The organism is Myxococcales bacterium, from assembly GCA_016716835.1.
Lineage (GTDB): Bacteria > Myxococcota_A > Polyangia > Haliangiales > Haliangiaceae > JADJUW01.
On the sequence record JADJUW010000002.1, the window covers coordinates 748088 to 863430 of the forward strand.

General features: G+C 62.5%; 100 protein-coding genes and 4 pseudogenes. 51 read left to right on the top strand and 53 right to left on the bottom strand.

All coding sequences use genetic code 11. The features are described from left to right. Nucleotides 1-52: 52 nt before the first annotated feature. Complete coding sequence (locus IPL79_18030) at nt 53-739, top strand: hypothetical protein (GenBank protein MBK9072877.1); 687 nt, start codon at nt 53-55, stop codon at nt 737-739. 258 nt (nt 740-997) lie between these two features. On the opposite strand, the gene IPL79_18035 is transcribed toward IPL79_18030, so the two are convergent. Then, entirely contained in the window at nt 998-1222 is a 225-nt protein-coding gene (locus IPL79_18035; protein ID MBK9072878.1) for a hypothetical protein, read from the bottom strand. Next, nucleotides 1219-1437 (bottom strand): hypothetical protein, encoded by a 219-nt coding sequence (locus IPL79_18040; protein ID MBK9072879.1) that lies wholly within the window; start codon nt 1435-1437, stop codon nt 1219-1221. Before IPL79_18040 ends, IPL79_18035 begins: the two co-directional genes overlap by 4 nt. A gap of 241 nt (nt 1438-1678) precedes the next feature. On the opposite strand from IPL79_18040, the gene IPL79_18045 reads away from it, so the two are divergent. After that, nucleotides 1679-2470 carry a hypothetical protein gene (locus IPL79_18045; protein ID MBK9072880.1) on the top strand — a complete coding sequence of 264 codons (792 nt, stop codon included), beginning with the start codon at nt 1679-1681 and terminating at the stop codon, nt 2468-2470. 74 nt (nt 2471-2544) lie between these two features. Here IPL79_18045 and groL read toward each other — a convergent pair whose 3' ends face one another. From groL to IPL79_18060, 3 genes are all read right to left on the bottom strand, one after another. Further along, nucleotides 2545-4182, bottom strand: a complete 1638-nt coding sequence (groL, locus tag IPL79_18050) for a chaperonin GroEL (protein MBK9072881.1) — start codon at nt 4180-4182, stop codon at nt 2545-2547. Between the two features lie 37 nt (nt 4183-4219). Beyond that, the gene (gene groES, locus IPL79_18055; GenBank protein MBK9072882.1) at nt 4220-4507 is read right to left on the bottom strand and encodes a co-chaperone GroES; all 288 of its coding nucleotides are present in this window, start codon (nt 4505-4507) and stop codon (nt 4220-4222) included. 266 nt (nt 4508-4773) lie between these two features. Next, entirely contained in the window at nt 4774-5727 is a 954-nt protein-coding gene (locus tag IPL79_18060; protein MBK9072883.1) for a hypothetical protein, read from the bottom strand. Nucleotides 5728-5799: 72 nt separating this feature from the next. Here IPL79_18060 and IPL79_18065 point away from each other — a divergent pair, with 72 nt between their 5' ends. The 3 genes and pseudogenes from IPL79_18065 (at nt 5800) to IPL79_18075 (ending at nt 8452) form a co-directional block, all read left to right on the top strand. Beyond that, complete coding sequence (locus tag IPL79_18065) at nt 5800-6948, top strand: aminotransferase class V-fold PLP-dependent enzyme (GenBank protein ID MBK9072884.1); 1149 nt, start codon at nt 5800-5802, stop codon at nt 6946-6948. Between the two features lie 9 nt (nt 6949-6957). After that, nucleotides 6958-7269, top strand: a pseudogene (locus IPL79_18070) ((2Fe-2S) ferredoxin domain-containing protein). 286 nt (nt 7270-7555) lie between these two features. Then, nucleotides 7556-8452 carry a hypothetical protein gene (locus IPL79_18075; GenBank protein ID MBK9072885.1) on the top strand — a complete coding sequence of 299 codons (897 nt, stop codon included), beginning with the start codon at nt 7556-7558 and terminating at the stop codon, nt 8450-8452. 23 nt (nt 8453-8475) lie between these two features. Here the strand turns inward: IPL79_18075 and IPL79_18080 are convergent, their stop codons facing one another. Next, entirely contained in the window at nt 8476-9303 is an 828-nt protein-coding gene (locus IPL79_18080) for a serine/threonine-protein phosphatase (GenBank protein MBK9072886.1), read from the bottom strand. Nucleotides 9304-9366: 63 nt separating this feature from the next. Here IPL79_18080 and IPL79_18085 point away from each other — a divergent pair, with 63 nt between their 5' ends. Then, on the top strand, nt 9367-10071 hold the full coding sequence (locus IPL79_18085; GenBank protein ID MBK9072887.1) for a hypothetical protein: 705 nt from the start codon (nt 9367-9369) through the stop codon (nt 10069-10071). 116 nt (nt 10072-10187) lie between these two features. After that, nucleotides 10188-12602, top strand: coding sequence for a protein kinase (locus IPL79_18090; protein ID MBK9072888.1), 2415 nt, complete (start codon nt 10188-10190; stop codon nt 12600-12602). A gap of 161 nt (nt 12603-12763) precedes the next feature. Here the strand turns inward: IPL79_18090 and IPL79_18095 are convergent, their stop codons facing one another. After that, the gene (locus tag IPL79_18095) at nt 12764-13696 is read right to left on the bottom strand and encodes an RluA family pseudouridine synthase (GenBank protein MBK9072889.1); all 933 of its coding nucleotides are present in this window, start codon (nt 13694-13696) and stop codon (nt 12764-12766) included. Then, a complete protein-coding gene (locus tag IPL79_18100) occupies nt 13678-14910 on the bottom strand; it encodes a molybdopterin molybdotransferase MoeA (protein MBK9072890.1) in 1233 nt (410 codons plus the stop codon). The genes IPL79_18095 and IPL79_18100 overlap by 19 nt, the downstream gene beginning before the upstream one ends. Nucleotides 14911-15010: 100 nt before the next feature. Between IPL79_18100 and IPL79_18105 the strand changes: the two genes are divergently transcribed. Then, complete coding sequence (locus IPL79_18105; GenBank protein MBK9072891.1) at nt 15011-15691, top strand: hypothetical protein; 681 nt, start codon at nt 15011-15013, stop codon at nt 15689-15691. Nucleotides 15692-15898: 207 nt separating this feature from the next. On the opposite strand, the gene IPL79_18110 is transcribed toward IPL79_18105, so the two are convergent. The 4 genes from IPL79_18110 to IPL79_18125 form a co-directional block, all read right to left on the bottom strand. Then, entirely contained in the window at nt 15899-16735 is an 837-nt protein-coding gene (locus IPL79_18110; protein ID MBK9072892.1) for a trypsin-like serine protease, read from the bottom strand. Nucleotides 16736-17049: 314 nt separating this feature from the next. After that, nucleotides 17050-17370, bottom strand: a complete 321-nt coding sequence (locus tag IPL79_18115; GenBank protein ID MBK9072893.1) for a hypothetical protein — start codon at nt 17368-17370, stop codon at nt 17050-17052. Nucleotides 17371-17929: 559 nt separating this feature from the next. Then, a complete protein-coding gene (locus tag IPL79_18120; GenBank protein MBK9072894.1) occupies nt 17930-18472 on the bottom strand; it encodes a hypothetical protein in 543 nt (180 codons plus the stop codon). Between the two features lie 232 nt (nt 18473-18704). Beyond that, entirely contained in the window at nt 18705-20789 is a 2085-nt protein-coding gene (locus IPL79_18125) for a potassium transporter Kup (GenBank protein ID MBK9072895.1), read from the bottom strand. A gap of 182 nt (nt 20790-20971) precedes the next feature. Between IPL79_18125 and IPL79_18130 the strand changes: the two genes are divergently transcribed. The 11 genes from IPL79_18130 (at nt 20972) to IPL79_18180 (ending at nt 31977) form a co-directional block, all read left to right on the top strand. Continuing rightward, the gene (locus IPL79_18130) at nt 20972-22261 is read left to right on the top strand and encodes an ABC transporter substrate-binding protein (protein ID MBK9072896.1); all 1290 of its coding nucleotides are present in this window, start codon (nt 20972-20974) and stop codon (nt 22259-22261) included. Between the two features lie 42 nt (nt 22262-22303). Next, the gene (locus IPL79_18135; protein ID MBK9072897.1) at nt 22304-23233 is read left to right on the top strand and encodes a branched-chain amino acid ABC transporter permease; all 930 of its coding nucleotides are present in this window, start codon (nt 22304-22306) and stop codon (nt 23231-23233) included. Beyond that, nucleotides 23230-24396 (top strand): branched-chain amino acid ABC transporter permease, encoded by a 1167-nt coding sequence (locus tag IPL79_18140; GenBank protein MBK9072898.1) that lies wholly within the window; start codon nt 23230-23232, stop codon nt 24394-24396. Before IPL79_18135 ends, IPL79_18140 begins: the two co-directional genes overlap by 4 nt. Beyond that, nucleotides 24393-25253 (top strand): ABC transporter ATP-binding protein, encoded by an 861-nt coding sequence (locus IPL79_18145; protein MBK9072899.1) that lies wholly within the window; start codon nt 24393-24395, stop codon nt 25251-25253. Before IPL79_18140 ends, IPL79_18145 begins: the two co-directional genes overlap by 4 nt. 4 nt (nt 25254-25257) lie before the next feature. Continuing rightward, nucleotides 25258-25974, top strand: coding sequence for an ABC transporter ATP-binding protein (locus tag IPL79_18150; GenBank protein ID MBK9072900.1), 717 nt, complete (start codon nt 25258-25260; stop codon nt 25972-25974). 73 nt (nt 25975-26047) lie between these two features. Then, entirely contained in the window at nt 26048-27124 is a 1077-nt protein-coding gene (locus IPL79_18155; GenBank protein ID MBK9072901.1) for a class I SAM-dependent methyltransferase, read from the top strand. After that, entirely contained in the window at nt 27034-28371 is a 1338-nt protein-coding gene (locus tag IPL79_18160) for an NAD(P)-binding protein (protein MBK9072902.1), read from the top strand. Before IPL79_18155 ends, IPL79_18160 begins: the two co-directional genes overlap by 91 nt. Beyond that, nucleotides 28364-29116, top strand: a complete 753-nt coding sequence (locus IPL79_18165) for a DUF1365 domain-containing protein (GenBank protein MBK9072903.1) — start codon at nt 28364-28366, stop codon at nt 29114-29116. The genes IPL79_18160 and IPL79_18165 overlap by 8 nt, the downstream gene beginning before the upstream one ends. Then, the gene (locus IPL79_18170) at nt 29113-30375 is read left to right on the top strand and encodes a class I SAM-dependent methyltransferase (protein MBK9072904.1); all 1263 of its coding nucleotides are present in this window, start codon (nt 29113-29115) and stop codon (nt 30373-30375) included. The genes IPL79_18165 and IPL79_18170 overlap by 4 nt, the downstream gene beginning before the upstream one ends. Beyond that, the gene (locus IPL79_18175) at nt 30372-31196 is read left to right on the top strand and encodes a DUF1295 domain-containing protein (protein MBK9072905.1); all 825 of its coding nucleotides are present in this window, start codon (nt 30372-30374) and stop codon (nt 31194-31196) included. Before IPL79_18170 ends, IPL79_18175 begins: the two co-directional genes overlap by 4 nt. A gap of 34 nt (nt 31197-31230) precedes the next feature. After that, nucleotides 31231-31977 carry a class II aldolase/adducin family protein gene (locus IPL79_18180; GenBank protein MBK9072906.1) on the top strand — a complete coding sequence of 249 codons (747 nt, stop codon included), beginning with the start codon at nt 31231-31233 and terminating at the stop codon, nt 31975-31977. Here the strand turns inward: IPL79_18180 and IPL79_18185 are convergent. The 7 genes from IPL79_18185 to IPL79_18215 form a co-directional block, all read right to left on the bottom strand. Further along, the gene (locus tag IPL79_18185) at nt 31974-32186 is read right to left on the bottom strand and encodes a hypothetical protein (GenBank protein MBK9072907.1); all 213 of its coding nucleotides are present in this window, start codon (nt 32184-32186) and stop codon (nt 31974-31976) included. The genes IPL79_18180 and IPL79_18185 overlap by 4 nt on opposite strands. 122 nt (nt 32187-32308) lie before the next feature. After that, nucleotides 32309-34003, bottom strand: coding sequence for a GMC family oxidoreductase (locus tag IPL79_18190; GenBank protein ID MBK9072908.1), 1695 nt, complete (start codon nt 34001-34003; stop codon nt 32309-32311). After that, nucleotides 34000-34623 (bottom strand): gluconate 2-dehydrogenase subunit 3 family protein, encoded by a 624-nt coding sequence (locus IPL79_18195; protein MBK9072909.1) that lies wholly within the window; start codon nt 34621-34623, stop codon nt 34000-34002. The genes IPL79_18190 and IPL79_18195 overlap by 4 nt, the downstream gene beginning before the upstream one ends. Before the next feature lie 120 nt (nt 34624-34743). Beyond that, nucleotides 34744-35511, bottom strand: coding sequence for a hypothetical protein (locus IPL79_18200; GenBank protein MBK9072910.1), 768 nt, complete (start codon nt 35509-35511; stop codon nt 34744-34746). Nucleotides 35512-35771: 260 nt separating this feature from the next. After that, the gene (locus IPL79_18205; GenBank protein ID MBK9072911.1) at nt 35772-36356 is read right to left on the bottom strand and encodes a hypothetical protein; all 585 of its coding nucleotides are present in this window, start codon (nt 36354-36356) and stop codon (nt 35772-35774) included. A 102-nt stretch (nt 36357-36458) separates the two neighbouring features. Then, nucleotides 36459-37034 carry a hypothetical protein gene (locus IPL79_18210; GenBank protein MBK9072912.1) on the bottom strand — a complete coding sequence of 192 codons (576 nt, stop codon included), beginning with the start codon at nt 37032-37034 and terminating at the stop codon, nt 36459-36461. Nucleotides 37035-37138: 104 nt separating this feature from the next. Beyond that, nucleotides 37139-37600: a hypothetical protein gene (locus tag IPL79_18215; GenBank protein ID MBK9072913.1), complete on the bottom strand. Its 462-nt coding sequence runs from the start codon at nt 37598-37600 to the stop codon at nt 37139-37141. 215 nt (nt 37601-37815) lie between these two features. Here IPL79_18215 and IPL79_18220 point away from each other — a divergent pair, with 215 nt between their 5' ends. Then, the gene (locus tag IPL79_18220) at nt 37816-38382 is read left to right on the top strand and encodes a DUF3105 domain-containing protein (GenBank protein MBK9072914.1); all 567 of its coding nucleotides are present in this window, start codon (nt 37816-37818) and stop codon (nt 38380-38382) included. Nucleotides 38383-38407: 25 nt separating this feature from the next. On the opposite strand, the gene IPL79_18225 is transcribed toward IPL79_18220, so the two are convergent. Next, a complete protein-coding gene (locus IPL79_18225; protein MBK9072915.1) occupies nt 38408-39415 on the bottom strand; it encodes a hypothetical protein in 1008 nt (335 codons plus the stop codon). Between the two features lie 116 nt (nt 39416-39531). Between IPL79_18225 and ffh the strand changes: the two genes are divergently transcribed. Then, the gene (ffh, locus tag IPL79_18230) at nt 39532-41259 is read left to right on the top strand and encodes a signal recognition particle protein (GenBank protein MBK9072916.1); all 1728 of its coding nucleotides are present in this window, start codon (nt 39532-39534) and stop codon (nt 41257-41259) included. Beyond that, a complete protein-coding gene (locus IPL79_18235; protein MBK9072917.1) occupies nt 41252-42793 on the top strand; it encodes a methyltransferase in 1542 nt (513 codons plus the stop codon). Before ffh ends, IPL79_18235 begins: the two co-directional genes overlap by 8 nt. Nucleotides 42794-43113: 320 nt before the next feature. Here the strand turns inward: IPL79_18235 and dmeF are convergent, their stop codons facing one another. Next, on the bottom strand, nt 43114-44088 hold the full coding sequence (gene dmeF, locus IPL79_18240) for a CDF family Co(II)/Ni(II) efflux transporter DmeF (protein MBK9072918.1): 975 nt from the start codon (nt 44086-44088) through the stop codon (nt 43114-43116). A gap of 71 nt (nt 44089-44159) precedes the next feature. Here dmeF and IPL79_18245 point away from each other — a divergent pair, with 71 nt between their 5' ends. Next, nucleotides 44160-44639: a Cys-tRNA(Pro) deacylase gene (locus IPL79_18245; GenBank protein ID MBK9072919.1), complete on the top strand. Its 480-nt coding sequence runs from the start codon at nt 44160-44162 to the stop codon at nt 44637-44639. 12 nt (nt 44640-44651) lie between these two features. Continuing rightward, nucleotides 44652-46016, top strand: coding sequence for a hypothetical protein (locus IPL79_18250; GenBank protein ID MBK9072920.1), 1365 nt, complete (start codon nt 44652-44654; stop codon nt 46014-46016). On the opposite strand, the gene IPL79_18255 is transcribed toward IPL79_18250, so the two are convergent. Further along, entirely contained in the window at nt 45993-46826 is an 834-nt protein-coding gene (locus IPL79_18255; protein MBK9072921.1) for an HD-GYP domain-containing protein, read from the bottom strand. The two genes, IPL79_18250 and IPL79_18255, sit on opposite strands and share 24 nt — an antisense overlap. Nucleotides 46827-47221: 395 nt before the next feature. On the opposite strand from IPL79_18255, the pseudogene hflX reads away from it, so the two are divergent. Continuing rightward, nucleotides 47222-48877: pseudogene (gene hflX / locus IPL79_18260) on the top strand (GTPase HflX). Here hflX and IPL79_18265 read toward each other — a convergent pair. From IPL79_18265 to IPL79_18340, 16 genes and pseudogenes are all read right to left on the bottom strand, one after another. Next, entirely contained in the window at nt 48874-50652 is a 1779-nt protein-coding gene (locus tag IPL79_18265; GenBank protein MBK9072922.1) for a hypothetical protein, read from the bottom strand. The pseudogene hflX and the gene IPL79_18265 overlap by 4 nt on opposite strands. Nucleotides 50653-50763: 111 nt before the next feature. After that, nucleotides 50764-51126 (bottom strand): hypothetical protein, encoded by a 363-nt coding sequence (locus IPL79_18270; GenBank protein ID MBK9072923.1) that lies wholly within the window; start codon nt 51124-51126, stop codon nt 50764-50766. Next, a complete protein-coding gene (locus IPL79_18275; protein ID MBK9072924.1) occupies nt 51123-52367 on the bottom strand; it encodes a sigma-70 family RNA polymerase sigma factor in 1245 nt (414 codons plus the stop codon). The genes IPL79_18270 and IPL79_18275 overlap by 4 nt, the downstream gene beginning before the upstream one ends. 76 nt (nt 52368-52443) lie before the next feature. Beyond that, a pseudogene (gene ald / locus IPL79_18280) lies at nt 52444-53544 on the bottom strand (alanine dehydrogenase). 67 nt (nt 53545-53611) lie between these two features. Next, the gene (secA, locus tag IPL79_18285) at nt 53612-56785 is read right to left on the bottom strand and encodes a preprotein translocase subunit SecA (protein MBK9072925.1); all 3174 of its coding nucleotides are present in this window, start codon (nt 56783-56785) and stop codon (nt 53612-53614) included. A 138-nt stretch (nt 56786-56923) separates the two neighbouring features. Further along, nucleotides 56924-57373, bottom strand: coding sequence for a hypothetical protein (locus tag IPL79_18290; protein ID MBK9072926.1), 450 nt, complete (start codon nt 57371-57373; stop codon nt 56924-56926). A gap of 175 nt (nt 57374-57548) precedes the next feature. Next, on the bottom strand, nt 57549-57950 hold the full coding sequence (locus IPL79_18295; protein MBK9072927.1) for a hypothetical protein: 402 nt from the start codon (nt 57948-57950) through the stop codon (nt 57549-57551). Between the two features lie 83 nt (nt 57951-58033). Next, on the bottom strand, nt 58034-58558 hold the full coding sequence (locus IPL79_18300) for a hypothetical protein (protein ID MBK9072928.1): 525 nt from the start codon (nt 58556-58558) through the stop codon (nt 58034-58036). A 249-nt stretch (nt 58559-58807) separates the two neighbouring features. Continuing rightward, complete coding sequence (locus IPL79_18305; protein ID MBK9072929.1) at nt 58808-59119, bottom strand: response regulator; 312 nt, start codon at nt 59117-59119, stop codon at nt 58808-58810. A 127-nt stretch (nt 59120-59246) separates the two neighbouring features. Further along, the gene (locus IPL79_18310; GenBank protein MBK9072930.1) at nt 59247-59540 is read right to left on the bottom strand and encodes a hypothetical protein; all 294 of its coding nucleotides are present in this window, start codon (nt 59538-59540) and stop codon (nt 59247-59249) included. Further along, nucleotides 59530-60321 carry a PAS domain-containing protein gene (locus IPL79_18315; protein MBK9072931.1) on the bottom strand — a complete coding sequence of 264 codons (792 nt, stop codon included), beginning with the start codon at nt 60319-60321 and terminating at the stop codon, nt 59530-59532. Before IPL79_18315 ends, IPL79_18310 begins: the two co-directional genes overlap by 11 nt. Further along, the gene (locus IPL79_18320; protein ID MBK9072932.1) at nt 60290-61273 is read right to left on the bottom strand and encodes an NAD-dependent epimerase/dehydratase family protein; all 984 of its coding nucleotides are present in this window, start codon (nt 61271-61273) and stop codon (nt 60290-60292) included. Before IPL79_18320 ends, IPL79_18315 begins: the two co-directional genes overlap by 32 nt. Continuing rightward, nucleotides 61270-62135: pseudogene (locus IPL79_18325) on the bottom strand (acyltransferase family protein). Before IPL79_18325 ends, IPL79_18320 begins: the two are co-directional and overlap by 4 nt. A gap of 15 nt (nt 62136-62150) precedes the next feature. Continuing rightward, nucleotides 62151-63056, bottom strand: coding sequence for an LD-carboxypeptidase (locus IPL79_18330; protein ID MBK9072933.1), 906 nt, complete (start codon nt 63054-63056; stop codon nt 62151-62153). Beyond that, on the bottom strand, nt 63056-63361 hold the full coding sequence (locus tag IPL79_18335) for a DUF3467 domain-containing protein (protein ID MBK9072934.1): 306 nt from the start codon (nt 63359-63361) through the stop codon (nt 63056-63058). Before IPL79_18335 ends, IPL79_18330 begins: the two co-directional genes overlap by 1 nt. 694 nt (nt 63362-64055) lie before the next feature. Beyond that, nucleotides 64056-65627 carry an AarF/ABC1/UbiB kinase family protein gene (locus IPL79_18340; GenBank protein ID MBK9072935.1) on the bottom strand — a complete coding sequence of 524 codons (1572 nt, stop codon included), beginning with the start codon at nt 65625-65627 and terminating at the stop codon, nt 64056-64058. Nucleotides 65628-65831: 204 nt separating this feature from the next. Here IPL79_18340 and ruvX point away from each other — a divergent pair, with 204 nt between their 5' ends. The 9 genes from ruvX to IPL79_18385 all read left to right on the top strand — a co-directional run bounded on the left by ruvX (nt 65832) and on the right by IPL79_18385 (nt 79324). Further along, a complete protein-coding gene (ruvX, locus tag IPL79_18345; protein ID MBK9072936.1) occupies nt 65832-66245 on the top strand; it encodes a Holliday junction resolvase RuvX in 414 nt (137 codons plus the stop codon). 86 nt (nt 66246-66331) lie between these two features. Continuing rightward, a complete protein-coding gene (mltG, locus tag IPL79_18350; GenBank protein MBK9072937.1) occupies nt 66332-67420 on the top strand; it encodes an endolytic transglycosylase MltG in 1089 nt (362 codons plus the stop codon). Nucleotides 67421-67558: 138 nt separating this feature from the next. Continuing rightward, entirely contained in the window at nt 67559-69595 is a 2037-nt protein-coding gene (locus IPL79_18355) for a serine protein kinase (protein MBK9072938.1), read from the top strand. 3 nt (nt 69596-69598) lie between these two features. Then, nucleotides 69599-69814: a hypothetical protein gene (locus IPL79_18360; protein ID MBK9072939.1), complete on the top strand. Its 216-nt coding sequence runs from the start codon at nt 69599-69601 to the stop codon at nt 69812-69814. After that, a complete protein-coding gene (locus tag IPL79_18365) occupies nt 69814-70926 on the top strand; it encodes a DUF444 family protein (protein MBK9072940.1) in 1113 nt (370 codons plus the stop codon). Before IPL79_18360 ends, IPL79_18365 begins: the two co-directional genes overlap by 1 nt. A gap of 1 nt (nt 70927) precedes the next feature. Then, complete coding sequence (locus IPL79_18370; protein ID MBK9072941.1) at nt 70928-72415, top strand: SpoVR family protein; 1488 nt, start codon at nt 70928-70930, stop codon at nt 72413-72415. A 619-nt stretch (nt 72416-73034) separates the two neighbouring features. Further along, nucleotides 73035-76967, top strand: a complete 3933-nt coding sequence (locus IPL79_18375) for a thrombospondin type 3 repeat-containing protein (protein MBK9072942.1) — start codon at nt 73035-73037, stop codon at nt 76965-76967. 46 nt (nt 76968-77013) lie between these two features. Then, nucleotides 77014-78525: a PEGA domain-containing protein gene (locus IPL79_18380; protein ID MBK9072943.1), complete on the top strand. Its 1512-nt coding sequence runs from the start codon at nt 77014-77016 to the stop codon at nt 78523-78525. A 160-nt stretch (nt 78526-78685) separates the two neighbouring features. After that, a complete protein-coding gene (locus IPL79_18385; GenBank protein ID MBK9072944.1) occupies nt 78686-79324 on the top strand; it encodes a peroxiredoxin in 639 nt (212 codons plus the stop codon). A 264-nt stretch (nt 79325-79588) separates the two neighbouring features. Here IPL79_18385 and IPL79_18390 read toward each other — a convergent pair whose 3' ends face one another. After that, nucleotides 79589-81553 (bottom strand): transglycosylase SLT domain-containing protein, encoded by a 1965-nt coding sequence (locus tag IPL79_18390; GenBank protein MBK9072945.1) that lies wholly within the window; start codon nt 81551-81553, stop codon nt 79589-79591. Nucleotides 81554-81722: 169 nt separating this feature from the next. Between IPL79_18390 and tatA the strand changes: the two genes are divergently transcribed. Both tatA and IPL79_18400 read left to right on the top strand, forming a co-directional pair. Beyond that, entirely contained in the window at nt 81723-81986 is a 264-nt protein-coding gene (tatA, locus tag IPL79_18395) for a twin-arginine translocase TatA/TatE family subunit (GenBank protein ID MBK9072946.1), read from the top strand. A gap of 281 nt (nt 81987-82267) precedes the next feature. Next, on the top strand, nt 82268-83791 hold the full coding sequence (locus tag IPL79_18400) for a hypothetical protein (GenBank protein MBK9072947.1): 1524 nt from the start codon (nt 82268-82270) through the stop codon (nt 83789-83791). A 12-nt stretch (nt 83792-83803) separates the two neighbouring features. Here the strand turns inward: IPL79_18400 and IPL79_18405 are convergent, their stop codons facing one another. Next, a complete protein-coding gene (locus IPL79_18405) occupies nt 83804-84553 on the bottom strand; it encodes a hypothetical protein (GenBank protein ID MBK9072948.1) in 750 nt (249 codons plus the stop codon). A gap of 97 nt (nt 84554-84650) precedes the next feature. Here IPL79_18405 and IPL79_18410 point away from each other — a divergent pair, with 97 nt between their 5' ends. Together IPL79_18410 and IPL79_18415 are read left to right on the top strand one after the other, a co-directional pair. Beyond that, nucleotides 84651-85265, top strand: coding sequence for a transcriptional regulator (locus IPL79_18410; GenBank protein MBK9072949.1), 615 nt, complete (start codon nt 84651-84653; stop codon nt 85263-85265). Nucleotides 85266-85347: 82 nt separating this feature from the next. Further along, nucleotides 85348-85752, top strand: a complete 405-nt coding sequence (locus IPL79_18415) for a hypothetical protein (GenBank protein ID MBK9072950.1) — start codon at nt 85348-85350, stop codon at nt 85750-85752. On the opposite strand, the gene nadE is transcribed toward IPL79_18415, so the two are convergent. Both nadE and prs read right to left on the bottom strand, forming a co-directional pair. Next, nucleotides 85739-87733, bottom strand: coding sequence for an NAD(+) synthase (gene nadE / locus IPL79_18420; protein MBK9072951.1), 1995 nt, complete (start codon nt 87731-87733; stop codon nt 85739-85741). The genes IPL79_18415 and nadE overlap by 14 nt on opposite strands. Before the next feature lie 13 nt (nt 87734-87746). Continuing rightward, entirely contained in the window at nt 87747-88703 is a 957-nt protein-coding gene (gene prs / locus IPL79_18425; GenBank protein MBK9072952.1) for a ribose-phosphate diphosphokinase, read from the bottom strand. A 112-nt stretch (nt 88704-88815) separates the two neighbouring features. Here prs and IPL79_18430 point away from each other — a divergent pair, with 112 nt between their 5' ends. Next, a complete protein-coding gene (locus tag IPL79_18430) occupies nt 88816-94845 on the top strand; it encodes a hypothetical protein (protein ID MBK9072953.1) in 6030 nt (2009 codons plus the stop codon). Nucleotides 94846-95150: 305 nt separating this feature from the next. Here the strand turns inward: IPL79_18430 and IPL79_18435 are convergent, their stop codons facing one another. Then, nucleotides 95151-96110, bottom strand: a complete 960-nt coding sequence (locus IPL79_18435; protein ID MBK9072954.1) for a hypothetical protein — start codon at nt 96108-96110, stop codon at nt 95151-95153. Between the two features lie 71 nt (nt 96111-96181). Between IPL79_18435 and IPL79_18440 the strand changes: the two genes are divergently transcribed. From IPL79_18440 to IPL79_18470, 7 genes are all read left to right on the top strand, one after another. After that, nucleotides 96182-97228, top strand: a complete 1047-nt coding sequence (locus IPL79_18440) for an aldo/keto reductase (protein MBK9072955.1) — start codon at nt 96182-96184, stop codon at nt 97226-97228. A gap of 9 nt (nt 97229-97237) precedes the next feature. Continuing rightward, entirely contained in the window at nt 97238-98182 is a 945-nt protein-coding gene (locus IPL79_18445; GenBank protein MBK9072956.1) for an ABC transporter ATP-binding protein, read from the top strand. Further along, nucleotides 98169-98903: an ABC transporter permease subunit gene (locus IPL79_18450; protein ID MBK9072957.1), complete on the top strand. Its 735-nt coding sequence runs from the start codon at nt 98169-98171 to the stop codon at nt 98901-98903. The genes IPL79_18445 and IPL79_18450 overlap by 14 nt, the downstream gene beginning before the upstream one ends. Continuing rightward, nucleotides 98900-101032, top strand: coding sequence for a Gldg family protein (locus IPL79_18455; protein ID MBK9072958.1), 2133 nt, complete (start codon nt 98900-98902; stop codon nt 101030-101032). Before IPL79_18450 ends, IPL79_18455 begins: the two co-directional genes overlap by 4 nt. Then, nucleotides 101029-102135, top strand: a complete 1107-nt coding sequence (locus IPL79_18460; protein ID MBK9072959.1) for a DUF4340 domain-containing protein — start codon at nt 101029-101031, stop codon at nt 102133-102135. Before IPL79_18455 ends, IPL79_18460 begins: the two co-directional genes overlap by 4 nt. Nucleotides 102136-102250: 115 nt before the next feature. After that, nucleotides 102251-103528: a trypsin-like peptidase domain-containing protein gene (locus IPL79_18465; GenBank protein ID MBK9072960.1), complete on the top strand. Its 1278-nt coding sequence runs from the start codon at nt 102251-102253 to the stop codon at nt 103526-103528. 53 nt (nt 103529-103581) lie between these two features. Next, nucleotides 103582-104049 (top strand): hypothetical protein, encoded by a 468-nt coding sequence (locus tag IPL79_18470; protein MBK9072961.1) that lies wholly within the window; start codon nt 103582-103584, stop codon nt 104047-104049. Here IPL79_18470 and IPL79_18475 read toward each other — a convergent pair. From IPL79_18475 to IPL79_18520, 10 genes are all read right to left on the bottom strand, one after another. Then, nucleotides 104039-104503 carry a hypothetical protein gene (locus IPL79_18475; GenBank protein MBK9072962.1) on the bottom strand — a complete coding sequence of 155 codons (465 nt, stop codon included), beginning with the start codon at nt 104501-104503 and terminating at the stop codon, nt 104039-104041. The two genes, IPL79_18470 and IPL79_18475, sit on opposite strands and share 11 nt — an antisense overlap. A gap of 192 nt (nt 104504-104695) precedes the next feature. Continuing rightward, a complete protein-coding gene (locus IPL79_18480) occupies nt 104696-105289 on the bottom strand; it encodes a superoxide dismutase [Fe] (GenBank protein ID MBK9072963.1) in 594 nt (197 codons plus the stop codon). Nucleotides 105290-105328: 39 nt separating this feature from the next. Then, a complete protein-coding gene (locus IPL79_18485) occupies nt 105329-105598 on the bottom strand; it encodes a hypothetical protein (protein ID MBK9072964.1) in 270 nt (89 codons plus the stop codon). Continuing rightward, on the bottom strand, nt 105595-105939 hold the full coding sequence (locus IPL79_18490; protein MBK9072965.1) for a hypothetical protein: 345 nt from the start codon (nt 105937-105939) through the stop codon (nt 105595-105597). Before IPL79_18490 ends, IPL79_18485 begins: the two co-directional genes overlap by 4 nt. A gap of 200 nt (nt 105940-106139) precedes the next feature. After that, entirely contained in the window at nt 106140-107540 is a 1401-nt protein-coding gene (asnS, locus tag IPL79_18495) for an asparagine--tRNA ligase (GenBank protein ID MBK9072966.1), read from the bottom strand. Nucleotides 107541-107572: 32 nt separating this feature from the next. Further along, nucleotides 107573-108946 carry an MATE family efflux transporter gene (locus tag IPL79_18500; GenBank protein ID MBK9072967.1) on the bottom strand — a complete coding sequence of 458 codons (1374 nt, stop codon included), beginning with the start codon at nt 108944-108946 and terminating at the stop codon, nt 107573-107575. A 65-nt stretch (nt 108947-109011) separates the two neighbouring features. Then, complete coding sequence (locus IPL79_18505) at nt 109012-109242, bottom strand: hypothetical protein (protein MBK9072968.1); 231 nt, start codon at nt 109240-109242, stop codon at nt 109012-109014. A gap of 102 nt (nt 109243-109344) precedes the next feature. Next, nucleotides 109345-109746, bottom strand: coding sequence for a TonB-dependent receptor (locus tag IPL79_18510; GenBank protein MBK9072969.1), 402 nt, complete (start codon nt 109744-109746; stop codon nt 109345-109347). Continuing rightward, a complete protein-coding gene (locus tag IPL79_18515) occupies nt 109709-111271 on the bottom strand; it encodes a TonB-dependent receptor plug domain-containing protein (GenBank protein ID MBK9072970.1) in 1563 nt (520 codons plus the stop codon). Before IPL79_18515 ends, IPL79_18510 begins: the two co-directional genes overlap by 38 nt. A 52-nt stretch (nt 111272-111323) precedes the next feature. Continuing rightward, nucleotides 111324-111767, bottom strand: a complete 444-nt coding sequence (locus IPL79_18520) for a hypothetical protein (protein ID MBK9072971.1) — start codon at nt 111765-111767, stop codon at nt 111324-111326. Between the two features lie 940 nt (nt 111768-112707). On the opposite strand from IPL79_18520, the gene IPL79_18525 reads away from it, so the two are divergent. From IPL79_18525 to IPL79_18545, 5 genes are read left to right on the top strand one after another with little or no spacing between them, the layout of a single operon-like run. Then, the gene (locus IPL79_18525; protein MBK9072972.1) at nt 112708-112977 is read left to right on the top strand and encodes a BlaI/MecI/CopY family transcriptional regulator; all 270 of its coding nucleotides are present in this window, start codon (nt 112708-112710) and stop codon (nt 112975-112977) included. After that, the gene (locus tag IPL79_18530; GenBank protein ID MBK9072973.1) at nt 112949-113158 is read left to right on the top strand and encodes a hypothetical protein; all 210 of its coding nucleotides are present in this window, start codon (nt 112949-112951) and stop codon (nt 113156-113158) included. Before IPL79_18525 ends, IPL79_18530 begins: the two co-directional genes overlap by 29 nt. Continuing rightward, nucleotides 113155-113328, top strand: a complete 174-nt coding sequence (locus IPL79_18535; protein ID MBK9072974.1) for a hypothetical protein — start codon at nt 113155-113157, stop codon at nt 113326-113328. Before IPL79_18530 ends, IPL79_18535 begins: the two co-directional genes overlap by 4 nt. A gap of 1 nt (nt 113329) precedes the next feature. Beyond that, nucleotides 113330-114427, top strand: a complete 1098-nt coding sequence (locus IPL79_18540; protein ID MBK9072975.1) for a M56 family metallopeptidase — start codon at nt 113330-113332, stop codon at nt 114425-114427. Nucleotides 114428-114456: 29 nt separating this feature from the next. Continuing rightward, the gene (locus IPL79_18545) at nt 114457-115341 is read left to right on the top strand and encodes a thioredoxin domain-containing protein (protein MBK9072976.1); all 885 of its coding nucleotides are present in this window, start codon (nt 114457-114459) and stop codon (nt 115339-115341) included. Nucleotides 115342-115343: the final 2 nt, after the last annotated feature.

Genomic DNA, 115343 nt, shown 5'->3' on the forward strand with positions numbered 1-115343 from the left:
CTTGGCATGCCGTTTGCTGTTGAGTTCTAGACGCCAACCACACGGAGAACCTATGAAACATTCATTTTTTGCAAACCTCGCTCTCGTCGCTGCCCTCGTTCTTGGAAGCCTGTCCTTAAGCGGGCAGCATGCCGAGGCCAACAAATACAAGACCAAGGGCGCCTTGGCCGCCAGCGTTACCAAGCGCACCGGCTCGGATCGCTCGACCATCGTCGGCGAGACCAAGAGCGGCAAGCACGTCTACGTTCGTTCGGAGGGCGTGGGCCAATTTAGCTACAATGGACGCCCATATCAGATGCGAATCCTGACCAGCAATACCAAGACGCGGCTCGTCAACAAGGAAACCGGCAAGATCACAAGCACGTCGGCCGATCACCAACCAGCTGCCAGGGCTGCCGTACTCGCCTACGAGGCAAAAAATGGCACCGCGCAGGTGCAACTCATTACGAGAATTCCGCGCGGCTACATGACAAAAAATGGCAACCAGCGGGTATCCGTACGCCCCGCTCGCATAGGCGGCACCGCCCTACCGGACGCGAGCGCCTCGTTATCTTCAACAAATCAGGCTCAATCAAAAAGGTTCAAGACGCGCCAGGTCGCTAGGCGGCCTCGGCGATCGGCCCACGTAATCTCAGCGCCGGTGCTATCGGGTAAAAGTTCTATTAGACAAACTGCTGCTCGGCGGCCGCAAATAGCTCCAGCAGCTCGCGGCCTCGGCTGGCACCGCGCGTCAAAATAAGCCCGAGGGCGCCGCGCGCGACAGCCCGCTCATTTTGATCTGCGACTCCAAATAGCCCGCGGAGATCATCCCAGTCTTGGGGGCGCTGGCGGTCGTCCCGCGCGAGCAACTTCATCGCGATCAGATGGCCAACGCGTGCGACTGGCACGTGCAGTCCCGCGAGCACCTCGATGTGAACCGCTTCAGCCGTTATCTCTGGCTCGAGCCCAGATGAGGCAAATAGCAGATCGATAAACAGGTTCGGCCAGTTTCTGTGGGTTAGGCGTGCGGTCGCGAGGCGCCCCGTTCCAATCTGTTCGACGGTCGCCTTGATCGCGTATCCAGTTTGGGAAAGAGCATCCAGCAGTTCCTCCGCCGCTTGGTCATCGGCAACCGCGACGCGGTGAGCGCAGAAACCGCCAGGCCACCAACCAGCGGAAACGATACGTTGCGAGCCGTCAGATCGTTGACGATATGCTCCAGCCCCTGCTGCAACTGGGTCATGGTTTTTCGCTTTTGGCTGACAAGCTGCGCACGCGAAACCCGGGCCCACCCGCGAGCGGCATAGGCGACGCCCCGTACCAGGCGCCAATGGACGCTGCGATTTCTTGCTCGGAGCACATAGGATTGCGCCGCCGCACGCCCTGAGCGATCATCGCCTCCGCCAGCTCAATTATCTCGCCGACCAGATGGCCTCTATCACGCTGCGAATTCGCCATGGCCATCTCAACTGTACCAGCGATGTATACATGACCGCAATCAGATTGCCTGCCGCGGTAGTGGCCTCGTCGCCGCCATCTCGAAAGAGCCGTCCGATTTTGTCGCTGCTGCGCCATTTGGGGACGAAAGGCAAAGGCATTAGAACTCCGTCACGTCCGATGCCACCTTTGCCAATTGCTGCCGTGCCTGCCAAATGTAAGGCTTGCTCCGCATGTCTTGTTTCGGTATGTGTTCGGCCGTGTGTCATCGGAATTCGAACATCACGGGGCGTGCGGCATGACGCCTGCGGAACTCGCCGCTTGGGCCTCCGCCCGGCAACTCGAGGACACGTGGCTGTTGCGCATAAATGGCAATGAGCTGAAGGACCGTGTGTCATCGGCGTGGCTCGTTGCGCACGCCAGCGATCTGGCGAGCGGCTCGGCCGAGGTTCTGCATCCCAGCCTTGAACGCGACCTTAATGCGCCATGGCAGCCGGTCACCGTCGTACGCGCTATCGCGGCAACCAGGCCGCCACTTGCGCCCCGTGGCCGCAGCCAAACCCCTGCCTCCGACGTTTGGGCGTGGTGTGCGCTCGCGGTGCCACTCTTGGCAAGCTATGCCATGTGGACATGGGCGAAATCGCCGTTTATCGCGGTAGACGAACTTGCGACCTGGAAATTCTTTGGATTTCCCTTGCTCGCTGTCGCCCTCACAGCATTTTTGATTCATCTCGATCTGGCTGCGCTAGCTACCCGCACCATTGAGCAAGCACCCAGCGATGGTTTGTTTTCGCAAACGTTGGCCAGGGCCACGGTCGCGGGGGCAAACCTAGATATGGCCGGCCTCGCAACGTTGTTCGCTTTTGGCCTGTTCTTTCCGCTGTACATGTACAAGCGCGCGAGCCTTGGCGGGAGAAATCTGATGTTGCCTGCGCTTATCGTCGCCGCGATCTTTGCCATGACCGCCAAGCATGTCGACGACAAACTCGAGCGCGGCTTGGAGGCTATGCAACATTCACTAGAGCTCGAGCTGCAGCGCGACGCGCTGCCTTAGTGAATCCCCGCCTTCTTCAAGCGCACAAAAAAGGCACCCCGGCGGGTGCCTTGGTCTAGCTATGTTGCGAAGGATTAGTCTTCGTAGCCGCCGCCGTGGTCATGGCCATGGCCACCGCCCGCGGAGGGAGCTTCTTTTTTAGGCTTCTCGGCAATCAGCGTTTCGGTGGTGAGCATGAGGCCCGAGACCGAAGCGGCGTTTTGCAGCGCGGTGCGCACGACCTTGGTTGGGTCGATGACGCCGGCCTTGACGAGGTCGCCGTACTCGAGGGTGGCGGCGTTAAAGCCAAAGGCGTCTTTGCCTTCTTGGACCTTGTTGACCACGATCGAACCGTCGACGCCGGAGTTGGCGGCGATTTGGCGCAAGGGCTCTTGGATGGCGCGGCGAACAATCGCAACGCCGTGACGACGGTCATCGGTGAACACGAGCTTGTCGAGCACAACGGAGGCGCGGATGAGCGCGACGCCGCCGCCAGGGACAATGCCTTCTTCCACGGCCGCACGGGTGGCGTGCATGGCGTCTTCGACGCGTGCCTTCTTTTCCTTCATTTCGACTTCGGTGGCGGCACCGACGCGGATGACCGCAACGCCGCCAACCAGCTTGGCGAGGCGCTCTTGCAGTTTTTCGCGATCGTAGTCGCTGGTGGTGTCTTCCACTTCGCGGCGGATGGTCTTCACGCGCGCTTCGATGTCGGCCTTGGTGCCGGCGCCATCGATGATGGTGGTGTTGTCTTTGTCGATCGTGATGCGCTTGGCGCGGCCAAGGTCATTGAGCGTCACGCCTTCAAGCTTGAGGCCGAGGTCTTCGGTGACCGCTTGGCCCTTGGTGAGGATCGCGATGTCGGTGAGCATGGCCTTGCGGCGGTCGCCAAAGCCTGGGGCCTTGACGGCGGCAACTTGCAGGGTGCCGCGCAGCTTGTTGACGACCAGGGTCGCCAGCGCTTCGCCATCGACGTCTTCGGCGATGATGAGGAGCGGCTTGCCAGCCTTGGCAACTTGCTCAAGGACGGGCAGGAGGTCCTTCATTTGCGAAATTTTCTTTTCGCAGATGAGGATGTACGGGTCATTGAAGTTCACCGTCATGCGCTCGCTGTCGGTGACAAAGTACGGCGACAGGTAGCCGCGGTCGAATTGCATGCCTTCGACGACGTCGAGCTCGCTGTTGAACGTCTTGGCTTCTTCAACCGTGATGACGCCTTCTTTGCCAACTTTTTCCATCGCCTCGGCGATCATCTTGCCAATGGCTTCGTCGCCGTTGGCCGAGATGGTGCCGACTTGCGCGATTTCCGCGTGGTTCTTAGTTGGAACCGAGATTTCGTGGATCTTTTCGATCATGGCGCCAACCGCGGCTTCGATGCCACGCTTGAGGTCCATTGGGTTGTAGCCCGCGGCGACCAGCTTGGCGCCTTCGTTATAGATGGCTTGCGCGAGCACGGTGGCGGTGGTGGTGCCATCGCCGGCGATGTCGCTGGTCTTGGAAGCAACTTCCTTGACCATTTGCGCGCCCATATTTTGCAGCTTGTTCTCAAGCTCGATTTCCTTGGCGACGGTGACGCCGTCCTTGGTCACCGTTGGGGCGCCCCATGATTTTTCAATCACGACGTTGCGGCCCCGGGGCCCAAGCGTCACTTTGACGGCATTGGCCAGGGTGTTGAGGCCCTTGGCGATTTCGTTGCGAGCGGTTTGTGCGAATACAATTTCTTTAGCTGCCATGTGAATTACTCCTCAGTGTGAGTGGAAAAATAGTTAGTTAGTCGAGGACGGCCAAGAGGTCGTCTTCGCGCATGATGAGGTGTTCTTCACCGTCGATTTTGACTTCGGTGCCGCTGTACTTCGAGAACAGCACGCGGTCGCCAGACTTCACGTCGAGCGGGATGATCTTGCCATCTTTGTCGCGCTTGCCGGCGCCAACCGCGATGACCTTGGCTTGGATGGGTTTTTCCTTGGCCGAGTCTGGAATGAACAGACCGCCAGAGGTCTTGGTTTCTTCTTCAACGCGCTTAACAAGGATACGATCGTGTAACGGACGAATTTTCATAGCTTTTCTCTCCTGTGGTAAAGGGGCGAAGATATTGCCCGCCCCGGGTGGGCACTTAGTAGTCACCCCTAGCGTGTTTGGCAACCCCCAACGGAGACTGCTAACGGATATTTATTTTATATATTAAAATCAATTAGTTACGGAAAACTGTTACGGCTCGATTTGGTCGATCCCGCACCCTCAGATCGCTTCGATTTGCTGACCGTCCGCGTCAATCAGCCAAAGTGGAATCAGCGCCCGGATTGCCCGCATCGATTTTTGGGCGGTTAGTCAGGCACCGCAGGAGCGACACACATGAGCGCGCCGTCGTCCTGTGTCATGCACCGCGTGGTCAAAAATCCAGGCCCGCTGCGGTCCGGGCAGGTCGACGTACACGCCTTGCTGCAGAGACCATTGGCGCAAACACCGCCGTCATAGAAACAGTCGTCGTCGCTATCGCACGTCCCGCCAATAAACCCTTCATTGGTCGGAATCTCGACGCCCTGGGCGTAGTCGGTCGCGAGCGCGTACTTGGTAAAGACGTTCCAAAACAGCCAATTGCCGCCGGCGTTACGCAGCACCCATGGGGTGTATGTATAGAGCACGGCGCTGGCGCGATTGCCGGGCAGCACGCGAAAACCGTCGAGAACTTTTTTTGACTTCCCGGGCGCCCATCCGGTCACCGTCTCGCCGTGGGACAGCACGCGGTCGCGATGCTGCGCCAAAAAGCTTAGGGCACACTCGGTTTGTGCCTTGAGGCCTTTATAGGTTGGATCGCAGTCGCTGCCGTCTGGGCAGCCACAACCAAAGGCCTTATTAAGCAGCGCGTCGCTGGGTTTTGCAGTTTTGGAGACGATACCCGATTCTTTTTGCAGCGTGGCAAGCACCACGAGCGGATTGATTTGGTAGGTCTGGCACAGGGTCGCGAGCACTTCGGCATACGGGATGTCGTCGATCTCAAGATCGGCGAGAAAGCTGCGTGCGCCATCGTACGGCGTCGATTCAAAAAACGCTTGCAGGCCGCTGGCCGACACGGCCTCGGCATCGCCAAACACCTCGTCGGCGACTAGGTGCGATGGCCAAAACTGGTTGGGGTTGCCGGCCTTGTCGACGGTTGGCGCCAAATCGCGCGGATCGATGCCACCCGTGGGCTCGTGGCCTGCGGGCAAGCAACCCGCCAGCACGACGCCCACCACCGCAAGGGTGGAGACAACGGTCGCCGATAGGCTGAACTTTTCCATTGACGTCTGAACTGAGCAACGTTCGTGCCGACCGCTGGCGACAGTTGGCGCCGCCCTGTGTAGCCTGGCGGGATGGATTTCACGAGCGATCCGCTGCTTGCTTACCGCGCCAAATTCCCTGCGCTGGAGTCATGTGTCCACCTGGTGTCGCATTCACTGGGATGCATGCCGGCCGCGGCCAAAGACGACGTGGCGGAGTTTCTTGAGCTCTGGCAGACAAAATCCATCACCGCCTGGGAGGACTGGCTGCCGGAGGTCGATCGCGCCGCCGCCCGCATCGAGAAAATTATCTCGGCGCCGCGCGGCAGCGTCATCATGCATCAAAACGTGTCCCACATCATGGCGGTGCTCGCCTCGTGTTTTGAATACACGCCCAAGCGCAATAAGATTGTTTACGAGGCGCTGCAATTTCCGACGGTTTCGTATGTTTGGCAGGAGGAGCAGCGGCGCGGCGCTCAATGCGTGGTCGTGCCCTCTGCCGATGGCACCACCATGGATGTCGACGCCATGTGCGACGCCATCGATGAACACACCCTGGCCGTGCCCATTTCGCACGTGCTGTTTGGCTCGGCCTATATACAAGACGCCAAGCGAATTTGCGCCAAGGCCAAGGCGGTCGGCGCGCATGTCATCTTGGATTGCTATCAGTCAATCGGCACCGTGCCCATTGACGTCGTCGACCTTGGGGTTTCGTTTGCGTGTGGCGGCTCGGTGAAATATTTGTGCGGCGGGCCCGGCGCGGCGTGGCTCTATGTTCGCCCCGATCTCATTGGGGCCTTCGCGCCGCGCATCACCGGGTGGTTTGGCCATCAGGCGCCTTTTGCGTTCACCATGCCAAGTCAGGCGTACGCCGACAGCGTGTGGCGGTATCTCGGCGGCACGCCGGCGATCTTGGCGCTGTACCAAGCGCGCGCTGGGCAGACGATCGTCGGCGAAATTGGCGTCGCCGCGATCCGCGAAAAAAGCCTGGCGCTCACGGCGCACGCCATCGCGCTCGTCGACGAATTTGGCTTTACGCTCAACTCGCCGCGGGAGGCCTCACGGCGCGGTGGCTCGGTGGTGTTTGATTTTGTAGGGGCTGCCGATGCGTGTCGCGAGCTTGGGCGCCGGCGCTTTTTTGCCGACCATCGGCCCGGCGTCGGCACGCGCATCTCGCCGCATTTTTATACCAAGCGGGAAGAAATCGACGCCTTCTTCGCGGAACTTAAGAAGATCCGCTAAGCTGCGCGCATGCCGCCGAACTATGCGCGCCACGTGTTTGTCTGCACCAACGAGCGACCACCGGACAATCCGCGCGGTAGCTGCAAGCATCGCGGTTCGGAGGCCGTGCGCGACGCCTTTAAAAAGCAGATGGGTGCGGCGGGCGTGGGGGCGCAGGTCCGAGCCAATGCCGCCGGTTGCCTCGACCAATGCGACCAGGGCGTCGCGGTGGTGGTGTATCCCGAGCAGGTTTGGTATGGCGGCGTCACGCTCGACGATGTGCCAGAGATTATCGCTGAGCATATTATTGGCGGTCGCATTGTCGAACGGTTGTTGATGCCGGGGCAGCCTGCGCATACCCAGCCGCTGGTACCACTTAGGCTTCCGATTAAAACATCGTCCGCGCCGGCGCCAGCCAAACCAGGTGCCTGAGCAGTTGCACATGATGTTGCGACAGCAGACCGCCGCGTTTGCGAGGTTTGCAGACCCCGGTATTGGCTACTGGCGTTGCCTGGCGCCATATTGCAATTAAGTAATACATATTAAAATAAGATGTAAGTCGGCGAATTCTCGACTCCGCAAGGGATGGCATGCTGTGTGCAATACCTGCTGGCAGGAGCGAACCCGTATGAAATTTCTCAAACTCACATCTCTTGTCGTGCTTGGCGCTACGACTTGGTTCGCCGGCAACGTCGATGCCCAGCGCGTAATCTCCACTCGTCTAAACCCACGTGGAGGGGTTGACCAAATCGAGCTCCACCCGCGCGCAGCCCGCGAAGCGGAGCTTGGGATTCAAAAGGGGATTAGCGATTACCAGCACAAGCTCAATGGAACGTCGCCCGCGAGCAAAAGGGTCCACTTCTCGGCGTTGCTTGGCGACACGGTCGTGAGGGACCAGCCATATTTTGAGAGCCGGATGACGATGCTAAGCAAGCACCCCACGTCGCGTGCAATCTTGCTCAGGGTTGCTCGCAAGCACGGCACGACGTTGAGGCAACTCTCGGATCCATACATTACCAAAGGCGAAAAGGTAGCACTTGATGAAGTGGCCAAGGAGCTGGCCAAGATTTACAGGAAAGCGGGCGATGGCGCCTTTGGTAATGCGCTCGGCTACTCCACCACCGAAGACCTCGCGTCCATGGTCGCTTCGTATCGCAAGACGATCGAACGCGGGGTCGCAGAAGGCGACATGGAATTCAGGATGTATGAAATAGTGGAGCACGTCGAAGCACTCTTTGCAAAAAAAGAATTCCGTGCGGCGGTCGGCTCCGATGAACAGGCCAAAGCGTTGCTCGCAAGATTTCGCAAGGCACTCCCCGGTATAGACCCGGCCAGGCTAATTTTCATCAGTTTAGCCACGCACGACGATTCCTCATTGCGCAAGGGCTACGAGATGAAGCGGGTGTTCACCTCTTTGCAAGGCGCGGTCGAACGGTACCTGGCGCGCGACACCGGTCGTAAAAGCGACGCGACTAGGGCTAGAGTCGAACGGCTCGATCAAGCGATTTGGGGCATTCTACATTAGCCCGTGGTAACCACCCATCCGCGCTACCCCATGATGCGCCGGGGCGCCTGCTCAAAAACCTGCGCCACGACGATCGTAATGTTGTCCTTGCCGCCACGCTGATTGGCCAAGGCAATGGCGGCATTCGCGCCCGACTCGATGTTGCCATCCCCCACGAGCTCGACCACCTCGGAGGGGTCTTTGAGATAGCCGTGCAGGCCGTCGGTGCACATCACGAAGATGTCCCCAGCCTCGGCATCGAGGTCGACGGTATCGACCTGCACGTGATCCTTGTGGCCGACCGCGCGCGTGATGACATTTTTGCCGGCGGCTCGCAACGCCTCTTCTTGCGTGATCAGCCGGTGTTTGAGCTTGTAGTTGATCAGCGTGTGGTCCTCGGTGAGCTGCAACGCCTGGTTATCGCGAATGCGATAGACCCGGCTGTCACCGACGTGCGCCGCAAACGCAAACCCATTCGTAATTAACAGCGCTGACAAGGTGGTGGCCATGCCGCGCATGCCAGGATCGATCTGGCCCATGCCAAACACCATGTAGCAGGCCGACTGCACCCCATTCTCGAGATGACGGCGTATTTCGGCGCGGGCGGAGATGTCGTCGATCTCCAGTTGCGCGCGCAAGATGTCGAGCTGCTTGCGGTGGCCGGCCATCCACATCGAGAGCTGGTCGATCGCCTCGCGGCTGGCCACCTCGCCCTTGTTGTTGCCGCCGACGCCATCGGCGACGATGTAGAAGCCAAGCGCATCGTCGGCATGCATCGCATCCTCATTGTGCGAGCGCCTGCGCCCGACGTCGGTGCGCGCCACCGATCGCACCGCGAGTCGTCGCCGATTCGCCGTGCGCCCAGGGTCCATAGCGGGCTATGGTAGCGGTACGGTGTGGCGCTTGCAATCAGCCTTGTGTTTAGATGGCACGCGATGACGGCAAGCGACGCGCACGTGATGGGCTTCAGGTCGGCGTGGACCCAATCGCGGCTGCGCACGGCACCGGTAGACGCGCCCCTTGCCACCGAGCTATTTGCGACCGTACTAAGCGGTTGGGACTTGCTCTTGCACGCTGAGGCATCCGACCTCGCCGACACCGAGCGAGCGCTTGGCATGCTCAGTACGCGCATGGCGTCGGCGCGTTTTCGCATGGCCGACGCGATCTCGGTGGTGGCCGCGGCCAGACACGTGCTCGGCGAGGCCCCGCCTGCCATGCCGCATTACTGGGAGTGGGTGACAAGCGTGCTGGCGGACGCTGCGCTGGCCGCCGCCGCCGCGGCCGCGCGTGAGCCGTTGCTCGACGTCATCGCCACCGCCTCGCCCGTCGTTTATGTAACCGAAACTACCCCGGCGCTGCTGCTCGTCGCCAACCCCGACAGCGTCGCGATCGAGGCGGCGTGCGCGAGGTTGCTGTTGGCGATCGTCCGCCGCGGCGCGAGCCACGCGATCGTTGACGCCACCTGGTGCCAAGGGTCGCCGTCGGCCTTGGCGAGGCACGTATCAAACCTCGCGGCGCATGCACAACTGCGGCACACGGAGCTTATCGTCGTGGTGGCTGATCGGGAGGCTTTGGCGGTAAGCGGTGGCAACGTGGCCTACGTGGCGTGCTTCGCGGATGCTTTGAGGCGAGTGCGATAGCCGTCGAGGCGGGGCTACATGTAGGCAAAAGGCGCGGTCCTGACGGCGCCTTTTCGTGGATCGCGCGGCGCAGAGCCTCGCCGTGGCGATGGCGGGAATGTTAATATAGTCGAGGCGTGGCAGACGAGTATCCGATGCAGTACGGGCCATATCAGCTGCTCGAGCGCTTTGCGGTCGGCGGCATGGCCGAGCTCTTCTTGGCAACCATGGACGGCGCCCATGGCTTTGTCCGCAAGGTGATCATCAAGCGGCTGCTACCGCATTTGGCGCGCGAGGCCAACTACAACGCGATGTTTATCGACGAGGCCAAGCTCACGGCACGGCTGGTGCACCCAAAGATCGCACAGACCTATGAGCTTGGTCGCGTCGATGACTCGTTGTTCATCGCGATGGAATATATCGACGGCATCGACTGCCTCGCCATGTTGCGCGAATGCGCCCATCGCAAGCAAAAAGTACCGGTCGGGATTGCGGCATGGGTGGCGCACGAGGTGCTCGACGCGCTCGATTTCGCCCACAGCCTGGCCGATGATGACGGCACGCCCTTTGGCATCGTGCATCGCGATATTTCGCCTTCCAACGTGTTGTTGTCCCGCCGCGGCGACGTCAAGCTCGTCGACTTTGGCATTGCGCGCATGGACAATGCCGGCAAGGCGCACAAGAGCAAGAGCGGCACGCTCAAGGGCAAGTATGGCTATATGTCGCCTGAGCAGGTCACCGAGCAGCCGCTCGACGGTCGCAGCGACGTGTTCTCGGTCGGCATCTTGCTCGCCGAAATGCTGTGCGGTCGCCGGCTCTTTACCGCGCCCAATGAGCTCGACGTGCTGCTCATGGTGCGCGATGCCAAGCTGACTCGGCTTGACCAGTTTGGCACCGAGATCGAAGATGGGCTCAACGAGATCTTGCGCCGCGCGCTGCGCAAATCGCTGGACGAGCGCTTCCAGTCGGCTGCCGAGATGCGCGACGCGTTAGGCGAATGGATGTACGAGAAGCGGCTGCGCGTGACGCCGCAATCGCTTGGCGCCTTTGTCGAGACGTTGCACGAGCAGGCGACCAAGCGACGGCAAGAATCCGCCGGCGCCTCGGTGGCTGCTAATCTCGCGGTGGTGCAGGCCGTGCCCAACGAGCACGCCACGGCGACCAATGCCGTCCCTGCGCCGCGCGAAACCACGCCGATCGCCACGGGCAGCGCGCCCCGCGTCGCGAGGGACAATGACTCAAATGCGGGCTTCCCGTCGATTGATGCGGCCTTGGCGGCGGCTACCGACGGCGGCAACCCCAATCCCCTGCAAGGCGCCGACTTCATGCTGCCGGCGGAAATCCTCGCCGATGCGAAATCTGACCCTGGCATGATCAAGGCGACACCGCACGCCGAGACCTATCGCAAGACCACCGCCCGCACGCTGACCGGAGATATTAGCAGCGTCTTTCCACGCTCCGGTTCCATCACCGGGTCGCCTCGTCCCGAGACCAATGCCGGCGCGACCGCGAGCGCCAACGCCAGCGGGGCGACGCATGCCGGCACCGGGCGTAGCGGCTCGATCACGGGTTCGCCCACTATGAGCAAGCCGCGCACCGTGGTTACGACGGTACGACGTTCGTCGGCGACCGGCATGCCGACCAAGCCACCCGAGGCGGCCCGGGTGACCGCCCCGATTGCGATCGCGGTCCCCGAGCCCTCGCTTGATCCCGACAATAGCTTTGACGATACGCCCTCGGTGCAGATGCGGCGTTCGCGAGCGCGCATCTCTATTCCGCCGATGGTCGAGCTGCAACAAGCGCGCGAGCCGCTGCCGCCCGAGGTTGGCGAGCAGGTCGAGCCGCCCGATGAAGGCGGCGAGTTTGCCGCCTATTCACCGGTGGCCGTGATGTTTGGCCTCATGATGCGCAAAATCACGGGGCTGCTCGTGGTGTCCATCGGCGGCATAAAGAAGGAAATCTACTTTCGCGACGGCAAGCCCGAGTTTGTGTCGTCAAACATGTCGGGCGAGCTGTTTGGCAACTATCTCGTCGACCACAACATTGTCTCCTCGGGCGAGCTGGCGATGGCGCTAGCGATGATGCCGCATTTCGGCGGCAAGCTTGGCGACACGCTGGTGGGCCTTGGCCTCATGAAGCCGCTCGAGGTGTTTCGCCACCTCACGTTGCAGGTGCGCTCCAAGCTGGTCGACGTCTGCACGTGGTCCAAGGGTTCTTACGGCTTTTATCGCGGCCGCGAAAATCCCCGCGAGGCGTTTCCGGTCGAGATCAACCCGGTCGAGGTCTGGGTCGGTGGTGCGCTGGCGCAGAAGCTCGACGTCATCGACGAATGGTTAACGAAATTTGGCGAGGCGCGCTTTGAGGCCGTGGCCATTCCTCCGGTCTCCGTGCAGCAATTCGAGCACCCGCTCACGGCGGACGTGTGCCGCCAATGCAATGGCACCGTGACCGTCAACCAGCTAGTCAAGCAACGAAACAAGTCGGAGCAACCCATCGTCGTGCGCCTGCTCTATTTGCTCGAGCAATGCGGCATGATCAGCAAAAAGCGCTGAACAGAAGCGCATTGCGTGGGAATCTTTCGGTGTACGGCTTCGCGAGCCTCGTTACATCCAGACGGATGCGCCTCGGCATCGCTGCAGGCGTGCACCGAAATCTCCTCCACGCACTGCGCTTCTGTTCGCCGCCTTTTTGGATCTTAGATTGCGAGTTCTGTTTATTCCCAGTGGCCGCTGGCGATTTTAGCAATAACGGTCGCGACATCCGGTAGGTGGGGCGACAGCTGCGCCACGCGTTGGGGCGGTAAAGGGCTTAGCAAGGTCGCCTGCGGGGCAAAGATGCGCCACGCGTGGAGAAAAAATGGAACGCCGTCGGTGACGGTTGAGCCGTAGAGCGTATCGCCCCAAATGGGCGCGCCGAGGTGGGCGAGGTGGGCGCGAATTTGATGCATGCGGCCCGTGGTGGTGGTGCAGCAGACGAGTGAGGCGTGGTCGGTCGCGACGAGCGGCTCGATGTCGGTGTGCGCCGGCAAGCCGTCGCTATCGACGACGACGTGGTTGCCTCGTTGCAGCAGCGGTGCTTCACAGTCCCACGCCTGCGCGCGCCCGTGGACGAGCGCCAAGTATTGCTTGCTGACGCGATGGTGGGCGAAATCATCGCGCCACAAATGCCAAGCCTCGCTGGTGCGGGCGGCGACAAGCAGTCCGCTGGTGCCGGTGTCGAGCCGGTGAACGAGGCCGCACTCGCGCGGATCGTTGCCAATCGCGCGCATTTCTGGAAACAAGTGGGCCAGCCCATTGGCGGCGCAGCCGAGCTCACCGCCGGTAAGTGGCATCGTCGGCATGCCCGCGGGCTTGCAGAAGGAGACCCACGTTGGCTCGACCTGCAAAATGGTCAGCGCCGCCGCGGCGGTGGCGTCAGGGGCCGCCGATCGATCCAGCACCGGCGCGGTGTCGCCGACAATTTCTACCGAGTCACCTGGCATGACGCGCGTACCCTTGGTGGCCTTGGCGCGATTGACCAGCACCTTGCGGCCTTCAAAGAGCTCGGTAGCGCGCGCGCGGCTGACGCCAAGGTGCTGCGCCACGACGTGATCGGCGCGGCGTGCGGCCTCGCCGAGAAACGTAAAAACTATCGGGGTTGTGGCCATGTGCGCACGAAGACTTCGATTTGCTCACCGGCCGCGCGGGCGGCCTGGTGCGCATCCATAATGGCATATGCGTGCCAATGCAAGAGTGAACTGAGCATGCCCGAGCCCTGCTTGGGGTGGGGCGTTGCCAAAACCGAGCCGCCACGCAGATCGAGGCTAAGGCGCACCACTTGCGCGCGGGCGGCCGTCGCAGCCAAGGTAGAGGTCAGCATCGCCTTGAGGGTGGGGCGCTGCAGCGAGGAGGCGCCCATCATCTTCATGAGGGCGGGACGCACAAACAGCTCAAAGCTGGTCGCGGCAGACACTGGATTGCCAGGCACGGCGAAGACCGGAATATGGCCGAGGCGAGCGAACGCAAACGGCTTACCGGGCTTCATCGCTACCTGCCACAAGTCGAGCGTGGCGCCGGCGCGGGCGAGCGCGGCCTGCACGTGGTCGCGCTCGCTGCCCGAGATGCCGCCGGTGATTACGACGGCGTCGGCGTGAGCGGCAACGATTTGCGCCGCGATTTCTGCCACGTCATCTTTGGCGATGCCCATGCGAAATGGTTGGCCACCGCAGCTGCTGACCAGCGCCGCCATGCCATAGCTGTTGGCATCAAAGAGCTGGCCCGGCCTTGGCCGTTCTGACAACTCGACAAGCTCGTCGCCGGTGCTGATGATCGCCACGCGCGGCTGGGGATACACCGGCACCTGCGGGCGACCTTGTGAGGCGAGCACCATGATATCGGCGGCATCGATCATGGCGCCGGCGCGTAAGAGCAGGTCACCGACGGCGATGTCCTCGCCGCGGCGGCGAATGTGTTGGCCAAGCGGCGTTGCGGGTACCGTGACCCAGCTAGCGCCAGCATCAAGGGTTTCGTCGCAGTGCTCGTACATCGCGACGGCATCCGCGCCCTCGGGCATGGGCGCCCCGGTCAAGATGCGCAGGGCGGTGCCCGGTCGTAAAGGAGGGACGTTCGCATCACCGGCCGCCACCGTGCCAGCAATCGGCAACCTCGCGCTGCCGGCCGCCGTCTCCGCGGCGCGCACCGCGAACCCATCCATGGCGCTGTTGTCGAAGCGCGGCGAAGGTTGCGACGCGGTTAGATCGGTCGCGCAGACGCGCCAGTTGGCGTGGGATAACGGCACGCGATCGACGGCGGCGACATCCGGCGCAGCGATAAGCCGCAAGACGTTCGCCTGGGCTTCCTCAATTGTCAGCAGCGCTGCCATGCGTCACATGATGTAAGTAATCGCACACCGGGGCAACGACGCGCACGCTTATTGCGCGTCGACTCGATGGGATGGTCGGATTTTCGCTTACAATTGATTGATGTCGTTACACTCAACACGCAAAATATTCCCCCGTCACTTGGCACCGCTGGCCGGTTTGGCGCTCGGCCTTGGCATGGCGTCTGCTGCCTTGGCGCAGCCGTCGGCTCAACCCGGGTATCCACCGGCGCCACCACCGCCCGGCTATCAACCGGTATATAACGGGCCGGCGCCTTTAGCGCCCAAGCCGCGCGCTGGCACCTTTGGCGGCGCGCTCTATGGCGGCGCCTTGACATGCGAATACTCGGATGGCAACGGCTCGTACCGCGATTGTGGCGACAGCCTTGAGGCTGGTGGAATTTCGCTCTATGGCGGGTTTTACCTCACCCCGCGCTTGGTCTTGACGGGTGACCTCTGGGGCACCATCCATGCCGAATCCGATCCGTTGGCGGGTTCGGTTTCGATCTCGCAGACGTTTTTCACGGCCACGCTTCGCGCTTATGTAAGCAACCGATTTTGGTTGCAGGCCGGCCTCGGCGGCGCCCAGGTCAAGTTAACCGTCGATGACACCGAGTTTGCTTCCGACACCGTGCCGGGCATGCTCGTTGGCGCCGGCATCGAACTAATGACCAAGCGCAGCTTTGCGCTCGATCTGCAATTTCGCTATGGCACCGGCGTCTACCAAGACGGCGACACGAAGATCAACAGCATTGGCCTCGGCATCGGCGGTTCGTGGTTTTAGGGCGCCGCGTCAGCCAGTGCGGTTCAGCTCACGGCTGACTGAAAATCACCTGCGGCAGCGTCAGTCGGCGACGACGCGGGATAGGAAATTTCAGGCGGCAATTGCGGTGGGTGGCAAGCGCGTGGCAGGTCAGGTGGGCTGCACAAGGCCGGATCGGGGTTGATTTAGAGCCTTCAGGTCACTGATCTAGGCAGCGCGCACGGGTCGCTATTTACGATGCCGTAATATCCATGGCAGGTAGGTCGTAAGCTGCACATCTTGCGCAGACGCGTCGCTGCCGAGGTGACCGACAGATACTTGCACGAGCTTCGAGTTGTCGTCGTAGGTAAATCCTGGCCCGCCACTATCGCCGTCGCCAATTGTGCCAAATAAGCCGGCGTAACAAAGGATCCGCGATTCGTCAAAATCGCCGTCGTCGAGCGCGTCGCAGCCGGAAACCGGGATGGTGGCGGTACGCAAGATACCCGAGCTCGCGGGCGTAAGCGGGATGGTATTGCCAAGGCCGTAGCCCACATGGGCCACCATGTTGCCAGGCGCCGCAAGCAAAGGGTTATCGCTAAGCGGTACCAAATGAATGTCGTTGATAGCGGTTGGCAGGATGAGCAAGGCCAGGTCCGAATCGAGCGCTAAGGAACCGTTAGACAAATCGAGCAGTTCGGGATCGCTGGTTGGAAAATTTTCATGGAGAATAATTTCAGACGCTTTTTCACGACGCAGGCCTTTTTCATGCGCCGGGTCAAGGCTGCCAAAGATCACGTTATAGTGTTTTGATGGATCTGGCGGCGTAAAGCAATGAGCCGCCGAGAGCACCGTGCGCGTCGTAATGAGCGTGCCGGTGCAGAGAAAAAATTGCCGCGCGGTGCCGTCGGCTTCGATGACTTCTTCGGTGATGGCGACGACGCTGGGAAATTCGCCTTTGTTAGCGAGGCGGCCATTGTAGATTTTGTCGGTATCAATGTTGCCAGTGTCGCCAGACGAACCCGGCATGACGCAGCTCGCCACTGCAATGAGGCCCAGGGACGTAAGCGAGCGGATACAACGCATTGCCGTTGGTTGTGCAAATCATGCGCCAAATAGTGGCCGTGTTACAGCCCTAGAATTATTTGCAAATGCGTCCACGCTTAAAGCTCACATGGGGCTTGTCGATGATTCACTGGATACATTTGTCTCGCGGAGTCCGCACGGCGGAATAGGAAATTTTAGGCGGAAATTGCGGTGGGTGGAAGGAGCCGAGCAGGGCTGGCAGGTTACGAGAGGCGAGATCACGGGGGAATTTAAGCCCTCAGATCACTGAGATTGACATCAAGGTCGTCGTCACGGCGCCGCTGGGCAACTTTCTTACCGAGCGCAGGCAGTGGCTACTTGGCTGCCACGTCTGACGTTTCGGAACCCGGCTTCGCCCACGTTAATCGGGTGCCAATCGCTGCGAGGGCGCCTGTTGCCAGCAACGACACTAGGCCCATGCCTGCGGTGTAGACGCCAAAGATTGACGCGCCAGAATCGCCGGACTGACTCGCGTAGTCCAAGATTGCGACGGTTTCCCTGCCAAAGTAGTACGTAACCATCGCTCCAAATGCCGTAACGACTGCGGTAATCGCGGTGCCAATCACCTTGCCCTTGATTGTGCTTAGTTTTTTGACGCTAGGTTTTAGGCTACTGGTGGGGCGGCCCGTCTCCATGACCGCCGGCTTCCTCGCCGTAGATCGCGCTTGCAGTCTTGTGCGAAGGCGACTTGCCATAGAGGTTCCCGAGGTCCGACGGTTCGCCGCTGCCACTGGTCCCTCGGTTGCCCCAACCCGGCGCTGTGCATGCGCCGCTCCGGCGGTGCCAATGGCCCCAGCGGCGCTCATGGCGAGCGAGCAACAGACGATGAAGGCCGTGAGATTTCGACGAATCGGGGCAGGGGAATTGGTCATATTCGGGAGTAATGCAAATGCTGCGCCGTCATTGCCCACTGGCACGACCATGTCTGCCCCTGGTTGCGCGGCGGCGCGCGTGGCGGCCAGGCCATCCAGCTAAACCAGGAGATGGGGCCACCAGTCCTCACGTTATCAGTGCTCTGAAGGCTTTAAATCACCCGTGATCCGGCACGTTGCAGCCCTCCTGCCCTGCTCGGCACCTGCCACCAGCCGAAATTTCCGCCTGAGATTTCCTATCCCCCCGGTGGGTAATGACGTAAGTCAGATCGCAACAACCTATCAACCCACGTGGTTGAACAAGCCATAGAGGTCTCCATGATCAAAGGTTTACATTTTTCCGTATCCATTCGGCTGCTGAGCCGGCAGCGTCATCAGAGACCGCCTTTTTTTCTAGCTTCTGTTGTGCGCGTTCGATGGACCTGCTGATCATGCTGTGCTCCAAAGCCTCATCTTCCCGCATCCCCATTTTTCGCATGAGTTCAATGGTTTTGTCGCCGCCGAATTGTTGAAAGAGGGCCTCGTCAAGTGCACTCAAAACGTAGATGTTGGACGCCTTCCAATCCATAAGAGAATTGGCTTCTTTGCTGCGCATAGGATGGTGCTCGAGGAAAATCACGTTCTTCTCGAACACTTCGTGTGGTTGCACATCAAACGCATGCGTAAGTTTGATGTTCGGAAATTTTGATTGAATTAGCGGGGCAAAGGTTGCTCGGGTATCAGCAAACCAAAACAAGACAACGGCATCTGGTGACGACTCCAACAGCGAAAGACATCCCTTCGCTTTGGCGTCGGTAGACATCCAGACCAGGTCGTGCATTTTTGGACCAGGAACTTTTTGTTTAAAAAAATTAAAAAAAGACATAAGTGAACGTATCGGTCGGCAAGGGGGCATTGAAACGAATTGGCGTTCTTTTGGCCATGTCGGTTGCGTCAATGCACGTTCCGAGATCGGCTGTTGTCCTGTCAAATCGTGGCGCGAATCCGCCAGAGATGGGTGCGTTTGCACCCGTACCACATCCCGAGCGGTCATGCGCCACCAGCACCGTCGCCGCGTATGCCGCGGTGGTGACGGGCCTGGCGCGTCGTTGTCGTCGCTACAATTCGATCTGCAGGCCCAGCTCAACCACGCGGTTGGGCGGTACCTGGAAGAACGAGGTGGCCGGTCGCGCGTTGCGCAGCAGCAGCGCAAACAGCCACTTGCGCCAACGCGCCATGGCGCCGCCTTTGACGATGACCAGGGTTTGGCGGCCGAGGTAGTACGTCGTGTCCATCTCGTTGCAGACAAGTCCATGGGCCTCGCAACGCGCCAGGATGCGCGGCACGTTGGGGCTTTGCATAAAGCCGACGGTGACGACGACGCGGTAAAAGCCCTGTTCGAGCGGCCTGACCTCGAGCGCCTGATTGCCGGCCATCCACGGGCTGTTGCTGGTAGCGACCGAGAGGAGCACGACCTGGCGATGCAGCACCTTGTTGTGCTTGACGTGATGAAGCAGCACACCCGGGATGCCGTCCGAGTTTGACGTCATGAACACCGCGGTGCCGCTGACGCGTGGCAACTTGGTTTCGCGAATGTCGTCGAGAAACATCTGCGATGGCATGCTCCCGGCGTCGGTGATGGCGGCTAGCTCGCGCTTGCCGCGCCACCACGTGGTAAACACGATAAAGACGCCAACGCCAACCACCAACGGAAACCATCCGCCGACCGGAATCTTGGGCAGGTTGGCGAACAAGAACCCAAGGTCGATGATGAGAAAGATCGCGACAAAGGTGCCGACCTGCCACAGCGGCTTGTGCCAGTTGCGCCGGCCGACGATGAACATGAGATAGGTGGTGATTGCCATCGTGCCGGTTACCGCGATGCCGTAGGCGCCGGCGAGGGCGGAGCTGTTTTGCTTCCAGATGACCAAGGCGATGCACGCCACCATTAGCAGGTAGTTGACTTCAGGGATGTAAATCTGCCCTTCGGCCTTTTCCGACGTATGCACCACCGTGAGGCGCGGTGCATAGCCGAGCTGGATGGCTTGGTGGGTAAGCGAGAAGACGCCCGAGATCAGCGCCTGCGACGCGATGACCGCCGCCATGGTCGCCAAAATAATCATTGGCACGAGCATGGGGCCATCGACGAGCGCATAGAACGGGTTGGTGGTGTTGGGATGCTGCAGAAACAGCGCGCCTTGGCCAAAGTAGTTGAGTAGCAGCGCGGGAAACGCGATGACATACCAGGCGAGCCGAATTGGCTTGCGGCCAAAGTGGCCCATGTCAGCGTAGAGCGCCTCGCCGCCGGTTACAACGAGGACCACCGAGCCTAGCAGCGCGAGGCTGTGCCAGCCGTTCTCGGCGATCATGCGGATGCCGTGGATGGGGTTGATGGCGTAAAGAATGTCGGGGCGGGCGATGATTTGCGGCACGCCGGCGATGGCAATCGCGGCGAACCACACCATCACGATCCATCCAAACACGCTGCCTATTTTGCCGGTGCCGATGCGCTGGAACGCGAAGAGCACGACCAAAATGGCCACGGTGATGGGCACGATGAGGTGGCGCAGGCCCGGGCTTTTTTCGGCGATGCCTTCCATGGCGCCCAAGATCGAAATGGCCGGGGTGATCGCCCCGTCGCCATACAGCAAGCCGGCGCCAAATAACGCGAGCAGGATGGGGATTGACAGCTTGGTAAGGTTTTTTGTGGGCTGCGTTTGCCGCACCAGCGCAGCCAACGCCAAGATGCCGCCTTCGCCGCGATTGTCGGCGCGCAACACAAACGTGAGATATTTGATGACCACGATCAGCGTGAGCGCCCAGAAGACCAGCGAGATGACGCCGAGCACGTTGCCTTGCGACGCCACGACGCCGTGGGGAGAGCCGTAGCCCAAGCATTCTTTAACCGCGTATAGCGGCGAGGTGCCAATGTCGCCGTAGACGACGCCTAAGGCGCCGAGCGATAGCGCCGCAAGTTCTTTTTTGCCTTTGGGACGGTGGTGACCATTGCCATCTCCATGGCCGTGCTCCGCCGGCAATGACAGCGTGGGATGGCGGCGCCGTGGGATGGCCGCGATCGCTTGGCTGTCGGTAGGCCTGGGCTCCCCACTGGTAGGCTGCGGGCTGGGCGGCGTCGCGGCATCGGTTGCTGGCGGCGCGGTGCCCGGCTGGTCATCAGGGCTCGACGAGTTGTCTTCGCTCATTTAGTTACGTCCACCCCAAGTCCGCGGGGTTTTCCAGGCCAGACAGCTATCATGGCCCCTTGGGGGCGGCTATGGGCGGCGCCAGAATTGCCAAAAATCGCGGGGTGCCGGCGCGTGCGCCTGTGGGTAGCGGGCCGGGCCGGTTGACAGGTGTCAGACCGCTCGGTTACCCAAGGGGCCTGATGCAAAAAACGGTCGTGAAATTAAAGGGTTGGTCGGTGGTCAAGCTTGGGCTGCTGGCCCTGGCTGTGGTGATGGCGGCAGGCGCCTGTGACAAGATGGGCGCGGGCAAACAAGACAAGCCCGCGAACAACCAAGCAGCGAACACGTCTGGGCCGATCAAGGTCGGCCATTTCGCGTCGATGACCGGCCCTGAGGCGACGTTTGGCCAGTCGACGGACAATGGCATCCGGATGGCGCTTGAGGAAATCAACGCCGCGGGCGGCGTCAAGGGCCGTCAAGTCGAACTCACCACGCTCGACACGGCCAGCAAGGCCTCCGAAGGCGGCACCGCGGTGACCCGACTCATTACCGAGACCAAGGTCGTTGCGATTCTCGGCGAGGTCGCGTCGTCGATTTCGCTCGCGGGCGCGCCCGTGGCGCAGCAATACGGCGTGCCCATGATCACGCCGTCGTCGACCAATCCTAAGGTCACCGAGGTCGGCAACATGATCTTTCGCATGTGTTTTATGGACGACTTTCAAGGCGACGTGCAGGCGCGGTTTGTCAAAAACGACCTCAAGTATGCCAAGGCCGCGGTGCTCTATGATCAAGCGCAAGCGTACTCCAAGGGCCTCGCCGAGTACTTTGAAAAATCGTTCGTCGCCGCCGGCGGCACCGTGGTCACCAAGCAGGCTTACGATAAGGGCAACACCGATGTCTCGGCGCAGCTGCAAACCATCAAGGGCTCGGGCGCTGAAGTTATCGTGATGCCTGGCTACTACACCGACGTTGGCACCATTGCCAACCAGGCGCGCAAGCTTGGGATCACGGCGCCCTTCTTTGGCGGCGATGGCTGGGAATCGCCCAAGCTCGTCGAAATTGGCGGTGAGGCGCTCAACGGCAGCTACTACTCTAACCACTACGCGGTTGACGAGGGTCGTCCCGAAGTGGCGGCCTTTGTCGCCAAGTACCAAGCCAAGTATGGCCAAGTGCCAGACAGCCTCGCCGCGCTCGGCTACGACGCCATGAAGCTGCTCGCCGCCGCCATGGAGCGCGCCGCTTCACTAGATGGCAAGGTGTTGCGGGACGCGATCGCCGCGACCAAAGATTTTCCCGGCGTCACGGGCGTGCTGACGTTTGACGAAGGTCGCAACGCCAAGAAGGCCGTGGCCATTCTGCAAGTCAAAGACGGCAAGACGGTGTTTGTGAAGAGCATCGCGCCTGATGGCGCGGCAGCGGCACCGGCGACGACCACCGCGACGCCGGCTCCGACCCCAACCGCGGCACCAGCTGCACCTGCCGGCAACTAAGGCAGTCTTGTCGACTGGCCACGCGCCGTCTCTGGACGACAAATGACAGATTTTCTCAAAACGTTAGTTAACGTCGCCGCCATTGGCTGCCTCTACGCCCTCATTGCGCTTGGCTATAGCCTGGTGTACGGGGTGCTGCGCTTCATTAATTTTGCGCACTCCGACATTTTTACGATTGGGGCGTGGCTAAGTTTTACGCTCGCCACCGCGATCGTAGGCGTGGCATCGGCGACCGTAGCCCCGGCGTGGTACGTGTTGCCGATCGTCTTGGTGTCGTCGATGGCGGCATGTGCCCTGCTCGGTGTGCTCATCGAGATGCTGGCCTATCGGCCGATGCGGCAGGCGCCGCGCCTCAACGTGCTCATCACGGCTATTGGCGTCTCGCTGCTCTTGCAGAACGCGGGGCAGCTCAACGTGTTTTTTGGCACGCAGCCCGAGAAGATGCCGGCGCTCATCGTCGATAGGCCGCTGTTTACCATCGCCGACGTGCATTTCCGCACCGTCGACGCGGTAGTGGTGGGACTTACGATCTTCCTCGTGATCGTGCTGCAGTGGATGGTCTACCGCACCAAGCTGGGGCGCGCGATGCGCGCGGTGTCGTTCGACGAAAAGGTGGCCTCGCTCATGGGCGTGCCGGTAAATCGCGTCATCACGATTACGTTTGCGATTGGCTCCGCGCTCGCGGCGGCAGGCGGCCTCTTGTTTGCGCTCAAATACGGCACGCTCAAGCAGCCGGCCGATTCGGCGTGGGTGTTACTCGGCCTCAAGGCCTTTGTCGCGGCGGTGGTCGGCGGCATCGGCAACGTGCGCGGCGCCGCGCTGGGCGCCCTGCTTATCGCCGCGGTCGAACAGTTTGGTAGCGCGTATTTGTCGCCGCACCTTAAAGATGTCTACGTGTTTGTCGTGCTGATCGCCGTGCTCTTGCTTAAGCCAAGCGGCCTCATGGGCACGGCGGTGGTGGAGAAGGTATGAGCGTAAAGCCACTGCGCGAGAGGCTGGCGTTTCACAAGCCAAATGTCGCTTGGGCCAGCATTGAGTCGGTGTTGCCCTTTGCGGCGGGCATTGGCGTGGCGTTTGCGCTGCAGCTGTTTGCGCCGGAATTGCTTGGCGCGTATTGGGGCAAGGTCGCGCTCGACGTCGGCATTGCCATCATCTTGGCGGTGTCGCTCAATATCGTAAACGGCCTCGCCGGCCAGTTCTCGCTCGGACATGCCGGCTTTATGCTGATTGGCGGCTACGGCGCGGCGTACGCTACGTACTACGGCTCGATTGCGTTATGGGGCAGCCCCGCCGTCTATGGCGGTTTTATGGGCGGCGGCGATATGTTGTTTCTTGCGGCCTGCTTGTGGGGTGGCTTTTTAGCGGCGCTGGCCGGCGTCGCAGTTGGCTTGCCGTCGTTGCGGTTACGCGGCGACTATCTGGCGATTGTGACGCTTGGATTTGGCGAGATCATGCGCGTGCTGGTGCAGCGCAGCGAGAGCGTGCTGTCGGTAAAAGAAATCGCGCAGCAAAAAGAAAACATGGTGTCGCTGACCGACAACCTCGGCGGCGCGCTCGGCTTTAGCGGGCTGCCCAATTACACGCGCTTATTCTACGTCTACCTTTTTGTCGCCGTGCTGCTGGTGGTGGCGTATCGCATGAAGACCTCGCGCCACGGTCGCGCGCTGCTCGCCGTGCGCGAGAACGAAGTGGCGGCCGAGGCGATGGGTGTCAACACGACGCGGGCGAAGGTCACGGCGTTTGTCTTCGGCGCATTTTTTGCCGGCATTGGCGGCGGCCTGTTTGCGCATGAGCTCGGCGTGGCGCTCAACCCGGCCGAGCTTGGGTTTTTGAAGTCCATCGACGTCGTGATCATGGTGGTGCTCGGCGGCATGGGGTCGATCTCGGGCTGCGTGATTGCCGCGGCGGCGCTGACGATCTTGCCCGAGGTGTTTCGAGAATTTGCCGACTACCGCATGATCGTTTATTCGCTGGCGCTTATCTTGGTGATGATCGTGCGGCCGCAGGGGCTGTTTGGGGTGCGCGAGCTTTGGGACTTTAGGTGGCGCAAACGCCGTACGGCACAACCACCGTCCGCGCCGGGCGGTGACGCCGGCACCGACGCGCAGAGCCAAGACAAGGACGTGGCGCCATGAAGTCACGTAGCACGCGCAGCACGCAAGAGAGCCCCATCTTGTGGGCGCAACACCTGACGTTGTCGTTTGGCGGGCTGCGCGCGGTCAATGACGTGACGATCGAGCTGTTTCGCGGCGAGCTGCATGGCCTGATTGGCCCCAATGGCGCTGGCAAGACGACGATTTTTAACTTGATGACGGGCGTGTATCGGCCCGATAGCGGCCATGTGCAGCTGGCTGGGCGCAAGGTCGACGGCCAGAAGCCGTCGGCGATTGCCAAGGCAGGGATGTCGCGGACGTTTCAGAATATTCGGCTTTTTTCCGAATTGTCGGTGCTCGACAACGTGCTAGTGGCCGCCAGCCTACGCGCGAGCACCGGACTATTTCGCGCCCTCTTGCGCACGCCGATGGCGGTGGCCGAAGAACGCGCCATGCGCGAGCGGGCGATGGAGTTGCTGACACTTGTCGGCATCGCCGACGTCGCCGATGAGCAGGCCAAGAACCTGCCATATGGCAAGCAACGCAAGCTCGAGATTGCGCGAGCGCTCGCCACCGAGCCCAAGGTGCTGCTCCTGGATGAGCCGGTCGCCGGCATGAATACGCAAGAAAAACGCGAGATGCGCGGCATGATCTCAATGCTGCGCGAGCAGTTTGCCGTGGCCATCTTGCTTATTGAGCATGACATGGGCCTGGTCATGGATATTTGCGACCGCATCACGGTGCTCGACCATGGCGAGGTGATTGCGTCGGGTTCACCGCGGGAAGTCCAGAGCAATCCCAAGGTGATCTCGGCCTATCTTGGCACCTCTGAGAGTGAGGCCGCGGCCGCATCTTCGACCACCTTGCCGCGCGTCACCATTCCACCGACCGCAAAGTGAACCCATGGCGCTCTTAGAAGTCACAGATCTCAATGTCCACTACGGCGGCATCCACGCGCTCAAGGGCGTGTCGTTCGCGGTCGAGGCCGGGACCATCGTCACGTTGATCGGCGCCAATGGCGCGGGCAAGACGACGACGTTGCGCGGCATCTCGGGCCTCTTGCGCCTTACCAGCGGCAGCGTCAAGTTTGACGGTCGCGAGCTGCGCGGCCTGCCGGCGCACAAGATCGCCGCGCTCGGCATTGCGCACGCGCCGGAGGGCCGCGGCATCTTTGCCAACATGACGGTCGATGAAAACCTCGAGCTCGGGGCGTTTATGCGCCACGACAAGGCCGCGATCGCACGCGACCGCGAACGGGTGTTTGCCTTGTTTCCGCGGGTCAAAGAGCGGCTATCGCAAAATGCCGGCACGCTTTCGGGTGGCGAGCAGCAAATGCTCGCCATTGCGCGCGCGCTGCTGGCGAGCCCCAAGCTGCTCTTGCTTGACGAGCCGTCGCTTGGGCTGGCGCCGCAAATCACGTCGAAGATTTTTGAGATCATCCGCCAGATTGCCGCCGAGGGCACGACCATCTTGCTGGTCGAGCAAAACGCGTATCAAGCCCTACATGTCGCGCAGACGGCCTATGTCCTCGAGGTTGGCACGCTGGCCATGTCCGGGCCCGCGGCGCAGCTCTTAGGCGACGAGGGCGTCAAGAAGGCCTACCTCGGCATTCACGATTGAGCCCGGCGAGACTTTCATGGCGGGCGTCGCGCCCGGCTTGCCAAAGCACAAAGTCGCCTCATAGTGGCGCATCATGCTAACCACGTACCTCGCTGAGGCAGCGCTCGCCCCGGATTGGTTAATTCGCCATGGCATTCGCCGCCTGCTAACGACGCGGTTGCGAGATGAGCGGCGGCAGGTTGTGAGCGGCCACGCGGACGAGCTGTTGAGGGCGATGGCGCGGGCGCCCATCGCGCTTGTGCCCGAGAAGGCCAACGCGCAGCACTACACCGTGCCCGCCGAGTTTTATCGCCTCGTGCTGGGGCCGCATCTAAAATACAGCGGCTGCTTGTGGGAGCCAGGCGCGGCGCACCTGGGCGAGGCCGAGGCCGCCATGCTGGCGCTTACGTGCGCCCGCGCCGAGCTGACCGACGGCCAACGCATCTTGGAGCTCGGGTGCGGGTGGGGCAGCCTCACCTTGTGGATGGCGCAGCACTACCCAGCCGCCGTGATCACCGCGGTTTCTAACTCGCCGTCGCAGCGGGCCTATATCGAGGGCGAGCTCGCGCGACGGGGGCTGAGCAACGTTACGGTGATCACCGCCGACATGAACGACTTCTTGCCAGCTCAGTACGGGCCGTTTGACCGCGTGGTTTCGGTCGAAATGTTTGAGCACATGCGCAACTGGTCGGCGTTACTCGCGCGCGTCGACGATGCCTTGGCGCCGGATGGCCGCATGTTTATCCACGTCTTCGCGCACCAGACGTATCTCTATCCCTTTGAGGCCGAGGGCGACGATAATTGGATGGGGCGGCATTTTTTCTCGGGCGGCATCATGCCGTCGCTGGCGCTGATCGATAGGCTAAAGACGCCGTTTGAGGTCGAGGCGCGGTGGCAGGTCGATGGCACGCATTATCAGAAAACGGCCGAGGCGTGGCTGGCAAATTTGGATCACAATCGCGCCGCCGTGGAGGACGTTTTTGCGGCGGCCGGCGAGGCGGCACCTGCGCGGGCGGCGCAGCGGTGGCGCATGTTCTTCATGGCGTGTGCCGAGCAATTTGGCTTTGACGGCGGCCAGCAGTGGCAGGTCGTGCATTGGCGCCTGCGGCGGCGCGCGGCGGCCGCTTTGACGGCCGCTTCGACGACGACGGCGACGCGGGCGCAGGCATGAAGGTCGCGGTGGTGGGCGCCGGCATCGCCGGTCTGGCGGCGGCGCATTATCTCGGCCAGGCGCATGAGGTGGTCCTCTATTGCGACCAGCCCAAGCTCGGCGGCCACACCAATACGGTGGTGGTGCAGGAGGGGCCGCGGCCAATCGCGATCGATACCGGCTTCATCGTCTTTAATACCTCGACCTATCCCAACTTTATGGCGTTCTTGCGCGAGCTCGGCGTCGCTTGGGCTCCAAGCGATATGACGCTTTCGGTGCGCAGCGAGGCACGCAATTTTGAATACGCCGGCACCAGCGTGGCGTCGCTGTTCGCGCAGCGGCGCAATCTCGCCTCGCCGCGATTTCTCCGCATGCTCGCCGATTTGCGGCGGTTCTATCGCCTCGCGCCGGCCTTGGTCGACGCGCCGGCCGAGCTGACGTTGGCTGCGTGGTTGGCGCAGCACAATTTCTCGGCGGCCTTCTACGAAGACCATCTCGAACCGTTGGTGCGCGCGGTGTGGTCGGCCGATGCGCCGGCGGCCGCGGCGTTTCCGGCGCGGTTTATGGCGCGCTTTTTTGCCAATCACGGGTTTCTCCAGGTCGCCGGCCGCTCGCCGTGGTTCACCATCGCCGGCGGCGCGCATGCCTATGTGCGCGCGATGCAGGCGGCGTTTGCCGGCGAGGTGCGCCTCGGCGCGGGCGTGGTTGCCGTGACCAGGTTGCCAAGCGGCAAGGTCGAGGTGGCCACCAGCATCGACGTGGCCGCGTACGATCACGTCGTGATGGCCTGTCATGCCGATATGGCCGTTGCCTTGGCGAAGGCGCCTACCGCCACCGAGCGCGCGCTGTTGCCGCAGTTTCGCTATCAACCCAACGTCGCCGTGCTGCATACCGATGCCGGCGTAATGCCGAAACGCCGCGTCGCGTGGTCGTCGTGGAACGTGCATCTCGACGCCGCGCACGTCGGCGGCGCCTGCCTGACCTATTGGATGAACAAGCTGCAGCCACTGGCGGCCTCGCAAGACTATTTTGTGTCGCTCAACTACGAAGAGCATATTGATCCGGCGAAGGTGATATCCCGCTTTGAATACGCGCATCCCGTGTTCAGCGAAGCGACGGTGGCGGCGCAGGCAAGGCATGGCGAGGTGATCGACCACGAGGGCATTTCGTATTGCGGCGCATATTGGCGCAACGGTTTTCACGAAGACGGCATCTGGAGCGCGCTGCAGGTGGTGCGGGCGCTAGAAGGCGGCGCGGCACGTGCGTAGCGCGATCTATCAGGGGCGGGTGTGGCACCAGCGACAGGGGGCGGTGGCGCATGGCTTTGCGTATGATGTGAGCTATCTCTATCTCGACCTCGATGAGCTGCCGTCGCTGATCGAAGCCGACGTGCTAAGTGATCGGCGGTTTGGCCTCGTGACCTATCGCCGCAGCGACTATCTCGGTGACCCCGCGACGCCGTTGGCGGAGGCCGTGCACGAGGTGTTGCGGCGCCACGGCATCCAGCAGCCATGCCGCATTGCGATGCTCGGGTTCGTGCGCACGCTGGGCTACGTATTTAATCCGGTGGTGTTCTACTATTGCTACGATCGCACCAGCGACGCGCTACTTGCGGTGGTTGCGGAGATCAACAACACGCCGTGGAATGAGCGCTTTTGCTACGTTTCGGCGCAGCCGCAGCCCGCCGGTGGCGTCGCCGCCGAGATGCCCAAGCAATTTCACGTCTCGCCATTTTTTGCGATGGATCAGCGCTATGCGTGGCGATTTGATCGCCCGGGTGAGCGTCTCGGCGTCGAGATGATTAACCTCGAGCGCGGCGAGCAGGTGTTTCACGTCGGCCTACAGCTGGCGCGACAGCCTTTAAATGCTGCGGGGCTCGCCCGCCATCGGTGGCATCAGCCGCTGGCGAGTCTTGGCGCGCATGCGGCCATTTACCTCCAAGCTGCGCGGCTGCTCGCCAAGCGCGTCCCCTTCTTTTCGCATCCAAAATCCCAACCACAAGGTGTTCCATGATTACAAGCGGATTTCATCATGTGCCCGTCGCGCTCGAATCGATCGCCGCGCGCAGCCCGATATCGACGCGCGTCGCGCGGCAGCTCGTGTTGCGAGGGCTGGCGGGGCTGCGGCACGGCGTGCTCGACGTGGCCGATGCGCGCGGGGTCACGACGTTTGGCGCCCCCGCCACCGATGGGTTGCACGCGCAGATCCGCGTGCTCGATGAGCGCGCGTGGTTGCGCGTGGCGCTTGGCGGCTCGCTCGGGCTGGCGGAGAGCTATATCGCGGGGTGGCTGGAGATCCCGAGCATCGCCGATTTCGTCCGCGTGTTCGCGCGCAATAGCGAGGCGCTAAGCGCGCTCGAATCCGGCGTCGCACGGGTGGGCCTGGCGGCGGCGCGCCACGTCTACCGCGCGCGCGAAAACACGTTGCGCGGCGGCAGCGAGCGCAATATCGCCGAGCACTACGATCTAGGCAACGACTTCTTCGCGCGCATGCTCGATCCGACGATGACCTATTCGGCGGGCTATTTTGAAAGCGGAGAGGCGACGATGGAGCAGGGCAGCCTTGCCAAGCTGCGCCGCCTCGGCGAAAAGTTGGCGCTGGGCCCGAGCGACCACTTGCTTGAGATTGGCACAGGCTGGGGATCGATGGCGGTGTTCGCCGCCAAGACCTATGGCTGCCGCGTGACCACCACCACCATTTCGCGCGAACAACATCGCCACGCTCAGGATTGGGTGGCGCGCGAGGGCCTGGCCGATCGCGTCACCGTGCTCGATGTCGATTATCGCCATCTGACAGGCCGCTTTGACAAGGCGGTGTCGATCGAGATGGTTGAAGCGGTGGGCGCGCGGTTCTTGCCGACGTACATGCAGCAGGTCGCCAGCGTCTTGCGCCCGGGTGGTAGCTTCGCGATGCAGGCGATCACCATCGGCGACGAGCTATTTGATAGCGTCCGCGACGAGGCTGACTTTATTAAGCGCTACATCTTTCCAGGCAGCTGCATTCCATCGGTTGAGGCATTGGTGCGAGCTGGCAAGTCGGCGCGCCTGCAGCTGGTCGACCTCGACGATCAAACGCCGCATTACGCGCGCACCATGCAGCTGTGGCGCGAGGCGCTGGCGCCTCACCGGGCCGAAGTCGTCGCGACGCGCGGCGAGGCGTTCTGGCGCATGTGGGATTACTATTTGCAGTATTGCGAAGGCGGCTTTGCCGAGCGCTATATTCGCAGCATGCAGCTCGTGTTTGACATGCCGACGTCGGGCCAGGCGATATGACGAGCTGGGCCGGCGTGTGGCACGAGGCACCGATGGTGCTTGCCGTGCTATGGGCCGCGGCGGCGGTGCTGTGGCTTGTCAGCGTGCGAGTGCGCAACGTCAGCATTGTCGATATTGCGTGGGCGCCGGCCTTTGCGCTTGGCGCCGCGGTGATGGCGTGGAGAGCCGGTGCGTGCGGCTGGCGCGGCGGCTTGGTGGTGGCGGTGCTCTTGGTGTGGGCAATTCGCCTGGGCACCCATCTAGCGCGGCGACTGATCGGCCATGACGAGGACGCGCGCTACCAGGCGATTCGTCGGCGGTGGGACCCTGGCTTTTGGTACAAGAGCCTGGCGATTGTGTTTTGGTTTCAGGCGACGTTGGTGGCCGTGGTGTCGTTGCCTGCGTGGGCGATTATCGTCGACGGTGCGGCTGATCCGTCACGGCCACTTGGCCGGTGGGACGCGCTCGCGGCGGGCATCGCGCTAATCGGCATATTTATCGAAGCCGCGGCGGATGCCCAGCTGGTGCGCTTTCGCGCCGATGTCACCAAGCGCGGCGAGGTGCTAAACACCGGCCTATGGTGCTTTAGCCGCCATCCTAACTACTTTGGAAATTTTGTGCTTTGGTGGGGCCTCGGTCTATGGGCGGTCAGCATCGGCGCTTATTGGGCCCTCATCGGTCCCGCCATCATGACGTTTTTGCTCCTGCGCGTGTCGGGCGTGGCGCTGCTAGAGTCAACCATCGGCAGTCGGCGCCCTGGCTATGCCCATTACATCGCCACGACGAGCGCTTTTTTTCCGTGGCCGCCCAAAGCTAAGCCCGATTCGTCGAAAATTAGGTAGCCGCGGTCTAGGGCGTGTCGGCATAGTCGCGCGCATGACGACACCCCCCATGTCCGCCGCCGAACAGGCGCTTCGAGTCGACCTCGCCGCCTGCTATCGCCTGGTCGCCGCCTTTGGTTGGTCTGACCTGGTTTTCACGCACATTTCCGCCCGCGTGCCCGGCGACGAGCACCACTTCTTGATCAATCCGTACGGGATGATGTTCGACGAGATCACGGCGTCGTCTTTGATCAAGGTCGATGAGCACGGGCGCAAGCTCACGGAGAGCCCGCACTTCGTCAACCCGGCAGGCTTTGTCATTCACAGCGCGGTGCACGCGGCTCGCCACGACATCGCGTGCGTGCTGCACACCCACACCACCGCGGGCGTAGCGGTCGCCGCGCAAGCGAGCGGGCTGTTGCCAATCTCCCAGCAAGCGACCGTCGCGCTGGCCTCGCTTGGCTATCACAATTACGAAGGCATTGCGCTGTCGGACGATGAGAAGCCGCGTTTGCAGCGTGACCTCGGAGGCCACGCCGCATTGATCCTGCGCAATCACGGCCTGCTGACCGTGGGCGCGACGATCGCCGACGCCTTCTTGCTGATGTATAATCTGCAGAAGGCCTGCGAGATTCAAATCGCCGCGACGCGCGCCGGCGCCGAGCTCATCTCGGTCGATCCACGCATCGTCGCCGGCGTGCGCGAGAACATCGCCCTGGTGACCAAGGGCATGTCGGGCGCCATCGCCTGGCCAGCGCTACTGCGCAAGCTAGATCGCGTCGACGCCTCGTATCGCGACTAGGTCGGTTCGTCGCCTTTATAGCAGTCGTCGTCCGGGCACATCGATACCGGGCAAATGTTGACGGAGTCCGGACAATCACCCTTAATCGACGGAATCGTGGTGATCGTGCACGCGTTTGGCCCCGTGGTGATGCCGGCGCCGGTCACGTCTGCCAATTTTGCGAGTTGCAACGTCTTAAGCCGGAGTTTCTTGGTCACTGTTTTCTTCATAGGCTGCGAAGCTAAAGCTTGGCGCGGCAAGCAGACAACTTTGTATTTGCGCCGGACGCCTTAATTCCTAGCTTGTTTTACGTGTAAGTCCGCAATTTGTGGTCGCCAAGGCCCATGTTCGGCTAGCGCCCAGCGCTAGCTAACCCACGCGCGATGCGTAGCGCATTGGCCATGATCGTCAGCGTAAATGGCGCGGCGCCGCCGGTGGGCAAGGCGGCGCCGTCGGCGACATAGAGATTGGCAATGCCAAATACACGGCCGTCGCGGTCGGTAACGCCATCCTTGGCGCTGCTGGCCATGCGCGCGGTGCCGGCCTGCAGAGGCCAATACACGTCGTGCTCGCGCAAGGTTGCGACTGAGGCAGGCGCTGTTGCCTCCAATAGTTCGCGCCCGCGTGCCAACAAGAATTTGCTCGCGCGCTTGGTGGCCTCGTGGAGCTCGACCTCGACGCGAGCGACAGGCAAGCCAAATTTGTCGACCACGGTCGGGTCGAGCGTGATGCGCGTGCCTGCATTGGGGAAAAACTCGGCGAAGCTTTCCATCTCGAGACGTTTGGTCTGTACGAAATGGCGATGCAATTGCTGGGTGAGGGCCTGGCCCCACAGCAGCGGTGCGGTCTCATCGCGTGTCGCCTCCGAGCCGCCGGCGCGCGCCGCATCATGCTGCACGATGGCCTGTTCGGCTTGGAAAATCGGATTAACGTGTGGCAGCATAAATAGCAGCGTGCCGGCACGGCTGTACAAGGCGCCGCCGTCGTGGCGGATCGATTTCTTGACGTCATAGAAATCGGTCGTTGCGCGATCGATAAAGGGAAACTCGCGCCCGGAGGCAAACGCGGCATGCGGCAGCTCGTACTCGGCCGATGCCTGCGCTTGCGTCGCAAATAACAAATTGCGGCCTAGTTGGTCCGACGTCAGTGGCAACTTGCTCGCTAACATCAGGCGCGCGGTTTGGATGGCGCCAGCGGCGACGATGACGCGCCTTGCGAGCAGTCGGAAATTGCGGCCACCGTTGGCAGGGCAGGCGAGTACGCCGGACGCCAAGCCGCTGGGCCCCATGGTAATGGCGCGCACCATCGTATTGGCGAGTAACGTAAGCTTGCCGGTCGCGAGCGCGTCGGGGACGAGCGACGCCAAGGTCGAAGACTTTGCTCCGACCTCACACCCGTAGCTGGCGCAATAGCCGCAGTAAACGCAGGCGCCGCGACCATCTTTGGCAATGGTGGAGATCGCGCGCGGCGTCTGAAACAGGTTTACGCCGCTCGCTTTGGCAGCGTCGTCGAGCATGCTGGCCGCCTGGTGTTGTGCCATTGGCGGCATCAGCGAACGTCGCTGCGATGGTGGCAGGGCTTCAGACGCGGGCCCCGATACGCCGATGAGCGCTTCGATTTCGTCGTAGTAGGGCGCAAGCTCGGCATGGCCTATGGGCCAATCGATGAGCGAGCTACCAGGAACCTCGCCAAACGCGGACTTGAGGCGGAAATCTTCTGGTGCCATGCGAAAGAAATAGCCGCCCATGTGCACCGTGCCGCCGCCGACGCAACACGAGATCCAGCCGTTGGCCGAGCGCTCGGCGGGGGCGCTATCGAGTGCCACCATGTTTGGTTCGTCCGCGGGGCTGGGCACAAAAAACGTGCGACGGCAGATATCTACCTCATCGTGGACGAAATCTCGCAATTGATAGTGCGGCCCTTTTTCGACCATGCAAACGCTCATGCCCGCCTTGGTCAATTCGTGCGCAACCACGGCGCCGCCGGCGCCGCTGCCGATCACGAGGGCATCGAACATCTGATCGCCGCCTGGAATCTTCGACGTCATGGCCCTGTCGACAGATCCCCATGATGGTGGACTTGTGAAGTCGCGGGTAGCCCGATTGCCGTCCATCCCACGCCTTGGCGGTTGCCTCCATGCGAAGGATCCGCGAGCAGCCCTTCGAGCGTCAGGCTGCGCAACACCGTAAAAAGCGGGCGTTGAGGCAGCTTGATTGGCAACGTACCAGTGGCGAGCGCGTTAACGGCCGCTTGTCGCACCGATGGCGTTGCTTGTGCAAACGACAAGGAGCCTTGGGCCCGCGCAAACTCGTCGAGCGCTGCGGCGAACACAATCAGCGCAGGGGCCAAGCGAGCCAACGGGGGCTGGGCAAGTTGCTTTGCAATGTAGTCAATGACGCCAGCTTGCGTCGCGCCAGGGAACCCAACGGCCGACGCAGCACCGAGCGGCAATATGGTGTCGCAGGCCGCGGCGAGGGATGCATGAACCGCGGGCGACCACGGCAGCGTCGCGATGGGTTTAGTAGGCTTAGTGCTTGCGGGCGTCGCCTTGCGTGGCGGTGCTTCACCGCGACAACCAGACATCGCGATCAGCCCGACCAATTGCAACAGTTCGCGCCGGCAAAGGAGGATGGCGGCATCTTCAGCCAATGCTTGGTGCCAGTACATAACTTTAGCGTATCACACAGCGCCGTGCAGCTCTCGCAGCAAATGGCCCGACTCATCGCGGACCTCGTTGTCGCCTACGGCCATGAACTCTGACACTGCCGCAAAGCGGGAGCGTGTTAGTTAGTCGATATAGGTGCCTTCCATATTGACACGAAATTGTTTCTTACCGAACGGCTGACCGTCTTTGAGCAACGTAATCTTTACGAATGGTTGTTCGTAGTAGTAAGCTAGCATCGAAACGAACTGCTCGTGCGTCCATGTGATTCGATAGGATTGCGTCAAGCCAGGGGCGGCTGGAAGTTGTTCGACCGCTAGTGAAATAGTCGTGGCATCGTTGACCTGTGGGCCTTGCGTCGCGACCAAACCGTTAAAATCGTTAGAAATCGATGTGACGTCGAGTGTGATCGCGCCGTTTACTACGGCAGGAACTGAAATCACTTCTGGCGTCGTGGCATAAAATGTCGCGTTACCGAGACCCCAGACTTTTGGTAACAGAGTTATTTCTTCTTCGGAAACCTGGTCGCCGCGGGTTACGCGCACCTTTAAGGGCGCCGCGTTCAGCGCTGCAATAGTGGTGATCGCATCTAATCGAATATTCTTGTCGTAGGTCCGGTTGTCGCGATCCGCCGACGCGATCACCTCGCCGTCGCGGCCAATGATCTCGGCCATGTTGATACGCTTACTGCCAACCGCGGTGATCCAAATACCGCCACCTGGGTTCCACCCGTATCTCACGCTCGCCAACTTAAAGGGCCCGGCTTTGTCTTCTTCGGCGGACTGGTCGTCGTCAAAGTCGTCGTCGCCGGTGCCGAGGCATCCGGTGAGCAAAGACGTTGAGAGAACCAAGGAGGCCATTACGGCCGAGAGTGCGCTAGTGTGTTTCATCATGAGGAAACAAAATGCAATTTAGGTACCATCGGAACGGCCCTTTGAATTCAGGCGGTTAGTGTCCTTTCGATGGCTTAAGGGACTTCGCTAGTCGCCACTGGTTTGGGGTCGAAGTGCCTAATAATGCGTGGGCTAATGGGACTGTAACTTAGGTTAAGGTGTACGCAGACTCCAGCGCGACGCGCCTGCGTTGGAACCAAGTCCGTGCACTGGGGCAATAGTTGCGAACCTTCATCTCCTGTGGTGGCAGTTGTCGATGCCTAGAACCGCCCCAGTACCCCAACACCAGCGCCGATAGATTTTCCGTCGGTGACCGGCATCGTCGCGAGTTGCATTTGAAACTGGCGTTCTTCCGACTCCGCAAATGCTCCGATTGGGTTAGCTGACGCGGGATGCAGCCCCGGAGGTCCCATGTGGATTTCTTGAGGTTGCACGCGCTGTTTGCGCTTGCCTTTCACCGCCCATTTTACGCCGTGCACAAATGTCAGCGCGGGGAGAGCGGCGAACCCCACCGCCAGCAGCTTGATACCACCATCTTCATACTCATCTTCGAGGACGCTTACCGCAAGCGCCGTATTTAGGATGAGCGCCGGCGTACTAAACAGTGCTTCCGCCACACCATATCCTGCGGTGGGTTCGCGCCGCTGTGATGCCCTGCCGAGATCTGCCATCCCGAACACGAGTGGCGGTACCTCAATGAGGACCGCCAAGGCAATGATGCCCTCGTCGCCGCCTCCTCCCCCCCAGCCACCCCCACCGCCACAAGCACTGGCGGGTTGATGCCAGCCAACCGTTGCGACGATCGAGGCGACAAGGAATGTGATTCGAAGCATGTATTTCGACATGCCGGTCGCAAGAGCAATCGATGTGCCAACCTTAGGGTGGCAAGAACTCAAGGCAGCGTTGCCCGTCGTGTTGAAATCTAGACAAATGCTGGTGAATTGCGGTTAGAACCGACCAATAGCGCCAACACCAGCCCCAATCGATTTTCCATCTGAGACCGGCATGGTCGCAAGCTGCATCATAAACTGGGGTTGCCTTGACTCAGCTAATGCGGCGGTTGGATTTTCGAGCGTGGCATGCAAGCCCGGGGGGCCGGTGTGAATTGTTGCCGGCCGTTCGCGCGTGCGGCGGCGGCCGTTGACTGCCCACTTTACGCCGTGCACGAACGTAAGGGTAGGGAGCGCAACAATCGCAACACCCATTAGCTTGGTGCCAAAGTCCTCGTTTGCATCTTCGAATATTTCCACGGCCACCGCGGTATTGAGAATCAGCGCTGGCACGCTGAGTGTCGCTTCGAGAACGCCGTAGGTCGCGCTTGGTTCCCTGCGCTTTGCGGCCATCGCGAGGTCTGCCGCGCCAAATCCGATCGGCGCCGCCTCAACCACCAACACTAAACCGGCCAGCGCGAGGATTTCACCGTCATCTCCGCCGCCACCACAGGCACTTGCCGTTTGTTGCCAGCTTAGGGTGGCCGCGGTACCTGCGAGGAGCAATGCGATGCGAAGCACGTATTTCGTCATGTCGGGTCCAAACAGCAATCGCTGTGCCAAGCTGCGAGGGCCTAGAACTCGCGGCAGTTTTTCCCGCTGTGTTGAATTCCAGACATTTGTCAGGTGAATTGTGGTTAGAACCGGCCAACCACGCCAACGCCGGCGCCGATCGATTTGCCATCAGAGACCGGCATGGTCGCGAGCTGCCACGAGGCCTCAAGGCGACTCGATTCGGCATATGGCGCCATGCGCGCGGCGGCCTGCATGCCGGGTGCGGCATACTGCGCTTCGAGACGGCGTCGCTTGTGAATGCGCATCCACTTGATGCCATGCGCCAGGGTGAGCGACGACATGGCGACCGATATCACCGCGAGGGTTAGTGCATCCTCATGGCGATTGCGGCTTAGGATGTCAATCGTCCACCCCCCGCTCAGGACCAGGGTCGGAACACTGATAATTGTTTCTGCTATGGCATAGCCGCGAGTTGGCTCACGTTTTGATGCGGCCATTATCACGTCGCCAACGCCCATTGCAGCAGTTGGAATATCGAGCAGCGTGGTGCCAGCAACCAAGATAAGCCTACCGTCTGCTGCCACCGCCACAGGCACTTGCCGTTTTTTGCCAGCTCAGCGTGGCAAGCATTGTGGCAAACAACAGGGAAATGAAACGGGCGGCACTTCGCATAGCGGCAACGAAAGCAAGGCGCGTGCCATTTCTGGCACGCCGCGGCGTCCGGCAGCAACGAAGAGATGCGTCGAATTCCTACCGCGAGAGGCGGTAGAATTTCGCGCACCTGCACTACACTCCGAAGATGAAGCGACGTCTCCCGTGTTTGGTCCTCGTGGTCGGGTGCAACAGCGAGCCGTCATCCGCTGCGCCCGAGCCGGCTGGTACGTGTGGCTTCATCGAGCAGTTTCAGACGTTGCCGTCACCGCATAGCGACGACGTCGATCCCGCCGCTTGGAACAGCAACCCTCCCACCAGCGGGCCGCACTCGCCGGCCTGGGCAGGCTGGAACCGCGCCTATGAAAATCTGCCGCGCGTGCATTGGGTCCACAACCTGGAACACGGCGGCGTGGTGCTGGCGTATCGCTGCGATGAGCCGTGCCCGGATGTGGTTCAGGGGCTAAAGGATGTGATCCTCGCCACGCCCGACGACGAAGCCTGTGCCGCACCCGTGCACCATCGCCTGCTCCTCGTACATGATCCGGCGCTGCCAGTTGACGTGCAGGTGGCCGCCGTCGCATGGGGCGTGCACTACACCGCAACGTGCCTCGACGCACCCACCATGGCCGAGTTCATCGCCGATCACTACGATCGCGCACCCGAGTCGTTCTGCGGCGACGGCGGCGCGTTCGATGGCGAGCCGCTGTATTGATCGCTGAAGCGCGGGGGCGGCCGCGCTATTTCTTCTGCGTCGATTTGTAGACTGGCTTGGCGGAGGTTTTCGACTTCACGGTTGTTGACCCTGTGACGTCGCCAATTTTTTGCTCCGAAACTGCGGCAGCATTGTCAACGGCGGTCGTGGCTGGCGCGGCCTCGCTTTCCTTGAGAAACGCGGCGACGCCGCCCGCCGTTGGTTCATTGGAGTTTTTCGCCTCGGGTGCGTCGACGGCCTCGAGCGCCACCGATTCGATGAGCTTGCCGCGGATTTTAGCAAAGAGCGCGGGCGACGAGAATATCTCGACCGTGCTGAGGTCATCGCCGTAGCTGGCGATGAAGCCGACGGCGCGCGGATGCCGCGCCAGGCTAGCGCCGAGGACCGCGATATATTCGTCGACGGCTTTCTTGGTTTGTTTGTCGTCCGCCACGGCGCGAAAGGTATCCGTCGAATTCTCGGTTTTGCGTGCGGTGTTCTTGCGGCCAACCTTTTCCCAGACCGCGCCTTGGCTCGAATACTTCGAGCTGGCGCGCAGGTCGGTGTGGGCCATTTTTTTGGCGGTACGAAACGAGCGGTTGCTGCCGCCTTCTTCGCTCCAGCGCCCGTGCTCGACGCAAAAGACATCGAGCTGCACCGTGGATTTTGCCGGAATCAGCATGTCCTTGGCGACGATGCGATCTTGCTTGCCGCCCAAGATCACCTCGCCCGACATAACAAAGATCGGGCCGTCCGCGAGGTTGGTTGCCGTCAGCGTATTGACCGAGTCGTTTTCGAGTTCGCTGATCGTGATTTTTTTGCGGTCAAAGGCCTCGTCGAGGGTTAGGTAGTCGGATCCATCGCGGCTGGGCGCGATTGAAAAAATCGGCCTCACGGTGAGGTTTTTGTGGCGGACCGCCGGGCCAAGATAGTGTTCGTCGTCAAAGAGCTCGGGCGTTAGTAGCTTGGAATACACCGTCGGCTGCCTCCAAAGCGTGCACATCGCGATTGCAAAAATGGCCGAAAAACAAATTGCGCGTAGTCCTGGTTTCATTGCGTTCATGCCTCCAAAGGGACATCAACGCGCCAGCCCGCGGTTGGGTCTAATTTGACCGGCAGAGGCGGGAATCCACCCCCCAAAGGTGGCCGAAACATGATATATGCGGCCTCATGTTTGAGACGCTTGCCAAAGGGTTCCGCAACGCGCGCGCCAAGCTCACCGGCGTCGCGGAGCTAACCGACGATGTCATCGACGAGGCGCTGCGCGACGTCCGCTTAAGCCTCCTCGAGGCCGACGTGGAGTTTCGCGTTGTTAAGCGGTTTCTCGAGCGGGTCAAGACACGGGCCCAAGGCGAGCAGGTCACGCTAAAGGCCAAATCCAAAGAGTACGGGGTTCGGACCATTACCCCTGAACAGGCGTTTATCGCGGTCTGCCAAGACGAGCTGACCAACATGATGGGGCCGGTGGATACCGAGTTCCGTTGGAACAAGCGGGGGCCAACCGGCATCATGATGGTGGGCCTGCAGGGCTCGGGCAAGACCACCAGCGTTGGCAAGCTGGCGCGCTTTCTCGAAAAAAATCACGGTAAAAAACCACTCCTGGTCGCCGCCGATATCTATCGCCCGGCCGCTGTCGATCAGCTCAAGACGCTGGGCGAACGCCTTGGCATGCCGGTGTATTCGGCCACTGGCAAAGACCCAGTCACGATCTGCAAAGAAGCGGTGCCGGTCGCGCACGAAAAGGGCTGCGACGTCATCTTGTTCGACACCGACGGCCGGCTCGCGATCGACGAGCTGCTCATGCAAGAGCTCGAAGACATCGACAAGGCCGTGCAGCCCGCGAACATCTTTTTGGTGATCGACGCCATGACGGGGCAGGATGCCGTCAACGTCGCCGAGACGTTCAACAAACGCCTCAATCTCGACGGCGTCATCATGACCAAGCTCGATGGCGATGCCCGCGGCGGCGCGGCGCTCTCGGTCAAAGAAATCACCGGCAAGCCGATCAAGTTCTTGGGCATGGGCGAGAGCCTCGACAAGCTCGAAGAGTTTCGCCCCGAGGGCCTGGCCTCGCGCATCTTGGGCATGGGCGACATCGTCGGCTTGGTCAAAGATTTCGAGCAGGTCGCCGACGCGGAGAAGGCCGAAGAGGATGCGATGCGCATGCTCAAGGGCAAGTTCGACATGCAGGACTTTCTCGAACAGATCCGCATGATCCAAAAAATGGGGTCGCTCAAGGATATCTTCGAGAAGCTGCCGATGATGGGCGGCGCCATGCCCGAGGGCGTCAACCTCGATGACCGCGAGCTGACCAAGATCGAGGCGATGATCAACTCGATGACTAAGAAGGAGCGCACAAATCCCCAGGTGTTTGTGACCACCACCTGGGAAGACTTCACGGCCAATTCCGGTCGCCAGGCCAAGCGTCGGCGCGCCGACTTTGAAGCGTCGCGCGTGCGGCGCATCTCCAAAGGCTCGGGCCGTAGCGAAACCGAGGTCAAAGAGCTGCTGCAAAAATTTGCATCGATGCGGCAGATGATGGTGCAGCTCGGCGCGTCGACCGGGCTGATGGGGAAAATCCCTGGCCTCAAGCAATTCTCGCAGATGAAAAAACTCGCCAACATGGACATGGGCAAGCTCATGGGCATGGCGGGTGGCGACATGGGCGCGCTCGGCGGCATTGGTGGCATGCCGGGCATGCCTGGGATGCCGGGCCTGCCTTCGGGCGCCATGCCTGGCATGCCCAAGGGCTTCACCGCGCCGGGCACGAAGGTCGCCTTTGCGGGCGGCAATCAGGCCAGCAAAAATAAAGCCAAAGACAAGCGCCGCGCCGAAAAGACGCGCGCAAGAAATCGCGTAGTCGGCGCTAGCTGGGTCGTTCCGTGTCCTCATGAGTGATCGCCCAACCGAGCTGCTGGCGGCGATCGAGCTCGCGCAGTTTACCCCGCGCGTCTCAGATGCGCCGCTGTTGGTGGCGTTGGCGGCAACGGCCGACAAGCCAACGCTTGCGCAGTTAGCGACCGCGCTTGGGCGCTTGCCACCGGCTGCCATCGAGCCTGCCTTGATCGCGGGCTTGTCGCCGCAGCATGATGCGCGCTTTCGCGCCGCCGTGTGCGACCTCGCGCGGCGTTTGCCGGCGGTCCATGCCGATGCGGCGGTTAGCGCGTTCGCACGGGCGCTGCGTGATCCACAGCTAGCGGTGCGCAAGGCGGCCGTGCGTGGGCTATCCAATCACGATCACCCAGCGGCGCTGGCGGCGCTGGCGGCGCTGGCGGGCGCGCCGGACCTTGGGCGCGACGCGGCGCGGATGTTGATGCGCGCGCTGGCAAAGGTCGGCGCGGTCGAGGTGCTGGCGCGATTGCGCGAGCGCTTTCCCGACGTGCCCACCGACGTGGCCGCGGTCATCGCAGGGCGGCACGCGGCGCGCGGCGTCAGCGTCGCGATCAACGCGGCCCACGCCTTTGCGGCGGGCGAGCTGCTTGCTGAATGTCGCGACGGCATCGCGCCGATCGCCGCGAGCCAATACGCGGCGATGGGGCTGCGATCGACGGTGGTGTCATCGCAGCACCTCCGCCTGCAGTCAGCCACGAGCCTGCAGGCGGCCTTGGCGTGTCGCAGCGTGGTGCGAGTTGGGCTGCGGCTCGCGGGGCCGCAGGCAGCGCGCCCTGCGCAGCACGTCATGGCGCTGGTGGGCATCGTCGGAAACGCCTATGCCGCCTTACGAACCGTCACGACCGGGCCAATTCGCTATCGCCTAACGTGGCCAGGCGCAACGACGTCGATGGTGCACCAAGTTGCGGTCGCCGTCGCCGCTATGCATGCAGATATGGTCAACGATCCGCGCGGCGCCTCGTGGAATATTTCGCCGCTCGGATCGCAATGGGTGGCCTGGCCGACCGGTCTGCCCGACACGCGTTTTGCCTGGCGGCAAGGCGACATCCCCGCGGCGTCCCACCCCACGGTTGCCGCCGCGCTGGCCTTTCTCGCGCAGCCGACCGACACCGATCGCATCTGGGACCCATTTTGTGGCAGCGGCTCCGAGCTCATCGAATGCGGCCTATTGGCGCCAACCGCCGCGCTCATCGGCACCGACCTAGCATCCGCTGCGCTCGCGGTGGCAACGCGCAATATCGCCGCCGCCGGCCTGACCGCTCGCACCGAGCTTACGCTCGCCGATGCCTGCGCCCAGTGGCCAGATGCGACGCTCGTTATCTCGAATCCTCCGCACGGTGGCCGCGTCAAGGCCAACGCCGTGTCATTGCACGAACAGTTTTTCGCGCACGTTGCGTCGCGCCTGCCCGCTGGTGGCCGGCTGGTGTGGATTCGCCATGCCAATGCCACGCTGGCATCGTCCCGGCTGGTGCGCGGCGCGCATTTCAACATGTCGCTCGCTGGCCAGGCCATGGTGCTCGAACGCTGGGACGCGCGCTAGGGCACCCAGCCCTTCGCATCCAAGCACACAGCTTCTGTACGCAGCCCTACCGGCAGGTGGCGCACGTTTCTTCCGCGAGCATGGATTGCAGGGCGGTGTGGCTAGCACCAAGGGCTGTGGATACCACAGCCGTCTCGCCATGCCCCGGAGGGTCGCTATCTGCGAGCAGGAAGACACGTGCGCCCACCTGCCGGTCCACCCACACTATCTGCGAGCAGGAAGACACGTGCGCCCACCTGCCGGTCCACCCACACTATCTGCGAGCAGGAAGACATGTGCGCTCACCTGCCGGTCAGCAGCAATGTCACGCACTCCGGCGACTAGTGCCCTAGATTGCACTGATGTACTTCGATCGTTAGGTGGCTAGGGCTCAAGACGGTCTGCACCACTTCTCGATAGGCATCGACGTCGCGCGGCGTCGCCGTGACCAACGACACGATGCAAGCCAGCTTGCCTGGCGCGAGGTCCCACACGTGCAGGTCCGCGACCTTCACGTCATCAACCGCCTCGAGCGCCTGCCGCACCCGCGCCTCCTCGACGCCATGCGGAATGGTATCGAGCAGCTGAAAGGCCGAGGTCTTGCACAGCCCAAGCGCCCAGCGCACGATAACGATGGCGCCGAGCATCGCGGCAATGGCATCGAGATACCAAAGCCCAAAGTACTTGCCAGCGAGCAGCCCAATCAGCGCGGCGACGCTGGTAAGCGCGTCGGCCAGGACGTGCAGATAGGCCGCGCGCATGTTGTGATCTTCGTGCCCGTGCCCGTGGTCATGCTTGTGATCGTGGTCGTGACCATGCTTATGATCGTGACCATGCTCGTGATCGTGGTGGGCGTGCCCCTTGCCGCCGTGCAAGACCCAGGCGCAGCCAAGATTCACCACCAGGCCAATGACGGTCACGAGCAGCGCATCGTCGAAACCAATTGCCGCCGGTGACAGCAGCCGCGCCACCGACTCACCGATCATCCACAGCGCGATCACGAGCAGCAGCACGCCGCTGGTGAAGCCCGCAAGCGCATAGACCTTGCCGGTGCCAAAGGTGAAGCGGGCGTCGCCTGCGCGGGTGCGCGCGTACCAGTAGGCGCCGAGCGTGAGCGCAAACGCCCCGGCATGCGTGCCCATGTGCAGGCCATCGGCGAGCAGCGCCATCGAGTTGGTGAGCCAGCCTGTGGCGAGCTCGACGACCATCATGGCAAGGGTCACGCCAAGGACGACTTTTGCGCGCGTTTCATTGCCTGCGTCGTGCTCATACTCATCGTGATGATGAGCGTGCTCGACCGATGGATGCGCCGTCATGGGGGCACCTTAGCAGATCCACGGCGGGCGTGCGGCTTGCATGCCGCGGGCGCCTGCGCGATGTTTTGGCCATGGCCGACATCCCCGTGACCATGGCGATTCGCGTTTTGCGCGCGCACAAGGTCGCGTTTGTGCCGCACCGCTACGCATGGCAGCCGGGCGGGGGCACGGCTGGCTCGGCGGCCGCGCTCGGCGTCGACGAGCACGCGGTCATCAAGACGCTGATTTTTGAACGCGACCAGGGTGCGCCCTTTTGCATGCTGATGCATGGCGACCGCGAGGTGTCCACCAAGGCCCTGGCGCGTCATCTAGGCGAAAGAGCCGTTCGCCCTTGCAAGCCCGACATCGCCGATCGCCATTCTGGGTACCAAATTGGTGGCACCTCGCCCTTTGGCCTGCGCAAGCAAATGCCCGTGTTCATGGAAGCCTCAATAGCCGAATTGCCACGGCTCTTCATAAATGGCGGCGCGCGAGGCTTTCTGGTCGAGCTGGCACCCGCCGATCTGGTCGCGGCGTTGCGTCCATCACTTGTTGCGGTCGCAACGGTCTAGTAGACTAAGGCGGTGCCTACGACTCGCGGCTCCCGCCGCGCCGCCGCCATCTTGACCCTAACGGGTTTGCTCGCATGGACCTTGGCGTGTGACAACGCCACGCCACCACCCGCGCCACCACCGGGGCCAAAGATTCTTACCGTCGCGACGGGAGGCAGCCACACCTGCGCCCTATGGGACGACAATTCGGTTCGTTGCTGGGGCGGAAATTTTTACGGCGAGCTTGGGTTAGGCGATCACGACGATCGCGGCCTCGACAGCGCGCAGCTTGGCGATGCCTTGCCTGCGGTGGAGGTTGGCACTGGCACGGTCGTGCAACTGGCGCTCGGCGAGGCCCATACCTGCGCCCGCTTTAAAAACGGCGACCTGCGCTGTTGGGGCGATAATTCCTTCGGCCAAATCGGCGCGCCGGACATGGCAGAAGTTGGTGGCGAGCCGGGGCAAATGGGCGAGGCGCTCGCCAATCTCGAACTCGGCGGCAAGGTCCTAAGCGTCTCGGCAGGGGGCTATCACACCTGCGCTTTGATTGAAGGTGGCACCGTCAAGTGTTGGGGTAGCAACGACTACGGGCAGTTAGGGCAAGAAGACAACACCGATCGCGGGGCGCTACCCGGTGACATCGAAAACCTAGCGGCCATCGACGTAGGCGCCGAATCGATCAAGCAGGTGGTGACGGGGGTCGATCACACCTGCGTGTTGACGGTCGACGGCGATGCGAAGTGTTTTGGCAGCGCCTTCTACGGCAACCTCGGCACCGGCAACACCAATGATCGGGGCGATGAACCGGGCGAAATGGGCGAGGCCTTAGAAGCCGTCGACCTCGGCACCAAGAACAACGTGCCCATTCGCATCTCCTCGATTGCGGCGGCCTCCGAAACCACGTGCGCCATCTTAGAGGGCGGGCTCGTAAAATGCTGGGGTGACAACGCCAGCGGCCAATTGGGCATCGGCAGCAGCGAACCACGCGGGGCGCGGGCTGGCGAAATGGGCAATGGCTTGCCGGCCGTCGATCTGGACGGCCTTGAAGTCGACGAGCTTGCGCTTGGTGCAGAGCACGTGTGCGCGCGCGTCTCAGACGGCAGCCTGCGTTGCTGGGGCAGCGGCGCCTATGGTGAAAATGGCAGCGGCGCTCCGGCAGCCTTGGGCGACGACTCCGATGAATTGGGCGCTGCGCTTGCGCCGGTGTCATTGGGCACCGACCTCGCGGTCGTGACCTTCGCCACGCGTAGCAATCATACCTGCGCGCTGTTTAGCAATGGCGGCGTAAAATGTTGGGGCGCCAATGATGCCGGGCAACTCGGCCTGGGCGACGACACGACACGTGGCGATGATGCCGGTGAGATGGGCGATGCCTTACCCTTCGTGCGGTTGCGCTAGCGCCGGCGGCGAGACGTCGTCGTCGGGGGCGTCGTCGCGGTAGATTTCGCCGAGATGGCGTGAGACAAAAATTTCGATCAGCTCGGGGTCGAACATCGCGCCGGCCTGCTTGCGCAACATCGCCTCGCACTCTGCCAGCGGCAGGGCTTGCTTATAAGGCCGCTCCGTCGACATGGCGTCGTAGGCATCCGCGATGGCGACGATGCGCGCCGCCAACGGGATATTGTGGCCGGCTAGCTTGTCGGGATAGCCGTTGCCGTCCCAGCGCTCGTGGTGGTTGCGCACCGCGGACATGATCGGCAACAGCATTTCGATCTTGCTGGCGATTTCGAAACCTTTTACGGGATGCTCACGCATGTGCACCCATTCGGTTTCATCTAGCGGCCCGGGCTTGAGCAAGACGGCGTCGCGGATGCCGATCTTGCCGATGTCATGGAGAAACGCGCCAAACTCCAGCGTCTCGAGCCCCTCATCGGGATAGCCCGCCTCCTGAGCCAGCACCAGCGAGTAGGCGGCAACGCGACCACAGTGGCCCTTGGTATAAGGATCCTTGGCTTCGATGGCCTCGGCCAGACCGAAAAGTGCTTGGCGGTTGGCCGCCTTAAGTTTTTCGTAGCTTTCCTCGAGCTCTTTGGTGCGCTCGCGCACGACCACGTCAAGCAGGGTCTCGCGACGCTGTAGCTTCTGGTGATCCATGGTGAGGCGACGCAGCAAATCTTGCTGGTCGGCGACGAGGTTGAGCAGCTTGATGCCCTCGCTGATAAGCGCGATCAGGCGGCTGCGTTCGTGCGGCCGCGCGACAAAACGCATGATGGTGCCCGCGTGGGACGGGCGATAGTCGGAGTTCGACCGCGTCGTCGGGGCTGGCCACCCAGACAATCCGCAGGGCGTCAGGCGCCAGCGCAATGGAGGCCTCGAGCAGGGCGATGCCGTTGAGCTGCGGCAGCACATGCCCGGCGAGGATAACGTGATAGACGCCCGCCTTTAGCTTGGCCTGGGCCTCAGCGGACGTCCGCGCGCTGTCGACGAAGAGGCCCAGCGATCCGAGCAACTCGGCAAGCTCGGCGAGGGCGTCATCCTGGCAGTGGATGAAGGGCGCGAAAGCGGCGAACCACGCCATTAGTGTAGCAAATTCGCCAACATTGTACATTGACAATGCCGCTTAGGCGGGCAAAAACGCTCGTGTTCTCAATAACTTCCGCACTATGACCCAACTGCACGGTAGCCTTAGCGGCCTAGCTCCTAGCGAACGCAAGGCGCTAGAGAATTTGTACCGACGGCGGGTGCCGCCCGGCGAGATAATCTCGCCTGAATTGGCGACGACGCTGGCGGAATTATCATCGAGTCTCAACCGCCAAATCGGCTTGCTCATCGATCGCCGCGGCGCAGTTGAGTTTGTCGTGGTGGGCGATGCCTTTCGCCTCATGCTTCCTGACGTCGGCCGCCAGCGCGGCGCCCACGGCCGCCTCCGCGGCCTGCGTCTGGTGCACACCCATCTACGCGGCGAGGCGCTGACGCGCGATGACTTAACTGATCTCTCGCTGCTGCGCCTCGACGTCATCGCGGCGATTGCGATTGAACGCGGCCGCCCTCAGCGTTTGTACCTCGCGCACATCGACCCAGACGCGCCATCAGACGCGCCTTGGCGCGAGCTACCGCCCGAGTCGCCGCACAATCCGACGACGAAATTTTCGGAACTCATCGCCGCGATCGAGGCGCGGCTCGAGCGCGGTAAGCAGGCCCGTGACATCGTCGATCTGCACGATCGGGCGCTGCTGGTGCATGTCGCGCTCGGAGGCCAGGTCGATTCCGTGGCGCGGATCGCCTAATTGCGCGAGCTCTGCCGCACCGCCGGCGTCACCCCAGTGGAGGTGCTGTCGCAGCGTCGGCCCAGCGCCGACCCCAAGTATCTCATCGGCCAGGGCAAGCTGGAGCAAGTCATCTTGCATTCGATGCAGCTCGGCGCCGAGGTGATCATCTTCGACTGCGACCTATCGCCGGCACAGGCCCGCGCCATCTCGGATGCCACCTCGCTCAAGGTCATCGATCGCACCATGCTCATTCTCGATATCTTTGCCAAGCATGCCACCAGCCGCGACGGCAAGCTGCAGGTTGAGTTGGCGCAGCTAAAGTATGCCTTGCCGCGGCTCGTAGAGAAAAATACCATGATGTCGCGCTTGGTCGGCGGCATAGGCGGGCGCGGGCCTGGCGAGACCAAGCTCGAGATTAGCCGGCGGCGCGCGCGCGACAAGATCAACGTGCTCGAGCGCAAGCTGCGCGAGCTCGCCGACGATCGGCGGCTGCGCCGTAAGCATCGCGATCGCGCGGGCGTGCCCATCGTCGCCATCTGCGGCTATACCAATGCCGGCAAGTCGACGCTGCTCAACGCGCTCACCGCTAGCCATGCGGTGGCGGAGAACAAGCTCTTTGCCACGCTCGACCCCATCTCGCGGCGCCTGAGGTTTCCCAAGGAGCGCGAGATCGTCTTGACCGACACGGTTGGCTTTATCCGCGACCTGCCCAAGGACCTCATGGCGGCATTCCGCGCCACGTTGGAGGAGATGGACGATGCGGACATGCTCATCCACGTCATCGATGCCTCAGACCCTGATCGCGAGCAGCGCATCGCCACCGTCGATGGCATCCTGCGCGAGCTGGGGCTTGCGGATAAGCCCCGGCTCTTGGTGTGGAATAAGTGCGATCGCTTGGCGGTGGCCGACCAGGACTTCATCGCGGACCAACGCGGCAGCTTTGCCATCTCCGCCCTGCAACCGGAAACGCTGGGACCGTTGCTCATGGCGATGGAGCGCATGTTATGGAGCGAGCGCGCCAGTCGGCAGGCCGCGCCGAAGGCAAGCTAACCCTCTTCGTCAAGTATGGTCAGCGCGATGGCCACGGCCTTTTTTGCGCGCGCTAGCTTGGCGCCGTCGGGCGCGATGGTCGCGATGGTCGGCGCCTGCATGGCGCGTTGCGCGGCAAGCTTGGCCGCGGCCAACTCTTCTTGCAGCGCGGCAAGGGCGCGTTCGTGCGCCTCGGCGTTCGCCGCGAGCGCGGCCTGGTATTCCTCGCGCGCCTCGGTCACCGCGCGATCACGCTCGGTCGTCGCCGCCGCGTGTTTTTTCGCTTGTTCGTCCAATTGCGTGCGGTACTGGGCGACCTGGGCGGTGGCGCGCTCGGCTTCGGCCGCGGCGTCGCTGGCACGCGTGGTCGCCGCCATCAGCCGTGCCGTGGCGTCGGCGAGGGCGGCATCGGCAGAGGTGCGCTTGGCCGTCAGCTCGGCGATGGCCCCCTCCTTAGCCAGGCGCGACGCCTCGTAAGACGCCATCGTTTCTTTGGCCTGCGCGATCTCCTGTTCGAGCTGGGTCACGCGGAGTGTTAGCTCCTGCGATTGATCGCGCAGATAGATGCGGGCGCTCTCGGCGTTGCGTTCGTGCGCTTCGGTGCGCGCGCGCTCGAGCTCGGCCAAGAGACGTTCATTTTCGCGCTCCAGGTCGGTGACGCGCGACAGCGCCTTGCGGTCGGAGATTTGGGATTTCTCTTCGGTCGCCCAAGCGGCCACCTCGTCCAGGCCAAGATCGAAGCGGTCGCTCTGCAACAACCGATTTGGCGTTGGCACCGCCTCTGGAATTGCTTCGATCTCGAGGGCCTGAGCGCCGCCTTGATACTCCTGCTCCATGCCAAATAGCAACGCCGCCGGGGCCGAGACCTTTTGCGTCGGTGCGCGCTGGGGCTCGAGCTTGAACGGTGGCGGAATGGTGGCACTGCGCACCGGCGGCGGAAACGTCGTGCGCACGGCATCCGCCATGGGAATGGCCAATGAGTCCTGAGGATCCACGGCCTCGACGGCGTTATCGGTTTCAAAATTTGTCGCCGGCTCCTGAGAAAATTCGCTTTCGCCGGAGACAAAATCGCTGGCAAAATCGTTGGCTAGTCCGGCGGCGGTGCCCGTGTTGTGGGCGACCTCGGTCTTGACGTCGGACAGCGGCGACGGCGCCGCGGTCATCGCTGGCAGATCTTCACCACCGAACATGCCAAGCGCCGCAAACGCGTCGTCCTCGGAGCGTTGCGATGCCCCGGCGCGCGAGCCCTTGGTATGGTGATCTACGATCAGGCTGTCAAAATCGTCGACCGCCTCGAACTCGCCAGACTCGACGATCATCTCGGGCTCCTCGACCACGCCGTCGCCTTGCGGCACCGCCGGCGCCTCGGGCGCGACCGTGAAGTCGGCGACGATATCAAAATCTTCGCCCATGTGGCCGCTGCTCGCGGCGCTGGCGAGCAGTGCTTGAAAGCTGGCGGTGAGCTCGCCAGGCGCTAGCTGGCGCTTGTCAAAATATTGGTCGGCGTGAACCTTTAGCTTGCGATGAGCCGCGAAGTCGGTTTCGGCAACGGATTTAGTCACCATGACGACGGGAATCGCCGCAGCGGGGCCCTTCTTCGCGCGATTGCACAAGAGAAAGCCCGCCTTGTCCGGTTCCTCCACCGCAATGACCACCGCCATCGGCGAGGTCGCGGCGATGCGCGATGACATCCTTGCCGACGGGCAAGGGGTTACTCGTTGAAGCGGCGCGAGTTCGGCGGCAAGCTGACGCTCAAAAGGCTTGTCGGAGTCAATGAGCAGCACACTGCGCGACATCTGTATTAATTCTATAGCGTTCCGCGAGGCCGCAACATCACCGGCCACCACATTCACCCGGGATGTCACAACTACATCGTCATACCTTGGGGCTCAGGGATGCCCGGGTGCTCAGCAGCCCGCCGCATCGGCGCCGCGACCTTGGCACCAATTCATGCGCTCAACGACGAGCGCGAGTTCCTCGTGGGACATCGCGCTGGACGCAAAAACGTAGGCATAGCCGCGATCGACGGTCGCCACGGCGCGCACCCCGAGATGCTCATCGAGATACAATTCTCGCCCCCCGCGCACGGTCTTGACGATGCGTCCCCACGCCATGTCGTGCGCCGAGAACGCAAGCACTTGCATCGCGCGGGTGCCCGCGACGGTGTCGACTTCATATTGAAGCAAGATGGCGTCGCGGCCGCGAAAGGCGCTCAGGCGGGCACCTTGCAACCGCACCGTCGCGGCCGAGGCCCCCCGGAGCGGCTTCATTGCTGGCATCGCATCCGCATAAGCCCGGGTGCCGCGGCACCAGCTCCGATGGCGCGATCGGTTTGTCGCTGCGCCTCTGCGCTTGCGGGCAACATGAGGCCGGCATCAAAATGGCGCTGGACCCACGCCGGCGTCGCGGCCGCACCCTTGACCTCAAGCGGCGCCGCGCGCACCAGCTGGCGCGCGGCTTCGGCGGCAACCGTGGTCGACGCGAGCTCAGCTGCGGACGGCGACGGCGACGGCCTGCCGCCGACGACCGCGAGGGCGATCGCCGCGGCCGCGAGCGCGGTGGCGCTGCCAGGAATGAGCCAATGGTTGAGCCGGCGTCGGCGCGCGGTGAGGTCAAGCACGCGGTCGGCCTGCGCGATAGCCTGGTCGAGCCCGTGCCGCAACGAGGCCGGGGCGACGTCGCCGGCCGCCGACGCAACCAACGAGTCGCGCAGCGCCGCTTGCGCCTCAAAGTCTTCGCGACATGCCAGGCACTGCGCGAGATGCGCCAGCACGGCCTCTTCTTCGTCGCGCGGCAATTCGCCGTCGACGAAGGCCATGATGGCGAGCTCGAGTTCACGGCAATCGCCGACGGTGCCGCTCATGGTGCCGCCTTCTTTTTGCGCTTGCGCTCGGTAAGCCGTCAGGTCGACGACGCCGCTGCGTGGCTTAGCCGACGGCGCGTTCGCCTCCTGGCTGCGTTGGCCGGCCAGCGCCGCGCGCAAGAGGCGCCGGCCGCGAAAGAGCCGGCTCATGACGGTGCCGACGGGGCAGCCAAGGGCATCTGCCGTCTCCTGATACGAAAGGCCCTGCATGTCACACAGCGCGATCGCCGCGCGAAATTCAGCGGGCAGTGACGCGAGCGCCGCGGCCACGCCGTCTGACAACGTACCCGCGAGCAACACGTGCTCTGGCGACTGATGCGACGGCCGGTCGGCGTCAATGAGCACCTGTTGCGTCGCGGCCTGTTCGACGCCGGCGGCGTGATGAATCTCGCGTTGCCGCGCCGCCTTGCGAAATTCATTGAAGTAGAGGTTTGTCAGGATCTTGAGCAGCCACGCGCGGCAGTTGGTGCCCGGCTCGTAATTGTCCCAAAAGCGAAACGCGCGCAGCATCGCGTCCTGTGTTAAGTCCTCGGCATCGCGCGGGTTGCGCGTGAGCCGCATCGCCGTGCTGTAGACGGCGTTTAGATGCACCACCGCGTGCCGCTCAAAGTCGGCGCGCTTGCTACTGGGGGGGCTGCTATCGCTCACGTCGATCCTCTAGCTGCTTAACCGGCCTCGCCGGGCCTTTATTCCTGCCCTGTACGTTACATGTAACGTCTTGAAATTAATTAGAAAAAGGCACATGGGGCTGCCCAAGCGCGGCCGCGACGGCGGCATGCGTAACCTTGCCGCGGTGGGTATTGAGGCCGGTGAGAAACACCGCATCGCTCATGGCCGAGGCAAAGCCGCGATCGGCCAGCCGCAGCACATAGGGAATCGTCGCGTTGGTCAGCGCCATGGTCGACGTGCGCGCTACCGCGCCGGGCATGTTGGTGACGCAATAATGCACGACGCCGTGTTCGACGTAGGTTGGGGTTTGGTGCGTCGTCGGGCGCGCGGTCTCGATGCAGCCGCCTTGGTCAATCGCGACGTCGACGATCACCGAGCCCGGCTCCATCTGCGCCACTAGCTCCTTGCTGACCAAGTTGGGCGCCTTGGCGCCGGCAACCAGCACCGCGCCGATCACCAGATCCGCCTGCTTCACCGCGGCGGCGATCGACGCGCTATCTGAGTACAGCGTGTGCAGCCCACCTTGATAAATATCGTCGAGGTAGCCGAGCGTCTTGGTGTTGATATCGAGCACCGTGACGTTGGCGCCCATGCCAAGCGCAATGCGCGCCGCATGCGAGCCCACCACGCCGCCGCCCAAGATGACGACGTTGGCGCGCTTGACGCCTGGCACCCCGCCAAGCAGCACACCCTTGCCGCCGTGCGCCTTTTCTAAGGCCCACGCGCCCTCTTGCACCGAGAGGCGGCCGGCGATGGCGCTCATCGGCAAGAGCAAGGGCAGCTCGCCGGTGGCAAGTTGCAAGGTCTCATACGAAATGGCCGACACCTCGCGCGCGAGCAGCTCGTGCGCCAATTCCCCGCGCCGCGGCCAAGTGAAGGTAGGTAAACAGCAAGAGGCCGGGGCGAAGAAGGCAAACTCCGAGGCGATCGGCTCCTTGACCTTGATCACGAGGTCGGCTGCCCAGGCCTCGCCGGCGGTCGCCACGATCTGTGCGCCGGCCTCGCGATACGCCCCGTCGTTAAAGCCCGCGCCATCGCCCGCGCTGGCCTGCACCAGCACCTGGTGGCCGCGGGCGACCAGCGCGGCGGCGCCCGCCGGCGTCACGCTGACGCGAAATTCGAGGGTCTTGACTTCCTTGGGCACGCCAATCTTCATGGCGCTTATTGTCTGCCACGCCTGCCGGCGCTTCAAGCGCGGCTACGAGATTACCGCGGGCGCGCTGCTACTCGGCCGCAGCGTCGGCTTCGTCTTTGCCATGACACTTCTTGTATTTTTTGCCCGAGCCGCAATGGCAGGGGTCGTTGCGGCCGATCTTGGGGCGGTCGCGCTTGACGGTCTCGCCCTTGCGCTCGCCGCCTTGCTCGGCGGCACCCCCGCCGGCGCTACCGCCGCGGGCAACGCGCCGTTGGTTGCCCCCATTATTTGCCGTTTTGTTCGTAGTTTCGGTCTCTTGCTCTTCGCCGTCAGTCTTACCCGCAGCGCCCTGCGTCACCAACCGGCGCTCGCGCTGCACGACGTCGGGCACCTGTTGCTCAATGCGCACGACGCGGAAGATATTGGTGACCGCATTGAGATGGATGCGGTGCATCATTTCGGCGAACAGCTCAAAGCCGGCGCGCTTGTATTCCTTTTTCGGGTCTTTTTGGTTGTAGCCCTGTAGGTGAATGCCCTCGCGCAGCGCATCCATCAGCTTGAGGTGCTCGGTCCATTGCTGGTCGATTTCTTTGAGGAGAAATTGCCGTGCGTAGTAACGCAAAAATGGCGAGGTCAGTTCGGCATCGCGCTCTTCGAGCTTTTTGGCCACCGTGTGCCACGCCTGCTCGGCGAGCTCCTGTTGGCTGCCGTGCTCGAGCGAGAATTTGCACGAGAAGAGCTCGCCCAGGCCTTCCTGCAGCGCATCTAGGTCCCAGTCCTCAGGCAGCACGTCGCGTGGGCAATATTGCTCGATGGTCTTGCTGATGCCGTCTTCGCACAGATCGAGCAAGCGCTCGGATTGTTGCCCGATCGAGCTTTGCACCGCGGCAATGATAAATTCGTTGCGCTGGTCCAGTGGCAGCTTCTCGGCGGCCTCGACGTCGATGAGGGCGCTAAACTGGCGCCACAGCTCGGCGCGCACGATGCGCCAGCTCGGCATGCCGTCATCGGGCTCTTCGCCGGCGGCGATCTTGCGATCGCGTTCGCCAAGGGCCTCGTAGATGCGCGTGAGCAGCTCGCTCACCGCCTTGCGCGTGTCGCGGTCGGTGTTTTCCCGCGCCAGCTTGGTCTCGTTAATCAGGTGATCGACAAGATCAGGCACTTCTTCGGCGGTGCGCGTGTAGCGCCCCTCTAGTACTTGTCGCCGCAGCCCGTAAATAGTCTGCCGCTGCTGATTCATGACGTCGTCGTATTCGAGCACGGCCTTGCGGCGATCGAAGTTTTGCCCTTCGACCTTTTTTTGCGCGCCTTCGATGGAGCGCGTCACCATGGGCGATTCGATGGGCACGTCTTCGACCAGGCCGAGGCGTTCCATGAGGCCGCTCATGCGATCGAGGCCAAAGATGCGCAGCAGATCGTCTTCGAGGCTTAGGTAAAAGCGCGATGCGCCCGGATCGCCCTGGCGACCGGCGCGGCCGCGCAGCTGGTTGTCGATGCGGCGCGATTCGTGGCGCTCGGTGCCAATAATGCGCAGGCCGCCCGCGGCGAGCACAACTTGTTTTTCGGCGTCGCACTGGGTCTTAAATTGGGCAATCAGGGCCTGTTCGCGCGCGGTTTCGGCGAAGCCTGCCGCCTCGATGACCTCGCTCGGCAGCTCGCTGGCATCAGCCGCACCGTGTTCGAGGATCAAGGGCTCGAGCTCGGAGCCATGATCGGCGATCCACGCGGCTTTTTCGGCCGCGAGCGCTTCCTTGCCCATGTACTCGGCATTGCCGCCGAGCAAAATATCGGTGCCGCGACCGGCCATATTGGTCGAGATGGTAATCGCGCTCTTGCGCCCGGCTTGCGCGACGATGCCAGCCTCGCGCTGATGCTGCTTGGCGTTGAGCACGTTAAACGGCACGCCCTTTTCGCGCAAGAACGACGCCACGACCTCGGATTTTTCGACCGAGGTGGTGCCGACCAGCACCGGCTGGCCGCGTCCGTGGCAGTCGAGGATGTCGGCGATGACCGCGTTGAACTTGCCGCGCTCATTTTTGTAGACCAGATCTGGCTGATCTTTGCGAATGATCGGCTTGTTGGTCGGAATCGTCACCACGGCGAGCTTGTAAATCTCGTGGAATTCGCCGGCCTCGGTGTCTGCCGTGCCGGTCATGCCGGACAGCTTGCCGTACATGCGGAAGAAGTTCTGGAACGTCACCGTCGCCTTGGTTTCGTTTTCCTCGCCGACCTCGACGCCCTCTTTGGCTTCGATGGCTTGGTGCAGGCCATCGGACCAGCGGCGGCCCGGCATCTTGCGGCCGGTGTGTTCGTCGACGATGACGATTTCGCCCTGCTCGATCACGTAGTTGACGTCGCGCTTGTAGAGCGAGTGCGCCTTGAGCGCCTGCGACACGTGGTGGTTGAGCTGGAGATTCTCCATGTTGTAGAGATTCTCGACCGATAGCAGCTTTTCGACTCGCTCGACGCCCTCGTCGGTGAGCATGGCTGAATGCGCCTTTTCGTCGACGACAAAATCGACGTCGCGGCGCAGGCGCGGAATGATCTTGTCGACGCGGTGGTATTGGTCTGGCGACTGCTCGGCCTCGCCTGAAATAATCAGCGGCGTCCGCGCCTCGTCGATGAGGATGGAGTCGACTTCATCGACCACGGCGTAGTTGAGCGCGCGTTGCACCATCCGGTCGGGGATGTCCTCCATGTTGTCGCGCAGGTAGTCGAAGCCAAACTCATTGTTTTGGCCATACGTGATGTCGCAGTTGTAGTTGCGCTGGCGCTCAAACTGGTGGAGGCCATGCACGATGACGCCGGTGGAAAGCCCGAGCCAGCCATAGAGCTGTCCCATCCATTCGGCGTCACGCCGCGCCAGGTAGTCGTTGACCGTCACCAGGTGGACGCCCTTGCCGGTGAGCGCGTTGAGGTAGAGCGGCAGCGTCGCCACCAGCGTCTTGCCTTCGCCGGTGCGCATCTCGGCAATGCGGCCTTGGTGCAGCACGGTGCCGCCGATCATCTGCACGTCGTAGTGGCGCATACCGAGCACGCGCTTGCCGGCCTCGCGCACCACGGCAAAGGCCTCGGCGTGGATGTCGTCGAGCGAGGCGCCGTTGTCGAGCTTCTCCTTGAAGCGCGCGGTCATCGCCTTGAGGTCGGCGTCGCTTTTGGCCTCCATCGTGGGGCCGAGGTCGGCGATGCGAACGACCAGCGGCTGGATTTTGTTAATCTCGCGCTGGTTCTTGGTACCAAAGATTTTTTCGAGTATTCCCATGAGGTTGCCTCGTGCAGCCGCGCAGTTGCGGGAGGCCGTTCATACCACGGGCGGCGGGGCAATTTCAGGTCGCGCCGGGCGTCACTGCCCAATTTGGCGGGAATTTGCGCGAATTAACACCCCATGGGCGGTCGCGCGCTACTCCGCGAGGCCGCAGCGGGCAAACACGAAGGCTTCGCAGGTGCAGGTGCTGGCGTCGCCGCTGGCGTCGCAGGCATTGCCTTGTGGGTCGCGGCAGTTGATGCCGCCGTAAACCGCTTCGCACTCCGCGCGCTCGCTGCATAGCGCTTCCGTATTTAGGGTGTTGCACGGTGGCGCGACGTCGCAACTCCTGAAGGAGATACACGCACCGGTATAGCAACCGGTATCGTCGACCAAGGGGACCTCGCTCTCCGGGCACGACGGCGGGGGCACGTCGCAGGATGCGCTGGCGCAGGTGGTGTTTGCAGGCAGGGGATTAGGCGGCGGGCTGCAGCGCACGTCATCGGACGATTCCAGGCTGCCGCAGGTGACGACGCCGTCAGAATTGGCAAAACAACCGGCGAGCGAGACGCTAACGAGGGTGGCGATAAATAGGGAGAGCTTCATGGCAGGTCCTTTCAAAGGTGACGGGCGAGGCTAGAGCGTCGCGCAGAAGTCGTAGACAAACGATTCACAAGTACAATTGGCGGCGTCGCTGGTACACGACGTGCCATCGGGGGTGCGGCAGTCGATGCCGGCATAAACCGGCGCACAATCGGCGCGTTCGTCGCATTGGCCTGCATCAATGATGCTTTCGCAGGCAACCGAGCTTGGGTCGTTGGGTTCGCAGGTGCCGCGCGCCTCGTTGCAATACAGGCCTGGGCCAGCCGTCGCATGCCGGCGCGTCCGCGCTGCAGGTGCCGGTGAAGCCGCAGGTGTTGCGCGGGTCGCAAGAAAAGCCGGCGTCGCAGTCGTCGGAGACGTCGCATGCTGGTGCCTCGGTGCAAACCGGTGAGCCCGAGCTCGCGTCGCATATGGCGCCGCTTTCACAATCCCTGTTGGCGACGCAGGCGGTGCCGACCTGGCCTTGGTCAAGCGGCGGCGAGGTGCCGTCGCCGTCGGACGAACCGTTAAACTTCCACTCGCAACCGGAGGCGCTAACTAGGGCGATGACGGCAAATAACGAGATCATGCGGGTCTTCATATGGGTGCTCCTGATAGATGTAACTGCAACCGAGATGCCACGAATTTGATTAATAAAACCTTTTTGTTTCAACAGGTTACAAATCAAGGTGTAATGGGTTGTTCACACCGCGCGAACACAAAGGATTCACACGTGCAGTCAGCGGCCTCGCTGCTGCAGGCCGCGCCGGAGGGCGTGGTGCAGTTAACCCCGGTGTAAACTGGTGCGCACGCGTCGGCCTCTAGACACGCCGCCTCGCTGGTTAGGTCTTCACAAACAAGCGGTGGCGCGGCTTCGCCCGGCACGCAGGTATCGCGTTCATCGCAAACATAGCCCTCCAGGCCACAGCTGCCATCGGCGGAGCATAGGCCGGCTGGCGAGGTGACGCACTGCCCGTAATAGTAGCTACCTAGGTCGTCCTCGCAGTAAAGGCCCAGCTCGCATTCATCGTTGCTGGCGCACCAGATGTCGTAGCAAACATCCCAGCAGCCGTAGTCGTCACAGACATAGCTGCAAGTCGTTGGTGGCGGCGACCATTGGGTTTCCTCGTCAACAACGATGAGGCAGGCGCTCATCGACAAGGCAGCGGTGGCGCAGATGGTGGTGAGCAAAGCGGTACGTTGGCGCATGGTTCCTCCGGGTGTTGCCCGATATCTAGCAACCGACGTGCCAGCTTGGCAAAGCCAGTAATCGGCAGGCGGCCTAGCCTGCGGTGCCGGCGGGGACGTCAGCGGGGGCGGGAAGGCGCGGCCCGTGTGGCGGATTCTTCACACCTCGTGACTGAAATGTCGTGCCTAGCTGTCGGAGGCCTGACGGACGAGCTGCTCGAAATCCGCTCAGTCGATAGGGCTTTTTGAGAAATCGCACGTGACCCGGTGCTACACCCTTGATTGGTCCGGTGGCGCCGCCGTGCGCCGAATCGCCTCCTGCTCACTAAACCCGCTCGAAAGGATGATGGGGAGTTGCGCGCACCGCTGATGCAAGGCTGCCATCACGTCGCCGCCTGATAGGCCCGGCATCGTTAGATCGAGCAAGACCAGCGAAATCGTAGCGGCGTGCTGGTCAAAAAGGGCGAGGGCCTCGGCGCCATTGCGCGCTTCGAGGGTGGCAAAGCCCATTTGCTGGAGCAATTCGGCGGCCGTTGAGCGCAACGCGGCGTTGTCGTCGACAATCAGCACCGTGCCGGCCACCGCGACCGGGGTTGCGGCATGCCGGTTCGTTTGGCTGGGCGCGTGGCCCCGGCGTAGGGTGGGTCGCGCGAGGCCGGCGCCGCGGGCAGCAAGACCGAGAACGTCGTGCCCTGACCTGGCTGCGAGGTCACGGAGATGCCACCACCAGGCTTCGGATGATGCCGCAAACGGCCGGCAGGCCAAGGCCGCGCCCGGTTTGCTTGGTCGTGAAAAACGGCTCAAATATGCGCGCCCGCGTCGCCTCGCCCATGCCGCATCCGGTATCGGCAACGCGAAGCTCGACGTAGCCGCCTGGCTTCATCGCTCGACGCGGCGCCGGCTCCGTCGGTTGCTGCCAGGACTTAGCCGCGTCGACACCGTGATCCGTGCCAGGCCGCCGGCCGAGCGCCTCCGAGGCGTTGCTGAGCAAATTAATTACCACTTGCTGAAGCTGCGTGCGATCGGCGACGATGGCGGCAGCTCGGCGCCAACAAATGCACGATGGCCTCGGGGCGGCTGACGACGACCTTAATCATGCCCGCCATCTCGGCTAGCAGGGCATTGAGATCGATCGGTTCGACCACGAAGCTGCCCTTGCCCGAATATGCCAGCAGCTGGTTGGTCAACCCCGCCGCGTGCTCGGCCAACTGCTCGAGCTGATCAAGATACGCCAGGACCGGCGCCGAGGCCTCGGGCACGAGCCTGCGCGCCAGGCCGAGCTGGCCCAGCATCCCGGTCAACACGTTATTGAAATCGTGCGCGATGCCACCCGCCAAGAGGCCCAGGCTCTCCAGCTTTTGTGCATGCAGCAACCTGCGTTCGAGCTCACGCGCCTCGGCCTCTGCCTCGATGCGGCGCGTGATGTCGAAGATATAGCCAACGAAGTGGGTGGCCTGGCCGTGCGCGTCGCGAATGACATGCGTGAAGTCGTGCAGCCAGCGCGCCGACCCGTCGCCGTGGCGAACGCGGTAAGGCTCGTGTTCGAAGCTGACGAGCCCCCGCGTCGACGCCTCCGCCACTTCGGAGGCTACGCGCGGCGCGTCGTCGGGCATCACAATGTCGCCATAGCTTAGCGCTTGCGTCCGGAAGGCCTCGGCGTCGTAGCCTAAGACCTCGCGCACGTTGTCGGAGACGTATTCAACCGGCCAGCCGGCTTCGTTGCGCCAGCGAAAGACGACGACCGGCCCCTTATTAAAAACTGCGTGCGTATTTTGTCCGTCCATCGGCCCGCCCTCCACCTACGCTCACGTGCCGCGCCAGCACGGAGCAAATGGTCTCGCGCAAGCTCTTGCGCGCGCGAAAGCCAAGCTCTCTTTCGGCGCGCGAACCATCCACCATGCAAATGTAGCGAATAAAATCGAACTCGGCGACCGGGTAGTTCGAGATGCCGAGGCGAAACGCCGCGCTCCACAGCGCGCCGGCGAGCAGGTGCGGCACCGCGATGGTCTTGTGCCCCAGCTCGCGAAAAATGACCGAGAGCGGCAACTCGCCCGGGCCGACGATGTTGTAGATGCCGCGCGTGCCGGGCGCGATCGCGCGCGCCACCGCCTCGGCCGCATCCTCCTGGTGCAGGCATTGCAACATGGGATCAAAGCCAAGCAGCACCGGCGCGGGGTTAAGCCGCAGGTAGTTCGAGGGCGCGTTGTGGATGCTGCCCAAGATGTGCACCGGCCGTAAGATCACGGTCTCAACCGTCTGCGCCTTCCAAAAAAACGTCGACACGAGGTGATCGATTTCGACCAGGTCGCGCATTTGCGGAAACCGCTGCGAGGCGAGCAGGGGCGCGTCTTCGGTGAGAAACTGCGGGTTGTCGTGCCGCGGGCCGTAGACGTTGGCGCTCGAGAGCAGGACAAATTTAGGGACCTTGTAGGCCAGGCAATAATCGAGCAGCTTGGTGGTGCCGCCGATATTCCACGAATAGACCTCGCTCGCCGCGGCCCTGGGATCATGCATGATGCCGAGGTGAATCACCGCCGCGACGTCACCGTGGCGAAAGACGTCGCGGGCGCGGCTTGAGCGCAGATCGACCGAGATGAGCTCGACGTCCTTGGGGCGCTCGGGAAACGGCCGCCTATCGAGGCCGACCAGCCGTAGCCCAAGTTGGCGATGCAGGCGTTCGGTGACGACGCGACCAAAACGGCCCGCCATGCCGGTGATGACAATTTTTTGGCTCACCAGAAGATGTGCTCCCGCGCGGCAAGCCCATCGGCGAGCAGCGCTTCGATGGCGTGCTGACGGTCTGCACCTTGCTCACGATGACCGCGTCGTCGTCGTCCGGATCGCCGTCAAAGCGCAGCGGCTCGCCGAAATGGATGCGATAGCGCACCGGCAGCGGCACGATGGGAATGAACGGCGGGTAGGGCACCACCGGCAGCGCGGGCATGCCGAGCAACTTGGCTACGCGTCGCAGGTTGACCGCGGGCGCCTGCTCTTCGGCGCCAACCACGCCGACCGGGATGATCGGGGTTTGCGTTTGCAGCGCTAGGCGGAGAAAGCCGAGGCCAAACGGCTGCAGTTGGTAGCGTTCGCGATACGGCTTGGAGATGCCGCGCACGCCCTCGGGAAAGACCAAGATGGCCTCTTCGCGTTGCAGCAGCGCGCGGCAATTCTCCGGCGTGCCGGTGACCTGGCCCAGGCGCGCAAACCAGTACGAAACAAAGGGCATGGTCGGCACATAGCGTTCGAGCATGCTGCGCACCAGCCGCGGCTTGGCGGCATCGAGAAAGGCGGCGCAACCAATCGCCAGGCCGTCAAACGGGAGCTGGCCCGAGTGATTCGAAATAAACATCACGCGGCCATGCGCCGGAATGTTGTGCGCGCCAAACACCTCGGCGCGAAAATAGTAGCGATAGAGCAAGCGCGCGGCGGTGGCGGCCTGGCGAAAATGCGACTTGGAGAGGCCAAAGGCGTCGTAGCCATAATCGCTGGTGCCGAACTTGATTTGTTCGAGGCGGCCGTCAATATCGTCGCGGCGCGCGACGTCGCGGGCGTGACGCAGCTCGCTGGAAATTTTTTGCAGCGCGTTCACCTGGAATATTCTAAGCCATCGCCCTCAGCCTGTCACAAACGCGAGCTGGCGTTTGTCGACGCGAATCTCGCCGCGCGCCCCGACGTAAAACGCCTGGTTGCGTTGGCCATGCCCCACCGGCAGCCCGCAAGCGAAGGGCGTTGCGGCGGCCGCGGCGGCGGCGCGCAGCAGCGCGTTCGCCGCGCGACCATCGTCGTCGCTTGCGTTATCGCCACAGCGCGTGAAATCGCCCGCAACGAGGCCGTAGCAGGCGTGCAGCGCCCCCGCCAGACTTAGCTGCGTTAGCATGCGATCGATGCGATAGGGCGCTTCACCGACGTCTTCTAAAAACACCAAGCGTTCCGCCATAGCGACCTGCCATGGGGTCCCCATGAGATGGCAAAGCAGCGAGAGATTGCCGCCTACGACGATGCCGCTGGCGTCGGCCTGCGCCTCTTGCAGCGCGATCGGCGGGGCCGCCTCGGGCGTTGTCATTACTTGCAGCAAGCGATTCACGCTCGCGGCATCAAGCCCGCCCAGTTGCGTGACCACGGGGCCGTGGATGGCTTGATAGCCGCAGGCCATCACCCAAGCATGTAGCGCGGTGCCGTCGGAAAAACCGATGATGGGTTTGGGATCGGCGCGAAACGCCGCCTCGTCAAGATGCGGCAAGATGCGCATTAGGCCATAGCCACCGCGTGCCATCATGATGGCGCGGACGTCTGGATCGCGCAGATAAGCGTTAAATTCGTCAATACGCAGCTGATCATCGCCCGCGAGATATCCTGCCTTGCGCTCGATGTCGGGTCGCATTGCGAGCCGAAACGCGTTGAGATGGGTCAAACCCAAGCGAAGTCTTTCGGGTGACACCGGGCCGGCGGGCGCCGCGATTGCTAGGATCTGCCCTGGCGCGAGCGGCGGGGGGGCGATCAGCGGGGCATTGGTAAGCACTAGTGAACCACCGGAGGCTCGTCCTGGTCGGAGAGTTCGATCGCGCCGAAGCGCTCTTCGTAGCGCTCGATGTTTTTTTGCAGCGCGGCGGCGAGGCGTTTGGTGTGTTTGGGTGATGAGATGATGCGCGAGGCGACGCGGGCGCGGCCCGTGTTTGGCTGCAAGAAGGCAAAGTCGAGGATGAATTCGTTTTCGGAGTGATTTACGAGTACGAGATTCGCATAGGTGCCGGTCGCGACCTGGTCGTCCATTTGCAGCTGCAACTTGGGACCGGGAGCGGACGGGCGGCGGGGTTCGTCGGTCATGGCCGGCAACTGTACTAAAAAATGCCGAAAAATAATCAGGCCGCTACTCAGGAGGGGGGAGGGAGGAGTTGAGTAGCGGCCCTTCGCGCGTCGCCGGTGCCGTCGCCTTGCTTTAGTCAACAGGGGAGGGGGGGGAGGGGAGAGAACGCTGGTCTAAACCAAGTCGAACCGCACCGTCTTCGCGCAAACTTTTCAGTTGTCAGCGAGGCGTTTGCCTCACGCTTAGACTACTAAGCAACCATCGTGCCAGGTCCAGAACGAAGCATGGGACGTCTTTAACTTATTGATTTTAAAAGAGGTGAAACCGGATCGCGTTGCCTGGTGTAAGAAAAAATCGGAGTCTGGTGGTGACTGTTTGGCCTGCTCGATGGGACCAATTCTCCCAATGTGGGGTGACGCGCCCCAGGTCGCGCAGGCAGCTTGCTAGCGGGTTCGACCTTTGCGCACGGTTCGCGTCGGTTGCGGTGCGACGTGGCCATCTCGCCGTGCCAGCCCCATCCGCCAAACCCGCCCGTGCGGCCGACGCCCGACTTTTCCCGTCAAGCCGACGTTTTTGCCGCGAGCGGTGGCGGCGTGGTTCTGGCTATCGGCGGATGTCGTCGGCGCGGGCGAGGCGAGCGGCGCTTCCCATGCACCTTGGGCCGGGCCGCGCCTTCGCGGCGTAAGAAATGCAAGGCCCTGGCGCAGCAGATCGTCAGCCCCATTCCGAGGCGGGTTGGGTTGCGACGCCTGGCGCGAGCATGAGCGTTCGCGCCGCATGAATAAGGTTGGGCGGCAGCGTGCCGCCGTGACCTTGCACGACGACAAGCGCCCCCTGTAGGCGTGAAAACGCATTGCCTGGTTTGGCAAATTCTGTGGCAATGAGCGCCTTGGCACGTTGGCGGTGTTGGCGCGGTACGCCGTAGATCCGCATCAGGGCGCCTTCGCTGCGCAGCGCGGTCGCCAATAGGCCGCGCACGAATTGGATGCGCTCCATGATTGAAATGCGGAGCGTCATGCCCCAGTCGATGAACGTAAGCCCCAGCGCGCCGGTGGCGTCGTGGCCGGCAAAGATGTTGCCCTTGTGGAGGTCGCCGTGAAACCGCCCGGTGACGAGCACGGTGAAAACGGCGGCCGCAAGGATGCGCGGCGCAAGTTGCCGCCGCTCCGCGGGCGACAACGAGGCGTCGATGATGGGGGCGCCCACCGCAATTTCTTGCACCAAGACGTCATCACCGGACAAGGCCGAATAGATGCGCGGTACCGTGATGCCCAGACGCGCCATGATAGGCCCCAAATCCATCGTCGCGGCGCGCTCGAGTCCGTAATCAACCTCGGCCTCGCTCACCTCGCGAAAGCTATCGATGATGGACCTAAAGCCCGCGGCGTCCGGGCGACCTTCGACGAGCTGGGTCAGCGTGTCGAGGTTTCGCCGCAGCGCGCGGCTGGCGCCAGGCTTGAGAATCTTGATGATAACGACGCGACCATCTGGCAGCGTCGCGAGATGGATTTGGCCCAACGAGCCGACGCCGAGCGGCTTGGAATTGATGGAAGCAAACAACGTGTCGACCAGCCGGCGTCCACGAACGCGCTGCGCGCGCGCCGCGGGGTTGCGTTCGAGGGCCTTGTCGAGTTGATCCACGATGTCAACAAATGGAGCGGCTGGCGCCTCGCTTGAAAGCTTGGCGACCTCGCGGCGAATGTCATCGCTGAGCAAGCCGGGGCGATTGCCGAGCAATTGGCCAAGCTTGACGAAGCCCGGGCCAAGCCCCGCCAGCGCCACGCGCAAGATGCCGCCGACGTTGCCGCGCTCGGCGCGAATGGCCACGATCAGCGCAACCTGCTCGATGCGCGGTAGCGCGAGCACGCCGCGCGCGATCACGTCGACGAGCAGGGCCTTGTCGATGATGGCCGCCTGCCCAGGCGCCGGCGGCATAAACATGTCGTCGGGTAGATGAGCGGCAATTTCTTTGCGCAGAAGCTGCTCGGATGGCAGCAATTGACTGAAAATTGCGTGATCGAGCGCCGCGAGGTTGCCGCGAACTAAGCGAGCTTGTGCGAGCACGCGCGCCTGCGCTGCCTCGGGTAGGACGCGAAAGCCTGCGGCTAATTCGTTGACAATTTGTGAGCGAGGGGGAAAGTTGATGCTGGGCATGGCCTCCCGCACCGGACGCAGTGAATCTTCGGTAATGTGGACGAGCACGTTGGCGTCAAATTCCGAGACGTTGCGACGGCCGTCCGCCCGGACTGGCGCCAGCGCAAGCAGCGTCGCCAAAAGCAACGCCATCAAGGCCACTGGGAGTCGGATCGACCGGTACACGTGTGCTGTAAAAATATGCAAACGTCGCGCCAGCGCGTGTGCCCGCGAGAGTCTCATTATTGCAACGAGTTAGGGGGTGACTTGGGGAGGCTCGCCCGCCCTTAGGCGGCTAGCACGATTGACGTGGTGTCAGTCGTCGCCAGCGCTCGGACTGGCGTATACCTGGTTCGCATGCGTGCGCTCGGCCTTGATGTTGGTAGCAAGACCATCGGCGTCGCCGTCTCTGACGAGCTTGGGATCGCAGCGCATCCGCTCTGCGTGATCTCGCGCCGCGGGACAGAGGCTGACGCGCGCGCGATCGCCGAGCTCGCCACGGCCGAACGTGCTGAGGCGTTGGTGGTCGGCATGCCTTTCGAGCTTTCGGGTAAGGAGGGTCCGCGTGCCGCCCGCGTGCGGGTGTTTATCGCCGCCTTGCGCGCGATTTCAATCCTGCCGATGTTTGAGCAAGACGAGCGCTTTTCGACCGTCGAAGCCGAACGCTTGCTGATCAGCGGCGGCGTCAAGCGCGGCAAGCGCGCCGCGGTGATCGACAAGCAGGCGGCCGCCATTATCCTGCAAGCGTGGCTCGCGCGTGCTAAGCCCTAACTCCCTCGTTGGCAGCCGCCACCTTGCCCCCGGATTTTGGCGGCGCGCTGGTTCTCCTGGTCGGCGCAATCTAGTACGCTGCGCTCGTGGCGAAATCGTCGTTTAAGACGGCACTATGGATCGTCTTGGCAACCTTGGCCCTGGCCGTCGGGGTGGCGGGCGTGCTTGGGTTTCGCGCGCTGCAATACCCCCACGTTGCCCACGCCGGTACCGGCAAGCCCGTCGTCGTCGAGGTCACGCCCGACATGTCGTTTACCGGCATCGCGGCCGCGCTACACGCCGAGGGCGTCGTCACGCAGCCGCGCCTGTTTCGGGTCTACGGCATGTATCGCGGCGCCACCCGCAAGGTGCGCGCCGGGCGCTATGAACTGGCCGATAACCTAACGCCCAAGCAAGTGCTCGATGTACTGGTGGCCGGCGTCAAGGAAAAGACGGTCAAGGTGACGCTGCCCGAAGGCAAGCACATGCTGGAGTACTTCGACATCATCGAAGCCGCAGGCGTTGGTAAACGCAGCGAGCTCCAAGCGCTGGCGCAAGACCCAACGTTTCTTAAAACCCTGCAGATCGATGCCGTAAGCATCGAGGGCTATCTCTTCCCCGATACCTATGATTTTCCGCTCAATCAGCCGGCGGAAAAGATCTTACAACGCCTAGTGGCACGGTATCGCGTCGTGTGGAGCGAGGTAGCGGCGGCGGCGGGCCCCGCGCTGGCGGAGACGCAACGGCGCATGGGGTGGGATGCGCACCAGCTCCTGACCATGGCCTCGCTGGTCGAGAAAGAGGCCGTATTACCAAGCGAGCAAGCGCGCATTGCGCAGGTTTTTTACAATCGTTTGACTAGCGATACGTTTGTTTCCAAGCGACTCGAGACCGACCCCACCATCCGCTATGGGTGCATGGTTGGTTCACCCGGCGCGACGTCATGCAAAAATTGGAAAATTACCGATCGCTTGCGCACCTTGCAGTTGCGCGACGCCACCAATACCTACAATACGTACCAGCACGCGGGCTTGCCACCTGGACCGATTTGCAGTCCTGGCCGGGGCGCCATGCTCGCCGCGATGCAGCCCGATGGCAGCGGCTTTTTCTACTTCGTTGGTCGCAACGACGGTTCGCACGTGTTTTCAAAAACGTTTGCCGAGCACAGCGCGGCGGTGGACAAATACCAGCGGTAGCGACGTTGCGCGGTTGAGCCGAGCCCTCGAGGTTGCTGTGGCCAGTTGTGGGATATTAAAGACGATGTAGGTTTTGGCGGCGATTCGTCTTTTTGCCAGCAATCGGACGTTAGCGCGTCTGCATGATAGGCTTGTGCCATGGGGCTTGTACGTGAAATCGCGGCGTTGCAAAACTACGAAACCTACAAGGAGCTGACGTGGGAAGGCGGCTTTGACGACTACCTCGAAGTCGTTCGCAAACAGCCCGGCGTGACGCGCACCGCGTATCAACGCCTTTACGACATGGTGCTTTCGCACGGCACCGAAGAGTACGTCGACAACAAGAAAAAGCTCGTGCGCTACAAGTTCTTCCAGAGCGGCAGCAACGGCAAGGACGAGGTCTTTGGCCTCGATGTGCCGCTGATGCGGCTGATGAATGTGTTTAAGAGCGCGGCGCAGGGCTATGGCACCGAGCGGCGCATTATCTTATTGCATGGCCCGGTCGGCTCGGCGAAGTCGACGATCGTGCGCCTGCTTAAGAAGGGCATCGAGAACTATTCGCGCACCAAAGACGGCGCGCTGTATTCATACTTTTGGACGCTGCCTGGTCCGCTGTCAGAGTTGGCCGGCGGCAGCGACACCTTTATTTGCCCCATGCACGATGAGCCGCTTCGGCTAATTCCGCGCGAATGGCGCGCCGAGGCCTTGGCCAAGCTAGGCTTGGGCCACCTCAACATTGAAGGCGACGTCAATCCCGCCTGCCGCCTGATCTTTAAAGAGCTGATGCGGCACTATCAGGGCGATTTTGAAAAAGTAATGAGCCACGTGCGCGTACGCCGCCTCGTGCTGTCTGAGCAAGATCGCATCGGCATCGGCACGTTCCAGCCCAAGGACGAAAAGAACCAGGATTCGACCGAACTGACGGGCGACATCAACTATCGCAAGATTGCGGTATTCGGCGCCGACTCTGACCCGCTCGCATTTAACTTCGACGGCAAGGTCAACGTCGCTAACCACGGGATCATCGAGTTTGTCGAAATCCTCAAGGTCGATGTCGCCTTTCTCTACGATTTGCTCGGCGCGACGCAAGAGCGCAAGATCAAGCCCAAGAAGTTCGCGCAGACCGACATCGACGAGGTGATCATTGGCCACACCAACGAGGCCGAGTACAAGAAGCTGCTCTCCAACGAATTCATGGAAGCGCTGCGCGACCGCACGGTGAAGGTCGACATCCCGTACATCACGCGGGTTTCGGAAGAAGTGAAAATCTACGCCCGCGACTTCACCAAGGAACGAGTTGGCAAGCACATCGCGCCGCACACGCTGTATGTCGCCGCGCTGTGGGCCGTGTTAACGCGCCTCGAAGATCCCAAGAAGCCAAACCTGTCGCTGTTGCAAAAGGCCAAGCTGTACGACGGCAAGAGCCTGCCCGGTTTTACGCAAGACAATATCAAGGAGTTGCGCAAGGAGGCCAACCGCGAAGGCCTCGACGGCATCTCGCCGCGCTATATCCAGGATAAGATTTCCAACGCGCTGGTCTCAGAGAAGGGCGACGGTGGCGCGATTAACCCGTTTATGGTGCTCAACGAGCTCGAGAGCGGGCTGCGCAGCCATTCGCTCATTGGCAGTGATGAGGTACGCAAGCGCTACGGCGCGCTGCTGTCGCTGGTAAAGCAGGAGTACGACGATATCGTCAAGAACGAAGTCCAGCGCGCCATTTCCGCCGATGAAGAACTCATCATGCGGCTGTGCGCCAATTACATCGACAATATCAAGGCGTACACCCAGCGCGAAAAGGTGAAGAACCCGTACACCGGGCAAGATGAAGAGCCAGATGAACGACTCATGCGGTCGATCGAGGAGAAGATCGACATCCCGGACTCCCGCAAGGATGATTTTCGCCGCGAGATCATGAACTACATCGGCGCCTTGGCCATCGAAGGCCGTACGTTTGACTACAAGACCAATGAACGCCTGCACAAGGCGCTCGAGGCCAAGCTGTTCGAAGACCAAAAAGATTCGATCAAGCTGACCAGCTTGGTCAGCAATGTCGTCGACCGCGATACCCAGGCCAAGATCGACGTCGTCAAGCAGCGCCTTATCACCAACTTTGGCTATGACGAGAGCTCGGCGACAGATGTCCTTAACTACGTGGCTTCAATTTTTGCGCGAGGCGACGTCAAGAAGGAGGGCTAACTCATGGATGCGCGCGGCGTCGGCACCGTCTCGATCGAGCTTAACAACACGCTGGCGGAGCTGTTGGCAAGGCTGTGCGTCGAGATGGGCACCGAGGATGTGGCGGGCGTCGTGTCGCGCGCGCTCGGCCTGCTCGACTTGGCGCAGCGCACGCGCCGCCAAGGTGGCCACCTGTATTTTGTCAATGAGCGCGGCGAGACCGCAGACGTGGTGTTTTAATGAGCCAGCGCATCGACCTCGACCATGGCCGCTTTCGCGAGATCATTCGCGGCAAGATCAAAGAGAACCTGCGCAAGTATGTGTCGCAGGGCGAGATGATCGCGCGCAAGGGCAACGACACGGTGTCGGTGCCGATTCCGCAGGTCGACTTGCCCCGCTTTCGCTTCGGCAGCAAAGAGCAACAGGGCGTCGGGCAAGGCGATGGCAAGGTGGGGCAGGGCCTGGGCGACGGCGATCCGCAGGATGGCGACGGCCACGGCGAGGCCAGCGACCGGCCGGGCGAGCACATGCTCGATGTGGATCTGTCTGTCGCCGAGCTCGCCGAGATCTTAGGCGAAGAGCTCGCCTTGCCGCGCATTGAGCCTAAGGGCAACGCCAAGATCTCGACGTACAAGGACAAGTATTCGGGGATTCGCAGCACCGGCCCCGAGTCGCTACGGCACTTCCGGCGCACCTATAAGCAGGCGCTGCGCCGCCAAGTCGGCAGCAGCACCTATGACGGCAAGAACCCGGTCATCATTCCCATTCGCGACGACCGCCGCTACCGCTCGTGGAAGCGCGAGATGCTGCCGCAATCGACCGCGGTCATCATTTATATGATGGACGTCTCGGGCTCGATGGGCGATGAGCAAAAAGAGATCGTGCGCATCGAGAGCTTCTGGCTCGATACGTGGCTTAGGTCGCAATACAAGGGCATCGAAAGCCGCTACATCATTCACGACGCGCTGGCCAAGGAGGTCGACCGCGACACGTTCTTTCGCACCCGCGAGTCGGGCGGCACGATGATTTCGAGCGCGTACAAGTTGTGCGCGAAAATGATCGAGGACGATTACCCGGTCGATCAATGGAATATTTATCCTTTCCATTTTTCCGATGGCGACAATTGGTCGGTCGACGACACCGCGGTGTGCGTCTCGCTCTTGCGCGATGAGCTCTTGGCGAAGGTCAACATGTTTGGCTATGGGCAGGTCGAATCGCCCTACGGTTCGGGGCAGTTTCTCAAGGATCTTAACGAGCAATTTGGCGCCGACGAGCGCGTCGTGACCTCGGAGATCAAGAGCAAGGACGCGATCTTAGATTCCATTAAGGATTTTCTGGGGAAGGGGAAATAGCGTGACCAGGCTGCACCAACTCCCGCCCTATCTGCGCGAGATCCAAGAGAGCGTCGAACAACACGCGCGCGACTTTGGTCTGGATTTTTTTCAGATCTCGTATGAGGTGCTCGACTACAAGACCATGAACGAGGTGGCGGCCTATGGGGGCTTTCCCACCCGCTACCCGCACTGGCGCTTTGGCATGGACTACGAACAGCTCAGCAAGAGCTACGAGTGGGGCATGTCGAAGATCTACGAGATGGTGATTAATACCAATCCCTCGTACGCTTATCTCTTGGAAGGGAACTCGACCGTTGAGCAGAAGACCGTGATGGCGCACGTGTGCGCGCATGTCGATTTCTTTAAGCACAACTTTTTCTTTGGCAAGACCAACCGTAAAATGGTCGATGCGATGGCCAACCACGCCTCGCTGGTGAGGCGGCACATGGCAGCCGTCGGCCAGGATGAGGTCGAGAATTTCCTCGACGTTGCGCTCTCGCTCGAAAATCTCATCGACCCGATGTCGGTTTATCTCGTGGGCCGCCCGAGCGACAAGAGCGTGGCGCCAAGCGGGGGCTCCGATGATTCGCGCATGCCGGCGAAGAATTACATGGACAAATTCATCAACCCGCCCGAGTACCTTGAGGCGCAGCGCAAGAAGCAAGCGGAGGCCAAGCAGAAGCAGAAGCACCGCTTTCCCGAGCGCCCGCAGCGCGACGTGTTGTGGTTCTTGATCCAGCACGCGCCGCTCGATGAGTGGCAGCGGCATTGTCTGGAGATCGTGCGCGATGAGGCCTACTACTTCGCGCCGCAGGCGATGACCAAGATTATGAACGAGGGCTGGGCGAGTTACTGGCACTCCAAGATTCTGACTGAGAAGGCGTTGCTGAGTTCGGAGATCATCGACTACGCCGAGGCCAACGCCGGCGTCATGGCAACTTCGCCGGGTAGGCTTAATCCCTACAAGCTGGGTGTCGAGCTCTATCGCAACATCGAGTCGCGGTGGAACAAGGGGCAGTTTGGCAAGGAGTGGGACGAATGCGACTCGATGGACCAAAAGCGTGGGTGGGATAAGAAGCTGGGCCTTGGCAAGCAAAAAATCTTCGAGGTGCGCAAGCTATATAACGACGTCACATTCATCGACGAGTTTTTTACGCTCGAGTTCTGTATCGAAAACAAGTTTTACACCACCGGCTATCACGAAAAGAACGCCGAGTGGCAGATCGTCAGCCGGGAGTTCGCGCAGGTGAAAGAGCAATTGTTGCGCTCACTTACCAATCGCGGCCAGCCGGTGATCGTGGTCGAAGATGGCAACCTCGATAACCGCGGCGAGCTCTTATTGAAGCACGTGCACGACGGCGTCGATCTCGACCAGGCCAAGCTGCGCGAGACGCTGCGCAACGTGTATCGCCTGTGGACCCGGCCGGTGTTGCTGTGGACCATCGTCGAAGGCAAGGCCAAGGTGTTTCGCTGCGAAGGCGACGCGTTTAGCGAAAAGTCGGCTTAACAGCGCGCTGTCGCGACGCATTTTTCCTTGCCGTATATGCACCTACAAGTGCGGCAAATATTCTTGCGCGATTGTAATCGCGCCTACATCGACGACGCGTTTGCAGGCGGCGTATCCTGAGAGACGTCAAGGATTTGTTCGTCGATAGCAATCTCGGAGGTCTAGATGACTTTAGCGCGCGTAGGAATCATATTTCTGTGTTAGTTGGCGTGGCGACAAACGCCGCGGCGCAGACGTTTACCGAGAACAACGTCATTGCGATTGATTACAACGGGACCACGCGCAACATGACCGGTGGCGGCGACGTTAACAACGCGCCCGTCATTAGCTACATGAACTATGGCGTCGAATGGTGGACCGCTGGGTCGTGCACTTTAAGGTGGGCGGGGGTAATTGGCCGGTTTTGCCCCCTTTCCCCCGCCTTCCCCCGGCGCCCCGGGCCCCACGGACGGCCCCGGGGGGGGGGGGGCGCGGGGGGGGGCCGGTCAGCGTGTATGGCGGCATCAATACGCCAGGCAGCTCCTCGGCAGACTTTCTGACGCGTGACGGGAATGGCGATTTTTTGTACACGAACTGGAACACCTATACGGTGCAACGGCTGACTTACCCCGGGTTGGTTTTGAGCGACATCTACTACAGCTATGCCTACGATATTCAGACTGACCCATCGACCGGAGATATCTACATCATCGACGGCTCTACTATGTATCGCTCCCAGTCGGGTGGTGCCTTTAGCCCGTTCGCGTACAACAGTTACGGTTACACCTTTACAATCGGCGGCGACGGCACCATCTTGCAGACCGACGGCAGTACGGTGTGGAACCTAACGGGTGCCAATGGCGGCTCTGGCCCGTGGCTGCAATACGCCAACAACAAAAATGGCTACGGCATTGCGTTTGTCGAGACCGACTATGCCGGCAGCGGCGGCGGCGGCGGCTCGACATTCGCTGAAGGAGATTTGTATTCGGCCGACTATTCGGGAAACATTCGCAATGCGACTGCGGGCGGCGATCTAAACGCGGCGCCGCTGCTTGCCGCCAACGTCTACGGCGCCGGCGGCTGGGGCGCCGGCATGGTCTGGGATGCCGCTGGCGACTATGGTTACGCGGTCAGTCATGACTCCGACACCGTGAAGCGCTTTAATCGCGCCGGGCAAGCCAGCGATTTTGCCTATATCCAATTGGGTTGCTCACCGATGGGCATAGCCCGCACCAACGATGACAAACTTTGGGTTGCGTGCCATCACAATGGCTACATCCTAGACATTACCCCGGGCGGCAATATCAATACCGCCGCCTTTACGATTCCTGGCGCGTCCGGGGTCGAAACGTTTGCGAGAGACGCCGAAGGGAACTTCTTGTTCTTCAACGGCGGCGCAAACGCGTTGCAGAAAGTTACCTATCCGGGTTGGGTTGTGACCAACTTGTCAACTGGCATTTATTTCCAAGACATCGAGGCAGACCTTGCGACCGGCGATATCTATGCGACGGACAACTACACCATTTACCGCTCCTCGGGTGGCGGGGCATTCACCACATTTGCCTATGCAAGTGGCAGCAAACTCGCGATTAGTAGCACCGGTACGATTCTGCTCAGCGACACGAACGTGATCCAGGATATCTCGGCGGGCGGCTCCGGGCCATTTCCGCAGTTTGCGTATAACCATAGTGGGTACGGGCTCGGCTTTGTCGTGCTCGATTATGGCGGCGGTGGCGGTGGCGGCGGCGTGCCGACAGATCTCGACAGCGATGGCGTCAACAACGACGTCGACAACTGTCCATTTAATGCCAACACCGACCAGTCGGATGATGACTTTGATGGCGTCGGCGACGTCTGTGACGGCACTAATAACTGGGACATCGATGGCGACGGCACGTGGAACGAATACGATAATTGTCCGTTCGACTACAACGTGGCGCAGGCCGACGCCGACAATGACGGCGTCGGTGATTTTTGCGACGGCTTTAATGACCGAGACTACGATGGCGATGGTTATTGGAACGAAAACGATAATTGCGCCTTTGACTACAACCCGGGGCAAGACGATGTCGATACCGATGGCGTGGGTGATAGCTGCGATAGCATTAACGACCGCGACTACGACGGCGATGGCTATGCCAACGGCAGCGATAACTGCCCGTTTGACTTCAACTTTCAGCAGGATGCGGATGCCGATGGCGTTGGCGACGCCTGCGACAGCACCAATGATTTAGATGCCGATGGCGATGGCGTAAACAACGTCAGCGATAACTGCGCCTTTGATGCGAACGCTAGCAAGGCCGACGCCGATGGCGATGGCTTTGGCGACGCCTGCGACGTCACCAACGGCCTTGATGTCGATGGCGACGGCACCAATAACGGGCTCGATAACTGCCCGTACGTGCCAGGCGCCCAGACCGATAGCGATGGCGATGGTCTCGGCAACGTGTGCGATCCGAGCAATGGCCTCGATCTCGACGGCGACGGCATTGTTAATTCCGCAGATAACTGCGTGTTCGCCAGCAATGCCGCGCAGACCGATAGCGATAGCGATGGCCTCGGCAATGCCTGCGATGCGGTTAATAGCAATGACCTCGACGGCGACGGCGTTGTCAATTCGGTCGATAATTGCGTGTTCGTTAGCAATGCCTCGCAGACCGATAGCGATAGCGATGGCCTCGGCAACGCCTGCGATGCGGTCAACAGCAATGACCTCGACGCCGACGGCGTCGCCAATTCGGCTGATAACTGCGTATTCGTTGCCAATGCGTCGCAAGCCGATAGCGATGGCGATGGCGTGGGCAATGCCTGCGACGCGCAAAACGGCAGCGATATCGATGGCGACGGCGTTGGCAATGGCGCCGACAATTGCGCCTTCTTCGCCAACCCCGCGCAATCCGACGCTGATGGCGATGGCCTCGGCGACGACTGCGACGGCCAAGATGGCAATGACCTCGACGGTGATGGCTTTGCCAACGGGGCGGATAACTGTCCGTTTAACAGCAACGGTGACCAGGCCGACGCGGACGGCGATGGCGTGGGCAATGCCTGCGACGCGCAGAATAACCTCGACGCTGATGGCGACGGCGTGAACAACGCCTCAGACAACTGCCCATTCCAGGCCAACGGCGGCCAGGAAGATGCGGATGGCGACGGCCTAGGCAACGCATGCGACGGCCAAGACGGCAATGACCACGATGGCGATGGCGCCGCCAACGGGGCGGATAACTGTCCATTTAACAGCAACGGCGATCAGGCCGATGCGGATGGCGATGGCCTCGGCAACGCCTGCGACCCGCAAAACGACACCGACGTCGATAGCGATGGCGTGGGCAATGCGATCGATAACTGCGCGTTTGTGCCAAACGGCGCGGCGCAAGACAATCAGGCCGACGCCGATGGGGATGGCGTAGGCGATGCCTGCGACCCGCAAAACGGGCTCGACTTTGACGGCGACGGCGTGGCCAATGCCAGCGATAATTGCCTCTTCGTCGCCAACGGCGCGGCGCAGGATAGCCAAGCCGACAGCGATGGCGACGGCTTTGGCGATGCCTGCGACAGCACCAACGGCCTCGACGTCGATGGCGACGGGGTGCTCAATGATGGCGACAATTGTCCGTTCGCGGCCAACGGCGCGGCGCAGGACAATCAGGCCGATGGCGATGGCGACGGGCTGGGCGATGCCTGTGATGCGCAAGATGGCCGCGACCTCGACGATGACGGCGTCGCCAACGAAGTGGACAACTGTCCGTTTGTCGCCAATGGCGCGGCGCAGGACAACCAAGCCGATGGCGATGCCGACGGCCTCGGCGACGCGTGCGATGGCACCGACGGCAATGATGCCGACGGCGACGGCGTCCCCAATGCGGCGGACAACTGTCCGTTTGTTGCCAACGGCGCGCTTGAGGACAACCAAGCCGATGGCGATAGCGACGGCCTCGGCGACGCATGCGACAGCACCGACGGCACCGATGCCGACGGCGATGGCGTGGGCAATGATGCCGACAACTGTCCGTTTGTCGCCAACGGCGCGGCGCAGGACAGCCAGGCGGACGCCGATGCCGATGGCCTGGGCGACGCCTGCGACGCCACCGATGGCCTCGACCTCGACGGCGACGGCGTCGCGAACGTCGACGACAACTGTCCGCTCGTCGCCAACGGCGCGGCCGAGGACAGCCAAGCCGACGCGGATGAAGACGGCCTCGGCGATGCATGTGACACGACCGACAGCGCCGACCTCGACGGCGACGGCGTCATCAATGGCGACGACAACTGTCCGTTCAACGCCAACGCCGAGCAGGAAGACATCGACGGCGATGGCAGCGGCGACGTCTGCGACGGTGGCGACAGCGCTGACTTCGACGGCGACGGCGTGTCAAACGCCGACGACAACTGCCCGTTCCAGGACAACGAAGAGCAGCTCGACGCCGATGACGACGGCTTCGGAGATGCTTGCGACCAGCAGTTGCTGGTCAACAGCGGTTGTAACGCGGGTGGCGGCAGTGGCAATCTGTGGTTCGCCTTCCTGGGCATGTTGTGGGTTGTTGGTCGTCGCCGAGGGGTATCGGCCTAGTTAGCCTCGCAACGCTGGTCAGGGCCTAGCTAGGATTAATCACTGCATGCGACTTTATCGATGGCTTGCGCTGGCGCTCGTGGGGGCAGGGGCCCTGACCCTGTTTTCGCCTTCTATAAGTCACGCGTCGCCCGAAGAAGCCGCGGCTCAGCTTAAGGCCGGCGTTGCGGCCACCCGCAGCGGCGATTTTGCCGCCGCGATCGCCGCGCTAGAGGCCTCGATGAAGGCGAAGCCAACCGCCAAGGCGGCGCTCTTTTTGGCGAACGCTTACCTCAAGGTCGATCAGTTGACCAAGGCCCATGCTGCATACAAGCGGGTGTTGGCGCTGGAGCCGGGCCATCCCAAGCGCGCCGCCATTCGCGCGCTCATCGCGGACATCGACGAACGCAACCGGGGCACGCTGAAGATCTCATCCACGCCGGCAGGCGCGAGCGTGTTTGTCGACGGCAATAAAACGGCGGCCGGGGTCACGCCCATGGACTTGGCGCTGCCCGATGGCAAGCATCGCATTGCCGTCGTGCTCGATGGCTTCGCGCGCGATGAGTTCAAGCACACCGCCAAATTTGGCGAGCAACGCAGCGCGGCCCGCGCCTTGAAAGAAAATGGTTGCGTCGTCGCGGTCGCCGGCATTAAACCAAGCGCCGCGACGGTGATGGTCGACGATCAACCCGCGACCAAGGGCGTGACCGTGGCGCCGGGGCCTCACACCATCAAAATTTCGGCCAGCAAATTTTCCCCGATCGAAAAGACCGTCACGTGTGCCCGCGGTGGGGCAATCGAGCTTGCGGATGAGCTAACGCCGCTGCCCGGTCGATTAAAGGTGCCGCTCGAGAAGGGCGCCACGATGACGATTAACGGCGTGGCGGTACCCTACACCGAGGCGGAACGGCTCGAGGGCTTGTCGCTGCCGCCGGGTCGCCACGAAGTTGTAATTAGCCGACCGGGCCAACCGGAGTGGAAGACCGTCATCGAAATCGCGTCGGGCGACGAATCGCGCATGGAAGTGCCGCCGCCCGCCCCTCGCGTCGCCGCGACGCCCGTGACACGAAGGCCTCGCGCACAAGCCCCATTTTATGCGGGCGTCGACGGCGGCATGCACGCGGTTGCGCGCAACTGGGGACTGGGCAGCAATGCCTTCGTCGCCGCGGATGGCATTGGTGGCTATACCGGAAAATCATCGCCAACGGCGGGCGCGCGCGTTGGCTGGCGACTGCGGCACCGCCTCGCGCTCGAGGGTGAATTTCACTGGATGCCGCTGCAGACCCAGCTCGGCAGCGCGACCGCGTTGGCCGCTAGCGTAGGCGGTGCCTATCAGCTGATGACGGGGCGGTTTACGCCACTTCTGGTTGCCGGTGTCGGGGCATATCAGCTCGCCTCGGGTCCGCTCGGGAGCAATACTGATTATCGAATTCACGTGGGTGGGGCGTTGCGCTTTGACGTGACCCCAACACTCGCGGTGCGCCTCGACGTGCGCGACGTGGTGACCGATGGCTTTGACGCCTTAGGCGGCAACAATGTCGAGTTGCTCGCTGGTGTTCAGGCCGGCTTTGGAAAGTAAACACGCAGTATTCGGCGACACGCGCACTCCGCCCAAGCGTCAGACGACGTTGCGTAATATATTGTAATTAAAGGAATTTTTGGAAATAGTTGATTTCCGGTTGCGGCGCGCCACGGCTGCGCTAGTATTTAACTAATTTCCGACCAACAAAGGGGACAATATGGCATTACACATCGGCAGCATCGCTCCAGACTTCACCCAAGACTCCAACATCGGCCCAATTTCGTTTCACCAGTGGCTGGGTTCGAGCTGGGGCATCCTATTTTCGCACCCCAAGGATTTTACCCCGGTATGCACCACCGAACTTGGGCGCGCCTCGAAGCTCAATGACGAATTTGTGAAGCGTGGCGTCAAGACCTTGGCGCTGAGCGTCGACTCGGTCGAGGATCACAAAAAGTGGATTGGCGATATTGAGGAGACGCAAAACGTCAAGCTTGCCTTTCCCATCCTCGCCGACAAAGATCGCAAGGTCTCGAACCTCTACGACTTCATCCACCCCGAGGCCAATGACACCTTTACGGTGCGCTCGGTGATCTTCATCGATCCCAATAAAAAGATTCGCGCCATCATCACCTATCCCGCGTCGACCGGGCGAAACTTTCAGGAAATCCTGCGGGTCATCGATTCGCTGCAACTCACCGACAACCATTCGGTCGCGACGCCGGCGGACTGGAAGGATGGCGAGGATGTCGTGATCGTTCCTTCGCTACAAGACGCCGCGGTGCTGGCCGAGAAGTTTCCCAAGGGCTACAAGGTAATGCGGCCCTATCTCCGCCTGACGCCGCAGCCCAATCGCTAGGGGCGTCCCTAGTTAAGCCACCTATTCGGCAGGACATGCCGCTCAGGTACACCCATCGGTCAGCGGCGCGCTTATCGTACCGGCAGGTGGCGCACGTTTCTTCCGCGAGCATAGATTGCAGGGCAGTGGTGTTGGCACCAAGGGATGTGGATACCACAGCCTTCTCGCCGCGCTCCGGAGGGTCGCTATCTGCGAGCAGGAAGACATGTGCGCTCACCTGCCGGTCAGCGTGCTATCTACGAGCAGGAACTGCCGGTCAACGCCCTAATCAGGCGATGACACCGGCTCGGCGGTTTTCGCGGCCGGCTTACGTGGTGCACTTGGTTTGGCCGCCGACTTGGGTGTGGCCTTAGGTTTTGCTTTTGGTTTGGCCTTCGCCTTGGCTTTTGGAATCGCTCTCCATTGATCTTCGGCGCGGTCGCTGCGCGTCTTGTCGATGACGCGATACACCACGACCGACTCGCCGGGCTGCACGACGGTGTTGGTGGGCTTGCGGTTGATGCGGGCCAGGTCGCGCGCCGCCAGGCCATAGCGTTTACCGATTTCTTCAAACGATTGAGCCTTCTCGGCGACAAAGGTGAAGCGCTCGCGGCCGGTGCGCTGTTCGAGCACGTCCATATGTTCTGCAGAGCCGCGCGTGACGAGCACGATCATGCGCTCGTCGAGCAAAGAAATTTCGCCCTCGGCAGCGAAGTCGGGTGCCACCCACGCCTGCAGCACCATGCGAGGGTGCAGCTTCGCGTCGCCCGCCATCCCGTTGGCCTCGATCAGCGCTTGCGGCGACAGGCCAAACGCGCTTGCCAGCGTCTCCCACTGATCGCCGGCCACCGTGCGGTAAAACACCCGCCTGCGCCCCGCGACGTCGGCCTCCTTGTCGGGCACGGCGACGATAAGCGGCTCGCCGGGTTTTGAGTCAATGCCCGAGCTGTGCAGCGCAAGCTTGGCGGCGGCGCGCCCCTCGGCTTCGGCTTGCGGCGACACGACCGGAACGTAGATGGTGACGCCACCGGAAATCTCACCCTCATGGTCGATGTCATTTAGGCGCTTGAGCGCCGCGGTCGTCGTGCCAAAAATCAAGGCAACATCCTCGAGGCGCTCGCCTATGAGCACCTTATAGGGGCGATATTTCGCGGCATCAAAGACCTTGTCGCTCTGCGCCGCAAACTGTTTGGCCGTGCCCTTGGGCACGCGCACCACGAAGCCCGGCCGATCAGGCGGCGTACGCCCTTGCTTGATGTGCGGATTCAGCTGCTTGATGTCTTCAACGCTGCAGCCCGCGGCCTTGGCAATCGCCGCGAGCGAGGTCGATGGCCTTGGCATTACCTCATCCCACGCTTCAGGCGGCAACGCCTCGACGTCGGCGACGCCAAACACCTCGCGGTTGTGGCCGACGATGGCCACGGCGATGATCTTGGGCACGTAAAGCTGCGTCTCCCACGGCAGGCTGTTTTCGTAGGACAGCAGCTGCCAATAGTCGTTGCTGTTGTAGCGGGCAATCGCGCGCAGCATGGCGCCGTAACCGGCGTTGTACGCGCCGATCGCGAGCGGCCAGCTGCCAAAGCGCTGGTAGAGATCGCGGAAGTATTCGAGGGCCGCCTCGGTCGATCGAATCGGATCGTTGCGCTCGTCGACCCAGCGATCGATCTTGAGCCCGTAGACCCGGCTCGCCGAGGGCATGAATTGCCAAAGGCCCGCGGCGCCGGCGTGCGACACGCTCTTGACGTGATACGACGACTCGACCATCGCGACATAGAGCAAGTCCTCGGGCAAATGCGCGCGGCGCAGCTGCGTCAGCATCATCTCGGCGTAGCGCCCTTGCGAGCGCAACCAAACCCGCATCATGCGCTTGCCGCGCTCGTCGGTCTTGAAATGCAGCAAATAGCGAATGACGCGCTCATCCCATTGTACCGGCAGATCAGGCATCTTCAGGCCATCCATCCACGCCCACTCAGGATTGAGTTGGCTGGGCTTGGCGCCGACGGCGGCCTGCGAGGCAGCGAGTGGCGTCGTCCAAAGCGCGCGGCCATCCGCGGCAAACGCCTCGCGTTCAAACATTTCAAAATCATCGACGACGGCGTCACAAGGCTCGTCGGCGCTGCAGCCGCGGATGATGCGTCGTTGCGACGGATTGTGGGGCAGGGGCTCTCGGCTCGCGGCGGGCTGCGCCACGGCAGGCAACGCCATGGCTAGCACCCCCGCGATAACGCTTAAACCTAGGGTTCGTCGCATAAACGGCAGGATAAGGTAGTTTGCGCGTGCACTCCAAATTTTGCGCCCCGAATCGAAAAACGTTGTAACTCTATGGGTTTAACACCGCGGCGTGGGTTCGTGATTAAAAGCCAATCGACCTGCATTGGCGGTGGTACAGTGCCATCCGTTGCGATATAGGAGGCGGTATATGGGTTTAGGTGTTCAAGAGCTGCTGCTCATTTTAGCGATCGTGCTTGTCATTTTTGGCGCCAACAAACTGCCGGGGATTGGCAAAGCCTTTGGCAAGGCGATTCGCGGCTTCAAGCAATCAGCGGCGGGCGACGACGAAATTGAAGTCAATAAGCAGGCGGCCAGTGGCGACGCTCGTCGCGACGAACTGCCCGCCGGGATTGATGCGCAGGACGCAGAAATTATCCGCGGTCGCAAAAAAGACCCTGTCCAGCGCGGTTAGTCGCATCGCATCGCTGCGGCGCTAAGCCGAGTGCCGTGTCCCAGACAACATGAGCCACCCTGCTAGGTCTGACGCCCGATGCCTGCGTTGCTCGTCGGTCGTTTGGAACCACCAAACTCCACTCCTCGCGCCTTGGCCTCGGGCGTGATCCCGGCGCAGCCTGGCTCATAACATCTGGGACACGGCACTAGCTTGGCCCGGGTTTTGCTTTTACGTGGCTAGGGTCTTCCTGTAGCCACGCCTCTGTTCGGCGCAAACAATTTCAAACGCTTGCGCTGATTGTGGCCTTTGCAGCGCTCCTGCTGGCACCTCCACCAGCCATTGCTGAGGACATCGCACCAGGGCTTGCGCGGTTGATCGCGACCGAGCAGCAGCTGCTGAGCCGTGAGGTAAACACGTCGCGAATTCTTACGCCTAAGGACAACGAGCAGGACCCGCGCTACGCGCCGGAAGCTGGCAACGTGTTTGAGATCGAGTCGTATTGGCTGGACGCCAACGATGTCCATCAATTTGATAGCGGCGGCTTTGAGCCAGGCCTGCGCGCCGTGCTCACGCGTGTCCACGACGGCAAGCCGCAAGTGCGACTGCTGGTTCATCCCGAGAGCAAGCAGCTCTACGCGAAGCTTACGGCGCGCGCGCAAAAGGCGCCGTCATTTATGGGTACGGCCACGTCGTCGTCGCGGACGTTGCTGGTGTGGGAGCAAGGCAAGGAGGCCTCGGCATTTTTCGCCAAGCTCTCGCTCGATGCCGTCATCGGCGGGGCGTCGCGCACGGTGTCTTCATCGCAAGTGGTGCGCAGCGTCGGCATCTCGAAGATTTTGGCAAGCGATGGCGCGTCGCTGCCTGAGTCGTTTGGCTACTTTCCTGAGCCGTGGGGCATCGTGCCCAAGGGGATGGACGAGGCGGGCATGCTGGTGCGCGCTGTGCCTGCCGACATTGCGTCAGGGCGTACCCGTTTGGTGCCGCTGTTTTCGCTTTACGCCGAACCCAAGGACGGCGCTGAGCCGCTGCTTAGGGGCATGATCAAGCGTTCCGGCCTGGCGCCCGACGTCTTTATCAAGGCCAAGATCTTGCGCCCGTTTGCGCGCCAATGGGCACAGCTGGTGTTTGAACACGGCATCACCTCAGAGCCGCACGCGCAAAACGTGCTGATGGAAATAGGCGAGGACGGCCAACCCACGGGACGGTTCATGCATCGCGACTTTGGCGGTTTTGCGGCAGATCTGGACTATCGCGCGTCGCTCGGCATGGCCGAGGTGGCCGATTTGCCGGTGCTAACAACGGTCGCCCAAGATTATCGCGCCGAGCGCACGCGCGGCGACCTAGGCAATCTCGAGCGCTATTTTGCGCAGGGCTTTGTCTACAATATCGATGTCGCCCTGAGGCGGTGGGGCCTAGATGGCGGGGCGGGTCGCAGGGGCCTGACGCGATGGTTCTCGCAGATGGTCGCGACAATTGGCAATGACAACGCTGCCCTGCCGCAGACCGCGATGAAGATGTTAGAAGCCGTGACCGACGAAGAATTTTCTAGCGTGCTTGAGACGCCCGTTGAGATTCCTCGCTTCTTGCACCTCGCGCATCATACCGGCGAGTTAAGGTCGGTGGCGATCTCCAAGCGCACGGTGTTGCAGGCGCGACGCGCCCGTCGCATGCAGCTGGCGGGGCAGGTGGTCCTACCGGTGGATCGACCAGGCACGTCAAGTACGCTGCCGCGACTCGATCGGCGCCTGACCGTCGACGCCGCCGCGAACCAAACGGTGACTCCGCGCAAGGCCCGCGCGCGCGCGGCACGACGCGGACGCTAATTCACTAGTTCGCTAGTTCACAAGGTCGACAGGCAAGGACGCCAGGCGCAAGACCAACTGCGCCTGCACGACGACTTCGCCGTGCAAGAACCCCTCACGCGCGATGGCCTCAATGTCGTGGCGAGGCAAGGTCGCGACGAGCCGGATCGCGAGGCTAACGTCGGTGGCTGGATTACACACCAGCGCGAAGCGTACGTGTGGGGCGGCGAGCCAGCGCGGGTGGCGCGCGATGGCCCGCAGCGCCGAGGGCAAGCCAGGTCGGTGGGCCGCAATGCGGATGACATCGCGTTCGGTCAGGTGCGGATTGCCGAGCAAGATTTCGACGACGTCAGGGTTTGGATCGCGCGACAGCAAGGAAATCGTGTCGCGGTCGCGCGTGCGCGCAAGGGACTTTCGCTCACCGAGAGTTAGCGGCCTGCCGTTAGGACGCAGCGCGCGCTCGGGGTTTGTCGGCATGTCGGTGCTTGCCGTGAGGTGGAGCAACATGCGGGCGACCGCATCTAGGCTTTCGGCCCGACTGGCGCGATACAGCGCCTCAATTGTTAAGTAGTTGAATTTGTTAGTCCCTAACGCCATGATGATGGCGAGCAAAGCCGCCTGCGATTTGGCGTCGCGGTCGCCGACGCTGCTCCGAATGGCCTCTGCAATTGTGCCGGCCGCCTCGGTCGGCCGCATCGTGGCGAGCTCCTGGGCGACCAAGTGCGCACGCATACTTGCGTCAGAAATCGCGACGACCTTGGCGATAAATCCTGGCGCAAGCACGCTTAATCATAGCCTAAAATGGGCTCCAAAGGGAATCGTTGCTCCTTTGCCGCAGTGCGTGATAGGGTCCGCCGCTCCTGTTCCCCCGAGGTTTGTTATGTCCGAAGCACGAGTGATTAAGCGCTACGCCAACCGCAAGCTCTATGACACGCAGCACAGCCGCTACGTGACGCTCGAACAAATCTCCGAAATGATCCGGGCCGGCGAGGACGTACAGATCGTAGACAACAAATCCAAGGAAGATTTGACGACCGTCACGCTCGCCCAAATCATCTTTGAAGAGGAAAAAAAGCGCAGTTTCATGCCGCTGGGCGCCATGCGGACCATCATCCAAAATGGCGGCGACTGGATCGCCGAGGCGCAGCGCCGCGTGCAGGGCCTGTGGCCATATAACAAGCGCCGCGAAGACGGTAGCGAGGGCTTTGACGCGGCAACCGAAGGTGCCGCAAATGGTGAAGCAGCTACGGCCGAGGTGTCGAGCGAAGAGGCCAAGGCGCGAGGCCTCGCGGCGTTGCGCGAGTGGGCCGAACACAGCCGGGGCGCGCTGACCGAATGGCAGGCGCGCATGGATGAGCGAATTCGCACCGCCATTGGCGGCATCTCGCCGCTGACGGCCCTCAATAAGGATGTCAAGATTCTGCAAGATCGGATCGCCGAGCTCGAACAAAAACTTAAGCAGCTCGCGGACGAAAACGATCACAGCGCGCCGTAGGTAAAACCAGTTTTCTAGATTGGAAACGGCGGCACCACGATTGTCCTCGCCGCGGCGGGGCGCGATATGTCATACATGGCGCATGAAAAGTATTTCACTAGTAATTGCCGCGGTGGGTTTGCTTGCGAGCTGCCACACCGAGGACACCCATTGCCACGCTGACGATTGCAACCCAGAGCCGCCACCGCCACCACCTCCCACGGGTGGCGACGTCGAAGTGGTCGATTGCGCGGGCGCCACGCTGGCGGCGACGATTACGACGGATGGCTTTAATTTTAGCCCCGATGCGGCGACGATCGCCGTGGATGACATTGTGAAGTTCGAAATCGGCGGTGGTCACGATGCGCAGTCAGGGACGCCCGGCACGCCGTCTGATGCCTTTGATGTCGGCTTTGGCGATACCGTGTGCCTCAAGTTTACGGTGGCTGGGGAATTTCCGTTTTACTGCACGCCGCACGAATTCACGGGCTTGATCACGGTGCAGTAGCTAGCTCGGCCAGCTCGCTGGCGAAGCCACCCGAGAGAATTGGAAACCGACACCACGAGCGCGGGTCGACGTTGCGATCGTCGAGGTGAAATGACGGCGCCATGCGCTCGCGCTTCCATTGGTTGCGCGCCCACAGCGTGAAAAAGCGCGTGATCCAGGCGACGAGGTCGGCTTGGCGATGAGATGGGAATTGAGGTGCCAGCAGCGTCAACACCTCGCGCGGCGCGTACTTGTCGCGAATAGCGAGATCCTCGATGGCTTCGAGCACGTCGTACGGCATGAGGTCGGCCTCATCGGTTTGCGTCGCCGCGGCAGGGCGAAGCTCGGCGGTGGGCGCCTGGCGATTGATGTGCGAGAGCGCGGGCAAGCTGGTCAGGCCTAGTGGCGCGTCGTGTTCGCGCCAGCGCAAATACTCGCGCAGATACGACTTGTCAATCCCGCCCAGCGGCGCCAGGCCGCCCGCCATGTCGCCGTCCATGGTGGCATAGCCAACCGCGGCCTCGGAGCGATTGGACGTCGTGATGAGGATCGCGCCGGCCAGGTTGGCGAGCATCCACACCGAGGGCGCGCGGACGCGGGCCTGGATATTCTGCAGCGCGATGTCGTCGCGTGCCCAGGTAAGTTGGCGATCGAGCGCAGTCGCGATGATTGTCCGGTATTCGGACACAAGGTGTTCGACATTCAGTTCGAGATAGGTGGCGCCGACGGCGTGGGCGATGGCCTCGGCCGCGGCGCGCGTGGTTTCCGATGAGTTGGCGGTTGCCTGGTAGGCACAGGTGAGGGCGGCGCTGGTGGCGGCTTGGACGTCGCCGCGCGCGAGCTGGCCGCTAAGCGCGGGGGCGTGCGCCACCGCGGCGGCGGCTGCTGCCGCTCCAAGGTCGGCATGCGCGAGCGCCAGTGCAGAGTGGACCATGGCTGCGCACGTCGCCGAATCGGCGCCACCTGAAAGTGAAATCACGTAGCCGCCCGCGCGGCTCTTGCGAAGGTAGTCCCACAGGCCAAGTGACACCGCGCGCGTGAATTCTTCGTGCTTAAGGTGCACGCTTTGCTCCCAGCTTGCCGCTGCGGGCGATGCGTTCGCGGTGGGCGTGGCGGCATGCGGCCATGCAAAGGGCACGGTGATCGTGCCGGCATCAAGGTCGTGCCGCGAACGAGAGCTTGGCCGCCGCGCTTCGTCGCGGCGCAGGCCGTCGATATCGATGATGGCGCTGGTGAGCTCGAGCGGGCGAAACGTCAGGCGTGGCCCAACGGCTTGCAGCGCGCCGCCGGTGGCGATCATGCAGCCGCCATCGTAGATCACGCGGCCGGCTTCATTGCCCAGGAGATTGGCGTAGACGTACGCGACGCCAAACGCGCGCGAGCCCTCGCAGACAAACTGCTGGCGCACGGCGAATTTTCCAAATGCAAAATGGCTCGCGGACGGGTTTAGTATGACGTCGGCGCCACGCATGGCCAACCCCGCGCCGGGGCGTGCGGCCACCCAGGCGTCTTCGCAGATTTCAAAGCCGATCGAAACGCCACCGATATCAAAGAGGAGATCGCCAATCGGCAGTTGGGTGCCGTGGACATCGATGGTGTCGCGCTGACCGGCCGGCCACGGCTTAAACCAGCGCGGCTCATAGTGAATGCCGTCGCCGGCGAGGTTTTGCTTGGCGACCAGGCCAACCAGACGGCCATCGACGAGCAGGGCCGCACAGTTATACAGCGCCTTTTGACAATAGACCGGCAGGCCGACCGCGACCACCATGCCGACCGTGCTCGGCGCCAAGTCAACGACCATCTGCAGCGCGCGCTGCGCAACCGCGGGCGAGCCAAAGGCATCTTCGCAGCCGTAGCCGGTAATCGCCAGCTCCGGCAGGCACAGCAGCGCCACGCCTTGCCGCCGTGCCTCCGCGACGGCCTGCTCAATGCGCGCTAGGTTGCCTTGCCAATCCAAGGGAGTCTGATTTAGGGCCGCCGCCCCAACGCGCAACAGTTGCATGTGTGCCGGGAATCTAGCGGTTTTCTAGCAGATGGGCAGCAAGCACCGGCGCAATGCTGCGCACCGCGAGCCCGCGCGCCGCCAGCCCCTGCGCGCTTGGGTGGCTATTGGTCGCGATGATGGTGCCAAATAGGCCGCTGCCGGTAAGCCGCTCAAACGCCTCGCCGGGAAACACGCCGTGAGTGGTGATGGCGTCGATGCGCGCCGCGCCGGCATGTTGATAGGCGCGTGCGGCACCTAGCAGCGAGCCGCCGGTGCGAATCATGTCGTCGTAAATGATCACGTGCTTGCCGCTCACCGAGGCGCTGACGCCGGTGACCTCAGTCGCATCGCCACTGGTGCGGCGCTTGTAAACAAACGCGGCGGGGACGCCGAGATCGTTCGCGAGCGACTCGACCCATTTCGCGCGGCCGGCATCGGTGCAGGCAAACACCAGCGAGGCGACGCCATCGCCGGCGAGCTCGCGCGCGGCGGCCAAGATGACCGGCTTGGCATAGATGTGCACCGGCCGGATGCCGCCTTCAAAGTAATGCGTGATGCCCTCGGTGTGGAGATCGAGCAAGAATACTTGGAGCCCGCGGGCGGCGGCGGGGATGGATGACAGCAGGCGCGCGCGATTTTTTGCGGTCACGACCTCGCCGCTCTGCGAGGCGCGCTCCATGGTGGCGTGGCCAAAATACGGGATGACCAGCGACAACCGCGCGGCCCCGTAGTGCGAGAGGGCGCAGGCGAGGTCGTAGAGCTCAAGCGTGCCCGCGTCATCGACGGTGCCGCCAAGGAGGATGCATTCGCGATCGGCAGGGGAGGTGAGGAGGCGTTGGTAGCGCTCGCCATCGGGAAAGACGCGGCGATCAACTTCGCCGGCATCCCATTGCGTTAGCGCGCACAGCTCGCGGCACAAGGGCTCATAAGCCGCGGTGCAAAACACCAGTGGGGCAGGGTTTAAACCGGACGGTGCCGATGGCGACATAGGCGATAGTTGCACCGTGGGCGTCGCTGGGGCAAGGCACGGCCTAGGCCAATAAAGGGCCGCGAGCGTGAAACCAACGCGTGGGCGCGGTGTCATACTGCTCAAGGTGTCCATGACAAAATCGCTAGCGGCCCGCGGGGTATCTTCCGTCGCCATCATTGTTGCCGGCTTGGTCGCCACCCTGGTCGCCGCCTGTCGCGCACCCGCCGTGCCTGAAAGGCAACCGGCTGCCGCCGTCGCAAGCACGCCGCCGGCAGCCCCACGACCCGAGGTGGCGCTGGGCCTTACGGCGACGTTTGAGTTGGCCTTGGCCGCGAAGGCGTCGACGTCGAGCGAAGGCGCGGTCGACGTCGCGACGCTGCCTCCAGGCGACGCGATCGCGCTGCTGGCAACGTTGCCGGCGTTGCCCAACGTTGCGCCAACCGCGCCAACGTTGCGCCGAGGCGCGCCGCCCCCTCCCAAAACCGGCGGCACGCTTGAGATTCCCTTGCTTGCGCGTTCGGCGGCGCTTGGTGCGAACGCACTACCTGCGGTTTTGCCGCCCATGCCGCTGCCTCCGCCTAAAATTTGGCCGCAGGGAGAAACGGAGGCTGTCGAGATGGTGCGTGTCGAATTTTCGCGCCCCGTCGTGCCGCTTGCTCAGCTGCGGGGCGCGCCGGCCGTTGCGGAACTCACGCCGCCGGTGGCAGGTGCGTGGCGTTGGCAAGACACGCAGACGCTGGTCTTTGAACCCAGCGGAAAACTTCCGCAAGCAACCTCGTACGAGGTGCGCGTACCCGCGGGGCTGGCGGCGGTCGACGGCGGCGTGTTGGCAAGCGACGCGACGGGCGCGTTTCGCACCCCTGCGGTGGCGCTCGACGCGGTCTGGCCGAGCGAGACCAAGGTGCTGCCGTCCAGCCCTATTGTGCTCGCATTTAATCAGGCGGTTGATCCCGCGCGCATGCTTGCGTCGCTGCGCGCGAGCCATAACGTCGAATTGCGTGTCGTGACGCTCGGCGAGGCCATGACGCATTGGCGTCGCAATCCGTCAATCGATCTCGATGAGTTGGCGTCGCAAGGGCTGGCCGATGATGACGCTCGCAACGTGTTGGTGGTGGCGCCCACCACGGCGTGGCCCGTTGGCAAGACCGTGACGATTGAGCTGGCGGCGGGCGCGGCGTCGGCCGAGGGGCCGCGCGTCGCGATGTCGGCCATGAAGAAAACGTTTCAAACTGCGCCGCGGTTTTTTGTGCAGGGGGTTGTGTGCGGCGACGAGCGTTATGAGACAGACGATGAAGACATGCCGCGGGCGCCGGGGCCCGGCGTGCCGTCGTGCCTGGCTGGTGATGGCGTCGCGTTGAGATTTTCCAATCCCTTGCGGCAGCCGGCGTGGGACGGAGCGCCACAGCCTGCGGCGTATCGGTTTGATCCACGGTGGATCCAAATTGCGACGCGCAGCGCCGCAGATGGTGACGAAGCGTGGCAGATGCCGCACGATGTCGACCTCTGGAGCAACGACGCATCGATCGATGTGACCTTGGCGCCAAGGGCGGACCATGCGATCGCGGTCTCGACCGACGTGCAAGATATCTTTGGGCAAACCTTGGCCGCGCCCGCGACAGCTACCTTCCGCGTCAAGTCGGCCCCCGTCGTTGTTGAGCCTGCGGTGAGCGCCAACACGGGGCTGTATCAGCTCGACCCCGGCTACATGCATCCCCACTGGGCGGTCACCGCCGAGCACGTCGCGAGCGTGAAAATTACGCTGTATCGCGTCGATCCGTCGATGTATGAGGCATATGAAACGTGGGCGGCGGAGCGCGCTCGCAAGGGCGGTAAGCCTGGCGCGGTGCCAGGGGTGCGCGTCAGCGAAAAAACTTATGCGGTGGGCGCAGGACGCGGGAAAACCGTGCGCGAAGACTTGCTGGGGGCATTGTCTAAGTCGCGCACCGGCCATGTCATCGCGATTGCCGAAGCTAAGCCGCTCCCGGGCAAGGCGGCGGTGCCGGCGCAAATCGCCTGGATCGCCGTCAGCAGGCTAACCATGGCGACGCGCATCGACGGCCAGAGGGCGAGCGTGTTCGTAAGCGACGCAATCGGGGGCGCCGCCGTGGGCGGGGCCGCCGTTGTGCTTAGCGCGGACGGCGAGCGGCAGCAGGCGCAAACCGATGGCGACGGCCAAGCGGTGGTGTCTCTGCTGGGCGGCAAGCGCAACACCAAGGCCATGCTGCGGGTGACCACGGCGACCGACGACATGTTTGTCTTGTTATGGAATCGATGGCAGCTTGCCGGCAAAGGCGCGGCCCTGCTGTGGCATGTCGAGGACGATCGCGGCATGTATCAACCAGGCGAGCGCATCGCGGTCAAAGGATTTGTCCGGAAATCGGACAATGGGCCCAATCCGCCGCTGCTGCTGCCAAAGGGTGCGATCGCCTATCAAGCCTATGATGCGCGCGGCACACGCTTCGCATCGGGCCAGGCGGCGCTCTCGCCGCGTGGCGGGTTTCACGCCACCATCGAGGTGCCCGAGACCGTGGCGCTTGGCTTTGGCCGCATCGAGTTCAAAGATGAAGGCGACACCGGCGCTACGCTGCGCCATCCCTTGCGCCTGATGGAGTTTGCGCGACCCGCATTCGAGGTCGACGTGACGGCCGACGTGCTCGGTGGTGGCGCGCCGGTGATTATGGGTGAGCAGCTGACGGCGGCCGTGCAGGCCAGGTACTACGGCGGCGGCGCGATGGTGGGCGCTGGCGTGCGTTGGCGGGCAGAGGTCGAGTTGGCGCCGTATACGCCACCGGGCTGGGATGACTTTGAATTTGGCGATCAATTGGACGCTATGCGCTTTGGCCGCGATCGCGTCGAGACGCTGAGTACGACCATTTCGGACCACGGCGGGAGTGAGGTGCAGCTTGCGCTTGGTGGCTGGAACTTGGCCACCCCGGCCGTCGTTACGCTGGAGGCAACCGTCACCGATGTCGACCGCACAAACGTGCGCGCCGCGGCCTCGCCGGTGCTAGTGCATCCAGCCTCGCGTTATGTTGGCATCAAGGCGGGACGGCTAGTGACGTCGCGGCAGGCAGGCCACACCTCGCGCGTGCCGGTAGCCTTGGTCGCCAGCGACATCGCGGGCAAGGCGTTGTCGGGCGTGCCAATTCACGCGGTTGTACGCGGCTATCTGCCGTCGGAGTTTGGTGACGCCGGGGCAAAGTCAATCGTCGAGCAGGCGTGCGACGTGGTGAGCGGGAGCGCGCCGGTTGCCTGCGATTTCGATATCCGAGATAGCCTGCGCTACGCCCTTACGGCCGAAATTGTCGACGAACGCCGGCGCCTGCACCGGACAACGACCGAGCTGGCGACGTGGCACGGCGAGGCGCGCAAAGAACCCGTGGCGGTAAGGCTTGATAAGGCGAGCTATCGCCCAGGCGAGACGGCGCAAATCGCGATCGACGTCGAGGCGTGGCCCGCGTCGGCGATCGTGACCTATGATCGCCAAGGCATTATCACCAGCCGGCGCGTCGAGCTGCGCGGGCCGACGACCGAGTTGGCGTTTGTGGTCGATGCGGGCTACGCGCCGAATGTGCATGTGATGGTTGACGTCGCCTTGGCGCGGGCGCGCCCGGGCGTGGCGCCGTTTATCGAGCAACTCCGCGCATCCGCGGAGCTGCAGGTAGACACCAGCGTCATGCGCTTGCACGTCGTACCAACCAGTGCACCGACCGTTCGGCCCGGGCAGGACGCAACCTTTGACGTCGCGATCACCGATGCGGCGGGAGGGCCGGTGGCCGGTGCCGAGGTCGCCCTGATGGTCGTCGATGAGGCGGTCTTGGCGCTATCGAACAAGATCTACGGCGATCCGCTGCCGCCGTTTTATCCCAACCGAGGGCAAGCGGCGTGGGGGATGTTTAGCGGCCATATGATGCGACGCGCGCTTTTATCGCAGCTCACGGCGGTGCCAGGCAGCGACGACTATGAGCTAGCGCACGGCAGCCGTTTGTGGGGCGCCGGCATGGGCACAGGTGGTGGCTCAGGCTCGGGCAGCGGCTATGGTGGCGGCATCGGCTTGCCGCGCCTGCGCGCCGATTTTACGGCCACCGCGGTGTTTGCGCCGAACCTCGTGACCGACAAACATGGCCGCGTTTCGTTCACCGGCAAGATGCCCGATAGCGTCACGCGCTATCGCATCGTCGCGATCGCGGCGGCTGGCGTGGGCCAATTTGGCAAGGGCGAAGCCGCCGTGGTGGCACAGCAGCCGTTACAGGCGCGCTTGGTGGCACCGAGCGTGCTCGCGGTGGGCGACACGTTTGGGCTGCCGGTCGTGGTGCAAAATCTCAGCGGCCGCAAGCAAGCGGTGAAGCTCGCGCTGCGTGCCAGCAATCTCGCCCTACCCGGCGATCTTGGCAAACGCGTGGTGCTGGCGCCGGGAGCACGTGCGGAAGTGCGGTTTGCGGCGCGCACCATGCACATAGGCGTGGCCACGGTTCAAGTGGTTGCGGTGGGTGAGGGCGTGCAGGACGCCATGCAAAGCACGTTGCAAGTGGTGGCGCCCGCCACCACACAAGCCGTCGCCGTGTACGGCGAACTCGATGCTGGCGTGGCGTGGCAGGCGCTGACCGTGCCAGACGCGATTCACGCCGACGTCGGTGGCTTTGAGCTATCGTTGGCATCGACGCAACTGCAGGCGCTCACCGACGCGTATCTCTATCTCGCGACGTACGCCTACGAATGCGGCGAGCAAATTTCGGCGCGCATGTTGGCAACGCACGCGCTAAATGACGTGTTGTCGGCCTTTGGTAGCGAGGGCGCGTTGGCACCGCAGGCCTTGGCGACGCAGGCGCTGCATGATGACAAGCGGCTGGCCGCCTTGCAGGCCAATGACGGTGGTTTTTCCTTTTGGCCTGGCGATGCCAGCGATGCCTTTGTCAGCGTGCAAGTGGCGCATGCCTTGGTGGCCACCGGGCGCAACGCGCACGCGCGCGCGGCGGCCATGGCGTATCTGAAAAAACTTACGATGGCGGCGCGCAGCGGCGTGGCTCGCGACAAGCGCACGACCGCGGGCACCGACACGTTGGCGTACGCCTTTTATGTGCGCCGCCTCGCGGGTGAAGCGATTGGCACAGAACTTGCGCGTTATCTGGCGGCGAACAAGCCGCAGACCGCAAGCGTCGCCACTCGCGCCTTGACGGTGCTGGCAATTGGCAATGACCCGACGTTGGCGGCGCAGCGCCGCGCACTCGTCGTAAGCCTCGGTAATAGCCTCAGCCAAACCGCCAGCGTGGCGCACGCGACCGAGCAGGCCACGCGCGGCGAGCATTTGTTTTTGCAGTCGTCGGCGCGCACAAATGCATTAGTACTGTTGGCGATGCTGTCGGTCGACAAAACCTCGCCCGCGCTGCCCAAGCTTGCGCGCGGCTTGCTCGCGGCCAAGTCGGCGGGACGTTGGCGCTCGACGCAGGAAAACCTGTGGGTGTTGCTCGCGCTGCGTGCCTACTTTGACGCATTTGAGGGCGCCGTACCCGCCTTCACCGCGCGCGGTTGGGTGGGCGATGGCCTCGCGGTGGAGCAGAAATTTGCCGGCCGACAATTAGAGACGCGGCGTGCCCTACTGCCGTGGACCGAGCTGGGCGCCGATGCCCGGCAGCTCGATATCGCCATCGCCAAGGAAGGCGCGGGTCGCCTCTACTATCGCCTCGGGATTAGGTACGCGCCGCAAAGCTCGGTCACCGCCGCGGCCGCCGCTGGCTTTGTCGTCGAGCGGACCTATGCGGCCATCGACGATGCCGCCGACGTGGTGCGCGCCGCCGACGGCACATGGCGCATCAAGCTCGGGGCGCGGGTCGCGGTGCACGTCATGACGCGTGCGACCGCCAGGCGCGACCAGGTGGCGGTGGTCGATCACCTCGCAGGCGGGCTGCAAGCCATCAACGGCGGCCTTGCCACCAGCGAACGCGGCGGCGTGGCACGGCCGGCGTGGGCCAACTACCAGGCCATCCGCATGGACCGCGTGGAAACCTTTGCGGGCAGCCTGACGGCAGGGCTGCACGGCGTTTCCTACACCGCGCGCGCAATGACGCCTGGACGGTTTACGGCCGCCCCCGCGCGCGCCGAAGAAATGTATGCCCCCGAGGTCTTCGGCCACTCAGCCAGCGACCTCGTCATCGTCGAGTAGGGCTAGTGGTCAGCGGCGCGCGACCACTGCGCTGTACTTCCACGGCGCACTAGCCTACCGGCAGGTGGCGCACGTTTCTTCCGCGAGCATAGATTGCAGGGCAGTGGTGTTGGCACCGAGCGCGGTGGATACCACAGCCGTCTCGCCACGCCCCGGAGGAGTGCTATCTGCGAGCAGGAAGACACGTGCGCCCACCTGCCGGTCCACCCACACTATCTGCGAGCAGGAAGACACGTGCGCCCACCTGCCGGTCCACCCACACTATCTGCGAGCAGAAAGACACGTGCGCTCACCCGCTATGCGCGCTAACGCTTCGGCAGCGTCTCGCGCAGCAAGTCTTCGTCTGATGGCAACACCTCGCGCATGATGCGCGGCATCGGCAACACGACCTGGTAAAACGCTAGGCGCCACTCGGCGAGGCCGGTGCGTTCAAAGCCCATGCTGATGCGAGCGGTGGCCCGCTCGTACTCGCCAATGCCATCGAGGGTGGCGCCAGTTCCTCCTGGGGACTGAGTCGCCGTAGCGTGGATCAAGCGGACAAAATCACCGAGGGCTTCCTTGTGCTCTTGTTCGACCGCGGCGAGTTCGACGGGGGTGATCGATTGGCGAAACAGCGGCGCACCCTCATCCCACACCAGCTGATACTTTTGTTCGTCCAGGAGCGCGAGCACGCGCTCGGCGGCGCGCATCACCTCGGGTGGAGCTTTCGAGCGCTCTTGTCGCCGCTTTTCCGTTGTCTCCAGCTTGGCGATGGCCGGGGGGAGCGAGACGCTCACCTCCAGCAGGCGCCATTGGTTGCCCGTGCGGTGAAAACTCATGGCCGCCTGGCAAATGCCTTTTTCAAACATGAGCCGCAGCCGGATATAGGTAGTTAACCCGCTGGGACCGCGATACATGTCGGTGCTGTCGATGCTGGCGATTTCGCGAAACTGGCCGACCGCATCGGTGAGCTCGCGCATGCGATCGGCAAACGTTTCGAACCGCACCAACTCTTGGAAGCGGGGGGACGAGTTGGCATAGAGCTGCTCATATTCTTGCGCGCGCAGCTGCAGCAAGTGCGTCTCCACTAGGGCCCTGAAATCTGGCCGGCGGTGCTCGCGCCATTGCAGGTAGACGATGGCAAAGATCCAAACAAAGACGAGAAAAAAGCCGACGATAGCACTGCGGATCAGCAGACGACCCGTTTTGGATTTTGGCAATTGCCCGAGCTCACCCAAGGTCTCGCCCAGATCGGCTGAGGCCGCCTGTTTCTCGGGTTTGGTCACCGCCGCATTATGCATGAACCATGCTTGATTGCAGCACCCAAGGGGCCGCGATCCGCTAGTATCGCGGCGTCATGCAAACGATCAAGCTAGGACGCACTGGGTATGAAGTGTCGCGCCTCGGGCTCGGCACGTGGGGCCTTGGCGGAGATAGCTGGCGCGGCCAGGATAGCCGCGATAGCCAGCGCGCGGTGTACCACGCCGTCGAACGCGGGGTGACGTTCATCGATACCGCGCTTGAGTACGGCGATGGCAATAGCGAGCGCTTGGTTGGCGAGGTGGTGCGCGATTTGCGTGCGCAAGACAGCGTGGTCGTTGCGACCAAGGTGCCACCCGCTGACGATCACTGGCCCGGGCGTGCGACGTCGCCCTTGGCGTCGGTATTTGCGCCGGCGTACGTAACCAAGCAGGTCGAGCAGTCGCTGCGCAATCTACGGCTAGAGACGCTGCCTATTGCGCAGCTTCACGTTTGGCACGACGCCTGGCTCGACGACCCCATATGGCCCGAATTGCGCGATGCGATGCAGCGCCTAACCAGGGCCGGGCATGTCCAGCATTGGGGCCTTTCGGTCAATGATCACGCGCCCGCCACCGCGCTGCGGGCCGCCGCGAGCGGCGATTTTTCCACGGTGCAGGTGATCTTCAACATCTTCGACCAAGCACCGCGCGAGGCCTTGCTTGCGGCGTGCCAGCCGGCCGACGTTGGCGTGATATTTCGCTGCCCGCTGGATGAGGGGGCGTTGGCTGGCCGGGTTGGCGTGGGATCTACCTTTCCGCCGCATGATTGGCGCAATCGCTATTTCGCGGCCGAGCGCTTACCCGAGCTGGCGCGGCGCATAGCGGCGCTCTGCGCGTATTGTCGTGATGTCGCGCCTGCCGCCCTCAGCGAAGAGACCGCGAAGGGCATCGCCATGACGCGAATGCCGCGCGATTACTACGAGGCCGCGGATCTTCCCGAACTCGCGTTAAGATTCGTCAACTCATTTGCCGGCTGCGTTATTCCCGGCATGCGGCAAAAAAAACACGTCGATCACAGCCTCGCCGCGGTGGCGCGCGGACCGCTTTCGAGCGCGCTAATTGACGAGCTCGCCGCGCACGCCTGGCAAAAAAACTGGTACTAACAGCTATCCATGATCCGTGTGAAAAACGTCAGTAAATACTATGGCGGTAAGCGGGCGCTGGGCCCGGTATCGTTCGAAATCGCCGATGCGGAGACCGTCGGTTTCCTCGGCCTCAACGGCGCCGGCAAGACCACGGTGCTGCGCATGTTGGCGTGCGACCTGTCGCCCTCCTCAGGCTCGATTGAAGTCGATGGCATCGATACCGTGGCCAATCCGCACGAGGTAAAGAAGCGCATCGGCTTTGTGCCCGAATCGCCGCCGCTGTATGGCGATATGACGGTGGTCGACTACCTGCGGTTTGCCGGCGAATTGCGCGCGATGAGCTCGGGCGCGTTGCGCAAACGCCTCGGTGAGGTCCTGGCGCTGACTCAGCTAACTAGCGTCGCGGGACAGGTGATTTCCACGCTTTCGCATGGCTACAAGCAACGCGTTGGCGTGGCCCAAGCCATCATTCACCAGCCCAAGCTGCTCATTCTCGATGAGCCGACGCGCGGCCTCGATCCGGTGCAGATCGTCGAAATGCGCAAGCTGGTCAACGACCTCAAGACGGCGCACACGGTGCTGGTGTCGTCACACATTCTCACCGAAATCAGCCAAACTTGTGACCGCCTGCTCGTGCTTGGCAAAGGCGACATCATCGGCAGCGGTACCGAGCAAGAACTCTCGGCGCACGGCGATATTCGTCAGGTGAGCCTTACGGTGCGCCACGACTCGGCAACTGTGGACGATTTGCGCGCGACGCTGCTTGCCATCGCCGGCGTCGATCGCATCGTCGATGCCTTTTCGCAGGCAGGCGGCGTTACCATTGAAGTGGCGACCAGCCGCGACGTCCGCGCGGAACTTGGACGCACGGTCATCGCAGCCGGCTGGGATTTGCTGCGCCTCGACTACGCGCGCAGCGAGCTTGAAGGCACGTTCTTACGGCTCGTAGGAGATAAACATGTCAGCAACTAGCATCATCTATAAGCGCGAATTAGGCGCGTACCTGCGCTCGCCGCTGGGCTGGATCGTGACGTCGATCTTGCTGCTCGTCGACGGCATTCTGTTTCAGTCGCAGGCGCTAAGTAAGTCGGCGCTGTCGGCCGCGGTGCTCAGCTACTTCTTTCACCTCACGGCGATTGTCACCATGGTTGCGGCCCTCGCGATTTCAATTCGCCTCATCGCCGACGAGCGGCAAAACAATTCGATGGTGCTGCTCAACACCTCGCCGGTGCGCGACTCGCAAATCATTCTTGGCAAGTTCTTCGCGGCGCTGACGTTTCTCGCCTTTTTTCTGCTGCTTACGCTGTATTTGCCGCTGCTCATCAAGGTCAATGGCAAAATCGCATGGGCGCAGATTTGGGTTGGCTATGCTGGGCTCTTGCTGCTCGGCGCCGCGAGCCTCGCGGTGGGCTTATTTGCCAGCTCGCTGGCCAAGCACCAACTCATCGCGCTCGTCATCGGCGCGGCGATCTTGGCGGTGATGGCGTTGCTCTATCCGCTGTCGCAACGCCTCGACGCGCCGCTCGCGACCACCGTGGCGCAGCTCGATATCTTTCGCATGTGGCTGCCGCAGTCGATCACCAGCTTTAAGGACGGCGTGCTCGCGATCAAAGACGTGGTGTACTATGTCGCGCTCACCTACTTCTTTTTGCTCTTGTCCATGAAGACCTTGGAGGCAAAACGATGGCAATGAGAACAACCTCTCCATGGTGGCTCTCGCTCGTGCTCGGGCTTGGCCTGCTGGCGCTGCTGCTCGGGCAGCGCATCTTTTACGACGTCGAGAGCGCGCGCCAGGTCATGACCTGGGCGGGCGCCCTGCTCGTGGTGGTGGCGATTGCCTTGCGCGTCATTGCCTGGCAGAAAAGTCACGGTGCGCGCCGCGCCGTCGAGCGCACGCTGCTGTGGTGCCATCTCGGCATTTTGCTGGCGCTATTGCTTTATGCGGTGGGCACGGCGTGGGGGCGTGGCGTGCTTGGCCTGGGAGAGCACGCGGCCGGCAGCCATGCTGGGCTGGTGCTCACCGTGCTGTGGGTGCTGGTCATGTTTGCATCGCTGGTGCCGCTGGTCATGGTCGAGACGGCCTTGGGCTCGGCGCGACGGCAACGCTTTGAATTCTTAGCAGGTACGAAACCAGCCGGCGATGGCGATGGCCTGGTCGAGCACCAGCGCGTGCGCGAAATGGCACTCGCAGGCCTCTCGGTTGCGCTAGCGATGGGGTTTCTCATGACCACGTGCGGCGTCGCCGGCGAGCGCAACGTGCGCAAAGATGTCAGCTATTTCAAGACCTCATCACCCGGCGAGTCGACGGCAAAGATCGTGTCGCTGCAACCACAGCCCGTAACGGTGTTGCTATTTTTTCCCGCGGTCAACGAGGTCAAAGATGAGGTGACCGCCTACTTCCAAGAGCTGGCGCGGGCAACCGGCAAGATCACCATCGAAGCGCGCGACCGCTTGGTCGACGCGAGCCTGGCGCAAAAATATCGCGTCGTCAAAGACGGCGCTGTCGTGCTCGTGCGCGGCGATAAGTTCGAGCTCATCGACGTCGACACGGATATCCAAAAGGCCAGGCGGCAGAGCGGCAAGCTGCGCAAGTTCGACCGCGAGGTCAACAGCCGCCTGCTCAAGCTGGTGCGCGAAAAACGCAAGGTCTACATTACGGTCGGCCATGGCGAACTAAACGACCCTGAATCGACGGATCCGCTGCTCAAGGGCCGGCTGCCGGCGCGCGCGGCGACCTTGCTACGCCGGCTGCTCGGCGAGCTCAACTATGAGCTCAAAGATTTATTGCCTGCCGACCTCGCGCGCGGCGTCCCCGAAGACGCCACGGTGGTGATGACGTTGTCGCCTTCGTCGCCGCTTTCGCCGCAAGAGCTGGCGGCGCTTGACGCCTATCTCCTGCGCGGCGGTCGCCTCTTGGCGGCGCTCGACCCAACGGCCGTCAATGCGCTGGGGCCACTCGAGGCGCGCCTTGGCCTAGCCTTTGACAATCACGTCGTCGTATCAGATGACAGCCGCGAGTTTATGCCGCAGACGGGCACGCCGGCGGATCGCAAGTTCTTGATCACGAACCAGTTTTCAGCCCATGCGTCGACGACGTCGCTTTCGCGCGCGGCGCGCGGCGGCATGTTGTTTATCGAGGCGGGATCGCTGGTGGAGCGGCCGTTTGACAGCGGTGCCTCGGGCGGCGTGGCGCCCAAGCGCACGTTTGTCATCCGCAGCGGTGACAAGTCGTTTGTCGATCTCAATGGCAACTTCGCGTTTGATGCCGCGTCAGAAAAGCGCGGCAAGCAAAATCTCGCCGCGGCCATCGAAGGGCCCATTGCGCCTGCCGCCGCGCAGGCGGCCCAAGGGGGCGACCCGATCAGCGAGGCACCGCCGAGTCCAGCCGCAGAAGCGCCGGGCCACGGCCCTGGCGACGGCCATGCACATAAGCCCGTCGACGGCGCCGCTACGCCGCCGGCTGCCTCCCCAGCCCATAGCGAAAAGCCCGCCAAGCCCAGCAAGCCTGCCGACGCAGGGCCCACCGATTACCGTGCGTTCATCGTTGCGGACGCCGATCTATTCGCAGATCTCACCGTTAACAACCGCGGCGTCGTCTACACGCAGATGCTAGGGGCGCCGATCTTGGACGACGCGATGAAATGGCTGGGCGGCGATGAGGCTTTTGCCGGCGAGGTCGTCGACGAGGATGACAAGCCGCTTGAACACAGCAAGAGCAAAGATGCGGCGTGGTTTTTGCTAACCATCATTGGCGTGCCGCTCTTTGTATTTGGCGCTGGCATGCTCACGACACGACGACGCACAAGCGAGGTGAAACTATGAAGGGCGCAATCATTCACGGCGTCTTGTTGGCCGTCATGCTGATCTATGGCTATCGCACGATTTCCCGGGACACCAAGGCCAAGGCCGACCTCGGGTCGGTGGTGGTCTTTGACAAAAAGAGCGGCGACCTCGCCAGCCTGGTTTACAAAACCGACGCCAAGACCGTGACGTTGACCCGTCGAGGGCAAGGCGCCGACGCCTATTGGTGGGGCACCGAGGTGCGGCGCGAAAAGAAAGCCAAGCCCGCGCCACCAACGCCGACGGCAGCCGCCAGCAAGTCCACCGAAGGCGAGGTGCCAGCCAAGAAACCCATCACCGAGTTCGAAGATGTCGAGGTGACCAGCGAATTTCCGGTCTCCGACACGGTGGTCGAACTCGCGTCGCAGCTCGCCGGCCTGCGCGCGCTGCGCCAGCTGCCGCTGCCCACCGCCGAGGAGACCAAGGCATTCGGCCTCGCCGAAAAAACCGCCAAGCTAGAGCTTGCCTTCGCCGGTGGCGCGCGCACGCTTACAATTGGCGGCCGCGTTAGCGGAGGCAGTGAGCGCTACGCCCTTGACGAGACGGGCAAGCGCCTACTCATCATTGCCGGATCGTTGGTGGAACCGCTCGCCGGCGGCGAGACCGGCCTGCGCCTCACTGACCCTAAAGGGTTTGATGTCGCCAAGGTTGATCGCGTCACCATTGCCGCGGGCGGCAAGCAAAAAATCTTGCAGCGTGGCGCCGGCAAGGACGACAAGGGCAATACGACCAAAACCTGGATTGATTCAGCAACCGGAGCGCCGGACCAAACTGCCGCAAACTTTATTAGCAGCATCGACCGGCTACGGCCGAGCAAGTATCGCCCCGATGTCGACCTCGGGTCCGATGCGGCGTTGGTCACGCTGACGTATGCCGACAAGGCGGGCCAGCCGCTGGGCAGCGTGGCCTTCCACGCCAAGCAGGTTGCCGGCAGCCCTCCAGCGGAAGCCGCAGCCGCCCCGGCCAGCCCTGCGCCGACCACGACTGAGTACTACCTGGTCACGGCGCGCGCCCGCGCACCGGGCCTGCTCGATGGATCTATGGCGAGCCGAGTCGAAGCCGATTTGGCCACGGTATTTCAGTAGGCACCTCTGCCGCGCTGGCCGCCCCAGCCAAATCGCCAGGCCCAGGCCCTAAAGCCTGGGAATACAGCCAACCCCAGCTATGGTTGTAAGGTCCAAGACTGACTAGGAGGACCATATGAATCGATTCGCCGTTGCTGCTGCTGTTTGCGCATGGGTCGTTGCAGGCCTGATGGTGGTTGGCCAGGGCCAGACCACAGAACTCGCGGTGCCGAGTGCCATGGCAAGCCCGCAAAATTGGCTGCCGCAGGTGGCGCCTGCGCAGCCGCTGGTCTCGTCGCCGCTCGCGGCTCTTCCCGCGGACGCGATCGCCAACGTCGCCGAACGCACCGTAAACAGCGTTGTCAGCATTTCGACCTCGACCGACATCAAGAGCGCGGCGACGGGCTTTCATAGTCCGTTCGGCAATCCCTTCGGCCCATCGCCCTTCGGCGACCCTCAGGAAGATGGCGAACAACTGATGCCGCGCGGCATCGGCTCGGGCATCATCATCTCGGCCGATGGTCGCATCATCACCAACGCCCATGTGATCGAAGACGCCGACGAAATCGTCGTTACGCTCTCCGATGGCAACGAATATGACGCGAAATTAATTGGTGCCGACAAACCCACCGATGTTGCCGTGTTGCAACTACAAGGCAAGCTGCCCGGGCTCACGCCGGTTACGTTCGGCGATTCGGCCGGCGTTCGCCTTGGCGAGGTCGTGATCGCAATTGGCAACCCGCTTGGCGTTGGCCAAACCGTGACCATGGGCATCGTGTCGGCCAAGGGACGCGGCCTAGGCCGCATCACAGACTATCAAGACTTCATCCAAACTGACGCCGCAATCAACCCGGGCAACTCGGGTGGCGCGCTGCTCAACTTGCGAGGCGAGCTCATTGGCATGAACACGGCAATTGCCAGCCGCACCGGTGGTTATCAGGGCATGGGGTTTGCGATTCCGTCTAGCATGATTCGCTATGTCGTGGGCGAGCTAGGCGCCAAGGGCGAGGTGTCGCGCGGCTACCTCGGGATAGGCATCCAAACCGTCAATCGCAAGATCGCCAAGGAAAAAGGCTTGCCCGCCTCGCGCGGCGTGCTCGTAACCGAAGTGGCGAAAGACGGACCGGCGGGCAAGGCCGGCGTCGCGCAGGGCGACATCATCGTCGCGCTCGGCGGTGAGCCTATGACCGAAGATCGCATCTTGCGAACGCGCGTCGCGCTCTCGGGCGCCGGCAAACCCGTGATGCTCGACTTGCTGCGCGGAAAAGAAACCAAGCGCATCGCGGTCACCACCGGCGAATTGCCCAAGCAGGTGGCGGCGCAAGGCCAGCCGCAGGTGCAAAAGCGCTTCCGTGGGCCAGATGGGCGCTGGTACGTCGTGGTGCCCGAGGAAAACGGCAACAAGCGCAAGTAGCCGTCCGCCGCCTGCCCCCCGCCCGCGTCAGGGCCGCGTGACACAATTTATCGGTGAACCTAGCTAGCGGCGCCACCATCCTCTTGCTCGCGCTGTGCTTGGCGCTTCTTGGATGGTGGCTTGCCGCCCGCATGACCGCGTGGCGGCGCTCGGCCCACGCTCGCCGTCGCGCTCGCATCGCGCAGGCTGGCGAGCAGGGCGCCGCAGCGTTGCTTGAGCAACATGGCTACGCCATCGTCGCTGGCCAGACGCGGCATCACGTCACCTACCTCGTCGATGAGGTGCCGCATCATGCCGTTTTGCAGTGCGACTATGTCGTGGCCCGCGACGGCATCGTGTTCGTCGCCGAGGTCAAGACCGGCGACCTCGCGCCGCAACTACAAACCGCGGCGACGCGGCGCCAGCTGCTCGAGTACCAGGTCGCGTTTGCGGTGCCCGGCATCGTGCTCATCGACATGGCGCGCGGCACCTGCGCCGAGGTGCGCTTCGCACTGCCGGCGGTGCGTGGCGCTATGGCGTAACCAGGCTTGGCTTGTCGCGCGCGGCGGCGCGGTCCGAGCGCTTGTCCAAGAAGTTTAAGAATTTCGCGCCGGCCCAAAAGACGGTCGATATGGCCGTGGCGACGAGTCCCGCGCCGGCAAGAAATTCAAGTTCGTTTGCCGCAGAGACGATCGTGAACGCCACGCTGGCGAGGGGCGCGGCGTTAAGCATGCGGCGATCGACGGCGGCGGCCTCAGCTTGGGCGGCCTTGGAGCGTTGGGTGGCGACCTTGGCGCGCACCGGCGACGCGGTTAGCTTGCCTGCCGATTTGCCGTGGCGAACGCGCACGAGGCGAGCCGATCGCACCTTTGAAGCCCCCTGTGACGCCTCGATGCGGCTGGCGCCGCCAGTATTGCGTGCGGCGCTGGCGGTGGTCCCGAAGCCGGCCAGGAGGACGAGCGTTGTAATCCATGTGATAGTTTTTTTATTTGACATGGCGTAAGCCAAAGCAAGCCCCATGCCACGGCATGCGGCCACTCGCCTGCGGAACCTTGCAGGGTTAGCTCGCCTCGCCCGCGCGGGGGACTTCGCTTCCCGGCCAGCGAGGTAGCCTGGGGTTACCAATTATGGGGTCTGCAAGCCTCGGCGCCGAGCCCCCGCGTCATGCCTAAGCGACCTTCGGCGAGCCTACACGAGATTCTTATTCGCAAAGTCCCAGTTCACAAGCTTCCAAAACTCTTCGATGTATTTGGGCCGCGCATTGCGATAGTCGACGTAATAGGCGTGTTCCCACACGTCGATCGTGAGCACGCAGGTCTTGCCGGTTGCCATCGGCGTGCCGGCGTTGCTGGTGGTTTCAATCGCGAGCGAGCCGTCGGCGTTTTTCACCAACCATGCCCAGCCCGAGCCAAATTGCCCGGCGGCCGCCTTGCTGAACTTGTCTTTGAATTCGGCAAACGAGCCAAACGATTTCGCGATGGCCGCGCCAATCGCGCCGCTCGGTTCACCGCCGGCCTTAGGCGCAAGCGAGTGCCAGTAAAACGTGTGGTTCCACACCTGCGCCGAATTGTTAAACACCGGCGCCTCACTGGCGACGCCACCACTAGCGCGCACGATGTCCTCGAGGCTCATCGCCTCGTACTTGCTGCCTGGCAACAAGTTGTTGAGGTTGTTGACGTAGGCTTGGTGGTGCTTGCCGTAGTGATACTCGATGGTTTCTGGCGAAATCACCGGGGCGAGCGCGTCTTTGGAATAAGGGAGTTCTGGAAGAATAATTGCCATGCCGAACTCTGGCCACAAAGGTGGGGCCTGTCAACCTGCCTACGGGGCAGTTGCGCTGCCCGCCCGCGGCTGCGGACTGAACCCGCCTAACGCCCAGCCGATTCGCAGTTGCGCCCGTGCCTCAAACACCGAACGCTCCTCGCCGGCGGCCTCGGTGATCCACGCATTGCCTGTGCCCACCGCGAGCTCGGCATATAAGTGACGCGAGCCTGCGAGCATGGCGCCAAAACCGACGAAGGCGGTGGCGTTGGCATACGCACGGCCATCGTCGTCGGGCTCAACCCAGCCATATTGCAAGAGCCCAATCAAATATGTCGTCGGTGTCGAAAAGTAACGCCCTTGCAGCTCGGCATTGTATGCCTTGCGTAGGCACCGGTGCCGAGGTGCACGGCTGCCTCGCCCGAGGCCTCGCCCAATCTTAGGCCCACGCCCGCGCCCGCGACAATTGCCGCATGCGAGGCTTGGCTGAGCGCGCCTACGCCGGTGGCTGGCGCAAGGTTTATGAACAACGCCGGCGGGTCGTCGGGCGCTACTCGCGTACCTAAATGGTCATCGGCCTGGGCACCCGACGCCGCGAAGGCACTTGCAAGCAGCGCCGCCGCGGCGACGCGTGCCTGGCTGAAGCATTTGGTCGACGTGGTCCACGACATCGCCGCATTATATACCAAAGCGCCATCGCGCGCGCGGTAACCAGGATCGCGCAGAGCTAGATCTAAAATGGCGGAGAACAGAATGCAGTGGGTGGAGGAGATTGTGGTGCACGCCTGCAGCGATGCCGAGGCGCAGCCGTCTGGCTGTAACGAGGCTCGCGAAGCCGTACACCACAAGGTCCCCACTCAATGCGTTCTGTCTAGAACTCGGCCAGGCGGGGCGCGCGCGGGAAAGGAATCACGTCGCGAATGTTTTCCATGCCGGTGGCGTATTGGATGGCGCGTTCAAAGCCAAGGCCAAAGCCGGCGTGCGGCACGGTGCCGTAGCGTCGCAGGTCGCGGTACCACCAGTATTGGTCTTTGGGCAGTTTCATTTCTTCCAGGCGCGCATCGAGCATGCCGAGGCGCTCTTCGCGTTGGCTGCCGCCGATGATTTCGCCAATGCCGGGCGCGAGGATATCCATCGCGGCGACGGTTTTGCCGTCGTCGTTTTGCCGCATGTAGAACGCCTTGATATCGCGCGGGTAGTCGGTGACCACGATGGGCGCGCCGACGACCTCCTCGGTTAAGTAGCGCTCGTGCTCGGATTGTAGATCGACGCCCCAGCGCACCGGGAATTCAAAGGCCTTGCTCGACTTCTCGAGGATCGAAACCGCCTCGGTATATGTCATGCGGCGAAAGGTGGATTCCACCAAGGCGGCAAGCCGCTGCTGGCAGGTCTTGTCGATGTGCTGCGCGAAAAACGCCATATCGTCACGCCGCTCGTCGAGCAGCCGCGCGAAAATAAACTTTAAAAAGTCTTCGGCGAGCTGGGCATCCGCCGCCAAATCGGCAAACGCGACCTCGGGCTCGATCATCCAAAACTCGGCGAGGTGGCGCCGCGTGTTGCTGTTTTCGGCGCGAAACGTCGGGCCAAACGTATAAACCTGGCTCATCGCCATGCAATAGGTCTCGACGTTGAGCTGGCCGGACACGGTTAGGTGCGCCTCCTTGCCGAAAAAATCCTGGCTGAAATCAACGGCGCCCCCGGGTAGGCGAGGCAGGTTTGCCAAATCCAGCGTCGAGACGCGAAACATTTCGCCGGCGCCTTCGGCGTCAGAGCCGGTAACGATCGGCGTGTGGATCCAGAAAAAACCGCGCTGATGGAAAAAGTCGTGCACCGCCTTGGCCAGGCAGTGCCGCACGCGCGTCACCGCGCCCACCACGTTAGTGCGCGGCCGCAAATGCGCTTGTTCGCGCAAGTACTCCATGGTGTGGCGCTTGGGTTGCATCGGATACGTCTCGGGGTCTTCGACCCAGCCGACGACCTCGACCTTGCTCGCGGCAATTTCGACGGCTTGGCCTTTGCCTTGCGACGCAACGAGCGTGCCGGTCACCACCACAGCGCAGGCCGTGGTTAGCTTGACAATTTCCGTGGCGTAATTGGGCAGCGCGGCCTCAGCGACGGCCTGGATCGGTTCAAACCCGGAGCCATCGGAAATCGCGATGAACGACAGCCCCGCCTTGGAGTCGCGACGGGTCCGAACCCACCCCTTGACGGTGACTTCCTGGCCGGCCTCGGCCTTGCCCGCTAACAGCTCGCAGATGCGAAAATGGCTCATGCGGCGTTGGTAGCACAGCGGGCGGCGGCGCTCTAGGGCGAGGCCGTGAGTTCAATCGCGCGCCAGCGACCGCTGCGAAAGCGCAGCCACATCGCCCCGGCGATGAGCGCGATATAAAGGATGATCGCGGCCATCAGCCCGACCACTCCGAGCCGCCACACCTCGACGGCCAGCCACGCGCACGGCAGAAAGACCAGCCAGGCGATCGCGATGCGCAGCGTCGTCGGCCAAAACGTGTCGCCGGCAGCGCGCAGGGTCTCGGCTAGCGTGAGGCCGGCCGCGTCGAAGAGCTGCCACGCCGCGCTGAGCATCAGCATCGGGATGGCCATGGCGACAAAGGCGTCGCGATCGGCGGCCGGCCATGCCGATGAAAACACGCCGAGAATCAGCGCCGGCAACAGGGCATAGAGCGTCGCCATCAGCAGCATCCACACCGCGGTGACGCGAAACGTAAGCCACACAATCCCAGGTACTTCGTCGTGTTTTTTCGCGCCGATCGCCTGACCTGCCAAGATGGCGCCGGCGGTCGCCAGGCCAAATGCCGGCATGAACGAAACCGAGTTTATCTGCATCACCACGTTGAGCGCGCCCACCGCCAAGTCGCCGAGGCCAGAGACCGCGCCATTGACGAAGACCAACCATGCAGAGAATTCAAAAAACCAGTTGAGGCCTGCCGGCAGCCCAACCCAAAGCATGATGAAAAACTCACGACGCCAGCCGCCGCGGCTTGCCGCCGTCGTGCCGACGCGCGCGCCCACTTGGCGGCGGCCATCGCGCACGAAGTGCCAGATCATATAGCTCGCCGCAAGCCAATTGGCGATGACGCTCGACCAAGCGGCGCCCTCTACCCCCAGCGCGGGGCATCCCCAATTGCCGCCAATGAGCAGCCAGTTTGCCGCGATGTTGATTACCATCGACAACAAGCCGGCGCGCATCGCGAGCTTGGTGTTGCCGGTGCCGCCGTACCAGTTTCCCAACGCTTCAATGGCAATGCCGCCGCCGAGCGAGATCGAACGGATCTCAATGTAGCGCGCCATCTCATCCTTGACCGCGACGTCGTACGGCAGCGCGCTGACTACGGGCGCGATAAACGGCATGGCGGCTAGGCCCAGCAGCGCAATCGCCGCGGCAAACAGCAGGCCATAGCTGCCATAGCGTCGCGCCGCCGCGATATCGCCCTGGCCCGTAAACTGCGACGAGTAGCTCTGTATGATGGTGCACATGCCCATCGCAAAAATGAACAGCCCGAAAAAATTGAGCGAGCCCGTCGTCGTCGCCGTCAGCGCGGTCTTGCCAAGCGGCGCGATCATGTACGCGTCCGCAAAACCATCGACGGCTTGCGTGGCTCGCGCGAGCGCCACGGGCAACGCCAAAGTCAGCAGCGTGGCGAGACGAGACGTCGGCATGGGCGCGCGGACTCTAGCTCATCCGCCGCGCGGAATTGCCGCCTCGAGGTGACAGATTAACGACGCTAAAAAGCGCCACGCACGCCAAAGGCGGGGATAATCGGCAGATCGGTAATGTTTTGTCGCTTGGTGTAATCAAAGTTGTAGCTATAGCCAAGCACGCGCGGATGCGCATAGACGTTGGTCACGTCGAGGAAGGCCGAGAGCTTCCACGTCTTAAACTTCCAATGGCGATCGACGCGAATATCCAGTTGATGCGCGCTCTCCTTGCGGATGCTGAATTGCTCGCCAAACACCGGGATGTAGGCGTTGATATCCGAAAGGTAGGTCGAACCGACAATCGGTGTGTCCGGCTCGCCGCTGCTCGCCTGAAAGCGGCCACCGCCCTCCCAGTTTTCTCAGCGATAGCTGCCGACGGCGACAAAATTATGGGTCTGATCAAAATCAAATAGGCGCCGCACGTCGCCCTCAAAGTCGACTCGGCTGGAGCGCGAAATGGAGTACGCGATCCAGCCAAAAAAACGGCGAGACTGCATCCGCGCCAAGATCTCGGCGCCAAGCGATCGGCCGCGCCCGCGATTGGTATAGGCGTCCTCGGGCGAGGTTTGCGCGAGCAACTCGTCGCGCACCACCAGCTTGCGCTTATCGGTGTAATAGCCCGACAGCGTCAGCTTGATCTCGCCGGTGGCTTGGAAGTCAGCGTTCGCGACGAACTGCGACGCCAGCTCGGGCTTAATGTAGTCTGGCACGCTTTCGGCCTGATCAAGGCCACGCGAGTACTGCCCCGCGGCCAGGCGCAAGGTCCAGTCTTTGGCGAGCTCTTGCGACAGCGCCAGCCGCGGCTGCACCACGGCCGCGGACAGGCGGTCGTAATAGTCGAGGCGCACGCCCGCGGTAACCACGGTGCCCTTGCGAGGGGCGCACATCGGCGGCCGCGTAGCCCGCACCGACATGGTAGGTAAATTTCTGGTCGTACTCGAGCCGCGGCCCGTCCGAAAAGTTTCCGGTCGGCAGCTCCCCCTCGCCGGGCAACGCCGGCAACGTCGCAAAGAGGTCGCGGTAGTCGAGGCGGCCGTTGGCGCCAAAGCGCAGCGTTACGTACTCGCTAAGCTTGACCCCCGTGTCATTGCGCAGCTCGATCTGATCGGTAACGGTTTCTAGCGAGTTGGTCGCGCCGAGGTTAAACCCAAACTTGGTGGTGCCGCCCGAGAGGGTGAGCCGATTATTGAGGTCTTCGCGCGCATAGGCCCAGCTGCCGATGAGGCGATAGAATTCGGTCGAGAAGTCGAACTGACCCGTAAAATCGGGTTCGTTTGGATCGAGCTGCTCCGTAATGAGCCCGAGCTTATCGATCGAGAGAAAGCCAAAGGCCGACACCCGATGGCGGGCGCTGGGCGTCCACACAAAGCGCGTCTGCGCGTCGTAGTATTTCGGCGCGGTGACAAATTTCAGATCGATCGGAATGAGCGGCAGAATAAAGTCGATGGCCGAGCGCCGCACCGCGGCCGAGATAAACGCGGTTTTCTGCTTGTTGACCGGCGCCTGCACCAACGCCGCGAGGTTAATAAACGAAAATTCGACAAACCCTTCCGGCTTGGCCACGGCATCCGTGCGCGTCACGACGTTGATAACGCCGCCGGTCGAGCGCCCCTCTTCGACGCCAAAACCGCCTGGCACAAATTCGATGTTCTGGATGAACTCTGACGGGATGAAACTCTGCAGGCCGCCAAAGTGGTAGAGCAGCGGCACCTCCACGCCATCGACCATGACCTTAGAATCTTCGGGCGCCGCGCCGCGAATGACGATGTTGCTGGCGCCAGGACCGTTGGCGTTGACATTGCCCACGCCGGGCAGGCTTTTCACCGACTGCAGCGCATCGCCGCGCGTGCCCGGGATGCGTGTGATGACCTCGCGACCGAGGTCTTGCCGCCCCGGCGGTGGTGGTATCGGCGATTCGACGACAATCTCGATGACCTCGCCGGCGCCGTCGTCGCTGACCATGAAAAACACGTGGTCGGGCAGGCCGCCCGCGGGCACATCGAGGGTTTCTTCGGTGGGCGCAAAGCTACGCGCGCGCACCGTGATCGCGTGCTTGCCGCGTGGCAGGTCAAGCTCGTAGAGGCCCCGTGCATCGGATTTCGCGCTAAGCGGGGGTCGTCCCGCCGCGCCGGGCGGTCGCGCAACCGTAATGCTGGCACCGGCCACCGGCCTTAGCGTATTGCCGTCCAGCACCGCGCCGCGCACAGGATCGGCGTAGGCGTGTGCGCCGAGCCCCAGGACACAGCAAAGCACTAAGACGCGGACGGGCGGGGGAAGGTCAAGCACGCCCTCAATGTGATCTGCGAACGCCGCCTTGGCAAATCGCCGCCGCCACTATTTATGGCGCGCTCGCGACTCGCCCACGCGCCACGTGCGCCCCGCACTTTTGCGTCCCGTCAAACACCGTGATGCGGTCCAAACGGTGCTTGCGGTCGAGGCGATTGTAGTGTTGGCGGCCGGCGACAAAAAAGTCGATATGCTTGCCGTCGATGGCGCCGCCCGTGTCTTCGGCGACGACGCAGCCGTCGTGAACGAAGTTGCCCCATGGCGCGTTGCCCGGCATTTTGAGCCCGTCGAGCTCCGGGACATATAGCCAGGCGCCGATGGCAATGACCCTTGGGTCCACGGCGACGCTCCGGAACGGGGTGAGCGCGCGCATGCGGGCGCCGGTGCCCCATTTGGCCCGTGGGTTGACCTGCTCGAAACATGGCGATTCGGCGCAGTCGCAGGCGCCTGCGTATCGAATTAGCCGCCCATCGTTAAGCCTGCCTGTGCCTTGCATGGAGATTTGCGCGGCGAAATTTCGATTGACCGTCGCGAGCGGCTCGCAGGTCTTATGGTGAAACAAGGTGACCAGGGTTGGCCGTTGCTTGCGTGGCACATCGGGGCCGGCCGACGCTTCCTCGACTTCCACCTTGGCGGTCGCGTCGGCCTCAAGGGCGGCGGGGGCTTGGGCGGCGCTCGGGGCGTCAGCGGCCCCGCCGTCGGGGGGGGCGGCATCGGTTAGTTCGCTCACTTCGTTGGCGAGGCTCTCGGACCCAAGGTCCGGTGCCGCATGCTGATCCTCGTGTGCGACGTAGTAGTAGGTCATGCGGAAATCCCCGAGGGGGGCAAGTGGCAGAACCTCAGGCGCGACCGTCCGGATCGGCGACACCTCGGGCCGTTCGGCTGCGGCGACCCGCTCGCACGACGACGAAAATCCGCTGGCGCACGCGACGACGACCAAATGCAGCGCAAGCGCTCCTGCAAATGGCGAGCGGCGGCGGTCGCGCTTGATGCGCGCGCTTGTCGCCGGCTTTAGCCGACGCCTGCCTTCAGTGGATGGAACCCGCTGCACAAACCACAGGGTAAGGCCAAGACCATGTGTGCGAGCTAGTTCTTGGATCCCTAAAATGTTTAGTGCTTAATATTGTTAATGAAATTGTGATGATCTCAGGTGGTGTTGAGTTTGGTTCAGCTAAATCAATGTGCCTTTTTCGGGTAAAATGGCTAGCTGGTCACCACGTGACAACGCGTCGCGTCATGTGGCGAATTGCAACAATTAACCGTCGGCAGGAACGCCTGACAGCGACGTAAATGCAAACCGTTTCATCTGCGGTCGCTGGGAATTTTGTGACGCCTCATTGGAGTTTTCGCTGACAACGGTCACCTCCAAACCAAGCAAAGACGTCCGTCTTGACTCGTTACTACGAGTGTAGTAACAATACGTCGTCCCCGTAATTATGTCGCGTCCAACTCCGCCATCATTGACTGCCGCCGAACTCAGCGCGCTCAAGGCGTTGTGGGCGCTCGGGCCGTCCACCGTCGCTGAGGTTCGTCGCTACCTAGGCGACGTTAGCGCGTACACCACGGTGATGACGTTGCTTTCTCGCTTGGCGCAAAAAAACGCCGTGGTTGTCGACCGGGCTCGCGAGCCGTTCTTATATACGGCCAACGTTTCGCGCGATCAGGTGCAAGGGGCGGGTGCGGGAGCTGGTCACAACCGTCTTTGATGGTTCGGCGAGGTCGCTGGTCATGGGGCTGTTGTCGTCGTCGAGCTTAAGCGCCGACGAGCTGCACGAGCTGTCGGCACAAATCCGCGACCGTGCCGACGCCTTGAACCAAGCCGCTGAGGCGGCCACAAGCGGCGGGGCAGACGCCACGCCGCCGGGCAAGCGCGAGGCTAAACCGTGAGCGAGGTTGCGGGTTGGCTCTTTGCCGCCGCGGTGCGGGGCACGATCGTGTTGGCCGTCATTTATGTCGTCACGCGGGTGGCCAAGCGGCACCTAAACCCCGCGCAAGAGCATCTGCTTTGGCTGGCAGGCCTGGCGGCGTTTTTTGTCCCCCCATGGCTACACCTTTGAGGTGCAACGCCAGATCGTCTTAACGCAGGAGGCGTTGGCGCCAGCGCTTGCCTCGGCGTTTCCCGCCGCACCGACGGGCCTGGCCCCGGTCGAGCTTGCGGCGCTCGCATGGATCGCGCTTGCAACGGTCATGCTTATCGCCACCTTGATTCCTTATGTGCGCCTTGCGCGCGCCGTGGCTCGGCTGCCGCGCCCAGCGGCGAATGATGAACGGCTGTTGCTAGCTCAGGATCAAGCGCGTGCGCAGCGCGTCGCGCGCTTCGAGTTGCGGCTGGGGCACGGCAGTGAATCGTTTTCGCTTGGGTTGTGGCGGCCCATCATTGTGTTGCCGGCCGACCTTACGCCGCACGCCGCACGCGCCGTGCTCGCGCATGAAATGGCTCACCTCGCGCGCCGCGACGTATGGAGTGGGTGGCTGCAAACGGTCGTGCGTTCGTTATTTTTTATGTCGCCGATGGTCCACGTCGCCGGGCGCCGCATGGCCGTGCTGCGCGAACTCTGTTGCGATAGCGCCGCGGTAACGCTGGGCGCGACTACGACGACGGCATTTGCCGCGCTCCTCGTCGCGCAGGCCGAGGCGCAGCAGGGCGCGTCCCTTGGGCCGAGCGCGCGCGAGGCAGGCCCGGTGGCGATGGCGCTCGGTACGCCGAGCACCTTGGCCTTGCGGGTGCAGCGGTTGTTGCAAATGCCTTCGCCGAGTCTGTCGACCTCCGGCGCGATGTGGCTGGTTGCCGCGCTGATCGTGGCCACCAGCTCGCTGCGCATCGCGACGCGTGATCGCTATGTCGCGGCGGACGCATGCATCTACACCCCCGCCTTCGCGCAATCGCTGCTGGCGTCATATCCCGAGGCGGATGCCGACAGCGACGGCGTGCTCAGCAAGCTCGAAGCGTGCGATTGGCAGGCTGGTTGGCGCAAGGATGGGAGCGGGCCGCTCGAAGCCTCCGACAAGGTCGCGGCGCTGCTGACGCCGGGGGCACTGTGCTGCAATTGCAACGCGGACGCGCCCACCACCGACCCGCAGGCGCCTTATCTGGGGAGCGACTCGTCGCTGGTCCCCGGCCAGGGCGTATTGTTTGCCGGGCGGCCGACGTGTTAAACCGCCACCCTCCGACCTACGAGTTTCTTATGCCATCCACCAAGTTCACCATGTCGTCGCTTACCTGGCTGGTCGCCTTGGCCGTTGCGGGCATGAGCCTTGGATGTCGCAAGGCGCCGCCGGTTGCCGCGCCGACGACGCAGGCCTGCGCCGCGCCCACCGCGCCCACCGCGCCCACCGCAACAGATGTAGATGGCGAGCAACGACTCGAAGAGATTCGAGCGATCGTCAAGGAGGAGGTCGCCAAGGCCCTTGCGGCAGCGCCGCCATCGCGTGCCAAGCGCCGAGGCCCAGATCCGGACGCCGTCTATAGCGTGCAAGTCGCCGGGTTGCCGTCCGAGGGGCCCGCCAATGCCAAGGTCACCATCGTCAAGGCGTACGAATATGCGTGTCCGTATTGCGAGAAAACGATCGCTACGATGGACACGCTGGAGAAACGTTACGGCAAGGATCTGCGCGTCGTCTATTCCCAATTCATCGTCCATCCGCGGGAAGCGACGCTGCCGGCGCGGGCGGCATGTGCGGCGCAAAAGCAAGGCAAGTTTAAGGCGATGGACCAAGTGCTGTGGGCCAAGGGATTTCATGGCGATCGTAAGTTCGAGTCGGCAGATATCATGGGGTACGCCGCGGAAATTGGCCTAAATGCAAAAACGTTCGAGCGCGATCTTGAGGCCTGTGCTGCCATCGTCGAGGCCCAGCAAAAGGCGCTCGCCGCGCTAGGCATGACAGGCACCCCGGGGTTTTTCATCAATGGTCGGTTTATTGGCGGCGCCCAGCCCATCGATGTCTTTATCGAACTAATTGATGCCGAGCTCAAAAAGGCCAAGGCCGCCATCGCCGCGGGCACGCCTGCGGCCAAGTACTACGAACAGGAAATTGTCGCTAAGGGCCTTAAATCCCTTGCGGCTAACTAAGC

What these genes read in the sequence shown, in the direction of transcription:
- IPL79_18115 (MBK9072893.1), bottom strand. Translation starts at nt 17,370, where the DNA reads ATGGAGACGGGCCGCCCCACCAGTAGCCTAAAACCTAGCGTCAAAAAA.
- IPL79_18130 (MBK9072896.1), top strand. Translation starts at nt 20,972, where the DNA reads ATGCAAAAAACGGTCGTGAAATTAAAGGGTTGGTCGGTGGTCAAGCTT.
- IPL79_18300 (MBK9072928.1), bottom strand. Translation starts at nt 58,558, where the DNA reads ATGCGCCAACGTACCGCTTTGCTCACCACCATCTGCGCCACCGCTGCC.
- IPL79_18525 (MBK9072972.1), top strand. Translation starts at nt 112,708, where the DNA reads ATGTCGCGTCCAACTCCGCCATCATTGACTGCCGCCGAACTCAGCGCG.
- IPL79_18210 (MBK9072912.1), bottom strand. Translation starts at nt 37,034, where the DNA reads ATGACGAAATACGTGCTTCGCATCGCATTGCTCCTCGCAGGTACCGCG.
- IPL79_18270 (MBK9072923.1), bottom strand. Translation starts at nt 51,126, where the DNA reads ATGAAGCCGCTCCGGGGGGCCTCGGCCGCGACGGTGCGGTTGCAAGGT.
- IPL79_18335 (MBK9072934.1), bottom strand. Translation starts at nt 63,361, where the DNA reads ATGACCGACGAACCCCGCCGCCCGTCCGCTCCCGGTCCCAAGTTGCAG.
- IPL79_18080 (MBK9072886.1), bottom strand. Translation starts at nt 9,303, where the DNA reads ATGGACCCTGGGCGCACGGCGAATCGGCGACGACTCGCGGTGCGATCG.
- IPL79_18155 (MBK9072901.1), top strand. Translation starts at nt 26,048, where the DNA reads ATGCTAACCACGTACCTCGCTGAGGCAGCGCTCGCCCCGGATTGGTTA.
- IPL79_18365 (MBK9072940.1), top strand. Translation starts at nt 69,814, where the DNA reads ATGAGCCAGCGCATCGACCTCGACCATGGCCGCTTTCGCGAGATCATT.
- IPL79_18030 (MBK9072877.1), top strand. Translation starts at nt 53, where the DNA reads ATGAAACATTCATTTTTTGCAAACCTCGCTCTCGTCGCTGCCCTCGTT.
- ruvX (MBK9072936.1), top strand. Translation starts at nt 65,832, where the DNA reads ATGCGTGCGCTCGGCCTTGATGTTGGTAGCAAGACCATCGGCGTCGCC.
- IPL79_18040 (MBK9072879.1), bottom strand. Translation starts at nt 1,437, where the DNA reads ATGGCGAATTCGCAGCGTGATAGAGGCCATCTGGTCGGCGAGATAATT.
- IPL79_18135 (MBK9072897.1), top strand. Translation starts at nt 22,304, where the DNA reads ATGACAGATTTTCTCAAAACGTTAGTTAACGTCGCCGCCATTGGCTGC.
- IPL79_18200 (MBK9072910.1), bottom strand. Translation starts at nt 35,511, where the DNA reads ATGATGAAACACACTAGCGCACTCTCGGCCGTAATGGCCTCCTTGGTT.
- IPL79_18475 (MBK9072962.1), bottom strand. Translation starts at nt 104,503, where the DNA reads ATGTCAAATAAAAAAACTATCACATGGATTACAACGCTCGTCCTCCTG.
- IPL79_18460 (MBK9072959.1), top strand. Translation starts at nt 101,029, where the DNA reads ATGAAGGGCGCAATCATTCACGGCGTCTTGTTGGCCGTCATGCTGATC.
- IPL79_18480 (MBK9072963.1), bottom strand. Translation starts at nt 105,289, where the DNA reads ATGGCAATTATTCTTCCAGAACTCCCTTATTCCAAAGACGCGCTCGCC.
- IPL79_18445 (MBK9072956.1), top strand. Translation starts at nt 97,238, where the DNA reads ATGATCCGTGTGAAAAACGTCAGTAAATACTATGGCGGTAAGCGGGCG.
- IPL79_18385 (MBK9072944.1), top strand. Translation starts at nt 78,686, where the DNA reads ATGGCATTACACATCGGCAGCATCGCTCCAGACTTCACCCAAGACTCC.
- IPL79_18360 (MBK9072939.1), top strand. Translation starts at nt 69,599, where the DNA reads ATGGATGCGCGCGGCGTCGGCACCGTCTCGATCGAGCTTAACAACACG.
- IPL79_18340 (MBK9072935.1), bottom strand. Translation starts at nt 65,627, where the DNA reads ATGGCGTTGCTTTTGGCGACGCTGCTTGCGCTGGCGCCAGTCCGGGCG.
- prs (MBK9072952.1), bottom strand. Translation starts at nt 88,703, where the DNA reads ATGTCGCCATCGGCACCGTCCGGTTTAAACCCTGCCCCACTGGTGTTT.
- IPL79_18465 (MBK9072960.1), top strand. Translation starts at nt 102,251, where the DNA reads ATGAATCGATTCGCCGTTGCTGCTGCTGTTTGCGCATGGGTCGTTGCA.
- IPL79_18410 (MBK9072949.1), top strand. Translation starts at nt 84,651, where the DNA reads ATGTCCGAAGCACGAGTGATTAAGCGCTACGCCAACCGCAAGCTCTAT.
- IPL79_18265 (MBK9072922.1), bottom strand. Translation starts at nt 50,652, where the DNA reads ATGTCGCGCAGTGTGCTGCTCATTGACTCCGACAAGCCTTTTGAGCGT.
- IPL79_18315 (MBK9072931.1), bottom strand. Translation starts at nt 60,321, where the DNA reads ATGGACGGACAAAATACGCACGCAGTTTTTAATAAGGGGCCGGTCGTC.
- IPL79_18500 (MBK9072967.1), bottom strand. Translation starts at nt 108,946, where the DNA reads ATGCCGACGTCTCGTCTCGCCACGCTGCTGACTTTGGCGTTGCCCGTG.
- IPL79_18065 (MBK9072884.1), top strand. Translation starts at nt 5,800, where the DNA reads ATGGATTTCACGAGCGATCCGCTGCTTGCTTACCGCGCCAAATTCCCT.
- IPL79_18245 (MBK9072919.1), top strand. Translation starts at nt 44,160, where the DNA reads ATGGCCGACATCCCCGTGACCATGGCGATTCGCGTTTTGCGCGCGCAC.
- IPL79_18225 (MBK9072915.1), bottom strand. Translation starts at nt 39,415, where the DNA reads ATGAAACCAGGACTACGCGCAATTTGTTTTTCGGCCATTTTTGCAATC.
- secA (MBK9072925.1), bottom strand. Translation starts at nt 56,785, where the DNA reads ATGGGAATACTCGAAAAAATCTTTGGTACCAAGAACCAGCGCGAGATT.
- asnS (MBK9072966.1), bottom strand. Translation starts at nt 107,540, where the DNA reads ATGAGCCATTTTCGCATCTGCGAGCTGTTAGCGGGCAAGGCCGAGGCC.
- IPL79_18095 (MBK9072889.1), bottom strand. Translation starts at nt 13,696, where the DNA reads ATGGCCACAACCCCGATAGTTTTTACGTTTCTCGGCGAGGCCGCACGC.
- IPL79_18450 (MBK9072957.1), top strand. Translation starts at nt 98,169, where the DNA reads ATGTCAGCAACTAGCATCATCTATAAGCGCGAATTAGGCGCGTACCTG.
- IPL79_18205 (MBK9072911.1), bottom strand. Translation starts at nt 36,356, where the DNA reads ATGTCGAAATACATGCTTCGAATCACATTCCTTGTCGCCTCGATCGTC.
- IPL79_18220 (MBK9072914.1), top strand. Translation starts at nt 37,816, where the DNA reads ATGAAGCGACGTCTCCCGTGTTTGGTCCTCGTGGTCGGGTGCAACAGC.
- groES (MBK9072882.1), bottom strand. Translation starts at nt 4,507, where the DNA reads ATGAAAATTCGTCCGTTACACGATCGTATCCTTGTTAAGCGCGTTGAA.
- IPL79_18035 (MBK9072878.1), bottom strand. Translation starts at nt 1,222, where the DNA reads ATGACCCAGTTGCAGCAGGGGCTGGAGCATATCGTCAACGATCTGACG.
- IPL79_18195 (MBK9072909.1), bottom strand. Translation starts at nt 34,623, where the DNA reads ATGTACTGGCACCAAGCATTGGCTGAAGATGCCGCCATCCTCCTTTGC.
- IPL79_18390 (MBK9072945.1), bottom strand. Translation starts at nt 81,553, where the DNA reads ATGCGACGAACCCTAGGTTTAAGCGTTATCGCGGGGGTGCTAGCCATG.
- IPL79_18490 (MBK9072965.1), bottom strand. Translation starts at nt 105,939, where the DNA reads ATGTCGTGGACCACGTCGACCAAATGCTTCAGCCAGGCACGCGTCGCC.
- groL (MBK9072881.1), bottom strand. Translation starts at nt 4,182, where the DNA reads ATGGCAGCTAAAGAAATTGTATTCGCACAAACCGCTCGCAACGAAATC.
- IPL79_18355 (MBK9072938.1), top strand. Translation starts at nt 67,559, where the DNA reads ATGGGGCTTGTACGTGAAATCGCGGCGTTGCAAAACTACGAAACCTAC.
- IPL79_18105 (MBK9072891.1), top strand. Translation starts at nt 15,011, where the DNA reads ATGTCGTTACACTCAACACGCAAAATATTCCCCCGTCACTTGGCACCG.
- IPL79_18150 (MBK9072900.1), top strand. Translation starts at nt 25,258, where the DNA reads ATGGCGCTCTTAGAAGTCACAGATCTCAATGTCCACTACGGCGGCATC.
- IPL79_18520 (MBK9072971.1), bottom strand. Translation starts at nt 111,767, where the DNA reads ATGCAAGGCACAGGCAGGCTTAACGATGGGCGGCTAATTCGATACGCA.
- IPL79_18455 (MBK9072958.1), top strand. Translation starts at nt 98,900, where the DNA reads ATGAGAACAACCTCTCCATGGTGGCTCTCGCTCGTGCTCGGGCTTGGC.
- IPL79_18295 (MBK9072927.1), bottom strand. Translation starts at nt 57,950, where the DNA reads ATGAAGACCCGCATGATCTCGTTATTTGCCGTCATCGCCCTAGTTAGC.
- IPL79_18440 (MBK9072955.1), top strand. Translation starts at nt 96,182, where the DNA reads ATGCAAACGATCAAGCTAGGACGCACTGGGTATGAAGTGTCGCGCCTC.
- IPL79_18175 (MBK9072905.1), top strand. Translation starts at nt 30,372, where the DNA reads ATGACGAGCTGGGCCGGCGTGTGGCACGAGGCACCGATGGTGCTTGCC.
- IPL79_18125 (MBK9072895.1), bottom strand. Translation starts at nt 20,789, where the DNA reads ATGAGCGAAGACAACTCGTCGAGCCCTGATGACCAGCCGGGCACCGCG.
- tatA (MBK9072946.1), top strand. Translation starts at nt 81,723, where the DNA reads ATGGGTTTAGGTGTTCAAGAGCTGCTGCTCATTTTAGCGATCGTGCTT.
- dmeF (MBK9072918.1), bottom strand. Translation starts at nt 44,088, where the DNA reads ATGACGGCGCATCCATCGGTCGAGCACGCTCATCATCACGATGAGTAT.
- IPL79_18170 (MBK9072904.1), top strand. Translation starts at nt 29,113, where the DNA reads ATGATTACAAGCGGATTTCATCATGTGCCCGTCGCGCTCGAATCGATC.
- IPL79_18145 (MBK9072899.1), top strand. Translation starts at nt 24,393, where the DNA reads ATGAAGTCACGTAGCACGCGCAGCACGCAAGAGAGCCCCATCTTGTGG.
- IPL79_18085 (MBK9072887.1), top strand. Translation starts at nt 9,367, where the DNA reads ATGACGGCAAGCGACGCGCACGTGATGGGCTTCAGGTCGGCGTGGACC.
- IPL79_18380 (MBK9072943.1), top strand. Translation starts at nt 77,014, where the DNA reads ATGCGACTTTATCGATGGCTTGCGCTGGCGCTCGTGGGGGCAGGGGCC.
- IPL79_18120 (MBK9072894.1), bottom strand. Translation starts at nt 18,472, where the DNA reads ATGTCTTTTTTTAATTTTTTTAAACAAAAAGTTCCTGGTCCAAAAATG.
- IPL79_18430 (MBK9072953.1), top strand. Translation starts at nt 88,816, where the DNA reads ATGACAAAATCGCTAGCGGCCCGCGGGGTATCTTCCGTCGCCATCATT.
- IPL79_18180 (MBK9072906.1), top strand. Translation starts at nt 31,231, where the DNA reads ATGACGACACCCCCCATGTCCGCCGCCGAACAGGCGCTTCGAGTCGAC.
- IPL79_18185 (MBK9072907.1), bottom strand. Translation starts at nt 32,186, where the DNA reads ATGAAGAAAACAGTGACCAAGAAACTCCGGCTTAAGACGTTGCAACTC.
- IPL79_18140 (MBK9072898.1), top strand. Translation starts at nt 23,230, where the DNA reads ATGAGCGTAAAGCCACTGCGCGAGAGGCTGGCGTTTCACAAGCCAAAT.
- IPL79_18255 (MBK9072921.1), bottom strand. Translation starts at nt 46,826, where the DNA reads ATGCGTTTTGTCGCGCGGCCGCACGAACGCAGCCGCCTGATCGCGCTT.
- IPL79_18100 (MBK9072890.1), bottom strand. Translation starts at nt 14,910, where the DNA reads ATGGCAGCGCTGCTGACAATTGAGGAAGCCCAGGCGAACGTCTTGCGG.
- IPL79_18290 (MBK9072926.1), bottom strand. Translation starts at nt 57,373, where the DNA reads ATGAAGCTCTCCCTATTTATCGCCACCCTCGTTAGCGTCTCGCTCGCC.
- IPL79_18110 (MBK9072892.1), bottom strand. Translation starts at nt 16,735, where the DNA reads ATGCGTTGTATCCGCTCGCTTACGTCCCTGGGCCTCATTGCAGTGGCG.
- nadE (MBK9072951.1), bottom strand. Translation starts at nt 87,733, where the DNA reads ATGCAACTGTTGCGCGTTGGGGCGGCGGCCCTAAATCAGACTCCCTTG.
- IPL79_18190 (MBK9072908.1), bottom strand. Translation starts at nt 34,003, where the DNA reads ATGACGTCGAAGATTCCAGGCGGCGATCAGATGTTCGATGCCCTCGTG.
- IPL79_18235 (MBK9072917.1), top strand. Translation starts at nt 41,252, where the DNA reads ATGAGTGATCGCCCAACCGAGCTGCTGGCGGCGATCGAGCTCGCGCAG.
- IPL79_18075 (MBK9072885.1), top strand. Translation starts at nt 7,556, where the DNA reads ATGAAATTTCTCAAACTCACATCTCTTGTCGTGCTTGGCGCTACGACT.
- IPL79_18415 (MBK9072950.1), top strand. Translation starts at nt 85,348, where the DNA reads ATGAAAAGTATTTCACTAGTAATTGCCGCGGTGGGTTTGCTTGCGAGC.
- IPL79_18545 (MBK9072976.1), top strand. Translation starts at nt 114,457, where the DNA reads ATGCCATCCACCAAGTTCACCATGTCGTCGCTTACCTGGCTGGTCGCC.
- ffh (MBK9072916.1), top strand. Translation starts at nt 39,532, where the DNA reads ATGTTTGAGACGCTTGCCAAAGGGTTCCGCAACGCGCGCGCCAAGCTC.
- IPL79_18060 (MBK9072883.1), bottom strand. Translation starts at nt 5,727, where the DNA reads ATGGAAAAGTTCAGCCTATCGGCGACCGTTGTCTCCACCCTTGCGGTG.